The 110894-nt window shown below is 64.9% G+C and carries 108 protein-coding genes, 5 tRNA genes, 1 other RNA gene and 1 pseudogene (2 of these 115 only partly in view); 53 read left to right on the top strand and 62 right to left on the bottom strand.

Annotated elements, in window-relative coordinates:
- On the bottom strand, positions 1–687 hold the 5' portion of the coding sequence (locus MCIT9_RS08015) for an efflux RND transporter permease subunit (RefSeq protein ID WP_317704386.1). The gene continues 2370 nt to the left of window position 1, outside the view; 687 of the gene's 3057 nt are visible here — the first part of the coding sequence; it begins with the start codon at positions 685–687; the stop codon falls past the left edge of the window.
- A complete protein-coding gene (locus tag MCIT9_RS08010; RefSeq protein WP_317704385.1) occupies positions 688–1614 on the bottom strand; it encodes an efflux RND transporter periplasmic adaptor subunit in 927 nt (308 codons plus the stop codon). It lies immediately after the preceding gene.
- A gap of 113 nt (positions 1615–1727) precedes the next feature.
- Here MCIT9_RS08010 and gcvH point away from each other — a divergent pair, with 113 nt between their 5' ends.
- The 6 genes from gcvH (at position 1728) to MCIT9_RS07980 (ending at position 5017) form a co-directional block, all read left to right on the top strand.
- Positions 1728–2114, top strand: a complete 387-nt coding sequence (gene gcvH, locus MCIT9_RS08005) for a glycine cleavage system protein GcvH (RefSeq protein WP_317704384.1) — start codon at positions 1728–1730, stop codon at positions 2112–2114.
- Positions 2114–2491 carry a diacylglycerol kinase gene (locus MCIT9_RS08000; protein ID WP_317704383.1) on the top strand — a complete coding sequence of 126 codons (378 nt, stop codon included), beginning with the start codon at positions 2114–2116 and terminating at the stop codon, positions 2489–2491. The genes gcvH and MCIT9_RS08000 overlap by 1 nt, the downstream gene beginning before the upstream one ends.
- 4 nt (positions 2492–2495) lie before the next feature.
- Positions 2496–3428 (top strand): carbohydrate kinase family protein, encoded by a 933-nt coding sequence (locus MCIT9_RS07995; protein ID WP_317704382.1) that lies wholly within the window; start codon positions 2496–2498, stop codon positions 3426–3428.
- On the top strand, positions 3412–4224 hold the full coding sequence (mazG, locus tag MCIT9_RS07990; RefSeq protein WP_317704381.1) for a nucleoside triphosphate pyrophosphohydrolase: 813 nt from the start codon (positions 3412–3414) through the stop codon (positions 4222–4224). Before MCIT9_RS07995 ends, mazG begins: the two co-directional genes overlap by 17 nt.
- Positions 4214–4894: a deoxyribonuclease V gene (nfi, locus tag MCIT9_RS07985; protein WP_317704380.1), complete on the top strand. Its 681-nt coding sequence runs from the start codon at positions 4214–4216 to the stop codon at positions 4892–4894. Before mazG ends, nfi begins: the two co-directional genes overlap by 11 nt.
- A gap of 46 nt (positions 4895–4940) precedes the next feature.
- A tRNA-Arg gene (locus tag MCIT9_RS07980) sits at positions 4941–5017 on the top strand.
- A gap of 254 nt (positions 5018–5271) precedes the next feature.
- Here the strand turns inward: MCIT9_RS07980 and MCIT9_RS07975 are convergent.
- From MCIT9_RS07975 to MCIT9_RS07955, 5 genes are read right to left on the bottom strand one after another with little or no spacing between them, the layout of a single operon-like run.
- Positions 5272–6369, bottom strand: coding sequence for an ABC transporter permease (locus tag MCIT9_RS07975; RefSeq protein WP_317704379.1), 1098 nt, complete (start codon positions 6367–6369; stop codon positions 5272–5274).
- Positions 6370–6372: 3 nt separating this feature from the next.
- Positions 6373–7482, bottom strand: coding sequence for an ABC transporter permease (locus MCIT9_RS07970; RefSeq protein WP_317704378.1), 1110 nt, complete (start codon positions 7480–7482; stop codon positions 6373–6375).
- Entirely contained in the window at positions 7479–9182 is a 1704-nt protein-coding gene (locus MCIT9_RS07965; protein WP_317704377.1) for an ATP-binding cassette domain-containing protein, read from the bottom strand. Before MCIT9_RS07965 ends, MCIT9_RS07970 begins: the two co-directional genes overlap by 4 nt.
- The gene (locus tag MCIT9_RS07960; protein ID WP_317704376.1) at positions 9163–10221 is read right to left on the bottom strand and encodes an HlyD family secretion protein; all 1059 of its coding nucleotides are present in this window, start codon (positions 10219–10221) and stop codon (positions 9163–9165) included. The genes MCIT9_RS07965 and MCIT9_RS07960 overlap by 20 nt, the downstream gene beginning before the upstream one ends.
- Complete coding sequence (locus MCIT9_RS07955; protein ID WP_317704375.1) at positions 10205–11575, bottom strand: TolC family outer membrane protein; 1371 nt, start codon at positions 11573–11575, stop codon at positions 10205–10207. The genes MCIT9_RS07960 and MCIT9_RS07955 overlap by 17 nt, the downstream gene beginning before the upstream one ends.
- 363 nt (positions 11576–11938) lie before the next feature.
- On the opposite strand from MCIT9_RS07955, the gene MCIT9_RS07950 reads away from it, so the two are divergent.
- From MCIT9_RS07950 to MCIT9_RS07940, 3 genes are all read left to right on the top strand, one after another.
- Positions 11939–13819: a PKD domain-containing protein gene (locus MCIT9_RS07950; RefSeq protein WP_317704374.1), complete on the top strand. Its 1881-nt coding sequence runs from the start codon at positions 11939–11941 to the stop codon at positions 13817–13819.
- Between the two features lie 207 nt (positions 13820–14026).
- Positions 14027–14500, top strand: coding sequence for a cytochrome P460 family protein (locus MCIT9_RS07945; RefSeq protein WP_317704373.1), 474 nt, complete (start codon positions 14027–14029; stop codon positions 14498–14500).
- A 64-nt stretch (positions 14501–14564) separates the two neighbouring features.
- The gene (locus MCIT9_RS07940) at positions 14565–14834 is read left to right on the top strand and encodes a hypothetical protein (protein ID WP_317704372.1); all 270 of its coding nucleotides are present in this window, start codon (positions 14565–14567) and stop codon (positions 14832–14834) included.
- 2 nt (positions 14835–14836) lie between these two features.
- Here the strand turns inward: MCIT9_RS07940 and MCIT9_RS07935 are convergent, their stop codons facing one another.
- Positions 14837–15457, bottom strand: coding sequence for a helix-turn-helix transcriptional regulator (locus MCIT9_RS07935; protein ID WP_317704371.1), 621 nt, complete (start codon positions 15455–15457; stop codon positions 14837–14839).
- A 138-nt stretch (positions 15458–15595) separates the two neighbouring features.
- On the opposite strand from MCIT9_RS07935, the gene MCIT9_RS07930 reads away from it, so the two are divergent.
- The 3 genes from MCIT9_RS07930 (at position 15596) to MCIT9_RS07920 (ending at position 17835) form a co-directional block, all read left to right on the top strand.
- On the top strand, positions 15596–16465 hold the full coding sequence (locus MCIT9_RS07930) for a multicopper oxidase domain-containing protein (RefSeq protein WP_317704370.1): 870 nt from the start codon (positions 15596–15598) through the stop codon (positions 16463–16465).
- Between the two features lie 105 nt (positions 16466–16570).
- Positions 16571–17692 (top strand): ISAs1 family transposase, encoded by a 1122-nt coding sequence (locus MCIT9_RS07925; RefSeq protein ID WP_317704369.1) that lies wholly within the window; start codon positions 16571–16573, stop codon positions 17690–17692.
- A 66-nt stretch (positions 17693–17758) separates the two neighbouring features.
- Positions 17759–17835 (top strand) — tRNA-Pro (locus MCIT9_RS07920).
- Between the two features lie 61 nt (positions 17836–17896).
- Here the strand turns inward: MCIT9_RS07920 and MCIT9_RS07915 are convergent.
- The gene (locus tag MCIT9_RS07915; protein WP_317704368.1) at positions 17897–18994 is read right to left on the bottom strand and encodes a hypothetical protein; all 1098 of its coding nucleotides are present in this window, start codon (positions 18992–18994) and stop codon (positions 17897–17899) included.
- A 116-nt stretch (positions 18995–19110) separates the two neighbouring features.
- Between MCIT9_RS07915 and MCIT9_RS07910 the strand changes: the two genes are divergently transcribed.
- Complete coding sequence (locus MCIT9_RS07910) at positions 19111–19695, top strand: TetR/AcrR family transcriptional regulator (protein ID WP_317704367.1); 585 nt, start codon at positions 19111–19113, stop codon at positions 19693–19695.
- A 36-nt stretch (positions 19696–19731) separates the two neighbouring features.
- On the opposite strand, the gene MCIT9_RS07905 is transcribed toward MCIT9_RS07910, so the two are convergent.
- Entirely contained in the window at positions 19732–21171 is a 1440-nt protein-coding gene (locus MCIT9_RS07905) for a glutamate synthase subunit beta (RefSeq protein WP_317704366.1), read from the bottom strand.
- A 73-nt stretch (positions 21172–21244) separates the two neighbouring features.
- Positions 21245–25846, bottom strand: coding sequence for a glutamate synthase large subunit (gene gltB / locus MCIT9_RS07900; protein WP_317704365.1), 4602 nt, complete (start codon positions 25844–25846; stop codon positions 21245–21247).
- 203 nt (positions 25847–26049) lie between these two features.
- Here gltB and MCIT9_RS07895 point away from each other — a divergent pair, with 203 nt between their 5' ends.
- The 5 genes from MCIT9_RS07895 to MCIT9_RS07875 all read left to right on the top strand — a co-directional run bounded on the left by MCIT9_RS07895 (position 26050) and on the right by MCIT9_RS07875 (position 31084).
- On the top strand, positions 26050–26700 hold the full coding sequence (locus MCIT9_RS07895) for a peptidoglycan DD-metalloendopeptidase family protein (RefSeq protein ID WP_317704364.1): 651 nt from the start codon (positions 26050–26052) through the stop codon (positions 26698–26700).
- A 60-nt stretch (positions 26701–26760) separates the two neighbouring features.
- Entirely contained in the window at positions 26761–27645 is an 885-nt protein-coding gene (gene rpoS, locus MCIT9_RS07890; RefSeq protein WP_317706714.1) for an RNA polymerase sigma factor RpoS, read from the top strand.
- A 179-nt stretch (positions 27646–27824) separates the two neighbouring features.
- Entirely contained in the window at positions 27825–29525 is a 1701-nt protein-coding gene (locus MCIT9_RS07885; RefSeq protein ID WP_317704363.1) for a DEAD/DEAH box helicase, read from the top strand.
- A gap of 106 nt (positions 29526–29631) precedes the next feature.
- Positions 29632–30078, top strand: coding sequence for a bis(5'-nucleosyl)-tetraphosphatase (locus MCIT9_RS07880; protein ID WP_317704362.1), 447 nt, complete (start codon positions 29632–29634; stop codon positions 30076–30078).
- Entirely contained in the window at positions 30047–31084 is a 1038-nt protein-coding gene (locus MCIT9_RS07875; protein WP_317704361.1) for a hypothetical protein, read from the top strand. Before MCIT9_RS07880 ends, MCIT9_RS07875 begins: the two co-directional genes overlap by 32 nt.
- Here MCIT9_RS07875 and MCIT9_RS07870 read toward each other — a convergent pair.
- The 3 genes from MCIT9_RS07870 to MCIT9_RS07860 all read right to left on the bottom strand — a co-directional run bounded on the left by MCIT9_RS07870 (position 31081) and on the right by MCIT9_RS07860 (position 33300).
- A complete protein-coding gene (locus tag MCIT9_RS07870) occupies positions 31081–31554 on the bottom strand; it encodes a peroxiredoxin (protein ID WP_317704360.1) in 474 nt (157 codons plus the stop codon). The two genes, MCIT9_RS07875 and MCIT9_RS07870, sit on opposite strands and share 4 nt — an antisense overlap.
- Before the next feature lie 18 nt (positions 31555–31572).
- On the bottom strand, positions 31573–32247 hold the full coding sequence (gene rpiA, locus MCIT9_RS07865; RefSeq protein ID WP_317704359.1) for a ribose-5-phosphate isomerase RpiA: 675 nt from the start codon (positions 32245–32247) through the stop codon (positions 31573–31575).
- A 69-nt stretch (positions 32248–32316) separates the two neighbouring features.
- Positions 32317–33300, bottom strand: a complete 984-nt coding sequence (locus MCIT9_RS07860; protein WP_317704358.1) for a ribose-phosphate diphosphokinase — start codon at positions 33298–33300, stop codon at positions 32317–32319.
- A gap of 110 nt (positions 33301–33410) precedes the next feature.
- On the opposite strand from MCIT9_RS07860, the gene MCIT9_RS07855 reads away from it, so the two are divergent.
- The 4 genes from MCIT9_RS07855 to MCIT9_RS07840 all read left to right on the top strand — a co-directional run bounded on the left by MCIT9_RS07855 (position 33411) and on the right by MCIT9_RS07840 (position 36354).
- Entirely contained in the window at positions 33411–34289 is an 879-nt protein-coding gene (locus MCIT9_RS07855) for a hotdog family protein (RefSeq protein ID WP_317704357.1), read from the top strand.
- Between the two features lie 433 nt (positions 34290–34722).
- Entirely contained in the window at positions 34723–36141 is a 1419-nt protein-coding gene (gene gltX, locus MCIT9_RS07850) for a glutamate--tRNA ligase (RefSeq protein ID WP_317704356.1), read from the top strand.
- Positions 36142–36182: 41 nt separating this feature from the next.
- Positions 36183–36258: transfer RNA gene (locus tag MCIT9_RS07845), tRNA-Ala, on the top strand.
- A 19-nt stretch (positions 36259–36277) separates the two neighbouring features.
- A tRNA-Glu gene (locus tag MCIT9_RS07840) sits at positions 36278–36354 on the top strand.
- A 76-nt stretch (positions 36355–36430) separates the two neighbouring features.
- On the opposite strand, the gene MCIT9_RS07835 is transcribed toward MCIT9_RS07840, so the two are convergent.
- The 12 genes from MCIT9_RS07835 to MCIT9_RS07780 form a co-directional block, all read right to left on the bottom strand.
- Positions 36431–36628 (bottom strand): type II toxin-antitoxin system HicA family toxin, encoded by a 198-nt coding sequence (locus tag MCIT9_RS07835; RefSeq protein ID WP_317704355.1) that lies wholly within the window; start codon positions 36626–36628, stop codon positions 36431–36433.
- A gap of 6 nt (positions 36629–36634) precedes the next feature.
- The gene (locus MCIT9_RS07830; RefSeq protein WP_317704354.1) at positions 36635–36919 is read right to left on the bottom strand and encodes a DUF1902 domain-containing protein; all 285 of its coding nucleotides are present in this window, start codon (positions 36917–36919) and stop codon (positions 36635–36637) included.
- 4 nt (positions 36920–36923) lie between these two features.
- Positions 36924–37283, bottom strand: a transfer-messenger RNA (tmRNA) gene (gene ssrA / locus MCIT9_RS07825).
- 79 nt (positions 37284–37362) lie between these two features.
- Positions 37363–38400 carry a methyltransferase domain-containing protein gene (locus MCIT9_RS07820; RefSeq protein WP_317704353.1) on the bottom strand — a complete coding sequence of 346 codons (1038 nt, stop codon included), beginning with the start codon at positions 38398–38400 and terminating at the stop codon, positions 37363–37365.
- Between the two features lie 53 nt (positions 38401–38453).
- Positions 38454–39188, bottom strand: a complete 735-nt coding sequence (locus MCIT9_RS07815) for a DUF3047 domain-containing protein (RefSeq protein ID WP_317704352.1) — start codon at positions 39186–39188, stop codon at positions 38454–38456.
- Positions 39185–39799 (bottom strand): TIGR04282 family arsenosugar biosynthesis glycosyltransferase, encoded by a 615-nt coding sequence (locus MCIT9_RS07810; RefSeq protein WP_317704351.1) that lies wholly within the window; start codon positions 39797–39799, stop codon positions 39185–39187. Before MCIT9_RS07810 ends, MCIT9_RS07815 begins: the two co-directional genes overlap by 4 nt.
- Positions 39796–40458, bottom strand: coding sequence for a TIGR04283 family arsenosugar biosynthesis glycosyltransferase (locus MCIT9_RS07805; RefSeq protein ID WP_317704350.1), 663 nt, complete (start codon positions 40456–40458; stop codon positions 39796–39798). Before MCIT9_RS07805 ends, MCIT9_RS07810 begins: the two co-directional genes overlap by 4 nt.
- Entirely contained in the window at positions 40455–42611 is a 2157-nt protein-coding gene (locus MCIT9_RS07800) for an FAD-dependent oxidoreductase (protein WP_317704349.1), read from the bottom strand. Before MCIT9_RS07800 ends, MCIT9_RS07805 begins: the two co-directional genes overlap by 4 nt.
- Complete coding sequence (arsS, locus tag MCIT9_RS07795) at positions 42608–43558, bottom strand: arsenosugar biosynthesis radical SAM (seleno)protein ArsS (RefSeq protein WP_317704348.1); 951 nt, start codon at positions 43556–43558, stop codon at positions 42608–42610. The genes MCIT9_RS07800 and arsS overlap by 4 nt, the downstream gene beginning before the upstream one ends.
- A 144-nt stretch (positions 43559–43702) precedes the next feature.
- Positions 43703–43891 carry a zf-HC2 domain-containing protein gene (locus MCIT9_RS07790; protein WP_317704347.1) on the bottom strand — a complete coding sequence of 63 codons (189 nt, stop codon included), beginning with the start codon at positions 43889–43891 and terminating at the stop codon, positions 43703–43705.
- Positions 43878–44462: a sigma-70 family RNA polymerase sigma factor gene (locus MCIT9_RS07785; protein ID WP_317704346.1), complete on the bottom strand. Its 585-nt coding sequence runs from the start codon at positions 44460–44462 to the stop codon at positions 43878–43880. Before MCIT9_RS07785 ends, MCIT9_RS07790 begins: the two co-directional genes overlap by 14 nt.
- Before the next feature lie 21 nt (positions 44463–44483).
- A complete protein-coding gene (locus tag MCIT9_RS07780; RefSeq protein WP_317704345.1) occupies positions 44484–44789 on the bottom strand; it encodes an ADP-ribosylglycohydrolase family protein in 306 nt (101 codons plus the stop codon).
- 170 nt (positions 44790–44959) lie between these two features.
- Between MCIT9_RS07780 and MCIT9_RS07775 the strand changes: the two genes are divergently transcribed.
- The gene (locus tag MCIT9_RS07775; protein ID WP_317706713.1) at positions 44960–46294 is read left to right on the top strand and encodes an IS4 family transposase; all 1335 of its coding nucleotides are present in this window, start codon (positions 44960–44962) and stop codon (positions 46292–46294) included.
- Here the strand turns inward: MCIT9_RS07775 and MCIT9_RS07770 are convergent.
- Both MCIT9_RS07770 and MCIT9_RS07765 read right to left on the bottom strand, forming a co-directional pair.
- A complete protein-coding gene (locus tag MCIT9_RS07770) occupies positions 46270–46638 on the bottom strand; it encodes a helix-turn-helix domain-containing protein (RefSeq protein WP_317706712.1) in 369 nt (122 codons plus the stop codon). The two genes, MCIT9_RS07775 and MCIT9_RS07770, sit on opposite strands and share 25 nt — an antisense overlap.
- 12 nt (positions 46639–46650) lie before the next feature.
- Positions 46651–46726, bottom strand: a tRNA-Thr gene (locus MCIT9_RS07765).
- Positions 46727–46845: 119 nt separating this feature from the next.
- Between MCIT9_RS07765 and MCIT9_RS07760 the strand changes: the two genes are divergently transcribed.
- Complete coding sequence (locus tag MCIT9_RS07760; protein WP_317704344.1) at positions 46846–47400, top strand: YqhA family protein; 555 nt, start codon at positions 46846–46848, stop codon at positions 47398–47400.
- On the opposite strand, the gene MCIT9_RS07755 is transcribed toward MCIT9_RS07760, so the two are convergent.
- From MCIT9_RS07755 to MCIT9_RS07730, 6 genes are all read right to left on the bottom strand, one after another.
- Positions 47367–47888: a L,D-transpeptidase family protein gene (locus MCIT9_RS07755; protein WP_317704343.1), complete on the bottom strand. Its 522-nt coding sequence runs from the start codon at positions 47886–47888 to the stop codon at positions 47367–47369. The genes MCIT9_RS07760 and MCIT9_RS07755 overlap by 34 nt on opposite strands.
- Positions 47885–49210 (bottom strand): 23S rRNA (uracil(1939)-C(5))-methyltransferase RlmD, encoded by a 1326-nt coding sequence (gene rlmD / locus MCIT9_RS07750; RefSeq protein ID WP_317704342.1) that lies wholly within the window; start codon positions 49208–49210, stop codon positions 47885–47887. Before rlmD ends, MCIT9_RS07755 begins: the two co-directional genes overlap by 4 nt.
- Before the next feature lie 3 nt (positions 49211–49213).
- Positions 49214–49798 carry a YdbL family probable chaperone protein gene (locus MCIT9_RS07745; protein ID WP_317704341.1) on the bottom strand — a complete coding sequence of 195 codons (585 nt, stop codon included), beginning with the start codon at positions 49796–49798 and terminating at the stop codon, positions 49214–49216.
- Positions 49795–51648, bottom strand: a complete 1854-nt coding sequence (locus MCIT9_RS07740; protein WP_317704340.1) for a hypothetical protein — start codon at positions 51646–51648, stop codon at positions 49795–49797. Before MCIT9_RS07740 ends, MCIT9_RS07745 begins: the two co-directional genes overlap by 4 nt.
- 185 nt (positions 51649–51833) lie before the next feature.
- The gene (gene cysM / locus MCIT9_RS07735; RefSeq protein ID WP_317704339.1) at positions 51834–52742 is read right to left on the bottom strand and encodes a cysteine synthase CysM; all 909 of its coding nucleotides are present in this window, start codon (positions 52740–52742) and stop codon (positions 51834–51836) included.
- 7 nt (positions 52743–52749) lie between these two features.
- On the bottom strand, positions 52750–53172 hold the full coding sequence (locus tag MCIT9_RS07730; protein WP_317704338.1) for a hypothetical protein: 423 nt from the start codon (positions 53170–53172) through the stop codon (positions 52750–52752).
- Between the two features lie 82 nt (positions 53173–53254).
- On the opposite strand from MCIT9_RS07730, the gene trhP reads away from it, so the two are divergent.
- The 9 genes from trhP (at position 53255) to MCIT9_RS07685 (ending at position 60857) form a co-directional block, all read left to right on the top strand.
- The gene (gene trhP / locus MCIT9_RS07725; RefSeq protein WP_317704337.1) at positions 53255–54535 is read left to right on the top strand and encodes a prephenate-dependent tRNA uridine(34) hydroxylase TrhP; all 1281 of its coding nucleotides are present in this window, start codon (positions 53255–53257) and stop codon (positions 54533–54535) included.
- A gap of 96 nt (positions 54536–54631) precedes the next feature.
- On the top strand, positions 54632–55303 hold the full coding sequence (locus MCIT9_RS07720; RefSeq protein ID WP_317704336.1) for a type IV pilus assembly protein FimV: 672 nt from the start codon (positions 54632–54634) through the stop codon (positions 55301–55303).
- On the top strand, positions 55300–56304 hold the full coding sequence (locus tag MCIT9_RS07715) for a hypothetical protein (RefSeq protein WP_317704335.1): 1005 nt from the start codon (positions 55300–55302) through the stop codon (positions 56302–56304). The genes MCIT9_RS07720 and MCIT9_RS07715 overlap by 4 nt, the downstream gene beginning before the upstream one ends.
- On the top strand, positions 56304–56867 hold the full coding sequence (locus MCIT9_RS07710) for a GTP-binding protein (RefSeq protein ID WP_317704334.1): 564 nt from the start codon (positions 56304–56306) through the stop codon (positions 56865–56867). Before MCIT9_RS07715 ends, MCIT9_RS07710 begins: the two co-directional genes overlap by 1 nt.
- Positions 56860–57480 carry a hypothetical protein gene (locus tag MCIT9_RS07705; RefSeq protein WP_317704333.1) on the top strand — a complete coding sequence of 207 codons (621 nt, stop codon included), beginning with the start codon at positions 56860–56862 and terminating at the stop codon, positions 57478–57480. The genes MCIT9_RS07710 and MCIT9_RS07705 overlap by 8 nt, the downstream gene beginning before the upstream one ends.
- A gap of 26 nt (positions 57481–57506) precedes the next feature.
- Positions 57507–57869, top strand: coding sequence for a roadblock/LC7 domain-containing protein (locus MCIT9_RS07700; RefSeq protein ID WP_286291790.1), 363 nt, complete (start codon positions 57507–57509; stop codon positions 57867–57869).
- An 11-nt stretch (positions 57870–57880) separates the two neighbouring features.
- The gene (locus tag MCIT9_RS07695; RefSeq protein ID WP_317704332.1) at positions 57881–58375 is read left to right on the top strand and encodes a PAS domain-containing protein; all 495 of its coding nucleotides are present in this window, start codon (positions 57881–57883) and stop codon (positions 58373–58375) included.
- The gene (locus tag MCIT9_RS07690; protein ID WP_317704331.1) at positions 58372–59127 is read left to right on the top strand and encodes a phosphate/phosphite/phosphonate ABC transporter substrate-binding protein; all 756 of its coding nucleotides are present in this window, start codon (positions 58372–58374) and stop codon (positions 59125–59127) included. The genes MCIT9_RS07695 and MCIT9_RS07690 overlap by 4 nt, the downstream gene beginning before the upstream one ends.
- 266 nt (positions 59128–59393) lie before the next feature.
- The gene (locus MCIT9_RS07685; protein ID WP_317704330.1) at positions 59394–60857 is read left to right on the top strand and encodes a dynamin family protein; all 1464 of its coding nucleotides are present in this window, start codon (positions 59394–59396) and stop codon (positions 60855–60857) included.
- 61 nt (positions 60858–60918) lie between these two features.
- On the opposite strand, the gene MCIT9_RS07680 is transcribed toward MCIT9_RS07685, so the two are convergent.
- The 4 genes from MCIT9_RS07680 to trxB are packed head-to-tail and all read right to left on the bottom strand — an operon-like array spanning position 60919 to position 64561.
- Positions 60919–62184, bottom strand: coding sequence for a 6-phosphofructokinase (locus tag MCIT9_RS07680; protein ID WP_317704329.1), 1266 nt, complete (start codon positions 62182–62184; stop codon positions 60919–60921).
- A gap of 2 nt (positions 62185–62186) precedes the next feature.
- Positions 62187–62906, bottom strand: coding sequence for an arginyltransferase (locus MCIT9_RS07675; protein ID WP_317704328.1), 720 nt, complete (start codon positions 62904–62906; stop codon positions 62187–62189).
- Complete coding sequence (gene aat / locus MCIT9_RS07670) at positions 62906–63595, bottom strand: leucyl/phenylalanyl-tRNA--protein transferase (protein ID WP_317704327.1); 690 nt, start codon at positions 63593–63595, stop codon at positions 62906–62908. Before aat ends, MCIT9_RS07675 begins: the two co-directional genes overlap by 1 nt.
- 6 nt (positions 63596–63601) lie before the next feature.
- Positions 63602–64561, bottom strand: a complete 960-nt coding sequence (trxB, locus tag MCIT9_RS07665; RefSeq protein WP_317704326.1) for a thioredoxin-disulfide reductase — start codon at positions 64559–64561, stop codon at positions 63602–63604.
- Between the two features lie 125 nt (positions 64562–64686).
- On the opposite strand from trxB, the gene MCIT9_RS07660 reads away from it, so the two are divergent.
- From MCIT9_RS07660 to MCIT9_RS07650, 3 genes are read left to right on the top strand one after another with little or no spacing between them, the layout of a single operon-like run.
- Positions 64687–67173 (top strand): DNA translocase FtsK, encoded by a 2487-nt coding sequence (locus MCIT9_RS07660; protein ID WP_317704325.1) that lies wholly within the window; start codon positions 64687–64689, stop codon positions 67171–67173.
- A gap of 4 nt (positions 67174–67177) precedes the next feature.
- Positions 67178–67795, top strand: coding sequence for an outer membrane lipoprotein periplasmic chaperone LolA (lolA, locus tag MCIT9_RS07655; protein WP_317704324.1), 618 nt, complete (start codon positions 67178–67180; stop codon positions 67793–67795).
- Positions 67792–69171, top strand: coding sequence for a replication-associated recombination protein A (locus MCIT9_RS07650; RefSeq protein WP_317704323.1), 1380 nt, complete (start codon positions 67792–67794; stop codon positions 69169–69171). Before lolA ends, MCIT9_RS07650 begins: the two co-directional genes overlap by 4 nt.
- Positions 69172–69187: 16 nt before the next feature.
- Here the strand turns inward: MCIT9_RS07650 and MCIT9_RS13685 are convergent.
- A pseudogene (locus tag MCIT9_RS13685) lies at positions 69188–69739 on the bottom strand (SAM-dependent methyltransferase); the annotation flags it as partial.
- A 393-nt stretch (positions 69740–70132) separates the two neighbouring features.
- On the opposite strand from MCIT9_RS13685, the gene MCIT9_RS07640 reads away from it, so the two are divergent.
- The 6 genes from MCIT9_RS07640 to ychF are packed head-to-tail and all read left to right on the top strand — an operon-like array spanning position 70133 to position 76751.
- Entirely contained in the window at positions 70133–70636 is a 504-nt protein-coding gene (locus tag MCIT9_RS07640) for a CvpA family protein (RefSeq protein WP_317704322.1), read from the top strand.
- Positions 70637–70652: 16 nt separating this feature from the next.
- Positions 70653–72155 carry an amidophosphoribosyltransferase gene (purF, locus tag MCIT9_RS07635; protein WP_317704321.1) on the top strand — a complete coding sequence of 501 codons (1503 nt, stop codon included), beginning with the start codon at positions 70653–70655 and terminating at the stop codon, positions 72153–72155.
- Positions 72152–73342, top strand: coding sequence for an O-succinylhomoserine sulfhydrylase (locus MCIT9_RS07630; RefSeq protein WP_317704320.1), 1191 nt, complete (start codon positions 72152–72154; stop codon positions 73340–73342). The genes purF and MCIT9_RS07630 overlap by 4 nt, the downstream gene beginning before the upstream one ends.
- Before the next feature lie 20 nt (positions 73343–73362).
- The gene (locus tag MCIT9_RS07625; protein WP_317704319.1) at positions 73363–74193 is read left to right on the top strand and encodes a ferritin-like domain-containing protein; all 831 of its coding nucleotides are present in this window, start codon (positions 73363–73365) and stop codon (positions 74191–74193) included.
- On the top strand, positions 74172–75626 hold the full coding sequence (locus MCIT9_RS07620; protein WP_317704318.1) for a mannose-1-phosphate guanylyltransferase/mannose-6-phosphate isomerase: 1455 nt from the start codon (positions 74172–74174) through the stop codon (positions 75624–75626). Before MCIT9_RS07625 ends, MCIT9_RS07620 begins: the two co-directional genes overlap by 22 nt.
- A 33-nt stretch (positions 75627–75659) precedes the next feature.
- Positions 75660–76751, top strand: coding sequence for a redox-regulated ATPase YchF (gene ychF / locus MCIT9_RS07615; RefSeq protein ID WP_317704317.1), 1092 nt, complete (start codon positions 75660–75662; stop codon positions 76749–76751).
- Positions 76752–76803: 52 nt separating this feature from the next.
- On the opposite strand, the gene MCIT9_RS07610 is transcribed toward ychF, so the two are convergent.
- On the bottom strand, positions 76804–76971 hold the full coding sequence (locus MCIT9_RS07610) for a hypothetical protein (protein WP_317704316.1): 168 nt from the start codon (positions 76969–76971) through the stop codon (positions 76804–76806).
- A 176-nt stretch (positions 76972–77147) separates the two neighbouring features.
- Between MCIT9_RS07610 and gndA the strand changes: the two genes are divergently transcribed.
- Together gndA and thiO are read left to right on the top strand one after the other, a co-directional pair.
- Complete coding sequence (gndA, locus tag MCIT9_RS07605) at positions 77148–78647, top strand: NADP-dependent phosphogluconate dehydrogenase (RefSeq protein ID WP_317704315.1); 1500 nt, start codon at positions 77148–77150, stop codon at positions 78645–78647.
- Positions 78648–78649: 2 nt separating this feature from the next.
- Positions 78650–79732 carry a glycine oxidase ThiO gene (gene thiO, locus MCIT9_RS07600; protein WP_317706711.1) on the top strand — a complete coding sequence of 361 codons (1083 nt, stop codon included), beginning with the start codon at positions 78650–78652 and terminating at the stop codon, positions 79730–79732.
- On the opposite strand, the gene MCIT9_RS07595 is transcribed toward thiO, so the two are convergent.
- Both MCIT9_RS07595 and MCIT9_RS07590 read right to left on the bottom strand, forming a co-directional pair.
- Positions 79729–80433 carry a hypothetical protein gene (locus MCIT9_RS07595; protein ID WP_317704314.1) on the bottom strand — a complete coding sequence of 235 codons (705 nt, stop codon included), beginning with the start codon at positions 80431–80433 and terminating at the stop codon, positions 79729–79731. The genes thiO and MCIT9_RS07595 overlap by 4 nt on opposite strands.
- A gap of 122 nt (positions 80434–80555) precedes the next feature.
- Entirely contained in the window at positions 80556–81398 is an 843-nt protein-coding gene (locus MCIT9_RS07590) for a DNA replication terminus site-binding protein (RefSeq protein ID WP_317704313.1), read from the bottom strand.
- Between the two features lie 130 nt (positions 81399–81528).
- On the opposite strand from MCIT9_RS07590, the gene MCIT9_RS07585 reads away from it, so the two are divergent.
- Complete coding sequence (locus MCIT9_RS07585; protein WP_317704312.1) at positions 81529–82236, top strand: helix-turn-helix domain-containing protein; 708 nt, start codon at positions 81529–81531, stop codon at positions 82234–82236.
- On the opposite strand, the gene MCIT9_RS07580 is transcribed toward MCIT9_RS07585, so the two are convergent.
- Together MCIT9_RS07580 and MCIT9_RS07575 are read right to left on the bottom strand one after the other, a co-directional pair.
- On the bottom strand, positions 82233–83000 hold the full coding sequence (locus MCIT9_RS07580; RefSeq protein WP_317704311.1) for an ABC transporter permease: 768 nt from the start codon (positions 82998–83000) through the stop codon (positions 82233–82235). The two genes, MCIT9_RS07585 and MCIT9_RS07580, sit on opposite strands and share 4 nt — an antisense overlap.
- A complete protein-coding gene (locus tag MCIT9_RS07575; RefSeq protein ID WP_317704310.1) occupies positions 83000–83926 on the bottom strand; it encodes an ABC transporter ATP-binding protein in 927 nt (308 codons plus the stop codon). The genes MCIT9_RS07580 and MCIT9_RS07575 overlap by 1 nt, the downstream gene beginning before the upstream one ends.
- Before the next feature lie 109 nt (positions 83927–84035).
- Between MCIT9_RS07575 and MCIT9_RS07570 the strand changes: the two genes are divergently transcribed.
- Positions 84036–85436, top strand: coding sequence for a DegQ family serine endoprotease (locus MCIT9_RS07570; protein WP_317704309.1), 1401 nt, complete (start codon positions 84036–84038; stop codon positions 85434–85436).
- A 46-nt stretch (positions 85437–85482) separates the two neighbouring features.
- Here the strand turns inward: MCIT9_RS07570 and polX are convergent, their stop codons facing one another.
- Positions 85483–87204 (bottom strand): DNA polymerase/3'-5' exonuclease PolX, encoded by a 1722-nt coding sequence (polX, locus tag MCIT9_RS07565; RefSeq protein ID WP_317704308.1) that lies wholly within the window; start codon positions 87202–87204, stop codon positions 85483–85485.
- A 62-nt stretch (positions 87205–87266) separates the two neighbouring features.
- Here polX and MCIT9_RS07560 point away from each other — a divergent pair, with 62 nt between their 5' ends.
- Genes MCIT9_RS07560 through MCIT9_RS07550 form a run of 3 tightly spaced genes read left to right on the top strand, consistent with a single transcriptional unit; the run spans position 87267 to position 91262 of the window.
- The gene (locus MCIT9_RS07560) at positions 87267–87953 is read left to right on the top strand and encodes a DUF2959 domain-containing protein (protein WP_317704307.1); all 687 of its coding nucleotides are present in this window, start codon (positions 87267–87269) and stop codon (positions 87951–87953) included.
- Positions 87954–87955: 2 nt separating this feature from the next.
- Positions 87956–89683 carry a GTPase domain-containing protein gene (locus tag MCIT9_RS07555; RefSeq protein ID WP_317704306.1) on the top strand — a complete coding sequence of 576 codons (1728 nt, stop codon included), beginning with the start codon at positions 87956–87958 and terminating at the stop codon, positions 89681–89683.
- Positions 89664–91262, top strand: a complete 1599-nt coding sequence (locus MCIT9_RS07550; protein WP_317704305.1) for a GTPase — start codon at positions 89664–89666, stop codon at positions 91260–91262. The genes MCIT9_RS07555 and MCIT9_RS07550 overlap by 20 nt, the downstream gene beginning before the upstream one ends.
- Here the strand turns inward: MCIT9_RS07550 and der are convergent.
- From der to ndk, 7 genes are read right to left on the bottom strand one after another with little or no spacing between them, the layout of a single operon-like run.
- A complete protein-coding gene (gene der / locus MCIT9_RS07545) occupies positions 91259–92665 on the bottom strand; it encodes a ribosome biogenesis GTPase Der (protein ID WP_317704304.1) in 1407 nt (468 codons plus the stop codon). The genes MCIT9_RS07550 and der overlap by 4 nt on opposite strands.
- Positions 92658–93860, bottom strand: coding sequence for an outer membrane protein assembly factor BamB (bamB, locus tag MCIT9_RS07540; protein WP_317704303.1), 1203 nt, complete (start codon positions 93858–93860; stop codon positions 92658–92660). The genes der and bamB overlap by 8 nt, the downstream gene beginning before the upstream one ends.
- Positions 93860–94501, bottom strand: a complete 642-nt coding sequence (locus MCIT9_RS07535) for a YfgM family protein (RefSeq protein WP_317704302.1) — start codon at positions 94499–94501, stop codon at positions 93860–93862. The genes bamB and MCIT9_RS07535 overlap by 1 nt, the downstream gene beginning before the upstream one ends.
- A 13-nt stretch (positions 94502–94514) precedes the next feature.
- Complete coding sequence (gene hisS, locus MCIT9_RS07530) at positions 94515–95786, bottom strand: histidine--tRNA ligase (protein WP_317704301.1); 1272 nt, start codon at positions 95784–95786, stop codon at positions 94515–94517.
- Positions 95787–95796: 10 nt separating this feature from the next.
- Positions 95797–96510, bottom strand: a complete 714-nt coding sequence (gene pilW, locus MCIT9_RS07525) for a type IV pilus biogenesis/stability protein PilW (RefSeq protein WP_317704300.1) — start codon at positions 96508–96510, stop codon at positions 95797–95799.
- Positions 96510–97613, bottom strand: a complete 1104-nt coding sequence (rlmN, locus tag MCIT9_RS07520) for a dual-specificity RNA methyltransferase RlmN (protein ID WP_317704299.1) — start codon at positions 97611–97613, stop codon at positions 96510–96512. The genes pilW and rlmN overlap by 1 nt, the downstream gene beginning before the upstream one ends.
- Positions 97588–98019 (bottom strand): nucleoside-diphosphate kinase, encoded by a 432-nt coding sequence (ndk, locus tag MCIT9_RS07515; RefSeq protein WP_317704298.1) that lies wholly within the window; start codon positions 98017–98019, stop codon positions 97588–97590. The genes rlmN and ndk overlap by 26 nt, the downstream gene beginning before the upstream one ends.
- A gap of 260 nt (positions 98020–98279) precedes the next feature.
- Between ndk and MCIT9_RS07510 the strand changes: the two genes are divergently transcribed.
- From MCIT9_RS07510 to sucD, 3 genes are read left to right on the top strand one after another with little or no spacing between them, the layout of a single operon-like run.
- Positions 98280–99245 carry an HpcH/HpaI aldolase/citrate lyase family protein gene (locus tag MCIT9_RS07510; RefSeq protein ID WP_317704297.1) on the top strand — a complete coding sequence of 322 codons (966 nt, stop codon included), beginning with the start codon at positions 98280–98282 and terminating at the stop codon, positions 99243–99245.
- A gap of 15 nt (positions 99246–99260) precedes the next feature.
- A complete protein-coding gene (sucC, locus tag MCIT9_RS07505; protein WP_317704296.1) occupies positions 99261–100436 on the top strand; it encodes an ADP-forming succinate--CoA ligase subunit beta in 1176 nt (391 codons plus the stop codon).
- A complete protein-coding gene (sucD, locus tag MCIT9_RS07500) occupies positions 100433–101317 on the top strand; it encodes a succinate--CoA ligase subunit alpha (RefSeq protein WP_317704295.1) in 885 nt (294 codons plus the stop codon). Before sucC ends, sucD begins: the two co-directional genes overlap by 4 nt.
- 54 nt (positions 101318–101371) lie before the next feature.
- Here sucD and MCIT9_RS07495 read toward each other — a convergent pair whose 3' ends face one another.
- The 5 genes from MCIT9_RS07495 to MCIT9_RS07475 form a co-directional block, all read right to left on the bottom strand.
- Positions 101372–102184: a hypothetical protein gene (locus MCIT9_RS07495; protein ID WP_317704294.1), complete on the bottom strand. Its 813-nt coding sequence runs from the start codon at positions 102182–102184 to the stop codon at positions 101372–101374.
- An 81-nt stretch (positions 102185–102265) separates the two neighbouring features.
- The gene (locus MCIT9_RS07490; RefSeq protein WP_317704293.1) at positions 102266–102844 is read right to left on the bottom strand and encodes an amino acid kinase family protein; all 579 of its coding nucleotides are present in this window, start codon (positions 102842–102844) and stop codon (positions 102266–102268) included.
- Positions 102831–104210 carry an aminodeoxychorismate synthase component I gene (pabB, locus tag MCIT9_RS07485; protein ID WP_317704292.1) on the bottom strand — a complete coding sequence of 460 codons (1380 nt, stop codon included), beginning with the start codon at positions 104208–104210 and terminating at the stop codon, positions 102831–102833. The genes MCIT9_RS07490 and pabB overlap by 14 nt, the downstream gene beginning before the upstream one ends.
- 25 nt (positions 104211–104235) lie before the next feature.
- Positions 104236–105279, bottom strand: a complete 1044-nt coding sequence (locus tag MCIT9_RS07480) for a hydantoinase/oxoprolinase family protein (RefSeq protein WP_317704291.1) — start codon at positions 105277–105279, stop codon at positions 104236–104238.
- Positions 105276–106241: an ATP-grasp domain-containing protein gene (locus tag MCIT9_RS07475; RefSeq protein ID WP_317704290.1), complete on the bottom strand. Its 966-nt coding sequence runs from the start codon at positions 106239–106241 to the stop codon at positions 105276–105278. Before MCIT9_RS07475 ends, MCIT9_RS07480 begins: the two co-directional genes overlap by 4 nt.
- Between MCIT9_RS07475 and MCIT9_RS07470 the strand changes: the two genes are divergently transcribed.
- On the top strand, positions 106240–106932 hold the full coding sequence (locus MCIT9_RS07470) for a HisA/HisF-related TIM barrel protein (protein ID WP_317704289.1): 693 nt from the start codon (positions 106240–106242) through the stop codon (positions 106930–106932). The two genes, MCIT9_RS07475 and MCIT9_RS07470, sit on opposite strands and share 2 nt — an antisense overlap.
- A 19-nt stretch (positions 106933–106951) precedes the next feature.
- On the opposite strand, the gene fae is transcribed toward MCIT9_RS07470, so the two are convergent.
- The 5 genes from fae to MCIT9_RS07445 form a co-directional block, all read right to left on the bottom strand.
- A complete protein-coding gene (fae, locus tag MCIT9_RS07465) occupies positions 106952–107464 on the bottom strand; it encodes a formaldehyde-activating enzyme (RefSeq protein ID WP_286291817.1) in 513 nt (170 codons plus the stop codon).
- A gap of 96 nt (positions 107465–107560) precedes the next feature.
- Positions 107561–108436 carry a triphosphoribosyl-dephospho-CoA synthase gene (locus tag MCIT9_RS07460; RefSeq protein WP_317704288.1) on the bottom strand — a complete coding sequence of 292 codons (876 nt, stop codon included), beginning with the start codon at positions 108434–108436 and terminating at the stop codon, positions 107561–107563.
- A complete protein-coding gene (locus MCIT9_RS07455) occupies positions 108436–109320 on the bottom strand; it encodes an ATP-grasp domain-containing protein (protein WP_317704287.1) in 885 nt (294 codons plus the stop codon). The genes MCIT9_RS07460 and MCIT9_RS07455 overlap by 1 nt, the downstream gene beginning before the upstream one ends.
- Entirely contained in the window at positions 109317–110291 is a 975-nt protein-coding gene (mch, locus tag MCIT9_RS07450; RefSeq protein ID WP_317704286.1) for a methenyltetrahydromethanopterin cyclohydrolase, read from the bottom strand. The genes MCIT9_RS07455 and mch overlap by 4 nt, the downstream gene beginning before the upstream one ends.
- Positions 110292–110310: 19 nt before the next feature.
- On the bottom strand, positions 110311–110894 hold the 3' portion of the coding sequence (locus tag MCIT9_RS07445; RefSeq protein ID WP_317704285.1) for an ATP-grasp domain-containing protein. The gene runs 511 nt beyond the window's last position; the window shows 584 of its 1095 coding nt (coding positions 512–1095); the start codon falls outside the window, past its right edge; it ends in the stop codon at positions 110311–110313.

Here is a 110894-nt window from a genome sequence, read left to right as displayed (position 1 = left end):
GGTGAGGACCAGACGCTGGTTGGGGGTGGTGACGAAGCCCAGCCCTTCGCGCTGCAGTTGCCGGTGGAGGCGGTCCAGCACCCGGTTGAGGCCGAGGCCGTGGCGGGCCAGGCGTTCGGGATCGAGCTGGATCTGCAGCTGGCGGCGGCCGCCGCCGAAGACGTTGACGTCGGCCACCCCGGGCACCGCCAGCAGGCGGGGCACCAGGGTCCAGTCCACGAAATCGCGCAGCGTCAGGCGGTCGGCGCCGGTCAGGCCCAGGGTCAGCACCGTGGCCGAGGACGAAGACAGGGGCACCACCTGGGGCGGCTGGATGCCGGCAGGCAGGCGGGCGGCGATCGTGGCGAGGCGTTCGCTCACCTGCTGGCGGGCACGGTAGAGATCGACGTCGTCCTCGAACACGGCGGTGATCACCGACAGGCCGGCGATGGATTCGGAGCGCAGCTGACGCAGGCCGGCCAGCCCGCCAAGGGCGTTTTCCAGCAGCTGGGTCAGGCGCTGCTCCACCTGGGTGGCGGTCAGCCCCGGGGCTTCGGTCTGGATCACCACCTGCCTGGGGGCGAATTCCGGGAAGATGTCGAGCCCGGCCTGGGACAGACGCCAGCCGCCGTAAGCCAAAAGCAGCAGACACAGGCCGAGGATGGGGCCGCGCAGCCGGATGGCGGCATCGATCAGGCGGGCCAGCATTCAGTCGTCGTCCTCTTCGGGCACCAGGGCGCGCAGTTCCTGGGCCAGCAGCCACTGGGCGCCGCGGATCACCACGGCCTCGCCCGGCGCCAGCCCGGTTTCGACCCACCAGCGCCCGCCGCGGCGCCGGCCCCGGAGCGGGCGGCGCCGGAAGCTTTCCCCGTCGATGCGGACGTAGAACCAGGGCCTTCCCCCCTGCCAGACCACGGCGCTGTCCGGGAGTGGAATGGCCGGCCGGCCCTGGCCTGCGGCCGCCGTGAAGCGCAGTCCGATGGGCAGGGGAAGGTCGGCGCGGTGCAGACTGGCCCTTTGGCCGCTGCGGGAATCGACGCGGGGGTCGGGGGACAGCAGCGGCAGGGGGACGGTTCTGCCGTTATGCCGGAAGCGGGCTGCGTCCGCCGCCGGCGTCAGGCGCACCAGGGTCAGTTGCCGGTGGGCGAGGCGTTGCAGCTCGGGGGCGTCGCGCACGACCCAGCCGCTCAGCACCTCGCCCCACGCCAGGCGGAGCTGGCGCTGCTGCTGCGCCTGGGCCAGTTCCAGTCTGGCTAGTTCCGCCCGGGCCGCCTGCCAGTCGAGTGCGGCCTGTTCGCGCTCGCGGCGTCTGACGCTGTCTCGCAGTCGGTTCAGGCGCTGGCGGCGCCGCTCTAGAATGTCCACCCGGCTGCGGGCGGCGGCGATGGCCTGCTGCCGCTGGCGCCAGGCGATGGCGGCCTCGAGCAGCGGCGCCGGATCCAGCACTTCGGCCCACGCGGTGGCGGCCGGCGCCGGTTCGGGCCTGGGCGCAGGTTCGATGATCAGGGCCGCGAGGGCCTGGGCGGCGGCTTCGATGCGGACGCCGGGGCCCGCGTCGGCCTCGTCTTCCTCCCTGCCAAAGGCGGCAGCGGGCAGCAGGGCGGTGAGGAGCAACAGCGAACAGGGCAGGCGCATGCGCGGCTTCAGCGGTCGGAAAGCCGCTCAATGTACTGCAGGGCGGCCACTTTCCGCAAGGCTGCGGTACAATGGCGGCTTTGCCTAAAGCGTCCAGCAAAGGAGCAGAAGAGATGAGCCGCATTCCCGAGGAGCTGCGCTATTCACCGACCCATCAGTGGGCCCGCCGCGAGGCCGACGGCACCGTCACCGTGGGTATCACCGACCACGCCCAGGCAGAGCTGGGGGACATCGTCTATGTGGAGCTGCCCAAAGCAGGTGCCCAAGTGAAGGCCGGCCAGCCGTGCATGGTGATCGAATCGGTCAAGGCCGCTTCCGACGTGCATGCCCCGGTTTCCGGCGAGATCGTGGCGGTCAATGAAGCGGTGGCCGAGCACCCGGAGCGGCTCAACGAGGATCCCTACTCGGCCTGGCTGTTCCGCGTCCGGCCTTCCGATCCGGCCGAGTGGGACAGGTTGCTCGATGCCGAGGCTTACCGTCGCCTGCTCGGGGAGGGCTGATGGGCCAGCCGGGACTGAAAGGCATTCCCCGCCTGATCGCCGCCTTTGGCAATTCGGTGGCGGGGATGAAGGTGTGCTGGCGCAAGGAAGAGGCCTTCCGGCAGGAGGTCATCGTCTCCCTGCTGGCGCTGCCGTTGGGATTATGGCTGGGGGAGACGGCGGTGGAGCGGGTGCTGCTGATCGCCAGCGTCTGGCAGATCGCCATCTTCGAAACCCTCAATTCGGCGGTGGAGGCGGTGGTGGACCGCATCGGCACCGAATTCCACCCCCTGTCCGGCTACGCCAAGGACATCGCTTCGGCCAGCGTGCTGCTGGCCATTTTTCTCGCCCTGCTGGTGTGGGGTTTGATCGGATACGACCGTTTTTTCCAAGGGTAAAGCAATGAGCGCGCTGATTACCGGTTCCATGGCTTACGACACCATCATGGTGTTTCACGACTATTTCAAGAATCACATCCTGCCGGACCAGGTCCACATCCTGAACGTTTCCTTTCTGGTGCCGGATTTGCGGCGGGAGTTCGGCGGTTGCGCCGGCAACATCGCCTACAATCTGAAGCTGCTGGGCAAGGAGCCGTTGCCGATGGCCACCGTGGGCCAGGATTTCGGCCCCTACCGGGAATGGCTGGAGCTCTGCGGCATCGACCAGCGCTATCTGCGCGAAGTGGAAGGGACCTACACCGCCCAGGCCTACATCACCACCGACCTGGACGACAACCAGATCACCGCCTTCCATCCCGGGGCCATGTCCCACGCCCATCTCAACCAGGTGCCCACCGATGCCGGCATCGAAATCGGCATCGTCGCCCCCGACGGTCGCGACGGCATGATTCAGCACGCCGAGCAGTTCCACGAGGCAGGCATTCCCTTCATCTTCGATCCGGGCCAGGGGACACCCATGTTCGAAGGCGACGAGCTGCTCCGCTTCATCGAACTGGCCACCTGGGCCATCTTCAACGATTACGAAGCCAAGCTGGTACAGGAGAAGACCCGGCTGACCCCGGAACTGATCTCCGACGACGTCGATGCAGTGGTGGTCACCAAGGGAGCCGAGGGCTCGGTGGTCTACATCGACCGCCGGCCGATCCGCATCCCCCCCGCACGGGTGGAGAAGGTGGTCGATCCCACCGGTTGCGGCGACGCCTACCGGGCCGGGGTGCTCTTCGGGCTGCTGGAGAATTACGACTGGGAAACCATCGGCGCCATCGCTTCCCTGATGGGGGCGATCAAGGTGGAACACGCCGGCACCCAGAACCACCGTTTCAGTCTGGACCAGTTCCGCCAGCGTTTCTACGACAACTATGGCTACCACTTCTGAGCGCCATCCCGTCGAGCGCCTGCTGGCCATCATGGCCCGGCTGCGCGATCCCGAAAGCGGCTGTCCCTGGGACCGCAGGCAGACCTTCGAATCGCTGATCCCCCATACCCTGGAGGAAGCCTACGAGGTTGCCGACGCCATCGAGCGCGGCGATTACGACGATCTGTGCGACGAGCTGGGGGATCTGCTGCTGCAGGTGGTGTTCTACGCCCGCATCGCCGAAGAACGGGGGCTGTTCGATTTCCACCAGGTGGTCGAGCGCCTGTGCGACAAGCTCGAACGCCGTCATCCCCACGTCTTTGCCGGCGTGAGATTCGCCTCCGAGGAAGAACGCAAACGGGCCTGGGAAGCGGTCAAACAGGCCGAACGCCGCGCCAAGGGCAGGGATGAGGCGGAAACCGGCGTTCTCGACGATGTCCCCGTTACGCTGCCGGCCCTGCTCCAGGCCGAAGAAATCCAGAACCGCGCCGCCCGTCAAGGTTTCGACTGGGTGGAGGCAGCGCCGGTGTTCGCCAAGGTCGAGGAGGAACTGCAGGAACTGCGCGAGGCCTGGGCCAGCGGTGACGAGGCCCATATCTGTGAGGAAGTGGGGGATCTGTTGTTCGTCGCCGTCAACCTGGCCCGTCATCTGGGGGTGCATCCGGAAACCGCCCTGCGGCAAAGCAACCGCAAGTTCGCCCGCCGTTTCCGCTACATGGAACGGCGCCTGGCCGCATCCGGACGCAAAATGACCGACGTTCCGCTGGGCGATCTCGACGCCCTCTGGGAAGAGGCCAAGGAAGGCCGTGAGGCTTAGACTGCATCACGCCCATCCCTGGGACGTGACGCCCCGGGAAGCCATCGCCATCCAGCAGCGGCTGCGTCGTTTCGTCCGGCTGGAGGACGATCTCCCAGAGCCGGTGGAGACCGTCGCCGGCATCGATGTGGGATTCAAGAACGAAAACCGAATCACGCGCGCGGCGGTGGCGGTGCTGGACTTTCCGTCGTTGCAGTTACTCGCCCACAGCAGCGCCGAGACGCCCACGGCGTTTCCCTACATTCCCGGCCTGCTGTCCTTCCGGGAGATCCCCGCGGTGCTCCGGGCCCTGGAAAAGCTGCCACGTCTTCCGGAATTGCTGCTGTGCGACGGTCAGGGCATCGCCCACCCCCGCCGTTTCGGCATTGCCAGCCATTTGGGGGTGTTGCTGGATCATCCCACTATCGGCGTCGGCAAGACCCGGTTGATCGGCAGTCACGGCCCCGTGCCCGACGAGAAGGGCGCCTGGGTGCCGCTGGAGGACAACGGCGAGATCATCGGCGCCGTGGTCCGTACCCGCAAGGGGGTCAAGCCGCTCTACATCTCCCCGGGTCATCGGCTTTCCATCGAATCGGCGGTGCGCTGGGTGCTGGCCTGCACGACCCGCTACAAACTGCCGGAAACCACCCGTTGGGCCCATCGCCTGGCTTCCGTGGTTCAGGAAATTTGAACATTGTGCCAAAGCGCCAAACAGGATAAAATTCAAAGCTTCAAAAGCGCCCGTAGCTCAGCTGGATAGAGCGCAGGCCTCCGGAGCCTGAGGTCAGAGGTTCGAATCCTCTCGGGCGCGCCATAAATTCAATGACTTACAAAAAAGCCGGCGCTTGCCGGTTTTTTTGTGCCCATGTGGTCGGCCGCAAGCCCGACACGTAAGGGCCGTTTTCCGCCCCAGGAGATTCAAACCATGACCAGGCACAAATAGCCCCCCTCAGCTATGCCGACAAGGCCGAAAAGCTCACCCAGCCCGATCCGAAGTTGGTGTTCTTTTGCGACAGAACCTATCTCGACAATGGCGTGATCGCACCTTAAAGAACAGTCTGACCCGGCTCAATACAACCGGTGACGGAACAGCCACGCCGCCAGCGCCAGGGTTGCCACGCTGATGACCGCCATGGGCCAGAACTGGGGCCAGAGCAGGGAAAGGGATGGGTCGGCCAGAAAGGTGGTGCGGACGATGACGAGGAAGTAGCGCATCGGATCGAGGAGGGTGATGCGCTGGACCATTTCCGGCATGTTCTCGATGGGGGTGGCGAAACCTGACAGGATCACCGCCGGGACGATGAACAGAAACGCCCCCATCAGGCCCTGCTGCTGGGTCACCGCCAGGGAGGAGATCATCAGGCCGACGCCGATGGCCGCCAGCAGATAGACCGCCAGGCCGGCATACAGCAGCCACAGGGCGCCGCGGAAGGGGACCTCGAACCAGTACACTGCCGCGACCAGGATCAGGCTGCCTTCGAGGAGGCCGATGACGAAGGGCGGCACCGTCTTGCCGATCAGAATCTCGAAGGGGGTCAGGGGCGTGACCAGAAGCTGGTCGAAGGTGCCCTGTTCCCGTTCGCGGGCCACGGTCAGGGCGGTGGTCACCATGGCCACCACCAGGGTCAGCAGGGCGAAGATGCCGGGGACGATGAACCAGCGGCTCTGCAGGTTTTCGTTGAACCAGGCGCGGGTCACCAGCCGCGCCGGCGGATTTAGGTCCAGGCGTTCGATGGTGAAATCCGCCAGAATGGTGCGCAGATAGCCGAGGGTGATGAGGGCGGTGTTGGAATTGCGCCCGTCGATGATTACCTGCAGCGGTGGGCTCTGACCGCGGGCGAAGCGTGCGCTGAAGTAGGGCCCGAAATGGAGCACAAACAGCACCCCGCGCCGGTCGACCAAGGGGGCGATTTGAGCGTCATGGTCGATCCGGGCGACCTCCTCGAACACCGGCGAGCCCCGCAGCCGCGCCAGCACCTGCTGCGACCGTTCCCCTTTGTCCTCGTCATAGACCGCGTAGGGAATGTGGTTGAGGTCGAAGGTGGCCGCGTAACCGAACACCAGCAGCTGCACCAGGGGCGAGACGATGACCACGAAGCGGCTGCGCTTGTCCTTCAGCAGGGTCAAAAATTCCTTGACGATCAGATGCCAGATCCGTTGCAGCATCGTTCACTCCAGACGTTTGCGCGACAATTGCCGGGTCCGGCCCAGAAAGAAGGCCGCCATCAGCACCAGGGCCGCCAGATTGGGCCAGAGCACCGGCCAGATGTCCCCGGCCAAAAACACCGTCTGCAGGATGGCGACATAGTAGCGGGCCGGAATCAGCCAGGTGAGCCACTGGATCGCCGTCGGCATGCTGCCGATCTCGAAGATGAGGCCGGAGAGGATGAACGCCGGCAGGAAGGCGGTGATGATGGCGATCTGGCCGGCGACGAACTGGTTTTTGGCCACGGTGGAAATCAGCAGTCCCATCCCCAGGGCCACCAGCAGAAACAGCGACGAGCCCAGCCACAGAAGCCAGAACGAGCCGCGCAGCGGCACCTGGAACAGCCACACCGCCATCGCCACCGCCAGCAGCAGCCCGCCGGTGCCGAGAAGGAAATAAGTCCCGATCTTGCCCAGGAGGATCTCCCCCATGGTGACCGGCGTGGACATCAGCGCCTCCATGGTGCCCCGTTCCCATTCCCGGGCGATGACCATGGAGGTGAGCAGGGCGCCGATCAGGGTCATGATGACCGCGATCAGGCCGGGAACGAGGAAATTGCGGCTTTCCACCTCGGGGTTGTACCAGATGCGCTGCTGCAGGTCGATCGCCGGCGCCGGGGGCAGGCGTTCTTCCAGGGCCCGGCGCTGGAGCCACTGCAGCCACACCCCGGTGACGTAGCCCTGCACCAGGCGGGCGGTGTTGGCGTCGATACCGTTGACGATGAGCTGGATCGGGGCGCCGCCCGTCTTCAGCCGGCGCAGAAAGTCGCTCTGCAGATAGACGATGCCTTTGATGTCCCCCTCGACCAGCAGCCGCTCGGCGCCGGCCATGTCCGCCATCGGCACCGGCACGAAATACCCGGAGCGGTAAAAGCCGCTGAAGAGGCTTTGGGTTTCGGGGCTGGGGCGCTCGGCGATGAGCGCCAGCGGCACCCGTTTGGCGTCGAGGGAAACCCCGTAGCCGAACAGCAGCAGCAGGATCACCGGCAGCACGAAGGCGATGGCGATGCTGGACGGATCGCGCACCACCTGGATGAATTCCTTGCGGATGAGGGCGGGGAGACGGCGGTTCATGGGTGGTGCTCGATCAATTGGATGAAAGCCTCTTCCAGAGTCGCCGCATCGGTCTGGCGGCGAATCACCTCCGGCGAGCCTGAAGCCAGGATCTCCCCGGCCTGCATGATGACCAGACGGTCGCAGTATTCGGCCTCTTCCATGAAATGGGTGGTTACCAGCACCGTCACCCCCTGTTCGGCCAGGGTGTTGATGCGCAGCCAGAACTCCCGCCGCGCCAGGGGGGCGACCCCGGACGTGGGTTCGTCGAGAAACAGGATGTCCGGTTCGTGCAGCAGGGTGCAGGCCATGGCCAGGCGCTGCTTGTAGCCCAGGGGCAGGTCGATGGCGCGCTGGCGGCGCCACGGGACCAGTTCGAAAGTTTCAAGGGCCCAGTCGATGCGCTCGCGTTTGCAGCGACTGCCCAGACCGTAGGCGCCGGCGAAGAAGCTGAGGTTTTCCCCCACGCTCAGCTGGCCGTAGAGGGAGAATTTCTGCGCCATGTAGCCGAAGCGGGCGCGGGCCCGGGCTGGGGCGTGGCGCATGTCGAATCCCGCCACCCTGGCCTCCCCCTCGCTCACCGGCAAAAGGCCGCACAGCATGCGGAAGGTGGTGGTCTTGCCGGCGCCGTTGGCCCCCAGAAGGCCGAATACCTCGCCGCGGTAAACCTCGAAGGAGATGCCCTTGACGGCATAGAAATCGCCAAAGCGGCGTTTGAGATTGCGGACGCGGATGACCGCCTCGCGCTTTCCCGTCTTCAGCTGCCGCGACAGGGTCACCTCGCTGACCGTGATCCGTTCTCCGGCTTCGAGCAGACGGACGATGAAGGCGTCCTCCAGCCTGGGGGCGACGGCCTCGACGGTGGTGTGAAGATCGTCCAGCCGGGGCGGCTGCGGCGTTCGGGTTACCAGCCGCACCCAGTCCCCCTGGATGACGGCGTCGGCGATCTCCGGCCGCTGCAGCAGCTGTTGTTGCAGGCGGCGTTTGGACAGGTTGGGGGTGCGGGCCCGATAGACCCGTCCCCGCATCGGTTCGATGAAATGGCGCGGCGGGGCCTGTCCCAGCTTGCGGCCGCGGTGGAGCAGGATGACTTCCTGGCAGCGTTCGGCCTCGTCCAGATAGGCGGTCGAGAGGAGCACCGTCAGTCCCTGCTCGCGCACCTGGGTATAGAGAATCTGCCACAGTTCACGGCGGGAGACCGGATCGACGCCGACGGTGGGTTCGTCCAGCAGCAGCAGCCGGGGGCGGCCCACCAGCACGCAGGCCAGCCCCAGCTTCTGCTTCATGCCGCCGGAAAGCCGTCCCGCCAGCCGGGCGGTGAATGGGGACAGCCCGGTCATGTGCAGCAGTTGGGCGTAGCGCTGCGGGCGTTCCGGCAGGGGAACGCTGTGGAGGTCGGCGTACAGATCCAGGTTTTCCTGCACCGTCAGGTCCTCGTAGAGGCCGAAACGCTGGGGCATGTAGCCGAGCTGGACCTGGACCCGGGCGGCATCGGTCACCACGTCGGTGCCGATCACCACGATCCGCCCCCCGTCGGGCGCCAGCAGGCCGGCGATCAGCCGCATCAGGGTGGTCTTGCCGGCACCGTCGGGACCGATCAGGCCGGTGACGGCGCCGGCCCGGACGGTGGCGCCGAAACCGTCGAGGGCGGTGACGTCCGGGGGAAAGGTCTTGCGGACCGCCTCGATCCGGAGGGCCGGCTCAGGCGGGCGGGTCGCCATCTTGGGGCTGTGGCTGCCGGCAGGGGATCGGCTTGCGGGCGTCGGGAGTCTGGGGCAGAGGAATGCGCACGGTCACCGGCATTCCCAGACGCAGTTCCCCTTCCGGATTGCAGGCGAACACCCGCACCTGATAGACCAGATGGGTGCGCAGCTTCTCGGTCTGGACCGTTTTGGGGGTGAACTCGGCGCTGGGGGAGATGTAGCCCACCCAGCCGGGATAACGCTTGTCCGGGAAACTGTCGGTGGTGATTTCGGCCCGCATCCCCAATTTCAGTTTGCCCAGATCGGGCTCGTCCACGTAGACCCGGGCCCACAGGGGATCGGTCAGGGCGAGGGTGTAGACCGGGCGCTGGGGACTGGCCAGGTCGCCGGGTTCGAGGATGCGGTCGCGGACGATGCCGGCGGCGGGGGCGTAGAGGCTGGCATTGCGCAGATTATGTTTGGCCAGGGCCAGCTGCGCCTGGAGCGATTTGAGGCGGGCTCTGGCGGCGGCCTTGTCTTCCCGCCGCGGTCCCTCGATGGCCAGGCTCAGGTTCTGTTCCGCCGCCCGGCGGCGGGCGCTGGCCGCCTCGGCTTTGGCCTTGGCGTTGTCCACTTCCTCCGGGGAGACGAGCTTGCGCGGCAGCAGTTTTTTCAGCCGCCGGTAGGTGATCCAGGCGTCCTGTTCCAGCGCCTTGGCTTCGGCGAGCTGGGCGCGGGCGCGCTCGATCTCCTGGGGACGGCTGCCGTTTTCCAGTTTTTCCACCACCGCCTTTTGGGTCGCGACCTCGGCTTCGAGGCGGGCCACCTCGGCCTGGAACGGCTCCAGGTCGAGCTGGGCCATGAGCTGGCCGGGACGGACCCGGTCGCCCTCCCACAGCAGCACCTTGGTCAGGCGCTCGCTGCCGTTGACCGCCAGGTCGATCTGGCGCAGGGCAATGTTGCCGTACAGGGTCAGCCCGCCATCGGCTTCTTCGCTTCCATCGTGCCGGTACCAGGCGTAGGCGCTGAGGCCCAGCAGGATGGCAAGCGATACCAGGATTTTAGTTTTCCGGCTCATGGGGGGGATCGAGCCAGTGGTTGAGGGCGTGGATATCGGCCGGGGTCAGGGTGCCGGCGAGGCGCTTGAGGCGCAGCCTGGCCAGGACGTAGTCGAGGCGGGCGTTGGCGTAGTCGCGCTCGGCGGCATAGAGCCCCTGGACGGTGTTGAGTACATCGACGATATTGCGGGTGCCGACCTCGTAACCGGCCCGGGTCGCCTCCAGGGAGGCCCGGGCGGAGGCCACCGCCAGTTTTCCGGCCTCGATGCGGGCGATGCTGGTCATGAGATTGATGTACTCGGCGCGGGTGGCCTGCTGCACGGTGCGTTGGGTGCCGAGCCAGTTTTCCCGGCTGCGTTCGAACTCGGCCCGGGCCTGGCGGCGGGCGGCGCTGATGCCGCCGCCGGCGAACAGCGGCATGGCCAGGTCCAGGCTGACATCGCCCACGCGGTTGTCGATCTCGAACGCAGAATTGAGATCCTGTTTCATGTTGTTCTGCTCCGCGTCGGTGTGGCTGTGGCCGTAACCGGCGCTGGCGACGATCTTGGGCAGGTGTTCGGCGGCGGCGGCGCGGGCACCCTGGCGGGCGGCTTCCTTCTCCAGGGCGGCGGCCTTGAGGTCGTAGTTGTTCTGCAGGGCGAAGCGAACCCAGGCGTCGCGGTCGGCCGGATCGGGCGGTTCCACCGGATAGTCGGCCTTCAGGTCCCAGAGCGGGCCGTGATAGCGGCCGGTCAGCACGGTGAGTTTCTCCATCGCCACGCTGACCGCCCCTTCGTCCGCCAGACGGGTGGCGACCGCCAGGTTGTAGCCGGCCTCGGCCTCGCGCACGTCGGTGATGGCGGCCAAGCCGACTTCGAAACGCTCCTTGGCCAGATCCAGCTGGCGCTTGGTCGCCGCCTCCCGCGCCTTGGAGGCGGCCAGATTGGCGCGGGCCCGCAGCACCGCGACGTAGGCTTCCACCACCCGCAGGATCAGCGCCTGCTGCTCGGCGGTGAAGCGCACCTTGGCCTGGCGCGTCAGGTCCTGTCCCCGGCGGAAACGGAACCAGGCGGTCAGGTCGAAGATCGGCTGGACCAGCTGCAGGCGCCAGTTGTGGGTGACGGAATTGGTCTTGGTGTTGCTGGGAATGAGCAGAGAGCCCGCTGGAAACTGGCCCAGGTTCTCCTTGCGGGTGAAATTGAAGCCCAGCTTGCTCTCCACCTTCGGCAGCAGCTCCGCCAGCCCCAGCTTTTCCGCCTCCAGCCCGGCCTTGAGACTGGCGCGGGCGGCGCGGATGGTGGGATCGTTTTGCAGTGCCAGGCGGTAGACGTCGAGCAGGTTGTCGGCGTGGACGGGGAGGGAGAGGATGAGCATCAGGAGAAACCAGTGGCGCATGAGGGCTTCCTTGTGTATTAGCGACAGCTAAAGCTGATGATCATCGCAAATCGCCACGGTCTTGGCAAACGCCCGCTGGAGGAGAGCGGGCATTTTACCAGTGTCGGGAATGTTTGTGACTGTTGCCCCGAGGCGACGGCCTGAAATTCCGGGGAAACGGTATTTCAGCGCCAAGGGCAGGAAAACTGTCGCTTTTGGGTGACGAACGGCGAAAGGTGACAAACGGATCGTCAGAGTTGGTTCGGTAATTGCTTATATGCTGCTGAAGGATCCAAAAACAAGGGAGCGATATCCATGACCATTAAAAATGGTTAAAAATTATAAGTCCTGGTTCCGCCGGCTGCCGGTTCTGCTGGCGGTCTTGTGTCTGGCCGCCCCGGCCTGGGGCGGCCAGACGATGACGACAGACGCGATCACAAAGAAAGACACGAGAAATCCGAGAAACTGAGCCTGAAGATCGACAAGGCCGAGTACAAAGCCGAGAAGCACCGCCTGGAGGTCAAGGCCAAGCTGCGTCATGGTGGGGACCGGCGTTACCGGATCGAGCTCTACGATGCCGTCACCGGGGCGTTGTTGGCCTCGCGCAGCAGCGACGACGATTCGGTCAAATTCAAACTCAGGGACCTGAGTGGCGGTGAGGTACCCTGTGCCGTCGAAGCGCGGGTGGACGGCCTCACGGCCCGCCGTGACGTCCGCCATGCGCCGGAGCATTGCAGCAGCGGCGGTGGTGGCACCCCGCCACCACCGCCGACGGCCAATCTGCCGCCCGAATGCCAGATCGTCGCCCCTGCGGCCGATCCGGTGCAGATCGGTCTGGGACGGACGGTGGATTTCGCCGGCAGCGCCAGCGATCCCGAGGGCGGCCCGCTGAGCTACGAGTGGGATTTCAGCGGCGGTGCCGACGCCCGTCCAACGGTGCCAGATCCGGCCCCGGTCACCTTCGACCGTCCCGGCCGCTTCCAGGTCCATTTCCATGTCACCGACGACCACGGCAACCGCTGTGACGCCACCCACACGGTGATCGTCGGCAACCCGCCGCCCACCACCGCCATGGTGCCGCAGCAGCCGGCGCCGGGCGAGCCGGGTTCCGGCGACGGCAACCACGTGGTGCTGCCGGCCAACGACCTGGGAATGCACTGCGCCGACCTGAGTTCCTATCCCTTCAGCGTGCTGCCGCCATTCAACACCGTCAACGCCCACGCCCTGCGCCGCGGCAGCGAGCCTCAGCTGCTCGACGATGCGGTGGTGGAACTGCGCTACTCGGCTGCTTCCAATCCCAACGACCCGGTGGGGCCGGACTCGATCAACTCCACCAGCCAGAACTATCCGGTGGGGGCCAGCGCCGATGCTGCCCAGATCGTCAAGAGCGACTTCTGGGATTCGGTCGGCCCCAACGGGGAAACCAACGCCGAGCTGCTGTTTGGGCTGCCGCCCGGCCTAGTCCATCCGGACGAGGGGCTACCGGTACACCACAACACCGACCACGGCCGCTACATGCCCGGCATCAGCGTCCCCTACCAAGCCAAAGATCCCCAGGCGTTCAGCGCCTTCGTGGCGGAGCACGGCTGGTTCACTGCCGAGGGCATTCCCATGACCCCGGTGGACGACCAAGGCCGTTTCAATTCCTATCCGCTGCTGCGGGTGCAGGCGCTGGACAAGGCCAGCGGCAAGGTGCTGGCCACCACCGACGTGGTCACCCCGGTGTCCTACGAGGTGGACTGCGTGGCCTACGATCCCGACGATCCGGCCGCCACGCCACTGCCGCCGGTAACGTCGCGCTTCGCCGAGAATCCCGGCACCCTGTACCGCGACAGCCACGGCCACGGCGGACTGGGCTGCGAAAGCTGCCACGGCAGCCCGCACGCCATCTGGCCCAACCGCAACCCCAACGCCAACGACAACGTGACCGCGATGCAGCTTCAGGGACACAGGGGCACCCTGCTGGAATGCACCGTCTGCCACACCGAAGGCAGCTTCCCCAAGGGCACCCTGGACGGTCCCCACGGCATGCATCCGGTCAACGATCCGGCGTGGATCAGCAGGCACGGGGATTTCTTCGAGCACGCCAAAGGCGATCCCTGCGCCGCCTGCCACGGTGCCGACCACCTGGGCACCCGGCTGGCCAAGACCCCGGTGGACCGGGTGCTCAAAGACCGCGAGGGCAAGGTGCTGGCGACCCTCAAAGCCGGCGACCAGGTGGCCTGCAATCTGTGCCATAGCCTGGAGAAAAGCTTCGACAAGTGATCGTCAAGCGGGATTGCGGCACCCGTCATCGGGTGCCGCTTTTTTTATGGTGTGCCAGGGATCGCCTTAGCCTTAGCGTCGGTCCGCTGCCATCGAGTGGAGCTGGAACGCCCAGGCCACAAGTTCTGTCGCGATGCATCTCTTGACTTTTTCTGAGTTCCTTCCAATAATTCGCACTCGATACCAAACAACGAGGAGGATGGCAAAATGAAAAAAACCGCGTTACTGCTACTCGGTCTGCTGTCCGCCGGTGCCGCAACGGCGGCGGAAAACCAGGTCCGCTATCCGCAAGGGTTCCGCAGCTGGTATCACGTCAAGTCGATGGTGATCATGCCCGGCCACCCCCTGGCCAATCCCTTCGGCGGCATCCATCACGTCTATGCCAATTACAAGGCTCTGCAGGGGCTCAAGACCGGCAGGTACCCCAAAGGCGCCGTGTTCGTCTTCGACCTGTGGGACTATGCCGAGGACAACCACGCTTTGGTGGAGAAACAGCGCAAGCTCATCGGCGTCATGGAGCACGATGACCAGCGTTTCGCCGCCACCGGCGGCTGGGGCTTTGAGGGCTTCGGCGGGGGCAAGCCGAACAAGCGTCTGGTGACCGACGGCGGCAAGGGCTGCTTCGAGTGCCACCAGGCACGCGAGGACCATCGGTACGTGTTCAGCGAGCTGCGCGACTGAAAGCATCGAGGTTCGGCGGTCACCCCCAGACGGGTGTGGCCGCTTTCTGTTACCGAGGGTCACGGTGGACGATACCCTGCAGCATCAGGTAGCCGAGTTTCTGCGCCGCTGGTCTGGTCTTCGTGTCTTTTGCACCCAGGACGGGTGGATCGACAATGACACCCTGAGGTTCGAGATTCAGGGTGGCGGTCAAGACGAAGTCATCGTGGCAGTGACCTTCGAGGAGGTTCTTGTGGAAGGATCCGGCTGCGTTGCCGGGCGCGAACCCTGCTTCGGCAGGCTGCGCCTGAAGCTGGATGCGGATGGCTCGGTGCGCTCGGCCGAAGACTGGTAAGCTTACCTGCCCTCCCGAAGCGGGCAGAAACGGCAGGCGCCGCCGCCGCGGACCATGCATTCGCGCTGGATCACCTTCCGATCCAGCAGCCCCTCCAGTAGCCCGGCGTCCAGGGCGCAGACCTCCGGATGGGCCTTGGCCAGATTATGATATACGCAGTTTCTGGCCGCTACCGTCTCACCCTCCAGGGTTGCCTCGTAGCCGAATTCCCCCATGATCCGGACCACCGCCTGCAGGCGCTCCGGGAGCGATAAGCCCTCCAGGCGCGGTCGCAGCGAGGCGGCGGTTTCCCGGCCCAGTTGATAGAGCAGTTTTTCCACGGCTTCGCTTCCCATCCGTTCCAACAGCTGTTGCAGCAGCAGTTTGGAAAACCAGGCGTACTGCTTGGGGAACAGGTGGATGCCCCGGTCGCTGAGGACGAAAATCTGACTGGGCCGTCCCCCGGTCTTGACCAGGGCGTGGCGGGCCACATAACCGTCCCGTTCCAGGACGGTGAGGTGCTGGTGGACCGCCGGTTTGGACACCCCCAGGGCGCGGGCCAGTTCGTCCATGGTCATGCCTGACTTGTTCTCCAGCAGCAGGTTCAGCAGCTGCTGCTGGCGTTCTCCGAAGTTGGCGAGCATGAATGTCTCCTTACCATCGTGAATCTGTCGATTATCCAAATTTCGGGTTGAGAGGCTGTTTTTTTAATTTTTTTATTGGCAAAGTTTTTCATCGCCATTTTACTAAATATGCCAGCCAAACATTGAAGGAGAGAGGTTATGCATCTGCGGATTTTAATCCTGTTACTGCTCGGACTGAGCCTGCCGGCGCAGGCGGCGGTCCACCGCATCACCCTGCGAGCGGCGCAGCTGCCTTCCGGTCAGTTGGCCTACCAGATGGTGCGCCATCAGGTGGAGGACGGCGGCCGCATCGAGGCTCTGACCGGCCGCTACGCTTCCGGGCCCACCATTCCCGGGCCGACCCTGGTGCTCACTGAGGGTGACACCGCCTACGTCACCCTGGAACACGGCATCCAGGGCTCCGACCTGCCGGTCAGTCTTCACGTCCATGGAGTGCATTACAAATTCGACAGCGACGGCACCACCAAGGTCCTCAACGGCGTCGCCGACCAGGCGGCGTTCCCGGGCAAGCCCTACACCTACGAGTGGATCGCCGCCCCGGGAACGGCCGGCACCTGGCCCTACCACGACCACGCCTTCGGCGACCCCAAGGTGGGGGCTGAGGACAAGGGGCTGTTCGGCACCCTGATCGTCAATCCCGCCAGTGGCCAGGTCGACGCCCTCATCGACGGCAAGGTCCAAAAGGTGAATCTCAAAGACATCAAGCGCGAGTTCATCCTCTGGATGCCCGAGACCACCTTCTGGGGTCAGGAGCTCAAACACATCGTCAACCGCGAGGTGCCGCTGTGGACCAACCCCACCGTCGGGGCCCGCGAGGGTGAGCTGGTCCGGTTCCATGTCATCGGCATGGGGACCGCCTTCCATACCTTCCATCTGCACGCGCACCGCTGGCTCCAGCCCGGCACCACCCACGTGGTAGACACCGTCAACATCGGCCCCATCAGTCGCGAGGCGTTCGTGGTCAAGGCCGGCGAAGGCGTGGGGGCGGGTGACAGGGCAATCGCATGAATATACCCCACGAAGATGATGGTTTAAGATTCGATGACTTGCAGCAGATTACTTGCAGATTAGAGACTTCTTCTCTGAGGAGCATGCTTTTTGTGGGAGGCACAGATGTTGGAAAAGCCCCTGGCGCTGAGCGAGGTGTTCGTATCGATTCCGGACCCGCGACAATCATCGAAGGTAACCTACGATCTGGTGGAAGTGCTGGTGGTTGTGGTGTGCGCGGTGATCTGCGGTGCGGATACGTTGGTGGAGATTGAACTTTGGGGCAAAGAGAAGCTGGATTGGCTGCGTCGATATGTGCCCTTGCCGCATGGGATTCCGTCCCACGACACCCTGGGGCGGATTTTGGCGATGATCGATCCGGAAGCGTTCGGATCGGCCTTCCAGCGCTGGGCGGTGAGCGTGGTTCCGGCATTGGAAGGTCAGGTGATCGCCATCGACGGCAAGACCAGTCGGCGCAGCCGGTCCAAGGGGCACGATCCCCTGCATCTGGTCAGTGCCTTTGCGGCTCAGTACCGGTTGGTGGTCGGTCAAGAGGCGGTGGCCGACAAATCCAACGAGAAGACGGCCATTCCCGCCCTGCTGGAGACCCTGGCCTTGAAAGGATGCGTGGTGACCCTCGATGCCATGGGGACCGATCCCAAGATGGCCAAGGCCATCCGTGACCGGGGGGCCGACTATGTACTGGCGGTCAAGGACAACCAGAAAGGTCTGGCCGAATCGATCCGGGATTTCTTCCAGGCCTTCCAGGACGCGCCGGACAAAACCCCGCATCAGCAATGCGAGACGGTCGACAGGGCGCATGGTCGCCTGGAAGTGCGCCGCTGCTATGTGTTCGACCAGCTCGACGGCCTGGACCGGCCCCAGCGCCGGCCGGATCTGGCCTGCTTTGCCGTGGTCGAGTCCGAACGCACCGTCGCCGGCAAAACCACCCGGGAACGGCGTTTCTACATCAGCAGCCTGCCGGCCGATGCCGAACGGCTGGCCTCGGCGGTGCGCCAGCATTGGGCGGTGGAGAACCCGCTTCACTGGTGTATGGATGTCGTATTCAACGATGATCAGATGCGCCTTCGAACCCGACATGCGGCTCATAACCTGGCGCTGCTCAAACAGATGGTGCTCAATCTCTTTCGCCTCGACCCCACCAAACGCCGCGGGGGCATCAAGGCAAGACGGCTCCTGGCCGCCTCCAGTGACCACTATCGGGCTCAGTTGCTTGGATGGACGTAGCGTTCATGCGATTGCCCTGCTCCCCATTGTGAATGGGGGCGGAGATGATTTATAATTGCTGCGTTTCGGGGCGTAGCGCAGTCTGGTAGCGCACCACAATGGGGTTGTGGGGGTCGCAGGTTCAAATCCTGCCGTCCCGACCAAATTTGAGAGAATCAGCAGAAAACCCGCTTCAAGGCGGGTTTTTTGTTGCCCGCGGAATCGTCAGGGCGATGCGTGGCGGTAAAGCGGCAGGGCGTCGATGCGGCGTTCGATGACCGCTAACAAGCGGCGATAGGCGGGGCTTCCGGTATGGCCGAAGCGGCGTTGGAAGTCGGTGCGGCTGAGATGATCGGGAAGCCCCTTCAGGCTGGGCAACAGACCCCGTTCGCTGTCGAGACGGAGCAGTTGGCGCTGAAGATAGCCGGGGCTGGTGACGGCGAGTCGTCCGAAACGGGTGCCCGCCATGTCGGCGGCGAGGTCGCTGAAGCTGAAGCCGCTTCCGGTGTCGAAGTCGGACAGTTCCTTGTAGAGACCCAAATAACGGGCCAGTCCGGCGCCGCCACTGGCGCTGACGGCGGCGGCGGTGACGAAATGCTGTGCCAGGTCGTGGCGTCCCTGTAACGTCAGGCGGGGATAACGCAGTTCCCCCCGGGGTTTGAGGGCGAACAGGCGGGCCGGATCGTATTTGTTGGTGTAGACGGCGAGAATCTGCAACAAGGCCCGGTGTTCGGCGGCGGCAGTCGCCGTCATGGTGTATCGGCGCGCATGGGCGAACAACAGCCGCAACGGCGTCAGGAGCGATGCGCCGTGTTTCTGCCAGTGCCGGTCCCAGCGCCACAGCCGGTCGTAGTATTTTTGCAGCAGGCGGGTATCGGCGGCCATCAGGGAGAGCGGATTGTCGCTTGCGGGGGGAGGCGCGGATACCCGGGTTTCCCGCAGCGGCAGGACGGCTTCCACCAGCGCGGCCGGTAAGGACACTCCTCCCACCCGGGCTTCCCTGACGTGAAGCTGGGACTGCCGCCACTCCAGGCGCAGGTCAACATTGAGATAGGGCCGGGGCAACGGGGTTTTGAGTGTGGCGATGAGATGCCGGAAGGGCGGCAGGCCGCCGATTCTCGCAGCCACGGGAAGGCCGGTGCGCCGGGACCATTCGCCCACAGCGACATCGAGGCGGTGTTGATAGGGATCGGGGCGGGCATCGCTCCTGAGACCAGAAGTCGGGACCAGCGGTTTGTCCTCGAGTAGGAACCAGGCACCCCCGAAAACGACGAGCGGGGGCAGGGTCAGACAGGCGGCGAGCCACTTGAGCAGCGCGTTCACCGGTCGATTAGATCGAACATTCAATCGGAAGCTGATTCATGGCGGGAAAGGGCGTAAAATGACCGATTTCTGTTGGAAGTCATAATAACAAGATGATAACCACGCCTGTGCATCCTTTGGAGAAAAAAGACCCCAAGGAGGAAATCCTCAAGGCCGCCCTCAAGCTGTTCACCGAAAAGGGCTACTTCAACACCTCGATCGCCGACATTCGCCAGCTGGCCGATGTCAGCACCGGCACCATCTACCATTATTTCAAAAACAAGGAGGCCATCGCCGATGCCCTCTACACGGAAGTGCTCCACAGCCTGGAGGAATCCCTCAAGGAGATCCGGCGCCTGAACAATGCGTTCGAACGTCTGCGCGCCATCCTCGAACTGTTCTTCGAGCTGACCGAAAACGAACCTGAGATCGTGCGCTTCATTGTCACGGTCCGCCACCAGGAAATCCTTTCCCAGCGTCCGCCCCTGAGCCAGTCGCCCCCGTTCAGGCTGCTGAATCGGATCATGGAAGAGGGGATCAGGGCGGGGGATCTGAGACGGATGAATCCCCAGGTGGCCACAGCGGTGTTTTACGGCACGGTCGCGCGGATGGCGCTGCTGCGGCTGGAAGGGGTGCTGGAGAAATCGCTGGAACTCTACCTGCTGGATACCTGGACCGCCATCTGGCGGGCATTGGCGCCGGCAAACGAAAAGGGAGCCTGATCGGCTCCCTGTCCGCATGCCGCTGCCGTTGCAGCTTCAGGGAAGCTCAGAGTAACCCATCAGATACTCGTCCACCGCCCGGGCGCACTGGCGGCCTTCGCGGATGGCCCACACCACCAGCGACTGGCCCCGGCGCATGTCGCCTGCGGCGAACACTTTGTCCAGGGAGGTGCGGTACTGGCGGGTGTCGGCCTTGACGTTGCCGCGGGGATCCAGTTCCACCCCCAGTTCCTGGAGCAGCCCTTCGTGAACCGGGTGGACGAAACCCATCGCCAGCAGCACCAGATCGGCGTCGAGGGTGAACTCGCTGCCGGGGATTTCCTTCATCTGCCAGCGGCCGTTCTCGTCCTGGGACCAGTCCACCTTCACCAGGTGGACCTTGCTGACCCGGCCGTCCTTTCCCTCGAAACGCTGGGTGCTGACCGCGAACAGGCGTTCGCAGCCCTCCTCCTGGGAAGTGGAGGTGCGCAGTTTGTTGGGCCAGTAGGGCCAGGTCAGCAGCTTGTTTTCCTTTTCCGGCGGTTGGGGCAGGATTTCCAGCTGCACCACCGACATCGCCCCCTGGCGGATGGAAGTGCCGATGCAGTCGGAGCCGGTGTCGCCGCCGCCGATGACCACGACCTTCTTGCCGGTGGCGAGGATTTCGGCTTCCGGCGGAATGAAATCGCCGGCGTTGCGCTTGTTCTGCTGGCGCAGGAAGTCCATGGCGAAGTGGATGCCCTGCAGTTCCCGGCCGGGCACCGGCAGGTCGCGGGGTTTTTCCGAACCGCCGGCGAGGACCACGGCGTCGAACTGGTCGAGCAGTTCCCTGCCGGAGACGTCCACGCCCACATGGGTGTTGGGACGGAAGGTCACCCCCTCGGCGCGCATCTGCGCCATACGGCGGTCGATGAGATGCTTGCTCAGTTTGAAGTCGGGGATCCCGTAGCGCAACAGACCGCCGATACGATCGTTCTTCTCGAACACCACCACCGCATGACCGGCACGGGCCAGCTGTTGGGCGCAGGCCAGTCCCGCAGGGCCGGAGCCGATGACGGCGACCCGCTTGCCGGTGCGGGCCTCGGGGATTTCCGGCTTGATCCAGCCTTCCTCCCAGGCACGGTCGACGATGGCGCATTCGATGGTCTTGATGGTGACCGGCTTGTCGTCCAGGTTCAGGGTACAGGCCGCCTCGCAGGGGGCGGGGCAGACCCGGCCGGTGAATTCCGGGAAGTTGTTGGTGCGGTGGAGTTCGCGGATCGCCTCCTGCCACTTGTCGCGGTAGACCAGGTCGTTCCAGTCCGGGATCAGGTTGTTGACTGGGCAGCCGTTGTGACAGTAGGGGATGCCGCAGTCCATGCAGCGGGCGCCCTGCTCGGCCACTTCCGGCGGCGGCAGGGGAATGACGAACTCGCGGAAATGCCGGATACGGTCGGCGACCGGCTGATAGGTCCGGTCGCGGCGCGGGATTTCCAGGAAACCGGTCGGTTTGCCCATGAAATTACCTCTTCGATTCGGGTTCGGGTGAATACGGATGCGGCCCCGGGTCGCCAGGGCCGCGAAGAACGAATCAGGCGGTCAGACGCATTTCGGCCTGTTCCTTTTCCTTCTGCAGCTGTTCCAGCGCCCGGCGGTAGTCGATCGGCATCACCTTGACGAACTTGTGGCGGTAATCGCTCCAGTTCTCCAGGATCTGCCGCGCCCGCTGGCTGTCGGTGTAGTGCAGGTGGGTGCGGATCAGGGCGTGGAGGCGCTGTTCATCGTAGCGGGTGATGTCGTGGGCGACCTTGACCCAGCCGTGGGTTTCCAGATCGCCGCCCTGGTGTTCCAGTTCCTCGATGGCCAGATCCTCCTCGAGCACCGGCTCCAGTTCCACCATCGCCAGGTTGCAGCGCTTTTCGAAGTCGCCGCGCTCGTCGAGGACGTAGGCGATGCCGCCGGACATCCCGGCGGCGAAGTTGCGGCCGGTTTCACCCAGCACCACCACGATGCCGCCGGTCATGTATTCGCAGCCGTGATCGCCGACCCCTTCCACCACGGCGATGGCGCCGGAGTTGCGCACACAGAAGCGCTCGCCGGCGATGCCGCGGAAGTAGCATTCGCCGCTGATGGCGCCGTACAGCACGGTGTTGCCGACGATGATGTTCTCTTCGGCGACGATTGGGGTCTTCTTGGGGGGATAGATGATGATGCGTCCCCCGGACAGCCCCTTGCCGACGTAGTCGTTGCCCTCGCCGTCCAGCTCCAGGGTCACGCCCTTGGCGAGCCAGGCGCCGAAGCTCTGTCCTGCGGTGCCCTTGAGCTTGATGTGGATGGTATCGTCCGCCAGCCCTTCGTGGCCGTAGCGTTTGGCCACCTCGCCCGAGAGCATGGCCCCCACCGAGCGGTCGATGTTGCGCACCGGCAGCTCGATCTGCACCGGCTTCTTTTCCTCCAGCGCTGGCTTGGCCAGCTCTATGAGGCGGTTGTCGAGGGCCTTGTCGATCTCGTGGGGCTGGGCCTCGCAGTTGTAGACCGCCACCCCGGGCTCGGCCTGCGGTTTGGCGAGGATCTTGGAGAAGTCGAGCCCCTTGGCCTTCCAGTGGTCGATGGCTTCCTCCATGTCGAGGCGGTCGGACTGGCCGATCATCTCGTCGAAGGTGCGGTAGCCCAGCTGGGCCATCAGCTGGCGCACTTCCTCGGCGACGAAGAAGAAGTAGTTGACCACGTATTCCGGTTTGCCCATAAATTTCTTGCGCAGCACCGGATCCTGGGTCGCCACCCCCACCGGACAGGTGTTGAGGTGGCACTTGCGCATCATGATGCAGCCCTCCACGATCAGCGGTGCGGTGGCGAAACCGAACTCGTCGGCCCCGAGCAGGGCGCCGATGACCACGTCGCGGCCGGTGCGCAGACCGCCGTCCACCTGGACGCAGATGCGGCCGCGCAGCTTGTTGAGCACCAGGGTCTGGTGGGTTTCGGCCAGGCCGATCTCCCACGGCAGGCCGGCATGCTTGATCGAGGTCAGGGGAGAGGCGCCGGTGCCGCCGTCGTAGCCGGAAATGGTGACGTGGTCGGCATGGGCCTTGGCGACCCCGGCGGCGACGGTGCCGACCCCAACCTCCGACACCAGCTTGACGCTGATGCGGGCCTTGGGATTGACGCACTTGAGGTCGTAGATCAGCTGCTTGAGGTCCTCGATGGAGTAGATGTCGTGGTGCGGCGGCGGCGAGATCAGCCCCACCCCCGGGGTCGAATGGCGCACCTGGGCGATGATCTTGTCCACCTTGTGGCCCGGCAGCTGGCCGCCCTCGCCGGGCTTGGCGCCCTGGGCGATCTTGATCTGGATGTCGTCGGCGTTGACCAGGTATTCGGTGGTGACGCCGAAGCGGCCGGAAGCCACCTGCTTGATCGCCGAACGCATGGAATCGCCGTTGGGCAGGGGCTTGAAGCGTTCCGGCAGCTCACCGCCCTCGCCGGTGTTGGACTTGCCGCCGATGCGGTTCATGGCGATGGCCAGGGTGGTGTGGGCCTCCCAGGAGATCGAGCCGAACGACATCGCCCCGGTGGCGAAGCGCTTGACGATCTCGCTGGCCGGCTCCACCTCCTCCAGCGGCACCGGGTCGCGGTCGAACTTGAACCGCATCAGCCCGCGCAGGGTGAACAGCCTTTCATTCTGTTCGTTGATGAGGCGGGCGTATTCGGCATAGGTCTTGGGATCGCCGGAACGGGTGGCGTGCTGCAGCTTGGCGATGGAATCGGCGGTCCAGGCGTGGGCTTCGCCGCGGATGCGGTAGGCCAGCTCGCCGCCGACGTCGAGGGAGTCGCGCAGCTCCAGCGGATCGCCGAAGGCGCGTTTGTGACGCTGCAGGGCCTCGGTGGCGATCTCCGCCAGGCCGGCCCCTTCGGTGGTGCTCACGGTGCCGGCGAAGTAGCGGTCGAGGAAGTCCTGGTTGAGCCCGACGCTGTTGAAGATCTGGGCGCCGCAATAGGACTGGTAGGTGGAGATGCCCATCTTCGACATCACCTTGAGGATGCCCTTGTCCACCGCCTTGATGTAGCGCTTGTGCGCCTCCTCCTCGCTGATGGGCTCGGGCAGGCGGTGGCGCAGGTAGGCGACGCTGTCGAGGGCCAGATAGGGGTTGATGGCCTCGGCCCCGTAACCGGCGAGCACGCAGAAATGATGCACCTCGCGGGCCTCGGCGGTTTCCACCACCAGGCCGGTTTCGGTCCTGAGCCCCTTCTCGATCAGGTGATGGTGGACCGCCGAGGTGGCCAACAGCGCCGGAATCGCCACGTGGGCGGCATCGGTATCGCGGTCCGACAGGATCAGGATGTTGTTGCCGTCGAGCACCGCCTGTTCGGCTGCCTGGCACAGGCGTTCGAGGGCCTTCTCCATGCCGGAGACGCCTTCCGCCACCGGGTAGCAGGTGCTCAGCGTGGCGGTGCGGAAGGCGCCGTGGGTGCGCGGTTCGATGTAACGGATCTTTTCCAGGTCGGCATTGGTGAGGATCGGCTGGGCGGCCTCCAGGCGCATGTGCTTGCCGCCTTCATCCAGCCCCAGCAGATTGGGACGGGGGCCGATCATGCTCACCAGCGACATCACCAGTTCCTCGCGGATCGGGTCGATGGGCGGATTGGTGACCTGGGCGAAGGCCTGCTTGAAATAGTCATAGAGCAGGCGCGAACGGTTGGAGAGCACCGCCAGCGCCGCGTCGTTGCCCATGGAACCCACCGGCTCCTGGCCGCCGACGGCCATCGGCTGGAGGAAGAACTTGATGTCCTCCTGGGTATAGCCGAAGGCCTGCATGCGGTCGAGCAGGGTCTTCTCCGCCGGCGGCATCGGCGCCACTTCCGGCGCCAGTTTTTCCAGTTTGATCTGGGTCTTGTCGAGCCATTCCTGGTAGGGGTGGCGGGCGGCCAGCTCGGCCTTGAGTTCGGCGTCGTCGATGATTCGGCCCTGCTCCAGGTCGATGAGGAGCATCTTGCCCGGCTGCAGACGCCACTTCTTAATGATTTTCTCTTCCGGTACCTTCAGCACCCCCATTTCCGAGGCCATCACCACCAGGTCGTCCTCGGTGATGAGGTAGCGGGCCGGGCGCAGGCCGTTGCGGTCCAGGGTGGCGCCGATCTGGCGGCCGTCGGTGAAGGCGATGGCCGCAGGTCCGTCCCACGGTTCCATGAGGGCGGCGTGGTATTCGTAGAAGGCGCGGCGTTTCTCGTCCATCAGCGGATTACCGGCCCAGGCCTCGGGGATCAGCAGCATCATAGCGTGGGCCAGGGAGTAGCCGCCGGCCACCAGCAGTTCCAGGGCGTTGTCGAAGCAGGCCGAGTCGGACTGGCCTTCGGCGATAAGCGGCCACAATTTGTCCAGATCCTCGCCGAGGATGTCGGACTTCATGGCGTGGCGGCGGGCTGCCATCCAGTTGATGTTGCCGCGCAGGGTGTTGATCTCGCCGTTGTGGGCGATCATGCGGAACGGCTGGGCCAGGTCCCAGGAGGGGAAGGTGTTGGTGGAGAAGCGCTGGTGTACCAGGGCCAGGGCCGACACCATGCGCTCGTCGTGGAGCTCGGGATAGAACTCGCCCACCTGGGTGGACATCAGCATTCCCTTGTAGACGATGGTGCGCGACGACAGCGAGGGAACGTAAAAGGCGGCCGGATCGTCGAGTTTCTCCGCGCGGATGCGGTTTTCCACCTGCTTGCGGATGACGAACAGCTTGCGTTCGAAGGCGTCCTGGTCCGGGCAGTTGGCGCCGCGGCCGACGAATACCTGGCGTACCACCGGCTCGACCGCCTTGACCGAATCGCCGATGGTGCGGTTGTCGGTGGGCACATCGCGCCAGCCGAGGACGGTCTGGCCTTCGGCGGTGATAGTCTCTTCCAGCAGATTTTCGCAGCGCTGGCGGTTTTCCGGCTTGCGCGGCAGGAACACCATTCCGACGCCATAATCACCCTCCGCCGGCAGGGCGATATTCAGGGCGGCGCATTCCTCGCGCAGGAAGCGATCGGGAAGCTGCAGCAGAATCCCGGCGCCGTCACCGCCTTTGGGATCGGCCCCGACCGCGCCGCGGTGGGTCAGGTTGGTGACGATTTCCAGACCTTGTTCGACAATCTCGTGGCTTTTGCGTCCCTTGATGTGAGCGACGAAACCGACGCCGCAGGCGTCGTGCTCGTTGCGGGGATCGTACAAACCCTGTTGGCGTGGTAATCCGCTATGATTCATGTTCGACCTCGTCTGGATTAAGGCGGTATCGGGCGGTTGCGTTCAAGGCTGTCGGGACAGCGGTTTCGGCCCGTCAATCCACAGAAAAGCTCTAAAGAATAGGAAAGTTGGCCAGGTTTTGCAAGATCGGTGGGAGCGGGCGGTACTGGACTGGCGCCCTGGTCATGGGCGTGGCGTTGACGGTGTTGAGCGCCTGTGGCGGCGCCCGGCCGGTGCGTCCGCCGGCGCCGCCCATCCACGGTCAGTTCTACCGGGTTCATCCCGGGGACACCTTGTATTCCATCGCCCGCCGCAGCGGCCGTGACTATCACGATCTGGCCCGCTGGAACGGCATCTCGCCGCCCTACACCATTTATCCAGGCCAGCTCCTGCGTCTCGTCCCCCGCAAAAGAGCCGTCAAGACCCGTGCCAGGCGGGATCCGAAAGTTTTTCGGAAAAAATCCAAAAAAATGCTAAAGCATCGCTGGCGCTGGCCGTTAAAGGGAGTGATCGTCAGAAACTTCGCCGCCACCGGCAGGAAAGGAATCGACATCGCTGCCCCCCCGGGAACCCCGGTCAGGGCGGCCGCCCCCGGGAAAGTGGTCTACAGCGGCAGCGGTCTGGTCGGATACGGCAAGCTGGTGATCGTCAAGCACGGGGAAACCTACTTATCGGCCTACGGAAACAATCGCCGCCTCCGCGTCAGGGAAGGACAACGGGTCAAGGCCGGCCAAGTGATCGGCGAGGTGGGCCGGGGGAGCGACGGGCGCGCCGTGCTGCATTTTGAAATTCGCAGGAACGGGAATCCGGTCGATCCGTTGCGAATGTTACCGAGACGCTAACCGCTTTCGCAGGAGGGTACGGGGATGGCACAGATGACGGGCATCGACATGGGGGAAATGATGGACACTGCGCCGGGTTGGGGCGAAGAAGCAGGGACGGCTTCCCGGGGTGGTCAGTTCGACGCCACCCAGATCTATCTCAACGAGTTGAGCCGTTCCAAATTGCTGAGCGCGGACGAGGAAAAACACTACGGCCGTCTGGCCCGCCAGGGAGACGAGGCGGCACGTCGGGTGATGATCGAAAGCAACCTGCGCCTGGTGGTCAAGATTGCCCGCCGCTATCTCAACCGCGGCCTGCCGCTGCTCGATCTGATCGAGGAAGGCAACCTGGGCCTGATCCGGGCGGTGGAGAAATTCGATCCCGAGCGCGGCTTCCGCTTTTCCACCTATGCCACCTGGTGGATCCGCCAGACCATCGAGCGGGCGCTGATGAATCAGACCCGCACCATCCGCCTGCCGATCCACATCGTCAAGGAGATGAACGTCTATCTCAAGGCCATGCGGCAGCTGTCCCAAAAGCTTGACCGAGATCCCACCGCCGAGGATGTCGCCGCCTATCTGGACAAGCCGGTCGAGGAGGTGGAGCAGATGCTCAAGCTCAACGAGCGTACCAATTCCATCGACGTTCCCTATGGAAAGGAGTCCGACAAACCGCTGCTGGACATCCTCACCGACGAAGCCGACGACGGTCCCGAAACCGAGGTGCAGGAAAGCAGCCTGCGCCAACACATGTACCGTTGGCTGCGCCAGCTGCCGGAGAAGCACCGGGAGGTGCTGCTGCGCCGCTACGGTCTGGGGGGCTACGAGATTTCCACCCTGGAGCAGGTCGCCCGGGAATTACAGGTGACCCGCGAGCGGGTGCGCCAGATTCAGATGGAGGCGGTGAAGAAGCTGCGCGAGATGCTGGAAACCGAAGGCTTTTCGGCAGACGCCATTTTTCATTGAGTCAGGTTGTTTCTTCGCCAGCTGCGGTGAACCTTGCCCGTCTGGAATCTCAGGCGGGCTTTGTTTTTTTATTGGTTTCTGTTATATTGAGCGACTACCCGCCAGCGACCGTCCCTATTCGACATCCCCGCCGGTTGTTGTAGCACACATGTAGTTCCAGATGCCTTGGCGCCTTTTTGATGAATTCAGCGCGGCGCAGTGCATCGAGCTGCCCGCCCATTCATCAAGACCCAAGGTATCATTATGTCCGAGATTTCCACTTTCGCATCCTTCGAGATCTGCCTGAAGCCGTCCTTTCCGCGGTACGCCAGGCCGGTTACGAATCCCCCACGCCGATCCAGGCCGCCACCATCCCCCACGTGCTCGAAGGCCGCGACGTCATCGCCCAGGCCCAGACCGGCACCGGCAAGACCGCCGCCTTCGCCCTGCCGCTTTTGGCCCGCATCGACATCGGCGACGCCCGCCCACAGGTGCTGGTGCTGACGCCGACCCGCGAGCTGGCCCTGCAGGTGGCTGAAGCCTTCCAGACCTACGCCGCCAATCTTCCGGAGCTGCACGTGCTGCCGATCTATGGCGGTCAGGAATACGGCCGCCAGCTGCGCGCCCTGCGCCGCGGCGTTCACGTGGTGGTCGGCACCCCGGGGCGGATCATGGACCACATGCGCCGCGGCACCCTCGATCTGTCCGCCCTCCACACCCTGGTGCTGGACGAGGCCGACGAAATGCTGCGCATGGGCTTCGTCGACGACGTGGACTGGATTCTCGAAAAGACCCCGGCCGAGCGCCAGGTGGCGCTGTTTTCCGCCACCATGCCGGCGCCGATCCGCCGCATCGCCCAGCGTCACCTGCGCGATCCGGAGGAAATCAAGATCCAGGTCAAGGTCACTACCGCCGACACCGTGCGCCAGCGCTACTGTCTGCTCCGCCCCCATGCCAAGCTCGACGCCCTGACCCGGATCCTCGAAGCCGAGGATTTCGAAGCCGTGATCCTGTTCGTGCGCACCAAGACCGCCACGGTGGAACTGGCGGAGAAACTGGCCGCCCGCGGCTACGCCGTCGCCCCCCTCAACGGGGATATCCCCCAGAACCAGCGCCAGCGCACCGTCGAGCAGCTCAAAAGCGGCTGGCTCGACATCATCGTCGCCACCGACGTGGCCGCCCGCGGCCTGGACGTGCAGCGCATCACCCACGTGATCAACTACGACGTCCCCCTCGACACCGAGTCCTACGTCCACCGCATCGGCCGCACCGGCCGCGCCGGACGCAGCGGGGACGCTATCCTGTTCGTCACCCCGCGGGAAAAGCGCCTGCTGCTGGCCATCGAACGGGCGACCCGGAAAAAGATCGAGCCCATGGAGCTTCCCACCGCGGAAACCATCAACAGCCAGCGCCTAGCCAAATTCCAGCAGCGCATCAGCGACACCCTGGCCAACCAGGACGTCGGTTTCTTCCGGGAACTGCTGCAGCAATACGAACAGGAGCACAACGTCCCCGCCCTCGACATCGCCGCCGCGCTGGCGACCCTGCTGCAGGGGGACGAGCCGCTGCTGCTGGACGAAAAGGCGCTGCGGGCCGAGCCGAATCGGGAACGCCGGCCGGCGAATGGGGAGCGCATGACCCTCAGGCGCCGCAGCCGCAGGGAGGCGGTGGAAATGGCCAGTTACCGGATTGAGGTGGGCCGTAACCACGGCGTCCGTCCCGGCAACATCATGGGCGCGATCGCCAACGAGGCCGGCCTGGACAGCCGCTTCATCGGCCGCATCAACATCCACGACGATTTCAGCACCGTGGACCTTCCCGACGGCATGCCGCGGGAAGTGCTGCGAACCCTGAAGAAAGTGTGGGTCGCCGGCCGCCCGCTGAACATTTCCAAAGCCTAGTCGCCGCCGTCCCGGCTGGACAAAGGGCCGGCGTTCCGCAGGGAGCGCCGGCCTTTTTGCGTCGGGGCGCTTGGCAAGCGCCGCCGGGGACGCCATCATAGTTTCCATGGAACGGAATCGGCATCCGCAAGCCAGGCACCTGTCGGCCGGGGTGGTTGTGGTGAGGTTCATCGACGGCCGGCCCCATTACCTCCTGCTGCGGGCCTACCGCTACTGGGATTTCCCCAAGGGCATGGTGGAGCCTGGGGAGGAGCCGCTGCAGGCGGCGGTCCGCGAGGTGGCCGAGGAGACGGGGTTGACCGGCCTGCGTTTCCGGTGGGGGAAAGTTTATTGCGAAACCCCGCCCTACGGCAAGGGCAAGGTGGCCCGTTATTACCTGGCGGAAGCCCCGGAGGGGAAGGTGACCCTGCCGGTCAGTCCGGAGCTGGGCTTTCCCGAGCATCAGGAATTCCGCTGGCTGCCCTACGGGGAGGCGCGCAAACTGCTGGTGCCGCGGCTGCAGGCGGTGCTTGACTGGGCCCATGTCATCGTCAGCGGCCCGACAGGCCGGTGACGCCATGGACCCCGCCCTGGCCGCCAAGCTGGCGCTGCTGCGGGATCCCGCCGCCTATCCCGACCGTCCCGCCCGGGTCGAGGTGGTCGAGACCCACATGGCCTGGGTGTTTCTGACCGACCGTCACGCCTACAAGCTCAAGAAACCCCTGCGCCGCCCCTATCTCGATTTCAGCACCGTGGCCGCGCGCGGATACTACTGCCGGGAGGAAGTGCGGCTCAACCGGCCGCTGGCGCCGGGGGTCTATCTCGGCGTCCTGCCCCTGACCGCGTCCGGCGGCCGCCTGGCCCTGGACGGTGACGGCGAAGTTGTGGACTGGCTGGTGTGGATGCGGCGTCTGCCGCGGCCGCTCATGCTCGACCGGCTGTTGCAGGAGAACCGGCTGGAGGGGTGGATGCTGCCGGCGTTGGCGGCGAGGATCGCCGCTTTCCACCGCCGGTGTACCCCGGTCCTTGCGGACGGGGAGGCTTGCCGGGTCCATTACCGGCGCTGGATTGACACCAACGCGCAGGCGCTGCAGCGCCTGCGGGATTTGTGGGGCGGTTGGAACTGCCGGCGTCTGCTGGAAAGACAGCGGGCCTTTCTGGAGAATCACCGCAGCCTGTTCGACCAGCGCGCCCGGAGTGGTTGCATCATCGAGGGCCACGGAGATCTGCGCCCGGAGCACGTCTGTTTCGAAACCCGCAGGCCCCTGGTCTTCGACCGGCTGGAGTTCAAGCGCGATTTCCGCCTGCTCGACCGTGCCGACGAGGCGGCCTATCTGGCGCTGGAGTGCGCCTGGCTGGGTTGTGTCCAGGCCGGTCTGGCGTTTCTGGAGCACTACCGCCGCCGCAGCGGCGATGACTGGCCCCCGTCGCTGCTGGCGTTTTATCTCGCCTATCGGGCCACCCTGCGTGGCCGCCTGCTGCTGGCCCGGGCGCGTGAGGAAGGGCAGGGGCGGTGGCTGCCGCGGGCCTGGCGCTATCTGGCGCTGGCGGCCCGTTACAGCCATCGCCTGCCGGATTAGGCGTTCAGTTCCTTGACCTTCTCCAGCATCGCCTGGGCGTGGCCTTCCGGATTGACGCCATATTCCACGTAGGCGAGGTTGCCGTTCTTGTCGATGATGAAGGTGGAGCGGAGAATGGCCATCTTCCTGACCCCCTCCTTCACCTTCTCCCGCCAGACGCCGTATTTTTCGCACAGGGTGCCGTCGGTGTCGGCGAGCAGGTCCACCTTGAGGCCGTACTTGGCGATGAAGGCCCGGTGCATGTCGCAGGGATCCTTGCTGACCCCCAGGACGACCGCGTCGTGGTTGGCGAATTCGTCCGCCAGCTGGGTGAACTCGTTGGCTTCGATGGTGCAACCGGGGGTGTCGTCCTTGGGATAGAAGTAGAGCACCACGGTTTTCTTGCCGCGGAAGTCGGCGAGGCTGACCGGCTCGCCGTTCTGATTGGGGACGGTGAAATCGGGAGCGGGTTGATTGACTTGCAGTTCCATGGGATCCTCCTCGAAAGGTTAAGTTGCGTGGCGTTCGCACACCTGGCCGTCGGCGGCGACCAGGACGGTGGTGGCGAGCTGGTGAAAGATGCCGTGTTCCATCACTCCAGGCATTTCGCTGAGCAGGGCGTCGAGGACCTCGGGCGTCGGTTCGTCACTGAAGCGGCAGTCGAGCACCATGCCTCCGGCGGAGGTGACGGCGACTCCGGCCTGATTGAGGCGCAGCTCCGCCGTCCCGCCCAGTTCACCGATCAGCCCCCGGACCGCGCGCCAGGCGAAGGGCCAGACCTCCACCGGGATGGGGAAACGCGCCCCGATCCGCCCCACCTCCTTGGATGCGTCGATCAGCACCCAGAAGCGTTCGGCGGCGCGGGCCAGCAGTTTTTCCCTGACCAGGTCCTGGCCCCGGCCCTTCAACAGGGTGAGATCCGGGGCGACCTCGTCGGCCCCGTCCACGTACACGTCCAGCCGGACGACCTGCTCGACGGCGATCTGTGGCAGGCCCAGCTGCTCGGCCTTGACGGCGCTGACCGGGGAGCTGGACACGGTGGTGATCTGCAGCCCCTCCTCGCGGTGCCGCCGGGCCAGGGCCTCGATGAACAGGTCGGCGGTCGAGCCGGTGCCGAGTCCGACCAGCATGCCGCTTTCGATCTGACGGGCCGCCTGCCGGGCGACCAGGTTCTTGTCGGACATGACGCTTCTCCTCCGAAACGGGTAATGCCGAGTATGGTACTCGGAAATAGCGGCGTCAAGGGCCGGGTTTCACCCGCCCAGCCAGTCGTTGAGCGATTCGCCCGCATGGATGCGCCGCACCACTTCGGCGAGGAAAGGGCTGGAATCGACGGTTTCCAGCCTGGCGGCCACGGCAGGATTTTCGAGCCGCCATAGGGGGACGCTGTCGCTGACCACGATCCGGTCGAGGGCGGCATCGGCCAGGATGGCGTTGGCGCTGGCGTCGAACAGGCCGTGGGCGGCCACCGCGGTCACCTGGACAGCGCCGGCCTGTTTGCAGGTGCGGGCGGCATGGATCAGGGTGCGGCCGGTGACGATCAGGTCGTCCACGATCAGCACCGTGGCGCCCTTCACGTCTCCCACCAGCCGGCCGTGTTGCAGCTCGCCGCCGCTGCGCAGCTTCTCCACGAAGGCGCTGTCGATCTCCCGTCCCAGGTTCCGTTCCAGCCGTTGGCGGAAATCCTGGGCCCGCTTGTAACCGCCGGTGTCGGGGGAAACCACCACGATGCGGGCCGCCTGCCGCAGTGGTTCGGCCACATGGGGGACAAGCAGGGCGGCGGCCGGCAGGTGTTCGGTGACGATGCGGAACGCATTCTGGAAGGCGGCCGGGTTGTGGACCTCGAGGGTGGCGACCCGGTCGGCACCGACCGCCTCCAGCATGGCGGCCAGATAGCGCAGGCTCACCGGGTCCCGGGGTTTGGTGCGGCGGTCCTTGCGGGCGTAGGCCAGATAGGGCAGCAGCAGGGTGATCTCCCGGGCCGAGGCATCATGCAGGGCGCCGCAGAACAGGGCCAGCCGCATGATCTTGTCGTTGACGTTCAGACCGGGGTCGGAATGGAGGGACGACAGCACCACGACCGGGCGGCCGCGGACGCTCTGCAGCGGCCGCAGCTTGTGCTCGCCGTCCTCGAAGCGGCGTTCCTCGTGGCAGGCCGGTTCGATTCCCAGGCGGGCGGCGATCCGTCGGCCCAGGTCGCGGGAGCCGGCAAGGGCGAACAGGCAGAGGGTGTCCATGACGCTCTCCTCGAAGGTGTTTGGCGCATTGTCGGTCATCGGGCCGGTATCGGCAACGGCGGGATTCACTACACTTCAGGTAAGACGCCGAGTTTCATCAGGAGGCCGCCATGACCGCCGAACTGCCCCCGTTTTCCCAGCTGCACATCGACGTGGCGCGTTTCGCCACCGACGACTTCAATCCCTTCCACGATCCCGGCAAGTGGCACCGGCTCCGGGACAATCCCTTCGGCAGCCCCATCGTCCTGGGCTTCCAGACCGCGACCTGGCTGGCCGAACAGGTGGAGCTTTACCGCCGCGAACACGACGATCCCGGACTGTTGGCGCAGTTGCCCGTCTGTCACTGGCAACTCAACTTTGCCGCCGCCGTCAAGCCCGGGCAGTCCTGCCGGCTGACCATCCGTCCCGGCCGTTACGACGGGACGAAAGGCGTGCTGGGCAACCGGGTGCTGCTCAAGCACGGCAGGCATCCGGTCCTGCTGGGTCAGCACGGACGTTGCCGGCAACTTGCCGAAGACGGGGAGGATGTGCCATCCGCTCTGGCCGCCCGTTCCGACCGCAGCGAGCTGGAAGGCGGATGGTTCCTCAAACGCAAGTTCATGATGACGGCCAACGCCAAGAACTTCCTCCTCGGTTGTCAGGTGCCGCCGCAACGTTATTTCGATGAACTGGAAGAGCGGGTCCGCTTTCCTTATATGTTTCCGGTCAGTTACATTTCCTGCGCCCTGCTGGAGCGGGCCCGGTGCCGGGGCCACGATTTCGAGGCCGAGCCGATGGTCTATGCCCGCCACGAGATCCAGGTCCATCTGCGGGTGGCTGAAACCCTCCGCAGCAACGCGCGCCTGCACATCCTGGTCCGGCCCGAAAGGGAGGACGATGCCGGGCAGCATTTCCAGTGCCGCGGCCTGATCGACGATACCCCCTTGTTCCGGGCCAATATCGTCCTGGTGCCCCTGGCGCGGATTGTCGCCGCCCTGCAGCGGGGATGAAGTCTGGTAAAATACCCAGTTTTTCAACCCAAGGACGAGAACCCGGTCAACCACCCCTCCCTAAAGGGAGGGGCCTTTGGGGAAACCTGAAGGCCCGGGGTTGACCAGGGAAAGCCGTAACCAATCGGCAACAAAGCAGGTAAGGCCAAAAGACCCACCCTGGGATGCTTACCTTACCCAGGCTCTGGAAGTCCCGGTTGCAGACAAGGGCCGGGTACCCAAGAAACGGATCGGGACAAAGGGCCGGCCTGCAACCTTACCGAGGGGAGACCCTGACCACCTTGCGGTGGTCGGGCGTTACCAGGCCCGTAAGGGCAGAGCCGCAAGGCCCGCCGGGTGGAAATCCCGGTACCTGTTTCGTGTTTAACAACTTGCAAGGAGGCCGCGCTTTCCTCCTTCGCCTTCCGGCGGGGGAAACCTGCGCGGGAAACAGATGAGCGTACGCACCCGTTTTGCCCCCAGCCCCACCGGTTACCTGCACATCGGCGGGGCGCGGACGGCGTTGTTCAACTGGCTGTATGCGCGCAAGCACGGCGGCGATTTCATTCTCCGCATCGAGGACACCGACCGCGAGCGCTCCACGCGCGAATCGGTCAACGTCATCCTCGAGGGGATGGCCTGGCTGGGGCTGGACTACGACGAGGGTCCGTATTATCAGACCGAGCGTTTCGACCGTTACCGCGAGGTGATCCGGCAGTTGCTCGAATCGGGCCACGCCTACTACTGCTACTGCACCAAGGAGGAGCTGGAGGCGATGCGGGCCGAGCAGATGGCGCGCAAGGAAAAGCCGCGCTACGACGGCCGTTGCCGCGAGCGCACCGAACCGCGCGAGGGGGTACAGCCGGTGATCCGCTTCAAGACCCCCAGGGAGGGGGAGGTGGTCATCGACGACCTGGTCCGCGGCCGGGTGGTGTTCCGGAACGCCGAGCTCGACGATCTCATCATCGCCCGTTCCGACGGTACCCCCACCTACAACCTGACCGTGGTGGTGGACGATCTCGACATGGGCATCACCCACGTGATCCGCGGCGACGACCACCTCAACAACACCCCGCGCCAGATCAACATCATGCGGGCCCTGGGGGCGGAGCCGCCCCGGTACGCCCACGTGCCGATGATTCTGGGGGAGGACGGGGCGCGCCTGTCCAAGCGCCACGGGGCGGTGAGCGTGCTGGAATACCGCGACCAGGGCTATCTGCCCGAAGCCCTGCTCAACTATCTGGTGCGGCTGGGATGGGCCCACGGCGACCAGGAGATCTTCTCCGTCGACGAGATGATCGAGCTGTTCGACATCCGGGACGTCAACAAATCCGCCTCCACCTTCAACCCGTCTAAGCTGTTGTGGCTCAACCACCACTACATCATGCATTCCGATCCGCTGCATGTGGCCCATCATCTGCGCTGGCACCTGGGCCACCTGGGCATCGACCCGGCCGAGGGCGGGCCCGATCCGGTGGACGTGGTGCTGGCACAGCGCGAACGCTGCAAAACCCTCAAGGAAATGGCCGAGGCCAGCGCCTTCTTCTACCGCGATTTCGACACCTACGACGAAAAGGCGGCCAGGAAACACCTCAAGCCCGAAGCCCTCGAGGTGCTGAAAGCGCTGTACCAGCGTTTCCAGGCCCTGCCGGAATGGGCGCCGGAACCGCTGCATCAGGTCGTGCTGGACACCGCCGAGGCCCTGGGCCTGAAACTGGGCAAGGTCGCCCAGCCGCTGCGGGTCGCCCTGGCCGGATGTGCGATTTCACCGCCCATCGATGTCACCCTGCATCTTCTGGGACGGGAGAAGTCCCTGGCGCGGATCGAGAAGGCGATCGCCTGGATCGAGGAAAAAAGTTCACAACAGGGCTAGACAAGCGGAAAAAAACGCCATATAATAATTATCTCTTGTGAGGGGCCATAGCTCAGCTGGGAGAGCGCTACAATGGCATTGTAGAGGTCGCCGGTTCGATCCCGGCTGGCTCCACCAACAAAATATTTGAAAATTTGTCCCCATCGTCTAGCTGGCCTAGGACACAGCCCTTTCAAGGCTGCGACACGGGTTCGAATCCCGTTGGGGACGCCAATTCAAAGCCCGCCAAGCGCGGGCTTTTTTGCGTCCGGAAAAAGCCGTATATAAGCTGCGAGGGGAGTGTCGAGCGTCAAAACTTCTGATCGATGCCCGCCTGGCGCAGAATCGCATTGGCGGTGAAGCGGGACTTGACCGTCACGGGGACGGAGAAACGTTTGCCAGTGATCGGGCTTTCCCAGATTTTGTGGCTGCCTTTCCCCTGGCGGATGAAGCGACAGCCGTGCTCGGTGAGAAGTCGGCGGACTTGCGGATCAAAACCACGCCCCATGCAGGTTCAGCCGCAGAGGGGCGCGGTTTCGATATGCTCGAAGCGCAGGCGCATGGCGCCTGGGGCGACATCGTAGCCATTGATCTCGGCCAATTCCGGGGCAATCTCCCAGGCGCGCCGGGTGAGCGATTCGAAATTGTCGGCTTCGGTCACAAGACCTAGGGCGTCGCACTCGGCGGTCCAGACACCGTTGTGCGCCGTAACCCGGATGGTGAAATCTTGGTACGCAACAGCAGGCTGGTTCATTGGCGCGAGGATAGGCCAGGCTGGCAGAATCAAAGTGGTTGTCATGAATTGGTGGAGGCGGGGGGAATCGAACCCCCGTCCGCGAATCCTCCGCCTTCGGCTCTACATGCTTAGCCGTTCTATTGATCTCACTGGCTGCTACCCGAACGGCAGGGAAGACAGCCAGCCAGTCCGGTGAGTGTTTAGCGGTTCGGCGCCGGACACGCCTCCCCGCGAGCCTGTGAGATATGACACCCGAAACCCGGACGCACAGGCACGGCTCCGGTCGGATGGCACCCTACTGGGTATTAAGCAGCGAGTGCGTAGTTGTCGTCGTTGGCAACTATAGATTTGCAGAGGATTTACGAGGTTCTGCACCTCGGCATGCACCTGAAGGTTTCGCGATCCGCGTCGAAGCCAGATCGCCCCCTCAAGCAAGTTCGTTATTATAGACCGGGCGTGCCGGAAAAAGTTGCAAAATTTTTCACCAGCGTATCCATGCCGGCACCTCAACAGCAGTCTCCGCTGGGACGCTCTTCCCCGCTGTCGAAAGGCAGGTCACCCCCGCAGCCGCCGAACAGGCCGTAGTGGCGGGAGAAATCCCCGATGAAATCGAAATGGGGGGAGAAACGGGATTCCCGCAGCATCCGGAAGGTGTTGCCGCAGACGGGAAAGACCCGGCCGGTTTCGATGTCGTGGTGCTTGTCGAGGACAAAGCGGTCGGGGTGGTGGGGCACGCTTCCCCGGTAAATCACCGCCTGGCCGTAGTCCTCGCAGGCGTCCTCGAGGCCGTCGATGCGGAACAGCCGGTAGGTGGCCGAGAAGAAACGGATGTTGCCCACCTTGGCCGCCAGCTGCGGATCGGTGACCTCGATGGGGTGGTCGCTCACCAGGCGGGCGTCGGGAAAGCCGGCGTTGCGGGCCAGGCGCAGGAAGTCGTTCCAGTACAGCGCCCCGCCCAGGCATTCCCCGTAGAGCACCGGGTCGCGGCGGACCGCCTCGGGCACCCGGCGGTCGGCATAGACGTCGGAAAAGTAGAACTCGCCGCCGGGCTTGAGCAGCCGCGCCACCCCCGCCAGCACCGCCGGTTTGTCCGGCGACAGATTGATGACGCAGTTGGAGACGATGACGTCGAAGCTCGCCGGTTCCAGATCGAGCCGGTCGAGGCGCTCGATATAGCCGTGGAGGAAGCGGACGTTGTCGAAGTCGAAAGCCTTTGCGTGCCATTGTCGGTGGCGCCGGGCCACCTGCAGTTGTTCCTCGGTCATGTCCACTCCCACGACCTCGCCCTCGGGGCCGGCCAGCTGGGCCAGGGCGTAGACGTCGCGGCCGCTGCCGCAGCCCAGATCGAGAATGCGGCAGCCTTCCAGCAGCGGCGGGCACACCAGGCCGCAGCCGTAGTAGCGCGACAGCACTTCCGGATGGATGCGGGCCAAAAGCGGCTTGAGCCATTCGGGCAGCGCCTCGGGATCGCAGCAAGCGTTGGTCTTGAGATCGCCGCTCTGGGTCAGCCGGCGGCCGTAGTAATCCTGGATGACTTCGTGCATGGGGTTCCTCCGGGTGAATGGTTTGAATCGTAGTCGGGGCGGCAGGGCGATTATTACGCCGAATCGTCGCGGCCGCACTGTTCCGGCCGGGCCACGAAGCACAGGCGGGCGAAACCGGCGTGGGCGTGGCCGCCGGTGTCGTCGCTGTCGGCGGCAACCGCCAGCAGGACCGCTTCGAAGGGCAGGTCGCCGAAGGCGCGGCGGGCATCGATGCGGACGTTCCGGGCCTCGCTGACCCAGCGCCCGGCCTTGGGGGCGCCGCTTTCCACCACGATCATCATCGCCCGCTCGGTGTAGGCGTTGGGACGCATCGTGCCGGGCGGATGGCGGTTGTCCCAGACGTAATTGAGTGCCGCATCCGGCACCGCCTTGCCGAACACCCGGCGGGCCAGGGCCAGCTTGCTGCGGGTGAACCAGTCCAGGCTTTCCGGGGGCAGGCGGAAGGCGACATAGACCCGGGCGGCGTAATCGTCGCCGGACTTGCGGCTCAGGTCGGCGCCGGCCACCGGGGTGTCGATGCGCCAGCGCCAGCACAGCACCGGCGTCTTGTCCAGGTCCACGTCGATGGGGCGGGCGAGCAGGGCCATGCCGGCCTCGGAAATCGCCTCGATGGCCATCTCCCCGTCCCAGGGACGGATGCGGTAGCGCGTCGGCGGCCGGCCCGCGAAGGTGACCACGTGCCAGGGCGGCGGTGGCGAGGCGGCCGCCTGGGTGAAGACCCCCACGTCCACCGTAGGTTCGGCCAGGGCGGCGGACAGAAAGAGCAGCATCGGCCAGGGACGTTTCATCGGCATATCCTCCAGGTGGCGGGCAGATGGCGGAGATCCCCGGGGCGGTCGATGTCGGCCAGGGGCGGCAGACAGTGGAACCGCCACCCCAGGCGGCGCAGGCGCGCGCAGGTGGTGGCGGCCACGGCATCGCCGCCCCAGGCGATGGCTTCGAACAGCGCCGGGTGGAAGCGGCTCAACCCCAGGGCCACATAACCGCCGTCCAGGGCCGGGACCAGCACCGCCTGACCTTGGTGCAGCGCGGCGGCGATCCGGCGGAGCCGCCCGCAGGTCAGCGCTGGGCAGTCGGTGCCGAGGAGGACCACGGCGCGGCCGGTATCAATATGGCGGCGGGCCGCCCGCGCCATGCGCGCCCCCAGATCGCCGTCTCCCTGAGGGGTGAGCACCAGGCCGGGCGGCAGGGCGGTCTCCTTCCAGGCCGGATGGGCCGGGTCCGGGCTGGCGCAGAGCTCGACCGGGCCGAAACCGGCCGCCAGGGCTTCAGTCAGGGTGTGGCGCAGCAGGCGCCGGGCCAGGGCCGCGGCGCCGTCCGGCCCCAGTGCCGGGATCAGGCGGGTCTTGACCCGCCCCGGCTGCGGCGCCTTGGCGAAGACGACGGGACGGACGTTCATCGGTAACGGGCAGCCAGGGTTTTCGGGTCGGCCCCCAGCCAGTAGGCCAGGCGCAGAGACCACATCAGGACAATGGTGCGCCAAACGCCGTTTTCCTCCCAGCGCCGTCCGGAAGTGAGCGCCGGGCCCGGCAGGCAGGCGGGTGGGCCGAGGCGCTTGAGACGGCGGCTCAGTTCGATGTCTTCCATCAGGGGCTGGTCCGGGAAGCCGCCGACGGCCTCGAAGGCATTGCGGCGGACGAAGATGGCCTGATCGCCGGTGGCGATGCCGGTCAGGCGCGAGCGCAGGTTCATCATCGCCGCCACCACGGCCAGCCAGGGGCTGCGGCCGGCGATGCGCACGTCGAAGCGCCCCCAGCGGCGACCGCTCCAGCGGATCTGCCCAAGGGCGCCGGCCGGCAGGCGGGTGTCGGCGTGGAGGAACAGCAGCCACTCGCCCCGAGTCGCGGCCGCCCCGGCGTTCATCTGCCGAGCCCTGCCGCGGGGAGCGTCGAGAACCCGGAAACCGCGGTGGCGGGCGTAGGCCGGACCGCCGTCACCGCTGCCGCCGTCCACCAGGAGGATTTCGGCTTCGGCGGCGAAGGCGTCCAGATGATCGAGCAGCGCCGGCAGCTGGGCACGCTCGTCGAGCATGGGGACGACGATGCTCAGCAGCTTCATGGGTTGCCCCGGCGCCAGCGGTGGTAGCGTTCCAGCCAGGGAAACACCCAGGCGGGGGCGTGGTCGCGTTTCCACTGCCCGGCGGCGAACTTGTCGGCCTCGGCCCAGGTGGGATAGGGGTGGATGGTGGCGAGAAGCTTTTCCATCCCCAGGCCGTGTTGCAGCGCCAGGGTGAACTCCATCAGCATCTCCCCGGCGCGCTCGGCGACGATCGTGGCCCCCAAGAGGCGGTCGCGCCCGGGGACGGTCAGCACCTTGACGAAACCGGTGCGCGCGCCTTCCGTGATGGCCCGGTCCAGTTCGGCCAGATCGTAACGGCTGACCTCGACCTCGATGCCTCGGGCGGCGGCCTCCTGTTCGGTCAGGCCCACGTGGGCGATTTCCGGATCGAGAAAGGTGACCCGGGGGACCGCCCGGTCGTCGACCTTGAGGCGGCGCCAGGGGCCGAACAGGGCGTTGACGGTGGCGTACCCGGCCTGATGGGCGGCGGTGTGGGTGAACTGCCACGGGCCGGCGACGTCGCCGGCGGCGTAGATGTTGGGATAGAGGGTTTCCAGATAGTCGTTGGTGGCGACGGTGCGGTGGGTGTCGATACCCAGGGTCTCCAGCCCGTAACCTTCGAGGCGGGCCGCCCGTCCCACCGCGCACAGCAGCGCGTCGAAGGCCAGTCGCTGCTCGCGGCCGTCGTGTTCGACCACGAGGAATTTGCGCCCGCCGTCGCGCTCGCAGCGGACCGCGCGATGGCCGGTCAGCACCTGCACCCCGTCCTGCGCCAGCCGCTGACGGGCCAGTTCCGAAACCTCCGGGTCCTCGCGGGGAAGCAGGCGGGGACCGCGTTCGATCTGGACCACCTCGGCCCCCAGGCGGGCCAGGGCCTGGGCCAGTTCGCAGCCGATCGGACCGCCGCCGAGGATCGCCAGCCGCCGCGGCAGGCCGCGTTCGGCCAGGGCCGACCACAGGGTGTCGGAGGTGAGGTAACCGGTTTCCTCGATGCCGGGCAGGGGCGGCACCACCGGCCGGGCGCCGGTGGCGAGGACGATGGCGCGGGTGGTCAGCCGCCGGCGGCCGCCGTCGGCGAGGGCCACCTCCACGGTCCAGGGATCGATCAGGCGGGCGTAGCCCTGCAGCACTTCCACTCCCAGGGCGGTGTAGCGTTCGGCGCTGTCGTGGGGTTCGACGGTCCCGATGCTGCGCTGGACGTAGGCCATCACCGCGGCGAAATCGACCTTGGGGTCACCGGCATCGATGCCGTAGTCGCGGGCGTGACGCTGCTGCCAGGCCACCTTGGCGCAGCGGATCAGCGCCTTGCTCGGCACGCAGCCGGTGTTGAGACAGTCGCCTCCCAGCTTGCCCGCTTCCACCAGGGTCACCCTGGCTTTGACCGCCGCCGCCAGATAGGCGCTCACTAGGCCGGCGGCACCGCCGCCGATGACCACCAGGTTGCGATCGAAGCGCCGCGGCCGGCGCCAGCCGGAATAGCGACGGCGGCGCTGCAGCCAGCGGGCGCCGAGCTTGCCCAGCCACGGCATTCCCGCCAGCAGTGCGAAGGACAGCCACAGGCCGGGGGAGGCGACATCGCTCAGATTCCGGAGTCTGGCGATCTGGGTGCCGGCGTTGACGTACACCAGCGTCCCCGGCAGCATGCTCAGCTGGCTGACCCAGAAGAAGGTGCGCACCGGCATGTGGGTCAGCCCCATCAGCAGATTGATGAGGAAGAAGGGGAACACCGGCATCAGCCGCAGCGAGGCCAGGTAGAGGATGCCGTCGCGGGCGATGCCGCGGTCGACGACCTCGAACTGGCGCGCAAAGCGCCGCCGCAGCGGTTCCCGCAGCAGATAACGGGCGGTGAGCGTGGCCAGCGTCGCTCCCAGGGTGGAGGCGAAGGACACCAGCACGGTGCCGCCGACCAGGCCGAACAGGGCCCCGGCCGCGAGGGTCAGCACCGCGGCGCCGGGCACCGACAGGGCGGTGACCAGCACGTAGAGCAGGAAGAAGCCGGTAATGAAGGCGAGCGGTTCGCGCGCCAGCCAGGCGCGTAGATCCGCCAGGCCGGCCTGCAGGGTGGCCAGATTGAGGTAGCGCCCCAGATCCAGGGTGAACCAGGCGGTCACCAGGGCGGCGAGCAGGAGGAGCAGCAAGAGCCGGGTTTTCACGTCAGCGCCCCCGTGCAGCTGCTGCCCTGGCCGGCGGCGCAGCCGTAACAGTGGTCGGCCACCCGGACCGGGCGGCCAGCGGGATCGGTGTCCAGGAGATCGCGCAGATGCCGGGGGCCGTCCGCGGCCAGCCCCAGTTGCTGGTTGAAGTCGCAGTCGTAGAGATGCCCCCGCCAGTCCACGCTGAGCAGGTGGCGGCACATGAGACGGTCCAGATTGGCCGGTTCGAAGTTGGTCTTCAGCAGCGCCAGATAGGCGTCGAACCGCCCTTTGGAGATCAGCATCGACCCGAAGCGCTGGATAGGCATGTTGGTCAGGGTCAGGAGGCGGTTGAAGACGATGCCGAAGCGCTGCGCCAGCGCCTCCCGGTAGGCCGCCTCCAGCTGCGGCTGCGGGGACGGCAGCGCGTCCCCCTGGGGGTTGTAGACCAGGTTCAGCACCAGACCGCTGCCGGGTTCCCCGTAGCCCAGGCGATTGAGGCGGCGCAGAGCGGCGATGCTCTTGGCGAAGACCCCCGCACCGCGCTGGCGCTCGACGTTCTCTTCCAGATAGCACGGCAGGGAGGCGACCACCTCGACCCGGTGGTCGGCGAGGAACTCCGCCAGATCCGCCTGGCCGGGCTCGAACAGGATGGTGAGGTTGCAGCGGTCGATGACGTGGACGCCCAGCGCCCGGGCCTGGGTGACCAGCGAGCGGAACCCCGGGTGCAGTTCCGGGGCGCCCCCGGTCAGATCAAGGGTTTCGATCCCGCGGGCGGCCAGGACTTCGGAGATCAGCGCCAGGGTGTCGGCATCCATCATCTCCCGGCGATGGGGGCCGGCGTTGACGTGGCAGTGCAGGCAGGTCTGGTTGCAGCGGTAGCCGAGGTTGACCTGCAGGGTGGTCAGGCGCCGGCGTTCGACAGGGGGAAAGTCGCCGGGGAGCAGACGGGGCAGGGTCGGATGCATGGAAGCACCTTGTTTGTCGTGAACGTTATGGCATTGGTCGGGCGGGGGCGGCGATTATTACAGCGTCAATGACTTTTCGGGAGCGGGGCAGGAAGGGGCTGCCGGACCGAAATTCGTCCGTAAATTTAGGCTCGGAGCGGCCTTTCATGCCTGTCGCTCGTCTTCTTTGACGTAAGCGCGGCTGATGCGGCGCAGGATTTCCAGATGGCGCCGGTAGCGGCGGCAGCCGCGGCACATCAGGGTGTGGAATCTCAGGGCCAGCCGCTCTTTCAGGGTCAGCGGGCGGTCGAGACCTTCCGAGGCCAGACGGGCGGCTTGTTCACAGTTCAGCATGGCGGCCTCCGGGGGCGAACCAGTGGTTTTCCAGACAGGCCTGCAGGCGCAGGCGGGCGCGGTGAAGCAGGACGTTGAGATTGGTGGCGCTGATGTTCAACGTGGCACAGATGGCCTTGGTCTCCAGGCCGATGAATTCGCGCATCATGAAGACCTGGGCCTGGCGTGGCGGCAGGCGTTCGAGGCAGGTTTCGAACACCCGCCAGAACTGGGCGTCATTCAGCGCCTGCGCCGGATCGCCCCAATCCCAGGGCCGGGCCTCGGGGCGCCAGTGGCCGCGGTCGTCGAACCAATGTCGTTCGTCGTCCTCGTCCTCCGTGAGTATCGCCTCCCGATAGCGCTGGCGCAGGGCATCGGCGATCTTGTGGCGGAGGATGGCGAACACCCAGGTCTTGAATGCCGCCCGTCCCTGGAAACGGTCGGCATTCTTGAGCGCCCCGGCCAGCGCTTCCTGCACCGTGTCTTCCGCCAGGGTCGGGTCGGACAGCTGCAGGGTGGCAAAGCGCAGCATCTGCCCGCGCAGGGACGCGATGAAGTCAGGATCGGCGAGGGGATCGGGGGCGTGAGCCATGGAGAATCCGGTGCGGTCGCATCAGGCAGAGCATATGATAACCTTGGCCGCGCCGTTGCCGAAGCTGCCATACGGTTCGGTGCGGGCGGAGAACAGCCAGCGGGCGAACATGCCGCCCCAGCCGCAATCGGGATAGCGGCGGCCCCAGTCCTTGAAGGCCGCAACCGGGTCGCGGTCATGGAGCAGGCTGTCGGCGACCGCCACCGTCAGCACGGTATCGTCGGTGAAATGGGCGTCGGGATGGAAGAGCGGCGCGAAATCCCTGGATTTGCAGGGCGCGAACTCGTAAACGGAACCAATGATGTCTCCCGCGATGGCGCCGATCATGGCTTACCTGGGCCTTCATCCTCCGAAGTTGAAAGCTGAAAAGCTCACTGTTGATTTGCGAACCAGGAGGGCAAAGGCCTTTAGATCACCCTATTACCCACATCTCTCGCCCCTGTAGTAAGATATTGATTTCTTTGGATAGGCGTTGACATGAGCTGGGCTGAACAAGAATTTTTTCCCTGGCGCTGGGCGATGCCCGCCTGAACCGGCGGCTGTGCCGGGTGATAGAAGCGATGGCAAACGATCCGATGGCGAGCGTTCCCAACGTTTGCGGGGGTGGCTGGGCGGAGACCAAGGCGGCCTACCGGCTGCTGGACAATGCCAGGCTGGATTTTCGGGAGGTGTTGCGGGCCCACAGTGTGCCGACCCTGGAACGGATCCGGCAGCAGTCGCGGGTGCTGTGCCTGCAGGACACCACCGAGCTGGATTATTCCGGGCGGCCGTCGATGGCGGGGTTGGGACGGCTGAATTACGAGCAGCGTCAGGGGTTGTACCTGCATCCGACGCTGGTGATCAGTGAGGCGGGCGTGGCCCTGGGGGTGACCGACTGCTGGCACTGGGCGCGTTTGCCCAAGGGGGAACCGGACCTGGCCGAAAGCCTGCGTTGGGTGGAAGGTTATGAGCGGGTGGCCGAGATGGCCGCCCTGGCGCCCGAGACCCGGCTGGTGTATGTCGCCGACCGCGAAGGTGACCTTCGGGCCCTGATCGACCGGGCCGAACAGCTGGGCTTTGCCGCCGATTACCTGATCCGGGTACGACACGACCGCAAGCTCAACGACCCTCTCGATGGCAAACTGCGGGCCGCGGTCGAAGCCCAGCCGGTGTTGGGGACGATCGCCTTTGACCTGCCGGCCGGCGGCAACCGCCCGGCCCGGCAGGTCACACAAACAATCCGGCTCGCCCGGGTCGAACTGAAGACCCGCAGCGGCCCGGGTCCCCAAGTCACCGTCATCCTGGCCCGGGAAGAGGCGCCCCCCGAAGGCCAGGAAGCGGTTGAATGGTGCCTGATCACCAACGAAGAAATCACCACCCTGGAACAGGCCAGAGCGCGCATCGAATGGTACCGCAAACGCTGGTGGATCGAGGTCTACTTCCGCATCCTCAAAAGCGGCTGCCGCATCGAAGCCCTGCAACTTCGCACCCGGGAACGCCTGGAACGGGCCCTGGTGCTGTATCTGATCGTCGCCTGGCGCATCCTGATGCTGATGACGCTCGGGCGGGAACATCCCGAGTGGTGCTGTGAAGTGGTGTTCTCTGTCGAAGAATGGCAGACCGCCTGGGCCATCCACCATCGCACCCCGCCGCCCGCGACGCCGCCGGATTTGGGCACCATCGTCCGCATTGTGGCCGGCTTTGGCGGCTGGCTGGGGCGCAAGAACGATCCCCCACCCGGCCCCAAAGCCCTGTGGCAGGGCATGACCAAACTGAGCGCCTACGTGGAGGCCGTGACCGCCATCCGGGCGGCCGAGATCAAGTTCCCTCAGAGAAAACGGATAAGACATTGATTCCTATAGAAGGGGGAAGATGTGGGTAATAGGGTGGCCTTGTCCTGGGCCATGTCGCGCAGGCCTTCGGGGGCCTGGTAGTCGGCCAGGATCGCGGCTCTGGGATCGGTGGCGTTCCGGTAGGGCTCCTGGGGCTCGCGCACGGCGTCGCCCAAAAGGTCGGAGACGGTCACGCCCAGGGCCCTGGCGATCTTGAGGAGATTTTCCGGGGTGCCGACCACATCGCCGCGTTCCAGTTTGGAGATGCAGGACTGGTCGATGCCGGTTGCACGGGCCAGCTCTTGCTGGGTGATGTTGTTGGCGCGCCGGAGGGCACGGATGCGCTTGCCGTAGTCCGTTTCAATTTGTGAGATAGCTGGAGCTGGCGACAGGATTCGAACCTGCGACCGGCGAATTACAAATCCGCTGCTCTACCAACTGAGCTACGCCAGCGCGGCAGTTGGATTCTACCCGGCAGGGAATTTGACTGGCAAATGTTTTTTGTATCCGTCATCATTGTTGCATTTGGATGATAGCAGAAGGAGACGGCGTTGCAGGCGAAGAATCCTTGGATGAAGCGGGTAGAGCTGATCTTCGAGGCCGCCCTGTGGCGCACCCGCCTGGTGGTGCTGGTAGCCGTGCTTGCCAGTCTGGTGACGGCGTTTGCGGTTCTTTACGTGGCGACGGTCGATGCATGGATTCTGGTTTCGGAATTGGCCCATTATGCCGATCCGGATCTGACGCCTGAGGTGCGGCAGGTGCTTCGGGCCCAGTCCATCGCCCATGTGGTGGAGGTGATCGACGGTTATCTGCTGGCGACAGTGTTGCTGATATTCTCACTGGGGCTGTACGAGCTGTTCATCAGCACGCTGGAGGAGGCCCGCCGCAGCGACGCCTTTGCCAAGGTGCTGGTCATCCGCAATCTGGACGACCTGAAAAGCCGCCTTGGGAAGGTGATTTTGATGATCCTCATCGTCAAGTTCTTCGAGCGGGGCATCAGCATGAAATTCGACGGGCCTTTGGATCTGCTGGCGTTTGCGGGCGGCATTGCGCTGGTAGGGTTCGCCCTATTTCTGTCCCATTCGGCGATTTATCACCTGACCGGCAAAGACGGCCAGGTGGACTGATCGCCGCTTTCAGTGATCCAGACCCGGGTGCCGGGTTCGATCCGGTCGTACAGTTCCTGGACATCGGCGTTGCGCATCCGGATACAGCCGCAGGAACCGGGCCGGCCGTCGATCAGGTGGTCGGGGCTGCCGTGGATGTAGATATAGCGGCGGAAGGTGTCCCGCTCCCCTAGGCGGTTGAAGCCGGGTTCCAGACCGCAGAGCCAGAGGATGCGGCTCAGGATCCAGTCACGCTTTGGATACCGTTGTGCCAGCTGGGGGGAATAGATTTCACCGGTAAAACGCCGTCCCACCAGAACGGCGTAGCGGGGCAGTCCGGTTCCGATCTTGGCGCGCACGTAATGCCAGCCCCGGGGGGTGCAGCCGCTGCCGATCCGCTCGCCGCAGCCGTTGCGGGCGGTCGAAACCGGATATTCCCGAATCTTTATACCGTTATCTAGCAAAAACAACCGCTGCCGTGGAATGCTGACGATGATCCAACGGGTCATGGCGTCAGCAGGGCGATGGATTCGACATGGGCGGTGTGGGGGAACATGTCCATGATCCCGGCGCGGATCAGCCTGAAGCCGTGCTCGTGTACCAGCCGGCCCACGTCGCGGGCGAGCGTGGCAGGGTTGCAGGAAACGTAAACCACCTGCTTGGGACGCCAGCGGGGCAGCCACGCCATCAGTTCGAGGGCGCCGCTGCGGGCCGGATCCAGGAGAATCTTGTCGTAACGCGCCCCGGCCCAGGGCTGGTCCTCCAAGGGCTGGGTGAGGTCGCAGACGTGAAATTCCACGTTGTCGATGCCGTTGGCCCGGGCGTTGTAGCGCCCCATCTCCACCTCCCGGGCGTTGCCTTCCACGCCGACGATACGCCCACCGCGGCGCGCGAGCGGCAGGGTGAAATTGCCGAGGCCGCAGAACAGGTCCAGGAGGGTTTCGTCCGTTTGGGGGGCCAGCATTTCCAGAACTCGGGCGATCATCTTGCGGTTGATGTCGGCGTTCACCTGGGTGAAGCCCAGCGGGCCGAACCAGAGGGTGACGTCCTCCGGCAGGAAATAACAGGGCAGCGGGGGATCCTCAGGGTAGAGTGGCTGGAGTGATTCCGGTCCCTTGGGCTGAAGATAGACGTCGAAATCGTAGCGGCGGCCGAAATCGCTCAGCCGCTGGCGGTCTGCCGCGCTCGGCGGCTGCAGCACCCGGAATACCAGGGCGCTGCGGTTGTCGCCGATAGCGACCTCGATCTGGGGCAGCTGCTCGCGGATGCTCAAGGTGTCGATCAATCCCGCCAGGTCCTGCAGCCGTTCCCCGACCTGGGGGTGCAGGGTGAGGCAGGATTCGATTTCGGCCATTTTGCCGCTGCCGCGCTCGCGGAACCCCACCAGCACCTTGTCCTTGTTGCGGACATAGCGGACGCCGAGGCGGGCTTTGCGCCGATAGCCCCACACCGGGCCGGTCAAAGGCGGCCAGCATTCGAAGTCGTCTATCCCGCCGATGCGGCGCAGTTGCTCGGCCAGCAGTGCGTCTTTGGCCCGGATCTGCGCGGCGTGGTCCAGGTGCTGCAAACTGCAGCCGCCACACCGGCCAAAAGCGCCGCAGGCCGGGGCGACCCTTTCCGGGACGGACTTGAGCACTTCGACGACCTGGCCGCTGCCGTGATCGCGGCGCAGCTCGGTGTAGCGAAAACGGACGGTTTCCCCCGGCAATGCCCCGATGATGAAGATGGCCTTGCCGTCCACGTAGGCGATGCCACGGCCGTCGTGGGTCAGTTTTTCGACGGTGGCCAAGGCCGGCTCGGTCGGCAGCGGCCTGCGTCGGCGTCGTCCCATGGGCTATTTCCGCACCCAGCGGCCGTTGGCAAGCTGGACCTGCCAGCCCGGTTTGGCGTTGGCGATCCAGCGTTTGGCGAAGGTGGCCTGGATGTCATCGGCCCATTCGGGATGGCCGTTGGCGCGGGCAATGGCCCGATACAGAGCGAGCCGGTCCCGGTTTTCCGCCGCCACCAGGCGCTCGACGATGGCCCGTTCCTTGAGCGGGATCTGGGTCTTGTTGACCACCGCCACCAGGCCGTTGTTGGCATAGCCGATCCAACCCCGGTCGAGATAGGATTTCAGTTTGGGGAAACGGCGTTTCATCGAGGCGCGGATGGCCCGGATTTCCGGACTGTCGATGTCCAGGTCCGCGGCCGCTTGGACGCTTCCGACGCCGAGAAGGGCCCACAGATCGATGCGTACCTGCCAATGGGGCAGGGCCGATTGCGGCGGGTTTTCCTTTTCCGTCCCTTCCTGGATCTCCTTGATGATCCGGTCGGCGGCCTTTTCCGCTGCGGCGGCCGGAAAGTAGATGTTGATAGTGACGCAGGCGGCGATGCCAAGCATCAGCAACAGCGGAATCAGCGGGGTGAGTGTTTTTTTCATCGGATGACGGGTCCTTGGACTTGGGTGATGCGTTTGAGCCGGGCGATCAGCGTCGGCCAGTCGATGCGGCGATTATAGCCGATCACGTCGATACGCGGCAGGTAGCTCCCCTGGACGATGTAGAACCCCTGCGGCGCAGCGGCGATGCCCCGCAGCTCGCAGACGTTGTAGCGCAGGCGGCAGCCCAGTCCCAGCCGCCGGTAGTGGAATTCGTCGAACAGGCGTAGGACCAGCCGTGACAGCACCCCGACCGCACTGCCGCCTCCCAAGGTGGTGAGATTCTCCACCGCCTTCTGGCTGATGCGCTTGCGGGACCGGTCATCGCCGGGGGTGCCGAACCAGGCATCGAAGGCCACGGGACGCCAGTTTTCCAGCTGGAGGTCCTTGACGTAGCCTTCCAGTCGTCCGGTGATGCGGCCGAAGGAGAAATGCCCGGTCACCTGTTCCAGGTCCAGATCGTGGAGATAGATGTCGGCCCGAAGGCGGGGCAGGGCGCCGAACAGATCGGTGACGACGAGATTTTCCACCACGATCCGGCCGTCGAAGACTTCGATGACCAGCCGGCCGTCCACCTTGAGGGTATGGCGGCGGTGATCGTAAGTCACCTTGGGGATATGGCCGTCGAGGGTTCCCGCAAGCGGCGGCAGCCCCAGCACCCGGGTCAGCACTTCCAGGGAAATTCCTTTCAGGTCGCCGGCGAAGCGCAGCCTGGGCGTTCGGGTCAGATCCAGTATCTCCAGCTCGCGGATGCGCAGCCGGCCGTCGAGCACCGGGATCGTCGCCGGGCGGAGCAAACGGATGTCGTCATCGACCAGACGCAGCAGGAACCCGGCGGCGCCGAATGGAATGGCGTAAAGGTGGCCGGCATGCCAGGCCAGCCGGGAAGTGGGAAAGGCCTGGGCGCCGGCATCGAGGCTGCGTTGCCAGTACAGCTCAGCCTGCAACCGGTTCAGGCCAAGGCGGCGCTGGCGGTCGTCCAGGGTCAGCCGCTCCAGCGCCAGGCGGGCCCGGCGCGGGCCGTTCCGCCAGCGGACCTGACCCCGGGCCCACCCCGTGACTACGGTCAGACCCTCCCAGTTTCCGCCTTCCAGCAGCGGTTTGAGGTAATTGTCGAACAGGGCCGGGAGCCGGCTGTGAAAGGTCAGATCGCCCCGCGTGTTTATACCGTTATCTGGGGTGTATTTGAATACCGAACCACCCAACACCCAGATACCGGTCTGGCGAAGGCGAAAATCCTGCAGCAGCAGTGACCGGGAACGAGGACGCCAGCGCCACTGACCGGAAAAGCGGAAGGGGTGGGCGGCGAAATTCCAATAAAAGGGCAGCCACAGGCCTTCCCCCTGATCGAGCTGTAAATCGAGAGTGCCGTGCCAGTCAGCGTGCTTCCGGGATGCCTGCAGCCTCATGCGCAACCCCACCTGATCCAGCACCCGGGCATAGTCGCTGTCATGAAAATGAAGCGAGCCGCCTGTCAACTTCGCCTGCCAGTATTGGGCTTCAGCGCGGCCCCGTCCGCTCGCCTGCAGGTGCAGGTTCCCTCCCAGGTCCTCGATTCCCTGCAGTGACGGGGGCAGCAGGGGGCGCAGCCAGGCAAGCGCCAGGGGCTGGCGGCCCTGAAGATCAAGGCGCCAGTCGCTTTCCCGCTGTGACCATCGCAGCCGCCATTTCCCCCGGGCGAAGCGAAGCGGATCGAGCTGCAGCTGCACATGAGGGTTCAGGGTCAGGCGATAGCAGGCGTTCACTGACCGGCGCAGCAGGGGGAGATCCAGGCGCAGACGGCCTTCGGGGCAGGCGAAGGATTCGGGATCGTTGCGGCCGCCGGGGCAGTCGAGCCGCAAAGCTTTCAGCATGTAAGGCGGGAAGGGGAATCGCAGCGACTCGAGGTTCAGGTGGTGGCCCCGGCTGAGCCTACCGTCGAGCCCCGAGAGGATAAAGCTCCCGTAGCGGAGCCGTTCCAGCTGCAGGCCGATCGTGGCGGCCCGCCCGCCGCCAGGGATGAACAGGAAAAGTAGGCAGGCGACAGCGAGCGGTCGAATCAGGCTGGAAACACTCCCGTGGACAGGTAGCGGTCGCCCCGGTCGCAGATGATGGTAACGATGACGGCGTTTTCCACCTGCCGGGACAGTTGCAGGGCCGCGGCAACCGCCCCGCCGGAGGAGATGCCGCAGAAGATGCCTTCCCGGGCGGCCAGTTGGCGGGTGGTTTCCTCGGCCGCTTCCTGGGAGATGTCCAGGATCCGGTCAACCCGGGAGGCGTCATAGATCTGGGGCAGGTATTCCGGAGGCCAGCGGCGGATGCCGGGAATTTTGGCGCCTTCGCCGGGCTGGACGCCGACGATCTGGACCGCCGGATTCTTTTCCTTCAAAAACCGGGAAACACCCATGATGGTGCCGGTGGTCCCCATGGCGCTGACGAAGTGCGTAATGGCGCCGAAGGTGTCGCGCCAGATTTCCGGGCCGGTGCCTTCGTAGTGGGCGCGGGGATTGTCCGGATTGGAGAACTGGTTGAGGAGTTTACCTTCGCCGCGGGCGGCCATGGCTTCGGCCAGGTCGCGGGCTTCTTCCATGCCGCCTTCCGCCGACACCAGAATGATCTCGGCGCCGTAGGCCTTCATGACCGCGCGCCGCTCCACGCTCATGTTCTCGGGCATGATCAGGGTCATGCGATAGCCCTTTATGGCAGCCACCATGGCCAGGGCGATCCCAGTATTGCCGCTGGTAGCTTCGATCAGACGATCGCCGGGGCGGATCTCGCCCCGTTCCTCGGCGTGTTTGATCATGCTCAGGGCCGGGCGGTCCTTGACCGAGCCAGCGGGATTGTTGCCCTCCAGCTTGGCCAGGATGAGGTTGGAGGTTTCACCGGGCAGGCGCTGCAGGCGCACCAGAGGGGTATTGCCGATACAGGCTTCGATGGTGGGGAAGCGGCTGGGGTCGATGGTGGTCATGTGTGGCTCAGTTTCCAAAAAGTTCGACGATCCGGCTGAGGATCACGATCAGGCCCACAGCGCCGATCATGCGCCAGGTCTGTCGGTTGATGGCGATGTAGATCTGTTTGATTTCGGTGTGAATGTTCTTGATTTCCGTATCGATTTGTTCGAAGCGCTTGTCCACCTGCTCGAAACGCCGCTCGACCTGCTCGAAGCGCTTGTCCACCTGTTCAAAACGCTGATCGAAATGGCGAAAGCGTTCCTCGGTCAGGGTGAACTGTTTGGCCATCAGTTCGCGCTGGTGTTTCAGCTCCTCTTCCAGGCGCACCAGGCGTTCGCGCAGCTCCACGTCCATCGGTGGCAGTTGCGCCACACGGGCCTGCTGGCGGGCGATGGCCGCCTCGATCATTTCTTCGATGCGCTGCAGGTCTTCTTCGGCCAGAGCCATGGTCAGATTAAGGAAGGTAATTGTGTCAGATCGGGATAAAGTATACCATTCATGCCCCTTCCCGCCGTCACCGATCCAAACCATGTCCCAGACAGAACTCTTGTCCCCCGCCGGCACGTTGCGGCACATGCGCTATGCCTTCGCTTACGGCGCCGATGCGGTTTACGCCGGTCTTCCGCGTTACAGCCTCAGGGTGCGCAACAACGATTTCACCCTGGCCAATCTCGAAACGGGGATCGCCGAGGCCCACGCCCAGGGCAGGAAATTCTACCTGGCCGCCAACGTGCTGCCCCACAACAGCAAGGTCAAGACCTTCATCAAAGACTTTGCCCCCATCGTCGCGGCCGGACCCGACGCCCTCATCATGGCCGATCCGGGGCTGATCCTGCAGGTCCGGGAAACCTGGCCCGAGATGCCGATTCACCTCTCGGTGCAGGCCAACACCATGAACTATGCGGCGGTGCGTTTCTGGCAGCGGTTGGGGATCGAACGCATCATTCTGTCGCGGGAACTGTCCCTGGACGAGATTGCTGAGATCCGCCAGCAGTGTCCTGATGTCGAACTGGAAGTGTTCGTCCACGGCGCGCTGTGCATCGCCTATTCCGGGCGTTGTCTGCTGTCCGGCTACTTCAACCGCCGCGATCCCAACCAGGGCACCTGCACCAACGCCTGCCGCTGGGAGTACCGGGTCAGGCCCGCCGAGGCGGGCGGGGTGGAGCGCCATCCGGCGGCCGACCGAACCTACCTGCTCGAGGATCCCGGCCGCCCCGGTGAATACATGCCGATCCTGGAGGACGAACACGGCACCTACATTCTCAACTCCAAGGATCTGCGCGCGGTGGAGCACGTCCACAAATTGGTGGCGCTGGGAATCGACTGCCTCAAGATTGAGGGCCGGACCAAATCCCACTACTACGTTGCCCGCACCGCCCAGGTCTATCGCCAGGCGATCGAAGATGCCCTTGCCGGCCGCCCGTTCGATGCCCGTCTCCTCGGCGTGCTCGAAAATCTTTCCAACCGCGGTTATACCGACGGCTTCTATCAGCGCCACCACAGCCACGAATACCAGAACTATCTCCAGGGGGCTTCCCGCAGCCACCGCCAGCAGTTCGTCGGCGAGGTGGAGGATTACGATCCTGCCAGCGGCAAGGCCCAGGTTCTGATCAAGAACAAGCTGCGTCGGGGCGACCGCATCGAATGGATTTCCCCCGCCGGCAACCGCGGCATGACAGTGGACTATTTAGAGGACCTGGAGGGGAATGCCCTGGAGGAATCCCCCGGCGGCGGCTGGCGGGTCCGGCTGCCGGTTCCCGAAGCCGGGCGTTACGATCTGGTGGCGCGTTATCTGGAAGACGCTTCCTGAAACTGCGACTGGATCGACAGTCTTCATGCCCGGCTGGTCTGTCACCGCGATATCGACTATGCTTGAAAGGTGGCAACCGAGATTCAGGGGAAGACGATGGCCGGATACGCAGATTCTCCCGTGGAGGCTGCGTTTTTTCTCGATCGCTGGTTGCGCCTGCAACCGGTGGATCAGCTCGATTCCGCTACCGCCTGGTCCTTCCTGACCCGGGAAATTCACCGCGATCCCCGGCGACTGGTGCTGCACCTGGCCCGAATCCGTGCCGCGGTGGGACTGGATGCGGAGGCGCTTTATGCCGCTCTGGTGGATCTGGTGCTAACCCTGGAAGGGCGGGGCCGCGGCTTGCAGCGGCGCATGATCCGGGGCGCGGGAAAATGGCTGAAAGCGGAGCGCCGGCAGATGCTGGAACGCTATCTTGCCGGCCGTCTGCCGCTGCAGTCCCTGCCGCTTTCCCCGCGTTCCGTCCTCCAGGCCGGCGCTGTCGGTATGCTGCAGATGACCGCAGCCACCAAGCCGGCAGCGGTGCCAGTCGATCTCATCGAAGCCGCCCGGTCCTGTCTGGCACTGGGTCAGCTGGATCAGGCGCGGGAGTTGTTCGAGCAGAGATTGTTCGAGGAACCGGACTGCCGGACGGCCCGTCAGGAATTGCTGGCCATCTACCGCGCCCTCGATGACCGGGAAAACTTCGCCCGCCTGCGCGCGCATCTCCAAAGCCACGGTTGCCTGGATCCGGACTGGGAGGCGTTCCATGCCGGGGCGCTGCCATGAAAGTGATGCTCCAGGGCACTTCCGAGCGTTTTCTACGTCTTTTGCACCATCTGCTGGTCCACGACTGCCGGCTGACGGTGGTTGAGGATCCTGCCGCTGCTGATGTCTGCCTGCTGGACTGGGACAGTCTGGGGGCGGCTGAGTTGCTCGAACGCCACCGGCGGCGCTGGCCCCGTATGCCGGTTTTGCTGTTGGCGCTGAATCCGCCGGCGCAGACGGAGCTGGCGTGGGTGCGAAAGCCTCTTCAGGTCGAACCGCTTCTGGCCGCCCTGAAACGGGTTTCCCTGCCGGCGGACGCGGCGGTGGCCGAAAAACCGCCACCTGCTCCCGTCCCCACCGCCGAACCGGTCGCGGTAAACTTCCGCCACTACGATCCGAGGCGATATCTGCAGGGACTTTTGACCCGTGCCTGCCGTCAGGCGTTGATGACGGGCATCGCGCTGCGGGTGGAAACCGGCTGGGAGCCGATTCTGGTGTTCCCCAAACCCAGGGCGATCTGGGTCGATGCCGACGACAAGAAGTTACGGGCGTTTTGCCGCCTGCCCCTGCAGCAGTTCTGCCAGCTTGCCGGGGAACCAGGCCAGGGGCCGGCCATCGTGCCCGCGCCGGAGATGCAGATAAAACGTCTTCCCGGGGCGCCCCAGCGGATGGACGCGTTCCTCTGGAAAGTCGCCTGGTGGAATGCCGGCGTCCGCCTGCCGGTTTCGATTTCTCCTGAGCAGTGCCTGCATCTGAAACGCTGGCCCAATCTGACCCGCTACTGGCATCCGCCCCAGGCGCTTCGCATCGCGGCGGCCTGGTATCGGCAGGATATGTCGCCGCTGCGTCTGGCGCGCATGGCGGGAAACCCCGAGACGGTGGCCAGTTTCATCAGCGCCGCCAGTGCGCTCGGCCTGGTCGAGGCAGTGGAAACGCCCCAAGCGCCCCGGCGGACGGAGCCGCAGGCGCCACCGGAGGGTTTCCTCAAGCGGATTCTGAAACGACTGCGGAAGGCGACGTGATGAAGACCGATCAGGTTTACGACAAACTGATCTTCACCGGTCCGGTCGGTGCCGGCAAGACCACCGCCATCGCCAGCATCAGCGACACGCCGCCGGTGCGTACCGATGCCTGTGCGACGGACATGACCTCGGCGCGCAAGCCGGAGACGACGGTGGCGCTGGATTACGGGGTGCTCCGCCTGGACGACGGCGGCAAGCTCCATCTCTACGGCACCCCGGGCCAGGAGCGCTTCGATTTCATGTGGGAGATACTGGTCCGGGGCGGGATCGGTCTGGTGCTGCTGCTGGACAACACCCGGACCGATCCCTTTCAGGACATGCGTTTCTTTATCCAGCGCTTCCATCCCTTCATCGACGCCACCGGCCTGGTCGTTGGCGTGACCCGGATGGATCTCAAGGCGACCCCGTCGCTGGAGGCCTATTACAATTCCCTGGAACAGCTGGGGATCAGAGCGCCGGTCCTGGAGATCGATGCCCGCCGCCGGACGGATGTGGTGCTGTTGGTGCAGGCGCTGCTGTTCCACCTGAATCCGGGCGTCCTCATGGAGGAATCCGATGCATGAGAAAGAGACTCCCTATGCGCTGCCCACCCCGACCGGCGCCTACTATGCCGTGTCCGTCGCAGCAAGCGATCCGCCCCGCACGCTGTTGCGCCTGCTACTGAGCCAGACCGAATCCCCCCGTCTATCCCCGGAGAAACTGCCGCGGGGGTGCGACCGGGAATGCTTCGAGCGCGTCCAACAGATGGGCTGGCTGCAGTGGCTGGCCGAACCGTTGAGCGTCATGGACCAGCCGTTGGAGATGATTCTGCCACAGCTGTTGGCCCCGCTGAGCGACGGCGGCAAGGTGCTGTTGGCGGACGCGCAGGGATTTTACATCGGTTCCAGCGGCTTCCCCCATGAAACCGCAGAGGAGCTGGCGGCGCTGAGCGCCGATTTCCTGGGTCTGAAGCAGCGTTACCGGGGGGTGCTGCAGGGTAACCTGCATCTGAATACGGAAGCCTGGGGGGTCGTGGATGCCGGCGGCCACACCCGCCTGGGCGTCTGGCCGCTGCACATCGGCAAGCACGTTTTCGCCCTGGTGATGACCGGCATTCCCCATTTCAATCAGCCGGAATTCGTGCAGCTGGTCTGGACCTTGATGACCCGTTATGCCCCGGTTTCCATCGTTTTGTAGAACCCACGATCACAGAGGATACGATCATGCGTGAACAGATGTTGACCTCCATTTTGAATGAGCTGAACGGCACCTCGGCGGATATCGAAGCCTCCGGCGTCATTTCCATCGACGGTCTGATGATGGCGGCGGTATTGCCCCAGGGCATGGACGAGGACCGCGTCGGGGCCATGAGCGCGGCGATGCTGTCACTGGGGGACCGGACCGCCCAGGAACTGGCGCGCGGCGAACTGGAGCAGGTGCTTATCAAGGGGGACAAGGGCTACGTGCTCATGACCCACGCGGGACGGGAGGCAGTGCTGACCGTGCTCGCCAAACCCCAGGCCAAGCTCGGGCTGATCTTTCTCGACGTCAAGCGGGCCGCTGAGAACATCGCCCAGTTGATCTGAGGGAGTCGGAAATGTTACAGGATATGGATCCAGCCAATGTGAAGGGCGAATACCGGGAATACACGCTGGAACTATACGGCGTCGGTCCCCGCAGGGTCCTGGTCACCGATGAGGAGGTGCCTTATCCCGACGGCCGCTTGATTGTCTCCCGCGCCGATACCAATGGCATCATCACCCACGTAAACCGCTCTTTCGTGGCCATGTCCGGCTACGAGGAGGAGGAGCTGATCGGCGCGCCCCATTCCATCCTGCGCCATCCGGACATGCCGAAGGCGGCGTTTCAGGATCTGTGGGCGACGGTCCGGCGCGGTGACATCTGGCAGGGATACGTCAAAAATCTGCGCAAGGACGGGGCCTATTACTGGGTCAAGGCGACGGTCATCCCCAACATCCGGAACGGCCGGGTGGTCGGTTACACCTCGGTGCGGCGCAAGCCGGACCGGCGCAAGGTCGAGGAATGCATCGACCTGTATGCCAGAATGCGACAAGAGGAGGCGGCGGCATGAGCTATACCTTCACGGTGAGTCCCGATTTCAGTCCCGACTATATCGCCGGCTGGTTCGTCTTCAATACCTGGTTGCAGCGGATCCTGGAAACTGGATTCCATCTGGAGCTGATGGATGACTTCGACAGCCTTCACGCCGCTATTGCGCAGGACCGGATCGATCTCGTCTACGCCAATCCCTATGATGCCGCCATGCTGGTGCGGGAGAAGGGTTTCAGTGCCTTGGCCAAGCCCCGGGGCGACGCCGACGAGGCGCTGATCGCCGTGGCGGCGGAAAGCGGGGTGCAGGCGGTGGAGGATCTGCCGGAGGGGGCACGGATTGCCACCACGGACAACCCGGACGTCCATCTGATGGGGATGATTCTGCTGGAGCCGGCAGGTTTGGGGCAGGACAACACCGTGCAGGTGGAATGCGACAATTACGTGCTGGTCGCCAAGCGGCTGCTGACAGGGGAGAGCGATGCCGGCATCTTCCTCGCCAGGGCTTTCGACGAGCTGAGCCGGCCGGTGCGGGAAAGGCTGAAGGTGCTGGTCCGCAGCGATATCCAGGTCATCCATCATTATCTGATGGCAGGTCCCAGGATCGCCGAGCTGCATGCGAAGTTGCAAGATGCGCTGGTGAGCATGGGGGAGACGCCGAGGACGGCCCGGATTCTGGAACAGCTGAAGCTGCCCGGCTGGGACCCGGTCGATCCGGAAGAGGTCGAATTCATGATCGATTTGATGGAGACGCTGAAATTCAGCCCGGCCTGATTTATACCGTCATCTTTTGTTGTCTGGCTCAACAAAACTCCACCGCCTCAAGCTTTAGTGAGTATCGCTCATAGGGGCTGAATTTTCCCGCCGGGAAAAGGTCTATGCATTAGAAAGAAACGGCACAGGGGTGTCCCGGATGGATTATTTTTGCCATCGGCGGGATTTTTGCCCTAAAATCGGTCCATTCTCCAGCCGGCAAGGGTGGCGGGATTCGGACCGAAACCGCTGTTCATGGATCAAGTGACATAGGAACCCCCTACATTATGCAGGCAAGCGAAATCTACGTACAGAATCTGGAGCGCCACCTCGCCCAGGAAAATCCCCTGTTGGTGGACGTGGCCAAGAATTTCCAGACGATCGACAAGGTCGCCAACGGCCTGGGGTTGTTGCGTTCGGACCAATCCACCGCCCGCCAGATTCCCTGGTGGCCGCTGGTGTCGGTACTCGGCCTGTTCTCTTCCGGCAAGTCCACCTTTATCAATCATTTCCTGGGACAGAAGGTGCAGCGCAGCGGGGTGCAGGCGGTGGACGACAAGTTCACCGTGCTTTGTTACAGCCCCGATCCCGAGGTCAAGACCCTGCCCGGTCTGGCCCTGGACGTCGATCCCCGCTTTCCGTTCTACCGCATCAGCCGGGAGATCGAGGAGGCGATGGAGGGCGAGGGAAAGCGCATCAACGCCTATCTGCAGCTGAAAACCTGCAACAGCGAGAACCTCAAGGGCAAGATCCTGATCGACTCGCCCGGTTTCGACGCCGATGCCCAGCGCAGCGCCACGTTGCGGATCACCAAGCACATCATCGACATTTCCGATCTGGTGCTGATCTTCTTCGACGCCCGGCGGCCGGAGCCGGGGGCGATGCGCGACACCCTGGAATACCTGGTCAAGACCTCGGTCGATCGCCACGATTCGGAGAAATTCATCTACATTCTCAACCAGATCGACGTGACCGCCCGCGAGGACAGTCTCGCCGAGGTGGTGGCGGCCTGGAAGAGCGCCCTGGCCGAGCGCGGTTTGAACGTGACCCATTTCTACACCATTTTTTCCCCGGAAGTGGAGATCAACTGCGACAACGAGTATGTCAAGCAGCGCCTGATCGCCCGGCGTGACCGTGATCTGGAGGAAATCCACCGCCGCATCAAGCAGGTGGAAGTCAAGCGCGCTTACCGGGTGCTCAGCACCCTGGACCAGACCGCCAAGGAACTGAAGGATCAGGCGATTCCGGAGCTGGTGAAAGCGCTCACCGGCTGGCGCAACTGGACCCTGCGGCTCGACACCCTGATACTGGTGGCCCTGATCGGGGCGGTGGTGTTCGCCGGCATCACCACCGGTTTCTGGTTCAATCCCTTGGCCGATGCCATTGCCTTCACCGCCGGCCTGATGATCCTGGGGATCTTTCATTGGCTGTTCTCCAGCATTTTCAAGGCGATTTACCGCCGCCGTCTGGCGCGCCGGCAAAAACAGGTGGGATTGCGCTTCAATCTGGTGCGTGCCTTCAACCAGTGCGCCAACTGGCGCCTGTTCGCCACCGGCAAGATCAAGGGCTGGAGCGACAAGGTCGGCGAGGAGCTGGAAAAGATCGTCAATCAGGCCGACATCCTGATCCAGCGCCTCAACGATCAGATGACCAACCCCTCCGGGGAGACGCCGGCGGGGAAGGAAACGGAGAAGCCGGCAGCGGCCGAAGCGGCCAAGGCCGAGCCGGTCGCCGCCGCCCCGGCTTCCTGAACCGGTCCTTCGCAAGACGCTATGAAAAGGCCGGAAGCGGTACCGCTTCCGGCCTTTTTCTTCAGGGCTCGAAGGGGGTGTTGAGGATCTTTTCCACCGGAGCGTTCTGCAGGCGGGCGTAGCGGGGCAACCCGTCTTCCGCGAACGGCGGGTAGTCCTCGCCGCGGATCAACGGCTGCAGGTAACGGCGGCAGGCATCGGTGATGCCGAAGCCGTCCGCGGTGATGAAGTCGGCCGGCATGTGCTTTTCCCGGTTGGCGATTTCTTCCAGGGGGGCGCTGCCGATCTCCCAGCGGTAAGGGTCGTCGGCGCTGCGCTCGATGGTCACCATCAGGGCGTTGCCGCCGGCGATCGCCAGTTCCACCGCCGCCCGGCCGACGGCATAGGCGTGCTCCACATCGGTGTGGGAGGCGATGTGACGCGCCGAGCGCTGCAGATAATCGGCGACCGCCCAGTGGGTGCGCAATCCCAGCTCCCCGTAGATCATCCGCGCCACCACCGGGGCCACCCCGCCGAGCTGGGTGTGGCCGAAGGCGTCGGTGTAACCGGCGTCGGCGAGAAACTTGCCGTCCGCGCGTCTGACGCCCTCGGACACCACCACCGAGCAGTAACCGTGTTTGCTGACCTCGGCTTTCACCCTTGCGAGGAAGGCGTCCTGATCGAAAGGTACCTCCGGAAACAGGATGACGATGGGAACCGGCCGTTCGGAGGTCGAGGCCATCCCGCCGGCGGCGGCGATCCAGCCGGCGTGCCGCCCCATGACCTCGAAGACGAACACCTTGGTCGAGGTGGCGCTCATGGAGGCGACGTCCATGCTCGCCTCCAGGGTGGACAGGGCGACGTATTTGGCGGCCGAGGCGTAACCGGGACAGCAATCGGTGACCGGCAGGTCGTTGTCCACGGTTTTGGGAATGTGGATGGCGCGGATGGGGAAACCCATCGCCTCGGAAAGCTGGGAGACTTTGTGGCAGGTGTCGGCGGAATCGTTGCCGCCGTTGTAGAAGAAACAACCGATGTTGTGAGCCCGGAACACCTCGATCAGGCGTTCGTACTGGGCCCGGTTCTCTTCAAGGCTCTTGAGTTTGTAGCGGCAGGAGCCGAAGGCGGCGCCTGGAGTGTGGCGCAGGGCGGCGATGGCTGCGTCGCTTTCCCGGGAAGTGTCGATCAGATCTTCGGTCAGGGCTCCGACGATCCCGTTGCGGCCGGCATAGACCTTGCCGATCTTGTCCGGGTGACGGTGGGCGGTTTCGATCACCGCGCATGCAGAGACGTTGATGACGGCGGTGACGCCGCCGGACTGGGCATAGAAAGCATTCTGCGGGGTCATGGTCAGCTCCTGGGGTTGAAGGTGGGTGGATGGGTCAGCCAGCGGCCGTCGGCATAGTACTCCAGTGGCTGGAAGCGGTGCTTGTAGGCCATTTTGTCACATTCGGCGATCCAGTAGCCCAGATACAGGTAGTCCAGCCCCATGCGCCGGGCGGCTTCGATCTCTGACAGGATGGCGTAGGTTCCAAGCCCCCGCCGGGGATGGTCCGGATCGAAGAAGGTATAGACCGCCGACAGGCCGTCGTCGAGCAGATCGACCACGGCGACGGCCAGAAGCCGGTCCCGGAGGCGGAGTTCGTAGAACAGCGTGTCGCACCAGCTGCAGATAAGAAAGTCGGTGTAGTCCTCGGGCGTCGATTCGGCCATGTCGCCGCCGGGATGACGGGCCTTCAGATAACGGAGATAGAGATCGTAATGCTCATCGCGGAATTGCGCCGGCCGGGCGATCAGTTCCAGGTCCCGGTTGCGCTGCAGGCAACGGCGCTGGCTGCGGTCGGGGCGGAAACGGTGGACCGGTATCCGTACCGAGACACAGGCTTGGCACAGGCTGCAGTGGGGCCGGTAGACCAGACGGCCGCTGCGCCGGAAACCCTTGGCCACCAGGTGGCTGTAATCGGCCATTGACAGTTCCAGCTCCGGCGCCAGGAACAGCATCCGCGCCTCACGTTGCGGCAGATAGTCGCAAGGGTGGGGGTGGCTGAGATAGATCTCCGTCGCTTCCATCACAGGCGCCACGCCTCCGGTGCGCAGGGTGCCGCGCAGTAACGCTGCAGCAGGGCGGTGAATCTGTCGCGGGGAATCTCCTCGGCCCCGAAGCGTTGCAGATGGCGGGTGTGCACCTGGCAGTCGATCAGGCGGTAATTCCAGCGGCGCAGGTGTTCGACCAGGATGACGAAAGCGACCTTGGAGGCGTTGCTTTTCCGGTAGAACATCGACTCGCCATAGAAGACCTGCCCGATCGCCACCCCGTAAAGGCCACCGACCAGCCCCCCTTCATACCAGCATTCCACCGAGTGGGCGTGTCCCTGACGATGCAGGCTGACGTAGGCGGCCCGCATCTCCGGGGTGATCCAGGTTCCCGATTCGTAGGGTCTGGGGGCCGCGCAGCCGTCGATGACCGCCTCGAAATCGCGGTCGAAACTGACCTCGAATTCCCCCTTGCGCAGCAGCTTGCGCAGGCTGCGGGACACCTTGAGACGCTCCGGAAACAGCACCAGACGGGGGTCGGGGGACCACCACAGGATCGGTTCGCCGGGGTTGTACCAGGGGAAGATCCCCTGCCGGTAGGCTTTCAGCAGCCGGGTGGGGGAGAGGTCGCCGCCGACGGCCAAAAGGCCGTTGGGTTCGCTCAGAGCCTTGGCCGGCGGCGGAAACGGCTGGCGGGGATCGTCGGGATCGAGCAGGGTCAACATGCCCGGTTAGACCGATTCCTCCAGGAATTTCTCCGCATCGAGGGCCGCCATGCAGCCGGTGCCGGCGGAGGTGACCGCCTGGCGGTAGACCGGGTCGGCCACGTCACCGGCGGCGAACACGCCGGGAATGTTGGTGGCGGTGGCGTTGCCCTGCATGTCACCGGTCCCTTTGACCCTGATATAGCCGTTGACCAGTTCCAACTGCCCCTCGAACAGCTCTGTGTTGGGATGGTGGCCGATGGCGATGAACACCCCTTTTACCGGGATTTCCCTGGTTTCCCCGCTCTGGACGTGGCGGATGCGGACGCCGGTGACGCCCTGGTCGTCGCCCAGGATCTCGTCCACCACGTGATTCCATTCGATGCTGACCTTGCCTTCCTCGACGCGCTTCAGCAAGCGGTCGACCAGGATCTTTTCCGCCCGCAGCTTGTCCCGGCGATGGATCAGGGTGACGTGGGAGCAGATGTTGGCCAGATACAGTGCCTCTTCCACGGCGGTGTTGCCGCCCCCGACCACGGCGACGGGCTCATCCTTGTAGAAGAAGCCGTCGCAGGTGGCGCAGGCCGACACCCCGCGGCCCTTGTACTTTTCCTCCGAGGGCAGCCCCAGATATTTGGCCGAAGAGCCGGTGGCGATGATGAGGGCGTCGCAGGTATAGCGGCCGGCATCGCCTTCGAGGGTGAAGGGGCGCCGGGAGAGATCGGCGCGGTGGATGTGGTCGAAGATGATCTCGGTGTTGAACTTTTCCGCATGCCGCCGCATCCGTTCCATCAGCTCGGGCCCCTGGACCCCGTCCGGTTCGCCGGGCCAGTTTTCCACGTCGGTGGTGGTCATCAGCTGTCCCCCCTGCTCCAGGCCGGTGACCAGCACCGGATTCAGGTTGGCGCGGGCCGCATAGATGGCGGCGGTGTAACCGGCCGGGCCGGAACCCAGGATCAGCAGTCGGCAGTGTTTGGCTTCGCTCATGGAAAGGGGTTCTCCTTGGTGATTATGCAGTCGGCCTAAATTGTATCGCTTTGACCGCAGCGCCGCTAAAGCTGTCTTGCCATTCATCCGTATTTCTACAACAATGAACCGTTTGTTGTAACCACGTGCTGCGCAAGATCTTGTCCCATACCAAAAATCTCTCCCTGCCTGACGATGCCGCCCGCTTCCGGCACGGCCTGCGGGAAATCCGGCTGCTGGCGTTTCTGTCTCTGGCGGTTTACCTGCTCGTCGCCTGTCTGAGCTACGATCTGGAGGATCCCGGCTGGCGCCATACGGGGACGGGGCGGCCGTTGACCAACGGCGGCGGTCCGGTCGGCGCCTGGGTGGCGGACTTCGCCTACACCCTGTTCGGGGTGATGTTCCTGCTGGTGCCGCTCCTGGTGGCCTGGTACGGCTGGGCGAGCTATCGCCGGGGCAGTTGGTGGTGGGCCGGTTCGCTGCAGGCCGCCGTCCGAACCCTGGGGTTCGTCGCCACCCTGATGGGGGGGGCGGGGCTGGCCTATCTGCACTTTCCCCGCACGGCCCTGGACCTGCCGGAAACCAGCGGCGGTCTGCTGGGGATCGGAGTCGGGGAATGGCTGCTGGGGCATTTCGGTCCCGTCGGAGCGATGCTGGCGTTGCTGGTGCTGTTCCTGGCGGGGGTCACCCTGCTCACCGGCCTGTCCTGGCTCGATCTCATGGAAACCATCGGCAAGTACGTGCTGCTGGCCTGGGAGTGGCTGTGGCTGCAAGGCAGGGCGCTTGCCGCCGCCTGGCGCCGGCGGCGGGCGGCTTCCTCCGCAGACGAAGCGCCCGTTGTCGAGGCGGCACCGGCAGCGCCCGCCCCGCCTCGGGAACCCCGCTTGGCCCTGCCGGAGGAGATCGTCATTGACGAACCCGAGCTTCGTCTTGCCGGGACGGAGGAGGAAGGGGACCCGCCGTCGCTGACGGCGGTGGAGGAGGATGGCGGAGCGGTTGTCGACGTGCCTTTCGAAACCGCGCCTGAGCCTGAGGAGGCCGGTCCTTCCCCTGCGCTGGAGGCGGCCGAGGTGTTGCCGGACACCCCCCCGGTCATCGGCAAGAAGGTGGAGACCCGAACAGTCGCGCCCAAGGCGCCGAGCGAGCCGGTGTTGCCGTCGCTGGAGCTGCTGGACGAAGGGAACGGCAAGGTGGAAGGTTATTCCGAGGCGGATCTGGCCCTGATGTCGCGGCAGCTGGAGGCGGTGTTGGCCGATTTCGGGGTGCAGGCCAAGGTGCGCGAAGTGCACCCGGGACCGGTCATCACCCGCTTCGAGATCCAGCCGGGGCCCGGAATCAAGGGCAGCCGCATCAGCAATCTGGCCACCGACTTGGCCCGCTCCCTGTCGGTTTCCAGCGTGCGCGTGGTGGAGGTGATACCGGGCAAGTCCTACATCGGCCTGGAGGTGCCCAACCGTCAGCGCGAAACCGTGTATCTGCGCGAGGTGCTCGCCAGCCGCGAGTATCAGAAGTCAAAGTCGCCGGTGACCCTGGTGCTGGGCAAGGACATCTCCGGCCGGCCGGTGGTGGCCGATCTGGCCAGGATGCCCCATCTGCTGGTGGCCGGCACCACCGGTTCCGGCAAGTCGGTGGCGATCAACGCCATGATCCTCAGCATGCTCTACAAGGCCACCCCCGCCCAGGTGCGCCTGATCATGATCGACCCCAAGATGCTGGAGCTTTCGGTGTACGAGGGCATTCCCCACCTGCTGGCGCCGGTGGTCACCGACATGAAGGAAGCCGCCTCCGCCCTGCGCTGGTGCGTGGCGGAGATGGACCGCCGCTACCGCCTGATGTCGGCGCTCAAAGTGCGCAATCTGGATGGTTTCAACCGCAAAGTGCGGGAGGCGGCCGAACGGGGCGAGCCGATCAAGGATCCCTTCTTCCGGGCCGGCGATATGGAGGAAGGCGGCAGCTGGCCGTTGCTGGAACCGCTGCCGATGATCGTCGTCATCATCGACGAGCTGGCCGACATGATGATGATCGTCGGCAAGAAAGTGGAGGAGCTGATCGCCCGCCTGGCCCAGAAGGCCCGTGCCGCCGGCATTCATCTGATTCTGGCGACCCAGCGGCCGTCGGTGGATGTGATCACCGGTCTCATCAAGGCCAACGTGCCGACCCGGATCGCCTTCCAGGTGTCCTCCAAGGTGGATTCCCGCACCATTCTCGACCAGGGCGGGGCGGAAACCCTGCTCGGCTGCGGCGACATGCTCTACCTGCCGCCGGGAACCGGCTTCCCCGTTCGCGCCCACGGCGCCTTCGTCGACGACGAGGAGGTGATCCGGGTGGTCGGCTTCCTGAAACAGACCGGGCAGGCCGATTACATCGAGGAAATCATCCGCTTCCAGGACGAAACAGAAACCGACACCGGCGTCGATGACGACGACGCCGAAACCGATGCCCTCTACGACGCCGCGGTGCGTTTCGTCACCGAAACCCGTCGCGTTTCCACCTCCAGCATCCAGCGCAAGTTCAAGATCGGCTACAACCGCGCCGCCCGCATCGTCGAGGCGATGGAGCGGGCGGGGGTGGTCAGCCCGCCGGAAGGCAACGGCGCCCGCACCGTGCTGGCGCCGCCCCCACACGAGGATTGAGCGCATGCAATTGTCTTTCTTTCCAGTGATTTTCCTGTTGTGGTGGGCAGCCGCAGCCACCGCCGCGCCCGTGGACGCGCTCGATGGCTTCCTTTCCCGGGTCAAGACCCTGGCTGCCGATTTCGAGCAGGAAGTCATCGACGAACACGGAAACGTCAGCCAGCGCAGCGAAGGGCGCTTCTATCTGGCGCGGCCGGGCAGGTTCCGCTGGGAATACCGCAAGCCGTACCGGCAATGGGTGATCGCCGACGGCAGCAAGGTCTGGTTCTACGATCCTGATCTGGAACAGGTGACCGTGCGCCCGCTCGACGAGGCGCTGGGATCGGCGCCGGCGCTGCTGCTCAGCGGTCAGGTCCGCCTGCAGGAGCGTTTCCGGGTGGCAGGGCAGGGAAGCGAAGGCGGGCGGGCCTGGGTGGAGCTGCGTCCCAAATCCAAGAACGACGTCTTCCGCCGTTTGCGGGTTGAACTGCAACGGGACGTTTTGCAGGCGATGGAACTGGCGGACAATTTCGGGCAGCTGACCCGGATCCGCTTCCATCGGCTGGAGATCAATCCCCGCCTCGATCCTGAGCTGTTCCGCTTCTCTCCGCCGCCCGGCGTGGATGTCTTCGAAGGCACGTGAAGTTGGAAAACAGCGCCGATTCCCGGCCGCTGGCCGACCGCCTGCGGCCCCAGCGCCTGGAGGAGTTCTTCGGCCAGCACCACCTGCTGGCGCCGGGCAAGCCTCTCTATGAGGCGGTTCGGGCCGGACATCTGCACTCGATGATTCTCTGGGGGCCGCCGGGGACCGGCAAGACGACGCTGGCGCGGATGGTGGCGGCGACGGCGGACGCCGAATTTATACCGTTATCTGCTGTTTTATCCAATATCCAAAACATCCGCCAAGCCATCCAACAGGCAGAGGCGATCCGGGAACAGGGGCGCCGAACCATCCTCTTCGTCGACGAGGTGCACCGTTTCAACAAAGCCCAGCAGGACGCCTTTCTTCCCCATATCGAAACCGGGCTGATCTGCTTCATCGGGGCGACCACGGAAAATCCCTCCTTCGCCCTCAACAACGCCCTGTTGTCCCGGGCCAGGGTCTATGTACTCAAACCGCTCGGGGAAACCGACCTGGAACAGGTCATCGACCGCGCCCTGACCGATCCGTGCGGTTTCGGCGGCCGGGAGATCAGGCTGCCGGCCGCGGTGCGCCCCTGGCTGATCCAGGCCGCCGACGGCGATGCCCGCCGCCTGTTGAATCTGCTGGAAGTGCTCGTCGATCTGGGCGAGGAGGCAGGCGGCGTCGTCCACATCTCCGAAGCGGTCGCCCGGGATGTTCTGGCCGGCGGCAGCCCGCGCCGTTTCGACCGCCAGGGGGACGCCTTCTACGATCAGATCTCCGCCCTGCACAAGACCATCCGCGGCAGCGATCCCGACGCAGCCCTGTACTGGCTCTGCCGCATGCTGGATGGTGGTTGCGATCCGCTCTACATCGCCCGCCGCCTGGTGCGTATCGCCAGCGAGGACATCGGCAACGCCGACCCGCGGGCATTGCGCCTGGCGCTCGATGCCTGGGACGCCCAGGAGCGGCTGGGGTCGCCGGAAGGGGAGCTGGCCCTGGCCCAGGCGGCGGTCTATCTGGCCTGCGCACCGAAAAGCAATGCCGTCTATCGCGCCTTTCAGGCGGCGCAACGGGATGCCGCCGCCACCGGCAGCCTGGAGGTGCCGGTGCATCTGCGCAACGCCCCGACCCGGCTCATGCGGGAGCTGGGCTACGGCCGCCGCTACCGCTATGCCCATGACGAACCGGAAGGGTATGCCGCCGGGGAAAACTATTTTCCCGAGGAGATGGAACCGCGTCGCTATTACCAGCCGGTCGAGCGCGGCCTGGAAATCAAGATCGCGGCCAAACTGCAGCGCCTTTCCGAACTGGACCGGCTTTGGCACCAACGCCACGGCCCTTCGTCACCAGACACAGAAAAAAGCCGTCGTAAACCTGGTCCGGAAGAATCCTGAGGGCGCCCTCAAGGGATGCAGCCAGGGTTTTTCCCTGCCACCGGGTCAGCCCCGGCTGCTGCGCCACCCCGGGAAGTTGCAAGGGGACGATCTCCGCCTCCGGATGCCGCCGCAACAGGGCGTCCACCACCATTTCGTTCTCTTCGGGGGCGAAGGCACAGGTGCAGTAGAGCAGGCGGCCGCCCGGCTTCAATGCCTGAAAGGCCGACAGCAACAACCGTTTCTGCTTGCGGGAACATTCGGCGATCTTGCGCTCATGCCAGTGGGCGTGGCTTTGGGGATCTTCGCTGCGAAAGCGGGACTCGGACGAGCAGGGGGCGTCCACCAGCACGCGGTCAAAACGTTCGGGCACCTTGCGGCCGACGGCGCGGCCGTCCATGCGGTAACCGCGGGCAACGGTCACGCCCAGGCGGGCCAGATTGGCTTTAAGCCGGTAGAAACGGTCCTTGACCGGCTCCACTGCCGCGATCCGGCCCCGGTTTCCCATTTTCATCGCCAGCAGGGAAGTCTTGCCGCCGGGGGCAGCGCACAGATCGAGCACCTCCTCGCCGGGCTGGGGCACCAGCATCTCCACCGCGAGCATGCTGGAGGGGTTCTGAAGGTAGATCCGTCCCTCCGCAAACGCCGACGTCTCCGTCAGCGGGCGTTTCCATTCCGGCGGCAGGCTGGCGGCGTATTCCAGTTGGGGAAGGGGATCGAGCGGAAACCCCTGAGTCTGCAATTCGGTGAAGGTTTCCAGGACGGAGGATCGCAAGGTGTTCACCCGCAGGACAGGGATCTTGGGCCGACCGAAACTGGCGAGCACTTCCGCCAGCCGGGCGGGCGGGATGATGGCCTGCAGCCGCTCGACGAAGCGCGCCGGGAGTGCCGTGGACAGGGTTTCCATGGTATATCAGCGTATCAGCTGAGAGGGGAATCTGCTACAATCATGCCTCTTTACAATCGTGGCAGAATTTCCGCATTGCTCTGGATCGATTATGCCATCCTGGCCGTGGTGGTGGTTTCCGCCTTGTTGGGGTTCGTCCGCGGTCTGGTGCAGGAAAGTTTCGCGCTGCTCAGCTGGATCGCCGCGCTTTGGGTTGCACTCCACTTCCATCCTGCCATGGCCTACCAGCTCGAGTCCGTCCTGCCGCATCCTACCTTACGCATCGCCACCGCCTTCGTAATTTTGTTCGTCGCCACGCTGCTCGTCGGCAAACTGACCGGGTTCCTGCTCGCCACCCTGGTGGAACATTCGCCGCTGAGTGTCCTGAACCGCCTGGGAGGATTCGTTTTCGGCGCCGGACGCGGGGTTTTGCTGATCGCCGCCGTTGTCCTGCTGGCCCAGAATTTCGAGCTGGACCGGGAAAGCTGGTGGCGCACGTCGCGTCTTTTGCCCCATGCCGAGCGCTGGGCCAATACCCTCGGGCGTCTGGACCCCAAGCCCTATCTCCAGCGTTACCGTCTTCCTTCCCTTCCACTTTGACAGGATTTTCCGAAACATGTGTGGAATCGTAGGCATCGTTTCCCATCAGCCGGTCAATCAGGAACTCTACGAAGCCCTGACGATGCTGCAGCACCGCGGTCAGGACGCCGCCGGCATCGTCACCTACGAGGGTGGCCGTTTCTATCTGCGCAAGGACAAGGGATTGGTGCGCGACGTGTTTCAGCCGGAGCACATGCAACACCTGCGCGGCACGATGGGGATCGGCCACGTCCGCTATCCCACCGCCGGTTGTACCAGTTCAGCCGAAGCCCAACCCTTCTACGTCAATTCCCCCTATGGCATCGCCCTGGGCCACAACGGCAATCTGACCAACGCCGAGCTCCTGAAACAGGAGCTGTTCCTGCAGGACCAGCGCCACATCAACACCGATTCGGATTCCGAAATCCTTCTCAATGTCTTCGCCCATGAACTGCAGCGTCTGGGAAAACTGCGTCTCGACGTCAGCGACGTTTTCGATGCCGTGGCCGAAGTCCATCGCCGCTGCCGGGGGGCTTATGCGGTGACCGCGATGATCACCGGTTTCGGGGTGCTGGGATTCCGGGATCCTTACGGAATCCGACCGGCCGTGATCGGCCGCCGCGATTCGCCCCAGGGGCCGGAATACATCATCGCTTCCGAAAGCGTCGCTCTCGATGTACTCGGTTTCAAACGGCTGCGGGACATCGCCCCCGGGGAGGCGGTCTTCATCGAAAAGAACGGCCGTCTTCACAGCCGCCAGTGTGCTGAGCGCACCCTGCACGCGCCCTGCATCTTCGAGTTCGTCTATTTCGCCCGTCCCGATTCGGTCATCGACAGCATCTCGGTCTATCAGGCCCGGCTGCGCATGGGGGAGAAACTGGCGGAGAAGATTCTGCGCCTGCGTCCGGATCATGACATCGACGTGGTCATTCCCATCCCGGACACCAGCCGCACCGCAGCGCTGGAGCTGGCCAACCGCCTGGGGGTGAAGTACCGTGAAGGGTTCATCAAGAACCGCTATATCGGCCGCACTTTCATCATGCCCGGACAGCAGCTGCGCCAGAAATCGGTGCGCCGCAAGCTCAATCCCATCGACGTGGAATTCAAGGGCAGGAACGTGCTGCTGGTGGACGATTCCATCGTCCGCGGCACCACCTCCAAACAGATCATCCAACTGGCCCGCGACGCCGGCGCCAGCAAGGTCTATTTTGCCTCCGCCTCCCCGCCGGTCCGTTACCCTTATGTCTACGGCATCGACATGCCGGCCACCTCGGAGCTGATCGCCCACGGCTGCAGTGAGGAAGAAATCCAGCATTTCCTCGGGGCCGACTGGCTGATCTATCAGGATCTCGACGATCTGGTGGAGGCGGTGCGGCGCTGCAACCCGGCCATCGAGCGTTTCGAAACCAGTTGCTTCAGCGGCGAATACGTTACCGGGGACATCACCCCGGAATACCTGGAGCGCCTCAGTTTCTGCCGCCGCGGCCCGCAAGCGGAAGAATCCAACACCAACAACCTCGACCTGCACAATTCGGTATGAGCAACGATCTGTCCTGGGACCGTTTCGGCATCCAGACCCAAAGCATCCGGGCCGGCCAGCACCGAACGCCGGAAAACGAGCATTCCGACCCGATCTTCGTCACCTCCAGCTATGTCTTCGACAGCGCTGCCCAGGCCCAGGCGCGCTTTTCCGGCCAGGAGCCTGGCAACATCTATTCCCGCTTCACCAATCCGACCACGCGGACCTTCGAGGAACGCCTGGCGATCATGGAGGGCGGGGAGCGCTGCATCGCCACCGCCTCCGGGATGGCGGCGATCATGACCTTGGCGATGGGGCTTTTGAAGGCGGGTGATCATGTGGTCTGCTCCCGGGCGGTGTTCGGCAACACCGTGCTGCTGTTTCGAAACTATATGGCGAAATTCGGGGTCGGTGTCGATTTCGTCGCTTTGACCGACCTGGACGCCTGGGAACAGGCCATCCGCCCCCAGACCCGCTTTCTGTTCCTGGAGACGCCTTCCAATCCCCTGACCGAGATCGCCGACATCGCCGCGCTGGCGGCGCTGGCCCACGCCCACGACGCCCTGCTGGTAGTGGACAACGTCTTCTGTACCCCGGCCCTGCAACACCCCCTGGCTTTGGGCGCCGACATCGTGGTCCATTCGGCCACCAAATATCTGGACGGCCAGGGCCGCTGCGTCGGGGGCGCCATCGTCGGCCCCCGGGAGCTGCTGGACAAGGAGGTCTACCCCTTTCTGCGCACCGGAGGCGCCGCCATGAGCCCCTTCAACGCCTGGGTCTTCCTCACCGGCCTGGAAACCCTGAATCTGCGCATGCAGGCCCACTGCGACAATGCCCTGAAGCTGGCCCGCTGGCTCGAAACCCATCCGCGGGTGGAACGGGTCTACTATCCCGGGCTGGCCTCCCATCCCCAGCACGATCTGGCCGCAAAACAGCAGCGGGGGGGCGGGGGAATTGTCAGCTTCGTGGTTAAAGGCGGCCAGCCGGCGGCCTGGCGGGTCATCGACAATACCCGCCTGATCTCGATCACCGCCAACCTGGGGGACGTGAAGACGACCATCACCCACCCGGCCACCACCACCCACGGCCGCCTTTCGCCGGAGGAACGCAACGAGGCCGGCATCGACGACGGGCTGGTGCGGATCTCCGTCGGGCTGGAGAACATCGAGGACATCATCGCCGACCTGGAGCGGGGGCTGAACCCTTGAATCCCGGCCGCGGTTTCTGAATGGAAAACGTCTTCGAGCTGGCGGGCGCCTGTCTGCGCGCGCCGGACCTGGCGGGCAAACTGGCCCTGACGCGCCGGGCCCGCACGGCGTTCGAGGCCGGCCGGCTGAATTTCCGGGAACAGGGGAATCCCCCGGCTGCCCACGAAGTCCGGATGCCCCGGGAGCTGAGCTTCGTCGAACCACGCCGGCTGCCGAAACGGAAGCTGACGCACCAGGCCGGCCGCATCGCCCTGTTGCATGCGGTGGCGCACATCGAATTCAGCGCCATCCTGATGCACTGGGACAGCCTCTGCCGCTTCCGGGGGATGCCGGCACCGTACTATCATGACTGGTTCACCGTGGTCCTGGAAGAGCTGAAGCACTTCGAACTGCTGACGCGGCGGCTGGCGCACCTGGGCGCGCAATACGGTGACCTGCCGGTCCATCAGGGGCTGTGGCAGGTGGCACTGGACACCGCAGGCGACGTGCTCGCCCGCATGGCGCTGGTGCCCCGGTTCCAGGAAGCTCGGGGGCTGGATGTCACCCCGGGCATGATCGCCGGATTGCGCCAGGCCGGTGACGAGGAGAGCGCCGCGGTTCTGGAGGTCATTCTCGACGAGGAGGTCGGGCACGTCGCCAAAGGCGATCGCTGGTTCCGCTGGCTGTGCCGGCAGCAGAACAAAGCGCCCGGAGAGACTTACCTCGATCTGGTCCGGCGTCACCTGCGCGGTGCGGTGCGGGGGCCGTTCAACCGGCCGCTGCGCCTGCAGGCCGGCTTCGACGCTGTGGAGATGGACCGGCTTGAAACACTTCAACAAGGAGCAAAACGATGCGTCAATGCAAAGCGGTAATCCTTTCCGGCGGTTCCGGAACCCGCCTGTGGCCCCTGTCCCGTGAAGCCTATCCCAAACAGTTCCTCGCGTTGACCGGCGATCACAGCCTGCTGCAGGAAACCGTGCTGCGGTTTCAGGCATTGACCGAGGCCGATCCCGACATCACGCTACCGCCGCCGGCGGTGATCTGCAACGAGGCCCACCGCTTTCTGGTCGCAGAGCAGCTGCGCGAGCTTGGTTTTGCCGCCGGCGAGATCATCCTGGAGCCGGCGGGCCGCAACACGGCGCCCGCGCTTACCGTCGCCGCCTTGTTAAGCCGCCGGGAAGGCGGCGACCCGGTACTGGCGGTGATGCCTTCCGACCACGTCATCCGCAACCGCCGGGCCTTCTGTACCACCCTGGCGGAAGCGGTCCAGCTGGCCGAACAGGGATATCTGGTCACTTTCGGCATCGTCCCCACCCGGCCGGAAACCGGCTTCGGCTACATCCGCGTGGGGAAGCCGCTCCAGGGTCATGCCCGCCTGCTCGACAGCTTCGTGGAGAAACCCGATCGCAAAACCGCGGAAAGCTATCTGGCCAGCGGCGACTATCTCTGGAACAGCGGCATTTTCGTGATGCGTGCATCCGTCTGGCTCGAAGCCATCGGGCGGTTTCGGCCCGACATCCTGGCCGCCTGCCGCCAGGCGGTCGAAAACGGGCGGGAGGACGCCGATTTTTTCCGCCTCGACCGCGACGCCTTCGCCGCCTGTCCCGCCGATTCCATCGACTATGCGGTGATGGAGCGCCTTTCCGGCAGCGACTGGCAGGGTGCCGTCCTGCCGCTGGATGCCGGCTGGTCCGATCTGGGATCGTGGCCGGCTATGTGGGAGGTGGCCGACGCCGATACCGACGGCAACATCACCCACGGCGACGTGTTCCTGCACGAGGTCGAGGACTCCCTGGTCCATGCCAACGACCGCTTCGTCGCCGCCCTGGGGGTGAAGGATCTCATCGTCGCCGAAACCGCCGACGCCATCCTCGTAGCCCACAAGGAGAGCGCCCAGCAGGTGCGCAAGGTGGCCGAATATCTCAAATCCCAGGGCCGCTACGAGTACCTTCACCACCTGAAGATCCACCGCCCCTGGGGAATGATCGAAACCATCGGCAAGGGGGACCGCTACCAGGTCAACCGCCTGACGGTACGCCCCGGCGCCCACGTGGTGACCCAGCTGCACCATCACCGCGCCGAACACTGGGTGGTCGTCAAGGGCACCGCCCGCATCACCCGCGGGGCAGGGAAGGAGGAGGAAACTTTTCTGCTGACCGAGAATCAATCCACTTACATCCCGGTCGGGGTCCGCCACCGTCTGGAGAACCCCGGCAAGATCCCTCTGGAGGTCATCGAGGTCCAGTCCGGCGCCTATCTGGGCGGCGGCGACATCCTGCGTTTCGACGAAGAATCCTCGCGCTAACTTCTTCCGATCAACCACACAGCTTAAAGGTTCATGGCATTACATTGCGGTATCGTCGGGCTTCCCAACGTCGGCAAGTCCACCCTGTTCAACGCGCTGACGCGGGCGGAAATCGCCGCGGAAAACTATCCCTTCTGCACCATCGATCCCAATGTGGGGGTGGTGCCGGTCCCCGATCCCAGGCTCAAGACCCTGGCTGAGATCGTCCAACCCCAACGTACCCTGCCGACCACGGTGGAGTTCGTCGACATCGCGGGGCTGGTGGCCGGGGCTTCCAAGGGGGAGGGGCTGGGTAACCAGTTCCTCGGCCACATCCGTGAAACCGACGCTATCGCCCACGTGGTCCGCTGCTTCGAGGACGGCGACGTCACCCACGTGGCCGGCTCGGTCGATCCGGTGCGCGACATCGAGATCATCAACACCGAACTGGTGCTCGCAGACATGGAGACGGTGGACAGGGCATTACAGCGGGTCACGCGGGCGGCCAAATCCGGCGACAAGGCCGCGCGGGCGGAAAAGGCGCTGCTGGAAAGTGTGGCCGCCCATCTGGACGCCGGCAAACCGGTGCGCAGCCTGGATCTGGGCGAAGACGAGCGCGCCCTGCTGCGTGGCCTGCATCTCTTGACCGCCAAGCCGGTGCTGTATGTCGCCAACGTGAACGAATCCGGCTTCGATGCCAATCCGCTGCTGGAACAGGTGCGGGCCCACGCCGCCGCCGAAGGTGCCCAGGTGGTGCCGGTGTGCGCGGCGATCGAGGCGGAAATCTCCCAGCTGGACGAGGCGGACCGGGAAGCCTTCCTGGAGGAGCTGGGATTGGCGGAAGCCGGTCTCGACCGGGTGGTGCGGGCGGTTTACCGGCTGCTGGGGCTGCAGACCTTCTTCACCGCCGGAGAAAAGGAAGTCCGCGCCTGGACCGTCAAGCAGGGGGCTACCGCGCCCCAGGCGGCCGGCGTCATCCACAGCGATTTCGAGAAGGGTTTCATTCGCGCCGAGGTCATCGCCTACGGGGATTTCGTCCGCCACGGGGGAGAGCAGGGGGCCAAGGAGGCCGGCAAATGGCGCCTGGAGGGCAAGGATTACGTCATGCAGGAAGGCGACGTGGTCCACTTCCGCTTCAACGTGTAAAAAAGCCCCGCGATCGCGGGGCTTTCTCAAGGAAAGGGAAAAGAGGAAGTTGTTATTTTTTACCCATTTCTTCCTTGCGGACTTCTTCCCAGGCCTGATAGGGAACGGAAGATGTTTCCGCCTTCTTGAGCAGGATCACGCCCACGACCGCGGCGGCGATGATCAGGCCGATAATCAGCCAGAAATTGTCTTTTTCCTGTTCCTGATTTTGCTCTGCCATTTCTCCTACCTCATATATGGTTGGTTCGTTGTTATCTCCCGTTTCCGGGACTTCCAGATCGGTTACAATCTGAAACGCCGAATTTCGGCGGAGTTGATTGTAATCAAACTTCGTTCGTGTTGTCCATAGTCAATACATTTATAATCGATACCTAATATTCAAGCCGGGAGTTGAAGATGGCAGACATCGGCGTGCTGGGACTGGGCGTCATGGGGCGCAATCTGAGCCTGAACCTGGCCGACCACGGCTATGTGACGGCGGTGTTCAACCGCCATCCCGAGGTCACGGACCGGTTTCTCGCCGAATGCCGCCAGCGGGAACCTTCGTGGACGTGGCTGCAGGGATTTCACGAGCTGGAGGCCTTCGTCAACGCCATCGAGCGCCCCCGCCGGATCGTCCTGCTGGTCAAGGCCGGCGATCCCACCGACCTGACCATCGATAACCTGCTGCCCTTCCTCGATCCCGGCGACATCCTGATCGACTGTGGCAACGCCCACTGGCTCGACACCATCCGCCGCGAGCGGGAACTGCGCCGGCAGGAGATCCTCTTCGTCGGCTCCGGCATTTCCGGCGGGGAAACCGGCGCCCGCTTCGGTCCCTCGCTGATGGCCGGCGGCAGCCTGGAGGCCTGGAAGCGGATCGAGCCCGTCTGGCTCGACATCGCCGCCAAGGTCGACCCGAAAACCGGCGATCCCATCGAAGGGGCAGCGCCCGGAAAGCCGGTGCGGGAAGGGGAGCCCTGCGCCGCCTGGGTGGGGGAGAACGGCGCCGGCCACTACGTGAAGATGGTCCACAACGGCATCGAATACATCGACATGCAGCTGATCGCCGAAAGCTATTGGCTGCTGAAACACCTCGGCGGTTTCGACAACCCCACGCTGGCCGACATCTTCGCGCGCTGGAACCAGGGGGACTTGGCCAGTTACCTCATCGCCATCACCGCCGAGATTCTGCGTCAGCCCGATCCTGCCGGAAAAGGGTATCTGATCGACAAGATCCTCGATGCCGCCGGTCAGAAAGGCACCGGCAAGTGGGCCGCCACCAGTGCCCTCGATCTGGGCGTGCCGGCGAATGCGCTGGCAGAAGCCGTGTTCGCCCGTTTCCTTGCCGCGCTGGTGGAGCAGCGCCATCAGGCCAGCCGGGTGCTGAACGGACCCCAGCCGTTGCAGGCAACCGATCCCGACGCCCTGACCCGGCAGCTGGAACGCTGTCTCTACAGCGCCAAAATCTGCGCCTATGCCCAGGGCTTCCAGCTGATGCAGGCGGCCCAGGAAAAATACGGCTGGCATTTCGATTTCGCCACCATCGCCCGTATCTGGCGGGGCGGCTGCATCATCCGGGCCCGCTTTCTCAATCGGATCGCCGCTGCCTTTGACACCAGCCCCGATCTGGCCAATCTGCTGCTCGCCGGGGATTTCCGCCGGGTGCTCAGCGAGGATCATGCCGCCTGGCGCCGCAGCGTCGCCGACGCCGTTCTGAGTGGTCTGCCCGTGCCGGCCCTGTCCTCGGCCCTGGCCTATTACGACAGCTACCGCAGCGAGCGGCTGCCGGCGAACCTGATCCAGGCCCAGCGGGATTATTTCGGGGCCCACACCTACGAACGGGTCGATCGCCCCCGGGGGGCATTCTTCCACTTCGACTGGCACGGCAGCCGCCAGGAAATCTACAGCGATTGACCATGCATTGCCTGATCGTCGGTGCCGGTATCAGCGGCCTGTTGTGCGCCCGGGAACTGCAGGCCGCCGGTTGGCAGGTCACGATTCTGGAACGCGGCCGGGTAGGGCAGGAGGCCTCCTGGGCCGGAGGCGGCATTCTCACGCCGCTGTATCCCTGGCGTCAGCCTGTGCCGATCCAGCAGTTGTCCTTCTGGAGTCAGGCGCACTATCCGGAACTTGCCGAGACTTTGAGGCGGGAGACATGGATTGATCCCCAATACCGTCGCTGCGGCCTGCTGTGGCTCGATCTGGCAGATCTTCGTGAGGCGGTCGCCTGGTGCCGCCGCCACGGGATCGACTGGGAAAGCCCGACCGCTACCGAGATCCAGACGCGGTTCCCGCAATTGGCCCCGCCTCCCGGGGGCAGCCATTTGTGGATCGAAGGCATCGCCCAGATCCGCAACCCCCGTCTGGTGAAGGCCTTAAGGAAAGAGCTGCAGGCCAAGGGTGTGGAGATTCGGGAGCACACCCCGGTCTCAGGATGGCGGCAGGCGGGAAAGCGCATCGTCGCCGCGCGCACCCCCGCGGGCGATTGTCGTGCCGATGTTTTCATCGTCACCGCCGGGGCCTGGTCGGCACAGCTGCACGCGGAAGGCTGGCAGCCGCAGATCAGGCCGGTCAAAGGGCAGATGCTCCTGTTCCGGGCGCCGCCGGAACTGTTGACCCTCATGGTGCAACGGGGGGACCATTACCTGATTCCACGCTACGACGGTCATATCCTGGTGGGCAGTACCGTCGAGGAAGCGGGTTTCGACAAGCGGCCGACCGCGGCGGCCTACCGGCGTCTGTACCAGGCGGCCCTGAGCATGCTTCCGGCCCTGGCGGAGTTCCCGGTGGTGCTGCACTGGGGCGGGCTGCGGCCTGCCGCGCCCGAGGGAATCCCCTACATCGGGCCGCATCCCCAGGTCGCCAACCTCTATTACGACTGCGGTCATTTCCGCAACGGCGTGGTGATGGCCCCGGCTGCGGCCCGCCTGCTGGCGGACCTGGTGCTGGAGCGGGCGCCGATCCTCGACCCCCGGCCTTTCCTGCCGGCGACCCGCTAAGCGGCTTCCTGCCCCAAAGCCTGGCGGAAACGCCTTTTCACCGCCTCCAGACCCGCCTCGACTTCCTCCACATCCATCTCCCGGACATCGGCGATCTCTTCCACCGTCAGGTTGCCGTTGACTTTCAGCTCCAGGATGATCCGGCTCAACGGCGGCAGACTCTCGTAAGCCCGGGCGAGCAATTGGCGGTTCCTGGCCTCTTGGCGCAGGCTGCGGTCCAGCTCGAGGAAGTCCAGCAGGTCGCCCTCGAAGCCTTCTTCCAGCAACAGAAGTTTGGGGCGGTATTCGTCCTGGCGGTACTCGATGTCGTCGAGCATTTCCTCCGGGTAGAAGATTTCCTCCAGCGATTTCAGTTCCTCCCGGACGATGTCCTCGATGGGAACCTTGCGTTCCTGCCACCGGGCTTCTTCCTTGAGGATTTTTTCCAGTTTGGCGTCGGCCAGCTTGAACAGCCTGATCTTGAGTTTTTTGGGATCGAGATCGGCATCGCTGAAATGCTCGAACACTTCCAGATAGATCTCGTCCACGATGTCACTGGGAAAGTACATTCGCGGGGGAATCAGGCCCGCGTGTTCGGCGTACCGGAGGCGGGCGGCGACATAGGGCCTGAGCTGTGGCAGAAACTGCCGCAGGACTTCGTTGAAAGCCTGGCGGTCCTCGGTGTCCCTGTGGGTTTTCAGCGCCTGCAGTGACTGGGTCATGGATGGCTTGCTCCTTTGTTATTGATCGGGCTTCCGTAGGGCAATTATGGGGGCTTGGCGGACGGAGTCCAAGGTCTTCTGTCTATATGTTCGCATAATGTATATTATGTAAAGTTAGAGTATTACCGGCAGTAACGGTGACCCCGGATCGACGGTAAAAACAGCTCCCGCTCGATCCTGGTATCGGCGCGCGGCTTTCTCGGTTTGCGCGCCTCCGGATAGGCGGCGCTATGCTGCGGCAAGTCCTCACCCGGGTCCAGCGGGATCAGAATCGCCAACGGCGCGCTGATCATTTTGCGGATGACCTGACGATCCTGGCCGCTTCCCTGAATCCAGCAGACGTTGGCCTTGATATGCGGTTTTAGGTCCTGCACGATGGCGATGGGTTCATCCTTGGGATGCTGGGCCAGAAGCTCCAGCTGTCTCAGGTAACCGGGCGATGGATCGTCGCCGGCCAGCGCCGTCAGCCTGCGGTAGGCCTCCTGGCGGCTGATACGCTTGATCGAGCGTGTCGCTCCCCAGGTAAAGCGGATGGAACAGGGTTTGCGCAGCAGAATCGGCTGATGACGGTACAGCTGTTTGAAATGCAGGCGGGCAAAGCCCTGGGCGGCCATCAGGCGCCGGGACCGTTCCCTGTCATGACTGTTGATCGCGAGCACCGCCTGCTTGAAGGCATCCCGGGCCTGATTGAGGGCGCCGGCCAGCGCCAGCGTCCTGGGCCCTGCCCCGATGATGCCGGGACAGGGATCGGTTTCCCGGCCATCGCGGTTGTCCGGATATTCCAGCCGCGTCAGGATCTGGATCAATTGGCTTCTGGCCTCCGCATCGTGGTATTCGCGATGCGCTAGATCGAAGACCCAGGCCCTGCGGCTTTCCTGATTCAGCTGGACGACGAAATCCTGGATCGCTTCCCGCAGCGCTTGAAACCTGTGAATGAGGTTCTCTTCTGCTTGGTTTAAGTTCATTTTGTGTTTAGAGTTGATAGTAAAAATAACGGTATAAGATTGATATTGTGACAGAAACGAACGATTTTCAAGCATTTCCTGAGCGCTCAGGTCGTGTATCATTACCCGGAAACGTTCCTGGCTCGGATACATGACGACTTTGCACAAAAAACTGCAAGTCACTTGTCACAATTGCGGTTTCAGAACCGTATGCTTCCCCCGGGGGCTGACCCGCGAGGAAGTCAGTCAGCTTGAAGATGTGGTCGAGCGCCGCAAGGCATTGCGGAAGGGAGAATTCCTGTTCCGCGCCGCCGATCCTTTCCACGGCCTGATCGCCATCAAATCCGGCACCGCCAAGCTGATCTATCAGGACGACCAAGGCGAGGAACACATCCTCCAGGTGCTGCTTCCCGGGGAAGTGGTCGGCTTCGATGCCCTGGCGGACAACCGCTACCGCTGTTCCGCCCAGGCGCTGGACACGGTCAGCTATTGCGAGCTGCCGGCCAAGGAAATCTCCCGCATCTGTTTCCGCATCCCGACAATGCTCGGGGAAATGTTGCGCCACGCCAGCGACGCCCTCGCCAGCCAGCGCGACCAGACCGTCTTCATCAAGAAACCGGCCGAGGAGCGCCTGGCCGCCTTTCTACTCGACCTGTCCCGCCGTTATGCCTTCCGCGGTTTTTCCGGGGAGGAGTTCTCCATCGGCCTGACCCGCCAGGAACTGGGAAACCACCTGGATCTGGCCCTGGCCACGGTCAGCCGCACCCTCAAGCAGTTCGAACGGGAGGGCTGGATCGAGCTCGACGGCAAACGGGTCCGGATTCTCGACCGCGACGCCCTGGCCCGGCTGGTCGGTTAGTGCTTGATGCCGACGCCGCGGTGCAGCAGCCACCAGGCGGTCAGGCCCAGCACGCCGATCAACCCCGCCACGATGACGAAGGCCAGCCTCACCGGCACGTCCGCCACCCCCAGGAAACCGTAGCGGAAGGCGTCGATCATATAGAGGATCGGGTTGAATTCCGACAGCCGGCCCCAGGGCGGCGGCAGCAGGGTCACCGAATAGAACACCCCGCCCAGATAGACCAGCGGCGTCAGTACGAAGTTGGGAATGATGGAGATGTCGTCGAAGCTGCGGGCGAAGACCGCGTTGATCAGGCCGCCCAGGGAAAACAGCAGCGAAGTCAGCAGGGCCATCGCCACGGCGATTTCCCAATGACGCACCTGCAGGTCGGTGAACAGGGCGGCGATCCCCGCCACCAGCAGGCCGATGGTCAGCCCCCGCGCCATGCCCCCGGTCACGTAGCCGAGCAGGATCAGCCAGCTGGGCATCGGCGCCACCAGCATTTCCTCGATGTGGCGCTGGAACTTGGCGGAGAAGAACGACGACACCACGTTGGCGTAGGAATGATTGATCACCGCCATCAGCACGATGCCCGGGACGATGTAGTCGATGTAGGCCACCCCGGCCATCGGCCCGATGCGCGGCCCCATTAGGGCCCCGAAGATCAGGAAATACAGCGAGGTGGTCACCAGGGGCGGCAGCAGGGTCTGGGGCCAGATGCGCAGGAAGCGGTGGATTTCCCTTCCTGCCAGGGTGCGGTAGGCGATCCAGCGCTGCCTCATCAGGCCGCCTCCCCTGCCCTTTGGCGGACGCGCTGGAAAAACAGCTGTTCCAGGCGGTTGCTGGTGGGACGGATGTCGATCACCTCCAGACCCAACCGGTTCAGGGCGGCGAACAGCGGGTTCAGCCCCTGGGAACGCGGCACCTCCACCGCCCAGACATTGGCCTCCATCGCCTCGATCCGGTAACCCGGAATCTCCGGGATGGCCTGCGGCGGATTACGCAGTTCCAGCAGATAGCGGTGATATTCCAGCTGGGCCAGCAGCCGCTTCATGGACGTGGACTCGACGATGCGGCCGTGATCAATGATGGCCACGTGGCGGCACAGCCGCTCGGCCTCCTCGAGATAATGGGTGGTCAGAATGATGGTGGTGCCTTCCTGGTTGAGTCGGCGCAGAAATTCCCACATGGAATAGCGGATTTCGATGTCCACCCCGGCGGTCGGCTCGTCGAGGATCAGCACCCGGGGACAGTGCACCAAAGCCCGGGCGATCATCAGCCGCCGTTTCATCCCGCCGGACAGCCGCCGCGACACCTCGTCGCGCCGGTCCCAGAGATCGAGCTTCTTGAGCACTTCCTCCATGCGACGGCGCGCCTGCCGCCGCGGCACGCCGTAATAACCGGCCTGATTGAGGACGATCCGGCCGACCTTCTCGAACTGGTTGAAGTTAATTTCCTGGGGCACCAGCCCGAGACAGCGCTTGGCCGCATCCGGTTCGCGGTCGAGATCGTGGCCGCAGATTTCCACCTTTCCCGCTGTCTTGGTCACCAGCGAGGTGACGATGCCGATGGTGGTGGACTTGCCGGCGCCGTTGGGGCCGAGGAGCGCGAAAAAGTCACCGGCCTCCACCTCCAGATCGATGCCCTTGAGGGCCTCGAAGCCGTTGTCGTAGACCTTGCGAAGGTTTTGCAGTTTCAGGGCTTTCATCGCTTCGGAACGGTGGCGGAGGGGCGGCTATTGTAGCAGAATAGCGCCGATCCCCCTGCCGCAATGGCAGGTCGTTTCCCATCAACAACCTGACAAGGAACACTCCATGATGAATCGATTGCTCGCGACGCTGCTCTTCGGCGTCTTCTTTTCCCTGTCCGCCCAGGGGGGCATCATCCCCTGGCTCAAGGGCGGCAAAACCGAGGCGGAAGCCCAGGCCCCCGCCGGGCTGCAACGGGACAATCTTCCCTCCCTGGCGCCGATGCTGGAACACGTCCTGCCGGCGGTGGTCAACATCGCCGCCTCCGGCAAGGTGGTGGTGGAAAATCCGCTGCTGCAGGATCCTTTCTTCCGTTACTTCTTCCGCGGCATGCCGCCGCAGATGGAACGCAAGACCCAGAGTGTCGGCTCCGGCGTGATCGTCGATGCCGGCAAGGGTTACGTGATCACCAACCATCACGTGGTCAAGAACGCCGACACGATCTACGTCATCCTCAAGGACCGGCGCCGCATCAAGGCCAAACTGGTGGGCTCGGACCCGGAAACCGACATCGCTGTGCTCAAGGTCAAGCCCGACCATTTGCAGGCGCTCCCCCTGGGCGATTCGGATACCTTGCGGGTGGGTGACTTCGTGGTCGCCATCGGCAATCCCTTCGGCCTGGGCCAGACGGTCACCTCAGGGATCGTCAGCGCCCTGGGACGCACCGGTCTGGGCATCGAGGGCTACGAGAACTTCATCCAGACCGACGCTTCCATCAACCCCGGCAACTCCGGCGGCGCCCTGGTGGATCTGCGCGGGAGACTGGTGGGCATCAACACCGCCATCGTCGCCCCCTCCGGCGGCAACGTCGGCATCGGTTTCGCCATTCCCATCAACATGGCCCATCAGGTCATGCAGCAGATCATCAAGTATGGCGAGGTCAAGCGCGGCATGCTCGGCGTCCAGGTCCAGGACCTGACCCCGGAACTGGCCGAAGCCATGGGGATCGATGTCAAGGAAGGCGCGCTGATTTCCGGCATCACCAAAGGCAGCGCCGCGGAAAAGGCCGGCCTCAAGCCCGGCGACGTCATCATCGGCTTCGACGGCAAGCGGGTGAAAAACTCCGCCCAGCTGCGCAACCTGGTGGGGCTGAAGCGGGTCGGTGACAAAGCCGAAGTCGAACTGATCCGCGACGGCAAACGCATGACGGTGACCGTCACCATCGGCAAACCCATCGCCGAGGGCGGACCGGTGACCGACATCCCGATGCTGGAAGGGGCCTACCTGTCGGACATTCCACCCGATCACCCCCTTTACGACGAAGTCCAGGGGGTACTGGTCGCCGGGGTGGAAATGGGCAGCCCGGCCTGGCAGGCAGGTCTGCGCAAGGGAGACATCATCCTGTCGGTCAACCGCAAGCGGGTCAAATCGGTGGCCGAGTTCCTCCAGGTTGCCCGCCAGTCACCCGATCGCCTGCTGCTCCGGATCCGGCGCGGCAACTTCTCCCTGTTCCTGGTGCTGGAACGCTGATTTCCCTTCCGGGGAAGATTCGGGGGAGGCTTCGGCCTTCCCTTTTTCATGGGCGCGTCAGAACCTGTTTCAGCTGCGCCAGCGGCAGGGTGTTGACGATCTGTGTCTTTTCCAGCCAGCCGCGCCGCGCCTGGGCCACGCCGTAACGCATCAGCTGCAGGCCGGCGGCGGTGTGGGCGTCGGTGGAAATCACCAGCCCGACCCCAAGATCCCGCGCCATCAGGCAATGCTCGTCGTTGAGATCGAGGCGTTCCGGTTGGGCGTTGATCTCCAGCAGGCAGCCGCGCTCTTTGGCGGCGGCCATGATCCGCGGCAGGTCGATGGCGTAGGGACGGCGTTTGTTGATGAGACGCCCGGTGGGATGGGCCAGGATGTTGAAATAGGGGTTGTCCATCGCCCGCAGGATGCGCTCGGTCTGTTTGGGTTTGGACAGATTGAACTGGTAATGGACCGAGCAGACCCGAAGATCCAGATCCTTCAGCACCGAATCGGGCAGATCCAGAGTGCCGTCCTCGAGGATGTCCACTTCGATGCCCTTGAGCAGAGTGATGCCTTCCAGACGTTCGTTGAGGGCGTCGATCGCCTCCATCTGGGCCCGCAGGTGCTTTTCGTCCAGGCCCCTGGCCACCGTGACCCGGCGCGAATGGTCGGTGATCGCCAGGTATTCGTAGCCGAGCGCTTTGGCCGCCTGAGCCATGGTCTCCAGGTCGTCGCGGCCGTCGGTGTCCTTGGTGTGGGCGTGCAGGTCGCCGCGGATGTCGGCCAGTTCCACCAGTTTGGGGAGGCGGTTCTCCAAAGCGGCTTCCACCTCGCCGCGGCCTTCGCGCAGCTCGGGTACGATGTAGGCCAGTCCCAGGCAGGCGTAGACGTCGCGCTCGGCCTCGCCGGCGAGCCGCTTCTCGCCGCGGAACACCCCGTATTCGTTGATCTTGAGCCCCTGCTTGACTGCCAGGGTGCGGATCTCGATGTTGTGGGCCTTGGAGCCAGTGAAATACTGCAGCGCCGCCCCGAAACTCTCGCTCGCCACCACTCTGAGATCCACCTGCATGCCGTTGCGCAGGCGGATGCTGGAACGGGTACCGCCGTGGGACAGCACCTCCGCCACCCCCTCGTAGGTGACGAACCGGTCCATGACCGGAGAATCCCCCTGAACCGTCACCAGGATGTCGAGATCGCCCACGGTTTCCTTCCAGCGCCGGTAGCTGCCGGCCACCTCGATGCGGTCGACCCCCGGCGCCTGGCGCAGGTGGGCGATCAGGGCGGTGGCGATGTCCTCGGCCTCGAAGCGCAGATAGCGCCGCTCCCCTTCCAGGGCCTGATCCAGATGTTTGAGAATTAATGCCTCGATTTTGGGTCCAAATCCTGGCAACCGGCGGATCCTGCCGCTGCGGGCGGCCCGCTCCAGGTCCTCCAGGGTGCGGATGTTCAGGGCGCTGAACAGGGCTTTGACCCGTTTCGGCCCCAGACCCTCGATCCTCAGCAGCTGCAGCAGGGTCGGCGGCGTGCGCGCCAGCGCCTGTTCCAGCTGGGGCAGCTTGCCGGTTTTGACGACGGTTTCGATCTTCCGGGCGATGCGCTCGCCGATACCGGGCAGCCGGGTCAGATCCTCCCCAGCTGCGACCATCTCCGCCAGGCTGCGGGGCAGGCTGCGGATGCTCCGGGCGGCGTTGCGGTAGGCGCGGACCTTGTAGGGGTTTTCCCCCTCGATGTCGAGGAGGTCGGCCAGTTCGTCGAAAAGATCGGCGATTTCGCTGTTACTGAGGGCCATGGCGCGGCTGGGACCAATGTTAGAATGTTGAAACGTCATTGTAATCGCTTGTCCATCAGCCCATGAAACTCCCTGTCCGTGCGGAGCGCCGCCGCACCCTGTCCCAACGCCTGGGGCGGTTCGTGCTGGGGCGGATCCGCCAGGCCTATTACCGGATGGCGGAATCGACCACCGGCTCCCACAAGCGCGATTTCCTCGTCGCCCGGGTGGAGGATGCCCGCACTGGCCTGGAGGAAACCAAGGAACAGCTCCAGACCACCCTGGAACGCTTCAGCGCCCTGATCGCCTACGACGGCGGCAGCCTCGCCAGCTACTACCGCGCCCTCAAGCGGGAATTCGACCACAGCGAACAGAAGGCCGAGGAAGTCAGAAACCACATCGACACCATTGAATCCCTGGCCGAATCCCTGTTCTCCGAATGGGAGGACGAGCTGGCGCTTTACACCAACCGCAGCCTGCGCAGCAAGAGCCGTCAGAAGCTGAGGCTGACCCAGCGCCACTACAAACAGCTCATCGGCGCCATGCGCAAGGCGGAAAGCCGCATCGACCCGGTCCTCAACGCCTTCCGAGACCAGGTTCTGTTTCTCAAGCACAACCTCAACGCCCGGGCCATCGCCGCCCTGCAGCATGAACTGAACCACGTCAGCGTCGACATCGCGGCGATGATCCAGGTCATGGAACAGTCCATCCAGCAGGCGGACCGCTTCATCCGCACCCTGGAAGAACCCAAAGAACTACCGAAACCGTAATTTTGGAACTGAAAGCCTTTCTCGACCGGTACCGGCAGCAAAGCCGCGCCCTGCAGGCGCACCTGCCTGCCGAATCCCCGCTGGCAAGGCACCTGACAGAGCTGGAACCGTCCCTGGAGCTGACCCGGGCCGCCCTGGCCAAGACCGAACTGCCGCCCGACCACACCCTGCAGGTCGCCGTCGTTGGCCCGACCCAGGCGGGCAAGAGCAGCATCGTCAACCTGATCCTCGACACCGAGGCGGCCGGCGTCAGCCCCCTGGCCGGCTACACCGTGCACCCCCAGGGATTCGCCCACCGGGCGGAACCTGCCGACTGGCTGGATGCCTACTTCGAAGGTTACCGGCGCCTGCCGCGGGAACAATTGCCTGCGGACCGCTACACGCACTTTGCCGTCGAACCGGTCTCAGGCCACCCGGAACTTCCCGCCCTGACCCTGTGGGACACGCCGGACTTCGATTCCCTGCGGGCCCGCCATTATCTGCATGGGGTTCTGCGCACCGCCGCACTGGCCGATCTCCTGCTCGTGGTGGTGAGCAAGGACAAGTACGCCGACCGGGCGGTGTGGGACATGCTCACCCTGCTCGAACCCCTCGGGCAGCCGGTCCTGGTCTGCCTCAACAAGGTCACTCCGAAGGGGCGCGACACCCTGCTGCGATCCTGGAACGAGAAATGGCGCGGCCACCGCGCAGACCCACCGCCACCGGTGATCCCACTGCCCTACTGGCAGGATGAGGAAGGACGCCGCCAGGCCGGGGCCCAGGTGCGGGCCGCTTTGCTCGAGCGCCTGCCGCTCGCCCAACGCCAGCGCCGCCAGCGCGACAGGCGGATCCTCGAACTGGCCCGCCGCTACTGGCCCGCCTGGCGGCAGCCGCTGGAGGCGGAAATCGCCGCAGATAAAGCCTGGCGCAGGCAGGTCGAGGCAGCGCTGGTCCAGGCCATCGAAATCTACCGCCACGACTTCCTCGACCATCCGATCGCCTACGAAACCTTCCAGCGGGCGCTGGCGGAACTGCTGATCCTGCTGGAACTTCCCGGCATCGGCAAGCCGATGCTGTGGATGCGGCGGACCTTGACCTGGCCGCTGCGCAAGTTGCTGGGAAAGGGCAAACACGACCAGGCCATCCCTGAGGAACTGCGGGTGCTGATCCACAGCGTCGAGCACGCCCTGCGCCGGTTGCAACAGGTGTTGGCCGAACCCCCGCCCTCCGAACTGGCCCAGCCGTGGTGGCAGTCCCTGTCCCGGCACTATCAGGAAACCATGGCGGATACGCTCGATGCCTTCCAACAGGATGCCGGCCGTTATTACCGGGAATTTCAGCCCCAGGTGGAAGCGGCCGCCCGGGAACTCTACGAAAAACTCAAGGAAATGCCGGTCACCCTCAATGCATTGCGCGCCACCCGGCTCAGCGCCGATGCTGCCGGACTGGCCCTGCTGCTCCAGACCGGCGGCATCGGACCGCACGATTTTTTCCTGGCCCCGGCGGTCCTGTCGCTGACCTCGTGGCTGTCGGAAACCGCCCTGGGAAAATACATGGAGCGGGTCGCCGCCCGCCTCAAACAACAACAACTGGAGGCGGTCCAAAACATGCTTGCAGCGCGGCTCGGCCAGCGCCTGCGCCAACTGCCCGGGGCCATCGACCCTGCCTACCGCTTCGGCTTCGATGCCGAGACCCTGACCGCCGTCGATCAACAGCTGCAGGAACGCCGTTATGGACTCCGTCTCTTTTGAGCGTCTCTCCCAGTGGTTCCAGCATCTTGCCGCCGCAGGCTTCATCACCCCTGAAGAAGCGGAGCGGTATCTTTCCGCCGCCCGCGATGACGGCGGCCCCTTGTTCGAGGTGGAGCATCCCCCGCTGATCGTCGCCTTCTTCGGCGGCACGGGCGTGGGCAAAAGCACCCTGCTCAACCGCCTGGCGGGGGAAGCGGTCGCCCGCACCGGCATCGAGCGGCCGACATCGCGGGAGGTCACGGTCTATCTGCACCGGTCCCTGCCCACTGAAGCCCTCGAACACCAGCTGCCCCTGGCGCACCTGCGCCTGGCCCGCCACGCGAATCCCAACCGCCGCGACGTGGTCTGGATCGACATGCCCGACATCGACAGCGTCGAGGAAAGCAACCGTGAACTGGTGCTCCAGTGCCTGCCCCACGTGGACGTCCTGATCTACGTGGTCAGCCCGGAACGCTACAAGGACGATACCGGCTGGCAGATGCTGCAACGCTTCGGTCACCGACACGGCTGGCTGTTCGTCATGAACCACTGGGACCAGGGACACGAGGCCCAGATCGAGGATTTCACCCGGATGTTGCGGCAGGCAGGCTTCAAGGCGCCTGTGGTGCTGCGTTGCGACAGCCGTGAAGACCTCAGCCGGCGCCGCCCGGACGACTTCGGCAAACTGGAGGAAATCCTCACCCGGCTGGCCAGAAACGGCGGCGCCGAGCACCTGCAACAGCGCAACCGCAGCCAAAGGATGCAGGAACTGGCCGACCGCATTGAGCGGCTGGTGCGGAAACTCGATCCCGAAAGCGTCGCACCCTTGGTGAAACAATGGCAACGGCTTTGGCGTCAGACCTGTGACGCGCTGGCGCCTTCCCTGGAATGGCCCACCAAGGCCCTGGCCCGGGAAATCGCCGGCAAGGGCCAGAAACGGCTCAAATCCGGGCAGGGAAATTCCGGCGAGACGCTGCTTTGGGATCTGTGGAGTCAGAAGCACCTGCAGGACGCGCTGGACCGGCTGGTGCTGGAAGCCGGAGAACGGGGTCTGCCCGCCGCGTCCCTGAAACAGCGTCTGGAGCCTGTCAGGAAACGTCTCGACCGCATCCTGATCGACCAGGTCCAGCGCACGGTCCGTGCCGCCCTGGCCCGTCCCGGCCACAGCCTGCGCCGGGGACTGCTGTGGCTCACCGCCGCGCTGCGTTACCTCCTGCCATTGGCCGCCGGAGGCTGGGTCGCCTGGCAGGTGGTCGCAAGGTACTACCGCGGCTTTACCGGGGAAGGCGAATATCTGGGACTCAATTTCGCCGTCCACAGCCTGTTGCTCATTGGCCTGGCCTGTCTGATTCCCTTTCTACTCCACCGCCTGCTCGAACCTTCCCTGGAGAAGGTGGCCGAAAGCGGCATTCGTGCCGGCATTTACCGGGGATTCGAGCAAATCGAGGCCGAGGTCGTATCCCAATTGCAGGATCTGGAAGCGGAGCTGGAGGCACTGCGGCAACAGGGACAAACGCAGCTCGCGCTATTGCGCCAAGCCTCCGCCACCCCGGAAGCCGCCGGAGAGGACGATTTGCTGGCTCGGATCTATCGCCGCTAACGCCCCTTCTTGGCGTGACGCAGGAGCCGCTGGCGTTTGCGCAGCTGCCTGGGGGTGAGCTTGTTGCGGCGGCCGGCGAAAGGATTGGCGCTGGAACGGAATTCCAGTTGCAGCGGCGTCCCTTTGATCCCCAGCGCCTCGCGGAAACTGCGGTTGAGATAACGCCGGTAGCTGGCCGGCACCCGCTCGGTCTGGTTACCGTGGATGACGATCAGCGGCGGCTTCTTGCCGCCCTGGTGGGCGAACTTGAGCTTGATGCGCCGCCCGCGCACCAGCGGCGGTGGATAGGATATGACCGCGTCCTGCAGGATCCGGGTCAGTTCGGAGGTGCCGAATTCAACCTGGGCCTGTTCGTAAAGCGGCGCGATCCGATCGAACAGGTCCCCCACCCCGGTACCGTGCAGGGCGGAGATCGGCAGTTTTTCGGCGAAATCGACGAACTGCAGCCGGGTTTCCAGCTGGCCGCGAACCTTCTGCTTCTGCTCCCGGGAAAGCCCGTCCCATTTATTGAGGCCGATGATCAGGGCTTTGCCGGCTTCGAGCACCATCCCGAGCAGGCGCGCGTCCTGGTCGGTGATGCCCTCGGAGGCGTCGATCAGGAACACGACCACGTCGGCCTGCTCCATCGCCTGGATCGCCTTGATGACGCTGAACTTCTCCACCGCCTCCTCCACCCGCGCCCGGCGGCGGATGCCGGCGGTGTCGATCAGCACGAAGGCGCGGCCGTCGCGCTCGAAGGGGATTTCGATGGCGTCGCGGGTGGTGCCGGGATGGTCGGCCACCACCACCCGCTCCTCTCCCAGCAGGCGGTTGACCAGCGTCGATTTGCCGACGTTGGGACGGCCGATGACCGCAACCCGGATGGCGTCGTCCCTGTCCGCTTCGGTGGCGCTCTGCGGCGCCGGCGGCAGCAGCGCCTCGATACGCGCCAGCAGTTTGGCGGTGCCGCGGCCATGGGCGGCGGCGATCATCACCGGCTCCGCAAATCCCAGCACGGAAAACTCCGCCGCCGCCAGGGCCGGATCCTCGCCGTCGATCTTGTTGATGACCAACAGTACCGGCTTGTCCAGGCGGCGCAATCGCGCAGCGATGTCCTCGTCGGCGGCGGTCAGCCCCTCGCGGGCATCGACCAGGAAAAGAATCAGGTCGGCCTCCTCCAGGGCCTGTTCCACCTGCCGCAGCGCCGCCTGGTCCACCGTTTCCGCGGTGTCGGCGACGCCGCCGGTGTCCACTACCAGAAATTCCCGCGATCCCCGGCGGCAGCGGCCGTAGTGCCGGTCACGGGTCAGCCCGGGGTAGTCAGCCACCAAGGCGTCGCGGGACTGGGTCAGCCAGTTGAACAGCGTGGATTTTCCCACGTTGGGACGTCCCACCAGGGCGACCACGGGAAGCGACTTATTCATCTTTAGGTTCGGCTTTCAAAACGGTCAAATCGCCATTGCCGGCATAGACGATCAAATAATCTCCGGCCACCACCAGCGGCGCGCGGATGGGGCTTCTGGCGACCCGGACGCGCCCGAGCTGGCGGCCGTCCTCCTGGGCCAGGAAGTGCACGTAGCCCTTGTAGTCGCCGACGGCGATGAAGTCGCCATAGACGACCGGAGCGGTCACCTCACGGTGATAGAAGGCGTCCTGTTTCCAGTAGGCGCGGCCGGTGGTTTCGTCCAAGCCCCAGACGTTGCCTTCGGTGTCGGTGACGAAGACGTAACGCCAGCTCACCGCCGGGGTCGAGTCGGCGACGATGTCGGTGTTGCGCCAGATGACCTCGCCATCCACCAGGGAGGCGGCGATGACGCCGCCGTGGAAAGCCGTCGCGTACAGCATCCCGCTGCGGACCGCGGGGGCAGCATTGATGTCCACCACCCTTTCCATTTCCGAAAGTCCCGTCGGGATGGCCAGCTGGCGTTCCCAGATCAGCTTGCCGTCACCGAGGCGCAGCGCCGCCATACGGCCGTTGGCGAAACCGATCAGGACGGTGTCGTCGGCGATGACCGGCGGTGCCACGCCCCGCAGCGACAGACGGCTGACCGCCTTGCCGTAGCTCCACAGGCGCCGGCCGCTGTCTTCCGCCAGGGCGAACACGGCGCCGTCATTGGTGTGAACCACGACGATTCCCTCGGCCACCGCCGGTCTGGCCAACACCTCGCTGGACACCTGGGCGATCCAGCGCTGCCGGCCGGTTTCCCGCTCCAGGGCCAGCACCTCGGCCTCGCTGGTACCCAGCAGCAGGATGGTGGCGCTGACGGCAGGACCGGCCGACAGCGGGCGGTCCCCCTCCAGCGCCAGGATTTCCTCCCCGTCGGCAAGGCGCAAGCCGGCAACGCGCCCTTCGTGATCGGCGGCATAGACGGTTTCGTCCGCCACCGCCGGGGCCAGTGCCAGCCGGTAACCGCCGTCGCCGGCGCCGACATCCTCGTCCCACACCGTCTCGATGCGAAGCTCTGGGGTGACGGCCACCAGTTCCCGGGGCGGTTCCTCGGCAGAGTCTGCGCCGGTGACCAGGTCAATCGTACCCGACACCAGATTGCTGAAACCGGCCCCTGTGGATTGGCAGCCCGTCAGAAGCAGTAGCAGCGGGAGGAAAAACAGACGCATCATCACGGTTTGGACGCGGCCACACCCAGATCGTTCAGCTTCATCTTCAGGTATTCGTAATCCCGTCCCAGGGCCAGCGCCTTGCGGTAGGCCAGCGCCGCATCCTCAGGTTTCCCCAGGGCGGCGAAGGCGTCCCCCCTGAGTTCCTCGTACTGGCCGGCGAAACGGCCGGGATCGCCGATGCCGGCCACGGTCAGCACGTCCAGCGCCGCCTCCGGCTTGCCGGCGCCCAGATGGACCCGGGCCAGGCGCAGGCGGGCGATGTGACGGAAGTTGTCATCCCCCGTCTCCCGCAGCAGGGCCTCCAGAGCGGCCTGGGCCCTGGGCAGCTCTCCTTTGTCCACCGCGGCGCGGGCTTCCAGCAGGCGGGCAAAATCGGCATAGGCGGTGCCGGCCAGCTCGCCGGTCAGGCGCTGTGCCAGACCGAAAGCCAGATCGTCCTGGCCTTTGGCCACAGCGTCCAGCATTTGCTGGTACAGGTTGGAGGCCTGTTCGGCCTGGGTGCGCTGGTGTTTCTGCCAGGCGTTCCAGCCGAAAATCGCCACCAATCCCAGGATGACACCGGCGATGATCGAGGCGCCGTTCTCCTTCCACCAGCGTTTGAGTTGTTCGACTTGGGCTTCTTCTTCCAGGTGTGCGGCCATGAAAGCCTCCTTGTCAGACGCGTATATGGTTTTCGATGAATTCGATCAGTTCGGCCTGCGTGAGGATGCGTTGCTCGCCCGCCTCGCGCAGGGGTTTGAGGGCCACCTTCCCGGCGGTGGCCTCCTCGTCGCCGACGATCAGGGCATACCGGGCCCCGCTTTTGTCGGCCTTCTTGAACTGGCTCTTGAAACTGCCGCCGCCGCAGTGGACGATGAGACGCAGCTCGGGGAAGCGGCGCCGCAAGGTTTCCGCCAGCACCGCGCTGGCGCGTTCGGCAGCCGCCCCCACCCGGACCAGATAGAAATGCGGCGTTTCCTTGCGGCCATGCGAGCCTTCCAGCAGCGCCAGCAGGCGTTCCATCCCTAAGGCGAAGCCCACCGCCGGCGTCGGCCTGCCGCCCAATTGCTCCACCAGGGTGTCGTAGCGGCCCCCGGCACACACGGTGCCCTGGGCCCCCAGTTCCGAGGTCACCCATTCGAACACGGTCAGACCGTAGTAATCGAGGCCGCGCACCAGGCGCGAATTGACCACGTAGGGAACGCCGACGGCATCGAGCAGATCGGTGAAGCCGCGGAAATGGACCCGCGACGCCTCTCCCAGATAGTCCAGCAGCTTCGGCGCCCCCTCGATCAGTTCCTGCATTTCCGGATTCTTGCTGTCGAGAATGCGCAGGGGGTTGGTGTGGAGGCGGCGGCGGCTGTCGGCGTCTAGGGCGTCCTCGTAAGTGCTGAAATAGGCCACCAGATCGTCGCGGTAGGCCCGGCGCTCGTCCAGGGTGCCGAGAGAATTGATCTGCAGCGCCACTTTGTCGGCGACGCCCAAGCGCTGCCACCAGCGGACATTGAGGAAGATCAGCTCGGCATCGATGTCGGGCCCGGGCGTGCCGAACACTTCCACCCCCAGCTGATGGAACTGGCGGTAACGCCCCTTTTGCGGCCGTTCGTGGCGGAACATGGGGCCGAGATACCAAAGCCGCAGCTGCCCGGTGCGCAAAAGACCGTGTTCAATGCAGGCACGCACGCAACCGGCGGTGCCCTCCGGGCGTAGCGTCAGGGAATCGCCGCTCTTGTCCTGGAAGGTGTACATCTCCTTTTCGACGATGTCGGTGACTTCGCCGATGGAGCGCTTGAACAGTTCGGTCTTCTCGACAATGGGCAGACGGATCTCGTCGAAACCGGCGCGTTCCAGCTCCTGGATCAGGATCGTCTCGACGTTACGCCACAGGGGCGTCTCGTCCGGAAGAATGTCGTGCATGCCGCGGACGGCTTGCAGTTTCTGACTCATGGATGATTGATCAGGGATGGGTTTTGGGGGTTATCCGTTTCAGACGGCGGCGGTAGGCGGCTGCGGCTTGTTCGTCTCCGAGGGCGGATTCGATCTGAACGCCAAGCTGAAGCAGCTCCGGCGTCGGCTCGGCGACCACCTCGTAGCGCTGCAGGAAGGCCCTTGCCGCCAACCACTGCCGCTTTCGGGCCATCAGCCGGGCCATCGCCGCCAGCGGCTGGGGCGCGTCGGGCTCTAGGGCCAGCGCCTGGCGCAGCCAGTCTTCGGCTTCCGCCAGCTGTCCGGCCCTGAGGGCGCAGAGACCGGCGTTGGTCATCGCCTTCCAGCGCTGGGCGTACAACTTGTTGTTGGCGGCGCGGACGAGCCGCTTCATCCCGGCATCGTAGTCGCCACGGTGGCACAGGAACAGGCCGTAGTTGTTGAGCAGCCGGGCGTCGTCCGGTTGCAGCGCCAGGGCGCGGCGGTAGTGCTCGGCCGCCTTGTCGTCCATGCCGAGCTTCTCGTACAGCACCGCGATCGCCTCGTGGGCGGCGGCGTTGTCGGGATCGATCTCGAGGGCGTGGCGCAGATCGGCCAAAGCGTTCTGGGGCTGGCCCTGGGCCAGATAGGCGATGCCCTTCTCGGTATAGATCTGCGCCAGCTTCTTGCGGTCGATCGCCTCCCGGTCGGGGGAGAGACTGCAGCCGGCCAGCGCCACCAGCAATCCTGCGATCGCCCAGCGCATCAGGCCGCCTCCACCGGAATCCTCAGGCGGGGGCGGGATTTGGCTTGCACCTTCCCCACCAACTGGCCGCAGGCGGCGTCGATGTCGTCGCCGCGGGTACGGCGCACGGTGGTGAGGAAACCAGCCTCCTGGAGGATCTGCTGGAACCGCTGGATCGCTGCATCTGAGGAGCGCCGGTATGGCGCCCCCTCGAAGGGATTGAAGGGAATCAGGTTGATCTTGGACGGAATCCGGCTCAGCAGCTTCACCAGCCTGCGGGCGTCGGCGGGCGAATCGTTGACGCCGTCGAGCATCACGTATTCCCAGGTGATCTTGCGCCCGCGCTGGTGCTCGCCGTGGATGAACCGTCTGCAGGCCGCCATCAGTTCGGCCAAAGGATACTTGCGGTTGACCGGCACCAGTTCGTCGCGCAGCGCGTCGGTGGTGGCGTGGAGCGACACTGCCAGGCTGACGTCGGAGACCTGGCCGAGGCGGTCGATGGCGGGAACCAGCCCGGCGGTGGACACCGTCACCCGCCGCTTGGCCAGGCCGTAGGCGAGGTCATCCATCATCAGCTCGGTGGCGGCGACCACGGCGTCGAAATTGAGCAGCGGTTCGCCCATGCCCATCAGCACCACGTTGGTGATCCGTCCGGATTCCAGCAGCCGGTGGGCCTGCCACACCTGGCCTATGATCTCGGCGGCGCTCAGGTTGCGGCTGAACCCCTGGCGCGCGGTGGCGCAGAAGGCGCAATTGAGGGCGCAGCCCACCTGGGAGGAGACGCACAGGGTGCCGCGCTTCTCCTCCGGTATGAACACGGTTTCGATGCGGTTGCCGTCGGCCAGCTGCATCAGCCATTTGGTGGTGCCGTCGCGCGACACCTGGGTCCGCACCACCTCGGGAAGGTCGAGACGGGCCTCTGCCTGGAGCCGGGCGCGCAGCGCCTTGCTCAGATCGGTCATCGCCGCGAAATCGAGGACGCCCTGGGCATGCACCCACTTGAGCAGCTGGCGGGCGCGGAACGGCTTCTCACCCAGCTGGAGGAAGAACGCCTCGAGGGCCTGACGCGGCAGGCCCAGGAGGTTGAGGGGTTGGGTCTCAGTCAAAACGGGGGAAGATCTCATCGTCTTTGAAGAAGAAGGCGATTTCCTGCGCCGCGGTTTCCGGTCTGTCGGAACCGTGCACCGCATTGGCGTCGATGCTGTCGGCGAAATCGGCGCGGATGGTGCCGGGGGCGGCTTCCTTGGGGTTGGTGGCGCCCATCAGCTCGCGGTTTTTGGCGATGGCGTTCTCCCCTTCCAGCACCTGCACCACCACGGGACCGGAAATCATGTATTCGACCAGGTCGTTGAAGAAAGGTTTGTCCCGGTGGACGCCATAGAAGGCTTCCGCCTGCTGCCGGGTCAGCTTCGTCATCTTCAGGGCGGCGATGCGCAGCCCCGCCTTTTCGAAGCGGCTGATGATCTCACCGATGACGTTCTTGGCGACGGCGTCGGGTTTGATGATGGACAGCGTTCTTTCGATAGCCATGGATTCCCCAACTTCCAGATTGTAAAAACAGCATATTTTAACCGACGGGCAGGCACTTGAGTAAGCCTTTCTGCCACTTCCACGGGAGGGGGCCGGGAAGGGTCTGTCAGCGGCCGAAAGCTGTCGGCACGTCCACCGCCGGTCCAATTTGCGCCGGGAACATCGTATAATGGGCGGTTTTGAAATGCGTGCGGCCCCGGGCCGCCCGCCTGGCCGGGCTGCACGATCTTCCCACAACCTGCTGACGGAATTGACAATCCATGGCCGTAAAAAACCGCCTTCACCGTAGCGAGCTCGCCGTCCCCGGCAGCAATCCGAGAATGTTGGAAAAGGCGCCCCACGCCGGCGCCGATGTCGTGTTTCTGGATCTGGAAGACGCCGTCGCCCCCGACGACAAGGAACAGGCGCGGCGCAACGTCATCGAGGCCCTCAACACCTACGACTGGTCCCGCTGTTCGGTGTCGGTGCGCATCAACGGCCTGGATACCCATTACTGTTACCGCGACATCGTCGAAGTGGTGGAACAGGCCGGCGACCGTCTCGACACGATCCTGATCCCCAAGGTCAACGGCCCGGAAGACATCTATTTCGTCGCCACCCTGCTGAGCCAGATCGAGGCGGCCAAGGGGTTGAAGCCCATCAATCTCCACGCCCTGATCGAAACCGCCGCCGGCATGGACAACGTACGCGAGATCGCCCGCGCCTGTCCGGAGCGCCTGGAAGCGCTGGTGTTCGGGGTGGCCGACTACGCCGCATCGATACAGGCCCGCACCACCAACATCGGTGGCGCCAATCCCGATTATGCGGTGCTGACCGATCCCTTCGAGGACGGCCACCGCGAACGGCACTGGGGCGATCAGTGGCATTTCGCCATCGCCCGCATGGTGGTGGCCTGCCGCGCCAACGGGCTGCGTCCCATCGACGGCCCCTACGGCGACATCAGCGACCCGGACGGTTACGTGGCCGCCGCCAAACGCGCCGCCGCGCTGGGTTGCGAAGGCAAGTGGGCCATCCATCCCTCCCAGATCGAACTGGCCAATCAGGTCTTCACTCCCTCCGAACAGGAAGTGACCAAGGCCCGACGCATTCTGGCGGCGATGGAAGAGGCCGCCCGCGAGGGCAAGGGCGCCGTCTCCCTCGACGGACGCCTGATCGACGCCGCCTCCATCAGGATGGCGGAGAACCTGATCGCCAAGATCGACCAGATCCAGGCCCGCCAAGGCTGACTTGAGGAGAGCAAGATGAACATTCACGAGTATCAAGCCAAAGAACTGTTGCGTTCCTATGGCGTGCCGGTTCCGGCCGGCAACGTCGCCTTTTCCGACGCCCAGGCCTACTCCATCGCCGAGGAACTCGGCGGCGACCGCTGGGTGGTCAAGGCCCAGATCCACGCCGGCGGACGCGGCAAGGCCGGCGGGGTCAAGGTGGCCCGCTCCCTCGACGAGGTGCGCAAGATCGCCGACGAGATGATCGGCATGACCCTGGTGACCCACCAGACCGGTCCCAGGGGCCGGGTGGTCAAGCGGGTGCTGATCGAGGAGGCCAGCGACATCGTCGACGAGTTCTATCTCGGCTTCGTCATCGACCGCGCCAGCCAGCGCATCACCATCGTCGCCTCTGCCGAGGGCGGGGTGGAAATCGAGGAAGTCGCCAAACGCAATCCGCAGGCCATCATCAAGGAAACCATCGACCCGGCCATCGGCCTGGCCGACTTCCAGTGCCGCAAGGTCGCCGCCGCCATGGGGCTTCGCGACAAGGAGCGCATGACCCAGCTGGTGCGGATCATGAAGCGTATCTACCGCTGCTTCCGCGACAAGGACGCCCTGCAGGCGGAAATCAATCCCCTGGCCCAGGTGGACGGCGGCAAGCTCATCTGCCTGGACGCCAAATTCAACTTCGACACCAACGCCCTTTACCGCCATCCGGACGTCAACGAACTGCGCGATCTGGACGAGGAGGACCCCAAGGAAGTGGAAGCCTCCGGCCACGGCCTCAACTACATCGCCCTCGACGGCGATATCGGCTGCATCGTCAACGGCGCCGGCCTGGCGATGGCCACCATGGACGCCATCACCCTCCACGGCGGCCGTCCCGCCAATTTCCTCGACGTCGGCGGCGGCGCCTCGCCGGAGAAGGTCACCAACGCCTGCCGCATCGTCATGGAAGATCCCAACGTCAAGGCCCTGTTGGTCAACATCTTCGCCGGCATCAACCGCTGCGACTGGATCGCCACCGGCCTGATCCAGGCCTATCAGACCCTCAACATCGAACTGCCGATGGTGGTGCGTCTGGCCGGCACCAACGTCGAGGAAGGCCGCAAAATCCTCGAGGAATCGGGGCTGCCCTTCGTCCAGGCTGCCAACCTGGATGACGCCGCCGCCAAAGCCGTTGCCACCGTCAAGGGAGAAAGCGCATGAGTGTGTTCGTCAACAAAGCTTCCAAGGTCATCTTCCAAGGCTTCACCGGCCAGCACGCCACCTTCCACGCCGAGGAGGCGATCAGGACCGGCACCAACGTGGTCGGCGGCGTCACGCCGGGCAAGGGCGGCACCACCCATCTGGACCGACCGGTGTTCGACACCGTGGCCGAGGCGGTGGAGGCCACCGGCGCCGACGTGTCGGCCATCTTCGTTCCCCCCGCCTTCGCCGCCGATGCCATCATGGAAGCCATCGACGCCGGCATCCGGGTGGCGGTGGTGATCGCCGACGGCATCCCGGTGCAGGACATGGTGCGGGTGCAGCGCTACCGTGTCGGTCACGACACCCTGGTCATCGGCCCCAATACCCCGGGAATCATCACCCCCGGCGAGTGCAAGGTGGGGATCATGCCAGCCCACATCTACCAGCCGGGCCGCGTCGGCGTGGTGTCGCGTTCCGGCACCCTCAACTACGAGGCGGTGGAACAGATGACCGCCCTGGGGCTGGGGCAGTCCACCTCGGTGGGCATCGGCGGCGATCCGGTCAACGGCACCGACTTCGTCACCGTGCTCAAGGCCTTCGAGGCGGACCCGGACACCGACGCGGTGGTGATGATCGGCGAGATCGGCGGCCCCCAGGAAGTGGCCGCCGCCCGCTGGGCCAAGGAGAACATGACGAAGCCCATCGTCGGCTTCGTCGCCGGCATTTCCGCCCCGCCGGGACGGCGCATGGGTCATGCCGGCGCCATCATCTCCGGCGCGGACGACACCGCCAAGGCCAAGATGGACGCGATGGAAGAACTGGGGCTGTACGTGGCCAGAAATCCGGCCCACATCGGTGAAACCGTGATGCGGGCCCTGAAGGAGAACGGACAGGCCTGAAACGGCCGACGGCGATGGGACTCTGCGTGGTCCCGTCGCCGATGCTCCCGGGGATCAACCGATCCCGAAACGCTGCTCGAACGCTGCCGTGATCATGGCCTTGAGGCGATCCAGCGCCTCACCGTCCACAGGAACGTCCCGCCCGGCGGCTTTCAGTTTCACCATCCCCTCGGCCAGCTCGGCGCTGTCCTCGCCGGGACGCTGCAGAAACGCCGGATCGACTTCGGGCAGGGTCTGCACCTCGGATGCCAGCGCACCGGCCCGGGTCAGATCGCCGCTTTGCAGCGGGCTCACCGCCGCCGTCTCCGCATAGGCGCTGACCGCCTTCACCTGACGCTCATAGCCCATCTCCAGCGAGAAGCCGGCCAGCTGGCGGTCGTTGAATCCCAGTTTGGCCAGCCGCTTCAGCGCCCCCTGGCTGTCCCCGGCGACGAACTTGTCCGCCAGCTTGTCGAGCTTGTGGATCAGCTTCGCCAGCGACTTGCGCTCCTGACGGTTGAGGTTTCCTTCCACGCTGAAGTGGATCTCGCTCTCCTGTTGCCGGGAGGACTGTAGCGCCACCCCTTGCCCGCTGTCGTTGGCCACTGCCAGCGCCGCAGCGTCGGCCTGATCCGAGCGGCTCAGGTCGATGGTGACCACGTCCCCCTCCCGGGTCGTCACTGCCAGGCTCAGCTGGAAGGTCTCCTCCACCGCCACGGCCTGAAAGGCCGCCGCCCTCCGGACCGACACCGAATCGGAACCTGCCTCATTCCGGGCGACATCCGGCCGCCGCTCCTCTGCCTCCTGGATGGAATCGTCGCGGGACAGCTGCAGCTGCCCGAAGGAATGGTCGAATCGCTGCAAGGCCAAGGATACGTTCAGAGTCATGCCGCACTCCGCAAAGCTGTTGGTCGTCACTGAGGTTAGCGGACGCAACCAGGGCGGCTTTAGCGGAAAACGCGACGGCGATCACGGCAAGCGGCGCAGAAATTCCCTGAAGTCCCCGAGCCGATCCGGCGTGAAGACCTGCAGCCTCCTGCCCTCGGGGAACCAGCGGGGAAAGGCGGCATCGACGATGCCTTGGCGCTGCAAGGCCCGGGAATCCGGCGCTGAGGCGGACACCCGTTTCAGCAGCACCAGTCCTGCCGCCTCCAGGCGGGAAACCAGCCAGGCGGCCAGGCTGTCGGAGGTGACGGTCCAGTCGGCGGGGATGGCGGCGGCATCGAGATCCTCCAGCCGCGGCAGCCAGACGGGCACCCTCCCCTGCCGGACGCATGTCCCCAGCGCCCCGATCTCCTCCAGCGGCACCAGATCAGGGCGCAACGCCGCCAGCATCCAGGCGTACTGGTGCATGGCGAGCAGGGCCATGCGGTGGGCGTGACGGTCGTCGAAGCGCCAGCGCCGCTGCATCCGGCGCACCTGATCGGCGAAGGGGCCGCCGCCGGGCACCAGCACGACCCGCCCGCCCCCGTCGTGGACGAGCGTCTGCAGCCAGTGCGGCAGGCGGTCATGGCCGGCCCAGCTGCCGCCGAGCTTAACCACCCACACGGTCGCGGGAGGCGCGGAAACGGGACAGCACCTGAATCAGCGCGGCGGCCTTGTCGAAACTTTCCTGGTATTCCTGAGATCCCTTGGAATCGGCGACGATGCCGCCTCCGGCCCAGAAATGGATCTCCCCCTGTGTGTGCACCAGGGTGCGGATGACGATGTTGGTGTCCATCGCCCCGTCGTAACCGACGTAGCCGATGGCGCCGCAGTAGACGCCGCGGCGGATGCCTTCCAGCTCCTCAATGATCTCCATCGCCCGGAGCTTCGGCGCGCCGGTGATCGAGCCACCGGGGAAACAGCCGCGCAGCAGGTCCAGGGCATGACGGTCCTGGCGCAGCTGGCCGATCACGGTGCTGACCAGGTGATGGACCGTGGCGAAACTTTCCACCTCGAACAGCTTCGGCACCTTCACCGAACCCGGCTGGCAGTTTTTTCCCAGATCGTTGCGCAAAAGATCGACGATCATCAGGTTTTCCGCCCGGTCCTTGGGGCTTTCCCGCAGCGCCTGGGCCTGATAGAGATCCTCCTCCGGATTGAGGCAGCGGGGGCGGGTCCCCTTGATCGGTTTTGTCTCCACCCGGCCATCCCGGACCTGCAGGAAGCGCTCCGGGGAGGAGCTGAGCACCGCCCCCTGGGGCAGGCGCAAAAAAGCGCCGAAAGGCGCCGGATTGGCGGCGCGCAGTTCCCGGTACACCGACCAGGGGTCGCCGCTGGCCGGGGCGCTGAAGCGCTGGGCGAAGTTGACCTGATAGCAGTCCCCTTCGCGGATGTAATGCTGGATGCGGTCGAAGGCGGCCAGGTAAGCCTTGCGGTCGAGATGGGACACCACCGGTGCGGTAAGCTGGAAATCGCCGCCGGGGATCACCGGCCGCCGCCACAACGCCCGGACCTGCGCCTGCAGCGCCGGCCACAGGCTGCGGTCACGGCAGACCAAGAACGCCTGCTGTTGCTGATGGTCGACCACCACCGCCAAGTCGTAGATTCCCACCGCCATCTCCGGCAGCGGGTTCAGGGCCCTGGCCGAGCGCGGCAGACGCTCCAGGCGCCAGGCCAGATCGTAGCCAAAATAACCGATGGCGCCGCCGCAGAACGGCAGTCCGGCCGGGTTGTCCCGTCGTTCACCCAGTTGCTTTTGGAGCAGCGCGAAGGGGTCGTCCGGTGACAGCTGCACCCCTGCCGGACTGCGGATTTCGGTCATCTGCCCGCGCGTGACCAGGGTCACGCGCGGGTTGGCGGCGAGGATGTCGTAACGGCCCTGTTGAATGAAGGGATAGCCGCTGTCGAGGAAGACGGCCCAGGGTTTCTGGGCCCAGTGGGAAAACAGGATCGCGGTGTCAGGACGGTAGCCAAGCGCTTTGATGTGCATGAATCCCTTGGGAGCGCGTCGAAGGTCAGCCTGTCATCTTACCATCATCGGCCGCCAGCAGCAGGGCCAGGGCCGCGGCCGGGGCGCAGTCGGCCGGATCGAAAACCGTCGTCGTTTCCGCCGACACCAGTTCGGAGAAATCCCGATAGGCAATTCCGAGACGGCGGGCCACTTCCGGGAGCAGGAAACGCCCTACCCCGGCGCCGATCAGGGATTGCGCCGGCCCGGAAAGACGCCCCAGCTGACGCAGGCAATCCCAGGTCAGCTGCTGCCAGTGGCGTTCCCGGAAGGCCCGCGCCAGCGCTTGCCATTCAGCCATGGAGGCGTCCTCGGCATCCAGGCCGACCATCCGCGCCAGGCGCCGGGCGCTGGCCTCGGCCGTCTTCGGTCCCCCGTCGGCGGTCTCGGCCTGATCGGCGCGGGAAGGCAGCTGTCCGAGCAGGCGGTAGACGTCGGCGATGGTGGCGAAATGCTCGGCCATCAATCCCACCCGCTCGCCGCGAAAAAGGATTTCGCCCGCCAGCGCCATCAACGGTGTCCGCACCACGCCGGCATAACGAAGCTCACCGGCACACAGGCGGCTGTGGTCGTCCTCCCCCCGGCACAGCAATCGTCCCCGCTCCAGGGGCAACAGGTCGGTGGTGGTGCTGCCGATATCGACGAACAATCCCGTCTGGCTTTGCCTGGCTAGCCACAATCCCGGCAGTCGCCAGTTTCCGGAGGCGATGGTTTTTGTGGTTTTTTGATTAACTAAAGATAACGGTATAAATTCAGTGCTGGCAAATATCCAGACCGGTCCTGTCACCCGGGCGGTGAAGCGCGTCAGCAGCGCCATCACACCCTGCCGGCGGTTGGCGAAGCGATCCACCATTTCCCCGGTCATGGTCAGGCTGTGACGGGGATTCGGAGGCAGCTGCGCCAGGATGGGGTCCATGGCCCGGTCGAGCTGCTCCAGACCGCGCCACAGGGGACAGGGCTGCTGCCAGATCTGCACCAGCCGCCCCTCGCGCACCAGCGCCGCCTTCACATGGGCGCCGCCCAGATCCCAGCCAACGACGAAATCCGTCATGCCCTGACCTCCACAGATCGCCCCCGACCCAGGCGGCGACGCCAGCGGGCGATGTCGTCCACATCGGTTTGCCCACGCGCCAGGGCCAGGATCTTCGGCGCCACCGCCGCCCCCAGCGCTTCCTGTAGTCCCGCGTAGGACAAGGTCAGGCGTGGATTGATCTCGACCACCACCGGACCGTCGGCGGTGACGATGACATCGATGCCTGCATACCCCCAAAGCCCCGGCACGGCAGCGGCGATCCGGACGACCGGATCCTGCCATTCCGATACTGGCAGCACATTGACTTCACAACCCCGCAAATGGAAAAATCCCGCCTCGATTTCGATCCGTTGGCGGTTGACGCTCAGACACACTCCTTTTCCCGCGGCGAAGACGGCGCTGAGGCTGAGATTCTCTCCCTGCAGATAGGGCTGCACCAACTCCGGACCAAGGTCATCCTTCCGGGTAACCAGGCGCACCCCTTCGCAACCGACGCCGTCGGCGGGCTTGACCACCCAGGGAGGCTGCAAACCGGCATCGACTTCCTCGTGATACCAGGTCTGCACGCAGGCAATCGCCTGTCCCTGAAGCCGCCGGAAAGCCGCGTACTTGTCCCCGCACAGGCGAACCGCCTCCGGGCGGCTTCCCAGCAGCACCTTGCCGGCCGCCTGAACCCGGCGGCTCAAATCCGCCAGGATACCATCAGTTTCCGGCGCCAGCAGCCAGACCTCATCCGCCTCATCCAGGGCCCGCACCCAGGCGGCCGCAAATTCCGCCTCGCTGGCCACCGGAATGATGGTTTCGTGGGTTCCGCAACGGGTCAGGGGCAGACGGGCATCGCGCAGCAGTAAAACCCGTTCCGCCGCCAATTCGCGGCGCAGGGCCGTCAACATGCACTCGGCCTCGGCCACCAGGCCGGCAGGCAGCGGTTCCGCCGCCATGCCGCCCCCGGTAACATATTCGAACAGGAGAATGGCCATGAAACTGATTCCCGTCCTCGACCTACTCGGCGGCAAAGCCGTCCTGGCGCAGCAGGGAAAGCGCCAGTGCTACCGTCCGGTCCGCTCCCCCCTGTGCAAAAACGGCGATCCCTTGGAACTGGTCAGCGGCTACCTGGACCGCTGCCGCTTCGATACGCTGTACATCGCGGATCTGAACCGGATTTTGCGAAAGGAAGATAACGGTATAATTATCGACGCCATTCAAAGGCGTTTCCCCGCCCTCACCCTCTGGATCGATGCCGGCTGGCCGCCCGCCCGGCCCGGTCCCGGCATCCTGCCGGTAGTCGGCAGCGAAACCCTGCCTTCGGACGCCGAAGACGAACCGGCACGCTGGCGCCACGACTGGATCCTGTCCCTGGACTTTGACGCCAGCGGTTTCCGGGGGCCGGACTGGCTGCTGCGGCGACCGGAACACTGGCCTCCCCAGGTCATCCTCATGAGCCTGCCCCAGGTGGGCAGCGGCCGGGGACCGGACTGGGCGCGCCTGGAGCACTTCCGCCGGCGTTTTCCGCAGATCCGCTGGATCGCCGCCGGCGGCGTCCGTCATCAGGGGGATCTGGACCGGCTGGCGGCGCTCGGCGTCCACGCAGCGCTGGTCGCCACTGCGCTCCACCAGAGCGCCCTGCCAGGAACGACAAAAGCCGCCATCGCGGGCGATGACGGCTCCTGAATCCGGGAGTGGCGCGGTATCAGTCGTGGGCCGCGAAGGGATGGTGCACTTCCTTGGCCTTTTCCACCACTTCCTTGGGCGTGGGTTCGCCGGCCACCGCACGCTTGATCGCTTCCTTGGTGGCCTCGTAGTTGTAGTCCTGGATCTTGGCGTCATCCTCGGCCAGCCAGTGAATGAAGACGCCGACGCAGATGAACAGATCGTCGGCCTCGTCCATGGGAATGGTGCCATCTTCCAGACACTCGGTCACCGCCATGGCGACACCGCGCTGGGCCGGGCCGAACATCTGGGTGGCCTGCTTGCCGTTCTTGATGGTGACCTTGTTGAACATCACCGTGGCCGGCTTGCACATCAGGTTGGGCGCCACCACCGCCAGCAAGGCGCTGTGACCGGACTTGTTATTGGTCAGGCAGTTGGCGAACGCGGTTTCCGCCGCCGAGCCCCTGGGACCGATGATCAGATCGATGTGTGCGACTTCGTTGCCCTCGCCCTTCAGGGATTCACCCACGCGCAGTTTGTTTATTTTTGCCATTCTTGCTGTTTCCTCTTGATCGGTTGATGAAAATAATGCCAGAATCTTTTGAATCAACGACATCTCGTGCCTCCCCTTGATGAGTGACCGGGAACCTCAGGTTCCCGACACCCGCCCTGCCTCCGATCCAGCCGAAGACAGCCATTTTTCCAGACGCACGGCCAACAAGGTTGTGACCGTCAGATCGGCCGTGGTGCCCGGATTGATCCCTTCCCGCTTGAAGCGCGCGTCGATCGCACGGATCGCCGGAACCAGCGCTTCGGGCGTGTCGGTTTCAAGCAACAAAGACTCCAAACGCAACATTTCCGCCTGGATCATCTCTGTGAACCGTTTACCGAACTTGCGCTCGACATGGGTATCGGGAATGCGCCGCAACAAAGCCGTAAAGACCAGCACGGTCGCCCAACGCTCATCCCCCCATCGATAAACGCCATTATGATACCTAGGAATTCCCAGCGTATAAATATCTTTGTAATAAAAAGTATAGTTAAAAGCAACGCGATCGTGGTTTTTCGCCAACGCCATCGCTTCCCGCAGGGTCATCCGGGGTTCCTCGCGCACGTCCCCTTCTGCCACCCGCCCCAGACCGCCGGGCTCGACCTCTCGGATCGCCCGGTACACCCAGGCGGCATCCTCGCGGGTGGTCGCCGTCAGCACCCGGCGCAGGGAATCCCGCAGATTCCCGTCACCGGACTGCGAGGCCGCCGCCAGCAGCGGCGCCGCCAGCAATACGATCCCCAGATTGGTGTTGCAACCGACGGCGTCGAGGGTCGCCCGCATCGCCCGGTAGATACGCTCTCCCAAAGATAGATCAAAACGGCACAACCAGGGGGCGCTGACCTCGGCGCTGCGGAGGAAGTGAGCGACGCGCATGCCATGTCCCTCGGCATAGACGCTGACATTGCCGGGCTTGAAAGCCTCGACATCGAGGCGGCAGGCTTCCCGGTAACAGGCTTCCAGCACCGAATCCATCAGAATGATACGATTCCGGACAGGAAATCCTGAATCAACATTTCGGTGACGTCCACTTCACACACACTTTGCAGTCCCTTCCAGGCCGGAATCCCGTTGACCTCGATCACCCACCAGCGCCCTTCCCCGTCACGCAGCAGATCGACACCGGCATAACGCATCCCAAGGATCCGCGCCACCTCCAAGGCCAGCTGCACCGGCATCTCTTCGAGCGCCACCGCCTCGCAACGCCCGCCCCGGGCCACGTTGGTACGCCATTCCACCCCGCAGCGCCGCATGGCGGCGATGACCCGGTCGCCGATGACGAACACCCGGTAATCCTCCGGCGGGTCGATACCGACGAAACGTTGCAGATAGTAAACCCCGCCGGCCGGTTGCAGGGCCTCCAGGGAAGCAAGGTCCCGATGGCGTTCAACCCCTTCTCCCTGGGAACCGAACAACGGCTTGGAAACCAGCCAGTGGCCAGCGGCCAGCTCCCTGGCGGCGATGGCAAGCGCCTCATCGCGCTGGGCCGTCACCCAGGTGGGCGGCGTCGGCACCTCCGCCCGGGACAACAACAGGCTGGCGATGCCCTTGTCGACGCTGAGCTCGATCGCCCGCGGCGGATTGTAGAGCGGCACCCCGAGGGCCTCACAGGCGTGCAGCAGATCGAGGCGCAGGATGAGCTGCTCCAGCGTCCCGCCCTGAATCCCGCGGACGAAGACCCCGGCCGGCAGGTCGTCTTCGAAGCCGGGCAGGACCACAGGGGGGGAGGCGGAAGTCTGCAGGCGGCCGCCGTTGAGGCTGGTGAACACCGCCTCGAAGCCCCGCCGGGCCAGCGCCTGCCGCAGTCTGGCGCCGTGCCATCCCGGATCGTCGGTGACGATGGCGATACGGCGCCTCATGCACCGAAGGAGCGGGCCAACAGTTCCTCGTCGAGCCTGCCGGCGCGGAAGCTCCGCCCCGATTCGATCGCCGTCACCATCACGCTGGCGGGGCTGAACAGCATCGGATCGACCTTGAAGAAATCGTACTCGTATTCCTTGAACACCTGGGCGAAGGGTTTGCCGTAATCCCGCGAGGTGGAGCTGGGCAGATCATGGGCCAGCTTTTCCGCCGCCTCGTCTTCGCCCTTGACGAACAGATGCACCTGCCCAGCGAACAGGATGGCGTCGTTGGTGCGCCCCATGGCGGTAATGAAGTCCGGCGCCGGCGGCGGCACCGGGGCGCTGCCGGAACCGTCGACGATGTGCTCCAGCGGGAAGCCCAGTTCGTGTGCCTTGTGCATGGCCACTTCCAGCACCCGCGCCACCACCTGCAGGCCGCCGGCGAGGCTGGAGGTGGGGGTGACGATCACCGTCAGTCCGGCAGGCTGGATGCCGCAGTCGGCGGCGATCTTGTCGAGCAGTTCCAGGGGCGGATACTTGTCCACCTCCAGCACCAGGACGGTGGCGTCGGCCTTGTCCTTGTAGTCGAGCTCCTTGAACAGAGCCTCCTTGACGCACATGGAACGGGCCGGCCCCGATCCCAGGGCGTAAAACGCCTCCTTGCCCTTGCCGTGGGACAGGCTCCATCCGGCATACTGGCTCCCCAGGCACGACAGCACCGGATCGGTGGCATGGACGTGGACGCGAAGCGGCCATCCCGGGGTCAGGGCGCTGTGGGCCAGGGTCACCGTCCCCATGCCGCCCATGCAGATCTCCGCGATCCGCCGCCCGGCCTCCAGTCCGCCGTCGGCCTCGATCCCGGCGTCCACCAGGGTGACGCCGTTGTCGAGTCGCTCCACCTTCAGGCGCAGCAGCGCTGCATCCCGCACCAGGCTTTCCACCAGCGGCTTGGCCGTGAAATTGATGCTGACCCCGATTTGTTCCGTCATCGTCATTCCACCTCTGTCATCATGGATTTGATTTTAATTGTCGTTCAAGCCAGCGGCGCCGCAACGCCAGGCGCCCCATCGCCTGCCGCGGCGAGCGCCCCCTCGCCTCGATACTGCAAACCGGCGCGCCGGTCGCAATTACGGTCCCCGGCAGCGGCAGGTCAGCGCACCAGGCCGGCCAATCCCATCGCTCCAGGAGAAGCCGCCGGGGGGCGAAAACGATCTCCCAAGCGGCCGGCGGCGGCAACCGCCCCGGCGGCAGCGGCCGCCGGCGGCAGGCCGCCAGCTGCAACGCCACAGGTCCCCTCGCCCACGCGCGGCCCCAGACCGCCACCGAGGCACCGGGACGGGGATTGAGCTCCAGTACCTGTGGACAGCCGCCCGCATCGAGGATGAAGTCCAGACCATGCCAGCCGACCAATCCCAGACTTGATACCAGACACCGGGCGGCGGCGATCACCCGCCGGGCGGCGCGGCGTGGCAGGCGGGCCCGGTTGACGATCCCCCTGAAGCGGTAGGGACGGTCGTCATTATAGGGGCAAGTCAAAAGGGTGTTAAATCCGTGCCAGAGAATTTCCTCCCCATCGGCCACGAAGGCCAGGC

Source organism: Methylomarinovum caldicuralii (genome assembly GCF_033126985.1).
Taxonomy (GTDB): Bacteria; Pseudomonadota; Gammaproteobacteria; order Methylococcales; family Methylothermaceae; genus Methylohalobius; species Methylohalobius caldicuralii.
The sequence above is the reverse complement of the archived record's forward strand: the minus strand, read 5'-3'. Positions and strand labels throughout refer to the sequence as shown.

Excerpts from the sequence above, each read along its gene's own strand:
- MCIT9_RS07535 (WP_317704302.1), bottom strand. The coding sequence starts at position 94,501 with ATGGCCGCACACCTGGAAGAAGAAGCCCAAGTCGAACAACTCAAACGC.
- ndk (WP_317704298.1), bottom strand. The coding sequence starts at position 98,019 with ATGGCTATCGAAAGAACGCTGTCCATCATCAAACCCGACGCCGTCGCC.
- MCIT9_RS07785 (WP_317704346.1), bottom strand. The coding sequence starts at position 44,462 with ATGGCTCACGCCCCCGATCCCCTCGCCGATCCTGACTTCATCGCGTCC.
- MCIT9_RS07455 (WP_317704287.1), bottom strand. The coding sequence starts at position 109,320 with ATGAGGCGCCGTATCGCCATCGTCACCGACGATCCGGGATGGCACGGC.
- MCIT9_RS07935 (WP_317704371.1), bottom strand. The coding sequence starts at position 15,457 with ATGCTCGCCAACTTCGGAGAACGCCAGCAGCAGCTGCTGAACCTGCTG.
- MCIT9_RS07760 (WP_317704344.1), top strand. The coding sequence starts at position 46,846 with ATGAAGCGGGTAGAGCTGATCTTCGAGGCCGCCCTGTGGCGCACCCGC.
- purF (WP_317704321.1), top strand. The coding sequence starts at position 70,653 with ATGTGTGGAATCGTAGGCATCGTTTCCCATCAGCCGGTCAATCAGGAA.
- MCIT9_RS07815 (WP_317704352.1), bottom strand. The coding sequence starts at position 39,188 with ATGAAACGTCCCTGGCCGATGCTGCTCTTTCTGTCCGCCGCCCTGGCC.
- sucD (WP_317704295.1), top strand. The coding sequence starts at position 100,433 with ATGAGTGTGTTCGTCAACAAAGCTTCCAAGGTCATCTTCCAAGGCTTC.
- MCIT9_RS07560 (WP_317704307.1), top strand. The coding sequence starts at position 87,267 with ATGAAACTCCCTGTCCGTGCGGAGCGCCGCCGCACCCTGTCCCAACGC.
- MCIT9_RS07970 (WP_317704378.1), bottom strand. The coding sequence starts at position 7,482 with ATGAACCGCCGTCTCCCCGCCCTCATCCGCAAGGAATTCATCCAGGTG.
- MCIT9_RS07745 (WP_317704341.1), bottom strand. The coding sequence starts at position 49,798 with ATGAAAAAAACACTCACCCCGCTGATTCCGCTGTTGCTGATGCTTGGC.
- MCIT9_RS07995 (WP_317704382.1), top strand. The coding sequence starts at position 2,496 with ATGAGCGCGCTGATTACCGGTTCCATGGCTTACGACACCATCATGGTG.
- MCIT9_RS07715 (WP_317704335.1), top strand. The coding sequence starts at position 55,300 with ATGAAAGTGATGCTCCAGGGCACTTCCGAGCGTTTTCTACGTCTTTTG.
- MCIT9_RS07945 (WP_317704373.1), top strand. The coding sequence starts at position 14,027 with ATGAAAAAAACCGCGTTACTGCTACTCGGTCTGCTGTCCGCCGGTGCC.
- MCIT9_RS08000 (WP_317704383.1), top strand. The coding sequence starts at position 2,114 with ATGGGCCAGCCGGGACTGAAAGGCATTCCCCGCCTGATCGCCGCCTTT.
- MCIT9_RS08010 (WP_317704385.1), bottom strand. The coding sequence starts at position 1,614 with ATGCGCCTGCCCTGTTCGCTGTTGCTCCTCACCGCCCTGCTGCCCGCT.
- mazG (WP_317704381.1), top strand. The coding sequence starts at position 3,412 with ATGGCTACCACTTCTGAGCGCCATCCCGTCGAGCGCCTGCTGGCCATC.
- MCIT9_RS07475 (WP_317704290.1), bottom strand. The coding sequence starts at position 106,241 with ATGGCCATTCTCCTGTTCGAATATGTTACCGGGGGCGGCATGGCGGCG.
- MCIT9_RS07675 (WP_317704328.1), bottom strand. The coding sequence starts at position 62,906 with ATGGAAGCGACGGAGATCTATCTCAGCCACCCCCACCCTTGCGACTAT.
- MCIT9_RS07550 (WP_317704305.1), top strand. The coding sequence starts at position 89,664 with ATGGACTCCGTCTCTTTTGAGCGTCTCTCCCAGTGGTTCCAGCATCTT.
- MCIT9_RS07805 (WP_317704350.1), bottom strand. The coding sequence starts at position 40,458 with ATGAAGCTGCTGAGCATCGTCGTCCCCATGCTCGACGAGCGTGCCCAG.
- MCIT9_RS07830 (WP_317704354.1), bottom strand. The coding sequence starts at position 36,919 with ATGACAACCACTTTGATTCTGCCAGCCTGGCCTATCCTCGCGCCAATG.
- MCIT9_RS07705 (WP_317704333.1), top strand. The coding sequence starts at position 56,860 with ATGCATGAGAAAGAGACTCCCTATGCGCTGCCCACCCCGACCGGCGCC.
- sucC (WP_317704296.1), top strand. The coding sequence starts at position 99,261 with ATGAACATTCACGAGTATCAAGCCAAAGAACTGTTGCGTTCCTATGGC.
- MCIT9_RS07780 (WP_317704345.1), bottom strand. The coding sequence starts at position 44,789 with ATGATCGGCGCCATCGCGGGAGACATCATTGGTTCCGTTTACGAGTTC.
- MCIT9_RS07875 (WP_317704361.1), top strand. The coding sequence starts at position 30,047 with ATGTCATCGTCAGCGGCCCGACAGGCCGGTGACGCCATGGACCCCGCC.
- MCIT9_RS07620 (WP_317704318.1), top strand. The coding sequence starts at position 74,172 with ATGCGTCAATGCAAAGCGGTAATCCTTTCCGGCGGTTCCGGAACCCGC.
- MCIT9_RS07955 (WP_317704375.1), bottom strand. The coding sequence starts at position 11,575 with ATGCGCCACTGGTTTCTCCTGATGCTCATCCTCTCCCTCCCCGTCCAC.
- der (WP_317704304.1), bottom strand. The coding sequence starts at position 92,665 with ATGAATAAGTCGCTTCCCGTGGTCGCCCTGGTGGGACGTCCCAACGTG.
- MCIT9_RS07685 (WP_317704330.1), top strand. The coding sequence starts at position 59,394 with ATGCAGGCAAGCGAAATCTACGTACAGAATCTGGAGCGCCACCTCGCC.
- MCIT9_RS07470 (WP_317704289.1), top strand. The coding sequence starts at position 106,240 with ATGAAACTGATTCCCGTCCTCGACCTACTCGGCGGCAAAGCCGTCCTG.
- MCIT9_RS07820 (WP_317704353.1), bottom strand. The coding sequence starts at position 38,400 with ATGCACGAAGTCATCCAGGATTACTACGGCCGCCGGCTGACCCAGAGC.
- ychF (WP_317704317.1), top strand. The coding sequence starts at position 75,660 with ATGGCATTACATTGCGGTATCGTCGGGCTTCCCAACGTCGGCAAGTCC.
- MCIT9_RS07585 (WP_317704312.1), top strand. The coding sequence starts at position 81,529 with ATGACGACTTTGCACAAAAAACTGCAAGTCACTTGTCACAATTGCGGT.
- MCIT9_RS07885 (WP_317704363.1), top strand. The coding sequence starts at position 27,825 with ATGAATTCAGCGCGGCGCAGTGCATCGAGCTGCCCGCCCATTCATCAA.
- MCIT9_RS07965 (WP_317704377.1), bottom strand. The coding sequence starts at position 9,182 with ATGGCGACCCGCCCGCCTGAGCCGGCCCTCCGGATCGAGGCGGTCCGC.
- MCIT9_RS07575 (WP_317704310.1), bottom strand. The coding sequence starts at position 83,926 with ATGAAAGCCCTGAAACTGCAAAACCTTCGCAAGGTCTACGACAACGGC.
- MCIT9_RS07790 (WP_317704347.1), bottom strand. The coding sequence starts at position 43,891 with ATGCTGAACTGTGAACAAGCCGCCCGTCTGGCCTCGGAAGGTCTCGAC.
- MCIT9_RS07680 (WP_317704329.1), bottom strand. The coding sequence starts at position 62,184 with ATGACCCCGCAGAATGCTTTCTATGCCCAGTCCGGCGGCGTCACCGCC.
- MCIT9_RS07495 (WP_317704294.1), bottom strand. The coding sequence starts at position 102,184 with ATGACTCTGAACGTATCCTTGGCCTTGCAGCGATTCGACCATTCCTTC.
- MCIT9_RS07580 (WP_317704311.1), bottom strand. The coding sequence starts at position 83,000 with ATGAGGCAGCGCTGGATCGCCTACCGCACCCTGGCAGGAAGGGAAATC.
- MCIT9_RS07595 (WP_317704314.1), bottom strand. The coding sequence starts at position 80,433 with ATGACCCAGTCACTGCAGGCGCTGAAAACCCACAGGGACACCGAGGAC.
- MCIT9_RS07880 (WP_317704362.1), top strand. The coding sequence starts at position 29,632 with ATGGAACGGAATCGGCATCCGCAAGCCAGGCACCTGTCGGCCGGGGTG.
- MCIT9_RS07755 (WP_317704343.1), bottom strand. The coding sequence starts at position 47,888 with ATGACCCGTTGGATCATCGTCAGCATTCCACGGCAGCGGTTGTTTTTG.
- MCIT9_RS07700 (WP_286291790.1), top strand. The coding sequence starts at position 57,507 with ATGCGTGAACAGATGTTGACCTCCATTTTGAATGAGCTGAACGGCACC.
- rpoS (WP_317706714.1), top strand. The coding sequence starts at position 26,761 with ATGGACACTGCGCCGGGTTGGGGCGAAGAAGCAGGGACGGCTTCCCGG.
- MCIT9_RS07960 (WP_317704376.1), bottom strand. The coding sequence starts at position 10,221 with ATGAGCCGGAAAACTAAAATCCTGGTATCGCTTGCCATCCTGCTGGGC.
- MCIT9_RS07480 (WP_317704291.1), bottom strand. The coding sequence starts at position 105,279 with ATGACGGATTTCGTCGTTGGCTGGGATCTGGGCGGCGCCCATGTGAAG.
- gndA (WP_317704315.1), top strand. The coding sequence starts at position 77,148 with ATGGCAGACATCGGCGTGCTGGGACTGGGCGTCATGGGGCGCAATCTG.
- gltX (WP_317704356.1), top strand. The coding sequence starts at position 34,723 with ATGAGCGTACGCACCCGTTTTGCCCCCAGCCCCACCGGTTACCTGCAC.
- rlmD (WP_317704342.1), bottom strand. The coding sequence starts at position 49,210 with ATGGGACGACGCCGACGCAGGCCGCTGCCGACCGAGCCGGCCTTGGCC.
- gcvH (WP_317704384.1), top strand. The coding sequence starts at position 1,728 with ATGAGCCGCATTCCCGAGGAGCTGCGCTATTCACCGACCCATCAGTGG.
- hisS (WP_317704301.1), bottom strand. The coding sequence starts at position 95,786 with ATGAGTCAGAAACTGCAAGCCGTCCGCGGCATGCACGACATTCTTCCG.
- MCIT9_RS07720 (WP_317704336.1), top strand. The coding sequence starts at position 54,632 with ATGGCCGGATACGCAGATTCTCCCGTGGAGGCTGCGTTTTTTCTCGAT.
- lolA (WP_317704324.1), top strand. The coding sequence starts at position 67,178 with ATGCAATTGTCTTTCTTTCCAGTGATTTTCCTGTTGTGGTGGGCAGCC.
- pilW (WP_317704300.1), bottom strand. The coding sequence starts at position 96,510 with ATGCGCTGGGCGATCGCAGGATTGCTGGTGGCGCTGGCCGGCTGCAGT.
- thiO (WP_317706711.1), top strand. The coding sequence starts at position 78,650 with ATGCATTGCCTGATCGTCGGTGCCGGTATCAGCGGCCTGTTGTGCGCC.
- mch (WP_317704286.1), bottom strand. The coding sequence starts at position 110,291 with ATGACGGAACAAATCGGGGTCAGCATCAATTTCACGGCCAAGCCGCTG.
- pabB (WP_317704292.1), bottom strand. The coding sequence starts at position 104,210 with ATGCACATCAAAGCGCTTGGCTACCGTCCTGACACCGCGATCCTGTTT.
- bamB (WP_317704303.1), bottom strand. The coding sequence starts at position 93,860 with ATGATGCGTCTGTTTTTCCTCCCGCTGCTACTGCTTCTGACGGGCTGC.
- MCIT9_RS07695 (WP_317704332.1), top strand. The coding sequence starts at position 57,881 with ATGTTACAGGATATGGATCCAGCCAATGTGAAGGGCGAATACCGGGAA.
- MCIT9_RS07570 (WP_317704309.1), top strand. The coding sequence starts at position 84,036 with ATGAATCGATTGCTCGCGACGCTGCTCTTCGGCGTCTTCTTTTCCCTG.
- MCIT9_RS07630 (WP_317704320.1), top strand. The coding sequence starts at position 72,152 with ATGAGCAACGATCTGTCCTGGGACCGTTTCGGCATCCAGACCCAAAGC.
- polX (WP_317704308.1), bottom strand. The coding sequence starts at position 87,204 with ATGGCCCTCAGTAACAGCGAAATCGCCGATCTTTTCGACGAACTGGCC.
- MCIT9_RS07510 (WP_317704297.1), top strand. The coding sequence starts at position 98,280 with ATGGCCGTAAAAAACCGCCTTCACCGTAGCGAGCTCGCCGTCCCCGGC.
- MCIT9_RS07905 (WP_317704366.1), bottom strand. The coding sequence starts at position 21,171 with ATGGGCAAACCGACCGGTTTCCTGGAAATCCCGCGCCGCGACCGGACC.
- MCIT9_RS07460 (WP_317704288.1), bottom strand. The coding sequence starts at position 108,436 with ATGGATTCGGTGCTGGAAGCCTGTTACCGGGAAGCCTGCCGCCTCGAT.
- MCIT9_RS07855 (WP_317704357.1), top strand. The coding sequence starts at position 33,411 with ATGACCGCCGAACTGCCCCCGTTTTCCCAGCTGCACATCGACGTGGCG.
- trxB (WP_317704326.1), bottom strand. The coding sequence starts at position 64,561 with ATGAGCGAAGCCAAACACTGCCGACTGCTGATCCTGGGTTCCGGCCCG.
- MCIT9_RS07810 (WP_317704351.1), bottom strand. The coding sequence starts at position 39,799 with ATGAACGTCCGTCCCGTCGTCTTCGCCAAGGCGCCGCAGCCGGGGCGG.
- fae (WP_286291817.1), bottom strand. The coding sequence starts at position 107,464 with ATGGCAAAAATAAACAAACTGCGCGTGGGTGAATCCCTGAAGGGCGAG.
- MCIT9_RS07835 (WP_317704355.1), bottom strand. The coding sequence starts at position 36,628 with ATGGGGCGTGGTTTTGATCCGCAAGTCCGCCGACTTCTCACCGAGCAC.
- aat (WP_317704327.1), bottom strand. The coding sequence starts at position 63,595 with ATGTTGACCCTGCTCGATCCCGACGATCCCCGCCAGCCGTTTCCGCCG.
- MCIT9_RS07870 (WP_317704360.1), bottom strand. The coding sequence starts at position 31,554 with ATGGAACTGCAAGTCAATCAACCCGCTCCCGATTTCACCGTCCCCAAT.
- MCIT9_RS07730 (WP_317704338.1), bottom strand. The coding sequence starts at position 53,172 with ATGGCTCTGGCCGAAGAAGACCTGCAGCGCATCGAAGAAATGATCGAG.
- MCIT9_RS07610 (WP_317704316.1), bottom strand. The coding sequence starts at position 76,971 with ATGGCAGAGCAAAATCAGGAACAGGAAAAAGACAATTTCTGGCTGATT.
- cysM (WP_317704339.1), bottom strand. The coding sequence starts at position 52,742 with ATGACCACCATCGACCCCAGCCGCTTCCCCACCATCGAAGCCTGTATC.
- arsS (WP_317704348.1), bottom strand. The coding sequence starts at position 43,558 with ATGCATCCGACCCTGCCCCGTCTGCTCCCCGGCGACTTTCCCCCTGTC.
- MCIT9_RS07975 (WP_317704379.1), bottom strand. The coding sequence starts at position 6,369 with ATGCTGCAACGGATCTGGCATCTGATCGTCAAGGAATTTTTGACCCTG.
- MCIT9_RS07930 (WP_317704370.1), top strand. The coding sequence starts at position 15,596 with ATGCATCTGCGGATTTTAATCCTGTTACTGCTCGGACTGAGCCTGCCG.
- MCIT9_RS07925 (WP_317704369.1), top strand. The coding sequence starts at position 16,571 with ATGTTGGAAAAGCCCCTGGCGCTGAGCGAGGTGTTCGTATCGATTCCG.
- MCIT9_RS07710 (WP_317704334.1), top strand. The coding sequence starts at position 56,304 with ATGAAGACCGATCAGGTTTACGACAAACTGATCTTCACCGGTCCGGTC.
- MCIT9_RS07740 (WP_317704340.1), bottom strand. The coding sequence starts at position 51,648 with ATGCTGAAAGCTTTGCGGCTCGACTGCCCCGGCGGCCGCAACGATCCC.
- MCIT9_RS07590 (WP_317704313.1), bottom strand. The coding sequence starts at position 81,398 with ATGAACTTAAACCAAGCAGAAGAGAACCTCATTCACAGGTTTCAAGCG.
- trhP (WP_317704337.1), top strand. The coding sequence starts at position 53,255 with ATGTCCCAGACAGAACTCTTGTCCCCCGCCGGCACGTTGCGGCACATG.
- MCIT9_RS07860 (WP_317704358.1), bottom strand. The coding sequence starts at position 33,300 with ATGGACACCCTCTGCCTGTTCGCCCTTGCCGGCTCCCGCGACCTGGGC.
- rlmN (WP_317704299.1), bottom strand. The coding sequence starts at position 97,613 with ATGAGATCTTCCCCCGTTTTGACTGAGACCCAACCCCTCAACCTCCTG.
- MCIT9_RS07625 (WP_317704319.1), top strand. The coding sequence starts at position 73,363 with ATGGAAAACGTCTTCGAGCTGGCGGGCGCCTGTCTGCGCGCGCCGGAC.
- MCIT9_RS07690 (WP_317704331.1), top strand. The coding sequence starts at position 58,372 with ATGAGCTATACCTTCACGGTGAGTCCCGATTTCAGTCCCGACTATATC.
- rpiA (WP_317704359.1), bottom strand. The coding sequence starts at position 32,247 with ATGTCCGACAAGAACCTGGTCGCCCGGCAGGCGGCCCGTCAGATCGAA.